The 115,343-nt window shown below is 36.4% G+C and carries 94 protein-coding genes, 1 CRISPR repeat array and 1 riboswitch (2 of these 96 running past the window's edge); of the genes, 17 read left to right on the top strand and 77 right to left on the bottom strand.

Translation table 11 applies throughout. From position 1 onward, the window contains the following. Together EsVE80_RS01235 and EsVE80_RS01230 are read right to left on the bottom strand one after the other, a co-directional pair. Nucleotides 1-248 carry the start of a YebC/PmpR family DNA-binding transcriptional regulator gene (locus EsVE80_RS01235; protein ID WP_173102115.1) on the bottom strand. It extends 478 nt beyond the left edge of the window, so only the first 248 of its 726 coding nucleotides appear in the window; its start codon is at nucleotides 246-248; its stop codon lies off the left edge, out of view. 140 nt (nucleotides 249-388) lie between these two features. Next, nucleotides 389-892 (bottom strand): VanZ family protein, encoded by a 504-nt coding sequence (locus tag EsVE80_RS01230; protein WP_173102114.1) that lies wholly within the window; start codon nucleotides 890-892, stop codon nucleotides 389-391. 201 nt (nucleotides 893-1,093) lie between these two features. Here EsVE80_RS01230 and EsVE80_RS01225 point away from each other — a divergent pair, with 201 nt between their 5' ends. Continuing rightward, on the top strand, nucleotides 1,094-2,884 hold the full coding sequence (locus EsVE80_RS01225; protein ID WP_173102113.1) for a M3 family oligoendopeptidase: 1,791 nt from the start codon (nucleotides 1,094-1,096) through the stop codon (nucleotides 2,882-2,884). A 99-nt stretch (nucleotides 2,885-2,983) separates the two neighbouring features. On the opposite strand, the gene EsVE80_RS01220 is transcribed toward EsVE80_RS01225, so the two are convergent. The 12 genes from EsVE80_RS01220 to EsVE80_RS01165 all read right to left on the bottom strand — a co-directional run bounded on the left by EsVE80_RS01220 (nucleotide 2,984) and on the right by EsVE80_RS01165 (nucleotide 17,150). Further along, entirely contained in the window at nucleotides 2,984-3,496 is a 513-nt protein-coding gene (locus EsVE80_RS01220) for a QueT transporter family protein (RefSeq protein WP_173102112.1), read from the bottom strand. 140 nt (nucleotides 3,497-3,636) lie between these two features. After that, a complete protein-coding gene (locus EsVE80_RS01215) occupies nucleotides 3,637-4,392 on the bottom strand; it encodes a 3-oxoacyl-ACP reductase (protein ID WP_173102111.1) in 756 nt (251 codons plus the stop codon). Further along, the gene (locus EsVE80_RS01210; protein ID WP_173102110.1) at nucleotides 4,389-4,610 is read right to left on the bottom strand and encodes a DUF2829 domain-containing protein; all 222 of its coding nucleotides are present in this window, start codon (nucleotides 4,608-4,610) and stop codon (nucleotides 4,389-4,391) included. The genes EsVE80_RS01215 and EsVE80_RS01210 overlap by 4 nt, the downstream gene beginning before the upstream one ends. A 232-nt stretch (nucleotides 4,611-4,842) precedes the next feature. Next, nucleotides 4,843-6,168 (bottom strand): C40 family peptidase, encoded by a 1,326-nt coding sequence (locus EsVE80_RS01205; RefSeq protein ID WP_173102109.1) that lies wholly within the window; start codon nucleotides 6,166-6,168, stop codon nucleotides 4,843-4,845. 189 nt (nucleotides 6,169-6,357) lie between these two features. Beyond that, a complete protein-coding gene (mreD, locus tag EsVE80_RS01200) occupies nucleotides 6,358-6,867 on the bottom strand; it encodes a rod shape-determining protein MreD (protein WP_173102108.1) in 510 nt (169 codons plus the stop codon). Then, on the bottom strand, nucleotides 6,867-7,727 hold the full coding sequence (gene mreC, locus EsVE80_RS01195; protein ID WP_173102107.1) for a rod shape-determining protein MreC: 861 nt from the start codon (nucleotides 7,725-7,727) through the stop codon (nucleotides 6,867-6,869). Before mreC ends, mreD begins: the two co-directional genes overlap by 1 nt. A 232-nt stretch (nucleotides 7,728-7,959) precedes the next feature. Continuing rightward, nucleotides 7,960-8,601 (bottom strand): thiamine diphosphokinase, encoded by a 642-nt coding sequence (locus tag EsVE80_RS01190; RefSeq protein ID WP_173102106.1) that lies wholly within the window; start codon nucleotides 8,599-8,601, stop codon nucleotides 7,960-7,962. Continuing rightward, the gene (gene rpe / locus EsVE80_RS01185) at nucleotides 8,598-9,251 is read right to left on the bottom strand and encodes a ribulose-phosphate 3-epimerase (protein WP_173102105.1); all 654 of its coding nucleotides are present in this window, start codon (nucleotides 9,249-9,251) and stop codon (nucleotides 8,598-8,600) included. Before rpe ends, EsVE80_RS01190 begins: the two co-directional genes overlap by 4 nt. 33 nt (nucleotides 9,252-9,284) lie before the next feature. Continuing rightward, the gene (rsgA, locus tag EsVE80_RS01180; RefSeq protein ID WP_173102104.1) at nucleotides 9,285-10,169 is read right to left on the bottom strand and encodes a ribosome small subunit-dependent GTPase A; all 885 of its coding nucleotides are present in this window, start codon (nucleotides 10,167-10,169) and stop codon (nucleotides 9,285-9,287) included. Between the two features lie 137 nt (nucleotides 10,170-10,306). After that, nucleotides 10,307-11,470 carry a class C sortase gene (locus tag EsVE80_RS01175; protein WP_173102103.1) on the bottom strand — a complete coding sequence of 388 codons (1,164 nt, stop codon included), beginning with the start codon at nucleotides 11,468-11,470 and terminating at the stop codon, nucleotides 10,307-10,309. Further along, the gene (locus EsVE80_RS01170) at nucleotides 11,445-12,707 is read right to left on the bottom strand and encodes a class C sortase (protein WP_173102102.1); all 1,263 of its coding nucleotides are present in this window, start codon (nucleotides 12,705-12,707) and stop codon (nucleotides 11,445-11,447) included. Before EsVE80_RS01170 ends, EsVE80_RS01175 begins: the two co-directional genes overlap by 26 nt. Before the next feature lie 24 nt (nucleotides 12,708-12,731). Then, nucleotides 12,732-17,150 carry a prealbumin-like fold domain-containing protein gene (locus EsVE80_RS01165; protein WP_173102101.1) on the bottom strand — a complete coding sequence of 1,473 codons (4,419 nt, stop codon included), beginning with the start codon at nucleotides 17,148-17,150 and terminating at the stop codon, nucleotides 12,732-12,734. Nucleotides 17,151-17,985: 835 nt separating this feature from the next. Between EsVE80_RS01165 and EsVE80_RS01160 the strand changes: the two genes are divergently transcribed. Continuing rightward, nucleotides 17,986-19,566, top strand: coding sequence for a helix-turn-helix domain-containing protein (locus tag EsVE80_RS01160; RefSeq protein ID WP_173102100.1), 1,581 nt, complete (start codon nucleotides 17,986-17,988; stop codon nucleotides 19,564-19,566). Nucleotides 19,567-19,629: 63 nt separating this feature from the next. On the opposite strand, the gene EsVE80_RS01155 is transcribed toward EsVE80_RS01160, so the two are convergent. The 14 genes from EsVE80_RS01155 to EsVE80_RS01090 all read right to left on the bottom strand — a co-directional run bounded on the left by EsVE80_RS01155 (nucleotide 19,630) and on the right by EsVE80_RS01090 (nucleotide 34,786). Further along, a complete protein-coding gene (locus EsVE80_RS01155; RefSeq protein ID WP_173102099.1) occupies nucleotides 19,630-20,838 on the bottom strand; it encodes a prealbumin-like fold domain-containing protein in 1,209 nt (402 codons plus the stop codon). A 262-nt stretch (nucleotides 20,839-21,100) separates the two neighbouring features. Beyond that, nucleotides 21,101-23,263 carry a Stk1 family PASTA domain-containing Ser/Thr kinase gene (gene pknB, locus EsVE80_RS01150; protein ID WP_173102098.1) on the bottom strand — a complete coding sequence of 721 codons (2,163 nt, stop codon included), beginning with the start codon at nucleotides 23,261-23,263 and terminating at the stop codon, nucleotides 21,101-21,103. After that, entirely contained in the window at nucleotides 23,256-23,999 is a 744-nt protein-coding gene (locus tag EsVE80_RS01145) for a Stp1/IreP family PP2C-type Ser/Thr phosphatase (protein ID WP_173102097.1), read from the bottom strand. The genes pknB and EsVE80_RS01145 overlap by 8 nt, the downstream gene beginning before the upstream one ends. A gap of 9 nt (nucleotides 24,000-24,008) precedes the next feature. Then, nucleotides 24,009-25,373 carry a 16S rRNA (cytosine(967)-C(5))-methyltransferase RsmB gene (gene rsmB, locus EsVE80_RS01140; RefSeq protein WP_173102096.1) on the bottom strand — a complete coding sequence of 455 codons (1,365 nt, stop codon included), beginning with the start codon at nucleotides 25,371-25,373 and terminating at the stop codon, nucleotides 24,009-24,011. After that, nucleotides 25,366-26,310 (bottom strand): methionyl-tRNA formyltransferase, encoded by a 945-nt coding sequence (gene fmt, locus EsVE80_RS01135; protein ID WP_173102095.1) that lies wholly within the window; start codon nucleotides 26,308-26,310, stop codon nucleotides 25,366-25,368. Before fmt ends, rsmB begins: the two co-directional genes overlap by 8 nt. Further along, on the bottom strand, nucleotides 26,303-26,794 hold the full coding sequence (gene def / locus EsVE80_RS01130; RefSeq protein ID WP_173102094.1) for a peptide deformylase: 492 nt from the start codon (nucleotides 26,792-26,794) through the stop codon (nucleotides 26,303-26,305). The genes fmt and def overlap by 8 nt, the downstream gene beginning before the upstream one ends. A 62-nt stretch (nucleotides 26,795-26,856) precedes the next feature. Then, on the bottom strand, nucleotides 26,857-29,223 hold the full coding sequence (priA, locus tag EsVE80_RS01125) for a primosomal protein N' (RefSeq protein ID WP_408639870.1): 2,367 nt from the start codon (nucleotides 29,221-29,223) through the stop codon (nucleotides 26,857-26,859). Nucleotides 29,224-29,493: 270 nt separating this feature from the next. Continuing rightward, the gene (gene rpoZ / locus EsVE80_RS01120; RefSeq protein ID WP_173102092.1) at nucleotides 29,494-29,799 is read right to left on the bottom strand and encodes a DNA-directed RNA polymerase subunit omega; all 306 of its coding nucleotides are present in this window, start codon (nucleotides 29,797-29,799) and stop codon (nucleotides 29,494-29,496) included. A 5-nt stretch (nucleotides 29,800-29,804) separates the two neighbouring features. Then, nucleotides 29,805-30,419 carry a guanylate kinase gene (gene gmk / locus EsVE80_RS01115; RefSeq protein ID WP_173102091.1) on the bottom strand — a complete coding sequence of 205 codons (615 nt, stop codon included), beginning with the start codon at nucleotides 30,417-30,419 and terminating at the stop codon, nucleotides 29,805-29,807. A 179-nt stretch (nucleotides 30,420-30,598) separates the two neighbouring features. Then, on the bottom strand, nucleotides 30,599-30,880 hold the full coding sequence (locus EsVE80_RS01110; RefSeq protein WP_173102090.1) for a hypothetical protein: 282 nt from the start codon (nucleotides 30,878-30,880) through the stop codon (nucleotides 30,599-30,601). Nucleotides 30,881-30,938: 58 nt separating this feature from the next. Continuing rightward, nucleotides 30,939-31,823, bottom strand: coding sequence for a YicC/YloC family endoribonuclease (locus tag EsVE80_RS01105; RefSeq protein ID WP_173102089.1), 885 nt, complete (start codon nucleotides 31,821-31,823; stop codon nucleotides 30,939-30,941). A gap of 12 nt (nucleotides 31,824-31,835) precedes the next feature. Beyond that, complete coding sequence (locus EsVE80_RS01100; RefSeq protein ID WP_173102088.1) at nucleotides 31,836-32,057, bottom strand: YdbC family protein; 222 nt, start codon at nucleotides 32,055-32,057, stop codon at nucleotides 31,836-31,838. Between the two features lie 152 nt (nucleotides 32,058-32,209). Then, nucleotides 32,210-33,880 (bottom strand): patatin-like phospholipase family protein, encoded by a 1,671-nt coding sequence (locus tag EsVE80_RS01095; RefSeq protein ID WP_173102087.1) that lies wholly within the window; start codon nucleotides 33,878-33,880, stop codon nucleotides 32,210-32,212. Between the two features lie 192 nt (nucleotides 33,881-34,072). Further along, nucleotides 34,073-34,786, bottom strand: a complete 714-nt coding sequence (locus EsVE80_RS01090; protein WP_173102086.1) for a class A sortase — start codon at nucleotides 34,784-34,786, stop codon at nucleotides 34,073-34,075. A gap of 330 nt (nucleotides 34,787-35,116) precedes the next feature. On the opposite strand from EsVE80_RS01090, the gene EsVE80_RS01085 reads away from it, so the two are divergent. Continuing rightward, the gene (locus EsVE80_RS01085) at nucleotides 35,117-35,896 is read left to right on the top strand and encodes a hypothetical protein (RefSeq protein ID WP_173102085.1); all 780 of its coding nucleotides are present in this window, start codon (nucleotides 35,117-35,119) and stop codon (nucleotides 35,894-35,896) included. A 47-nt stretch (nucleotides 35,897-35,943) separates the two neighbouring features. Here the strand turns inward: EsVE80_RS01085 and thiT are convergent, their stop codons facing one another. From thiT to EsVE80_RS01025, 12 genes are all read right to left on the bottom strand, one after another. Then, the gene (gene thiT / locus EsVE80_RS01080) at nucleotides 35,944-36,546 is read right to left on the bottom strand and encodes an energy-coupled thiamine transporter ThiT (RefSeq protein ID WP_232061238.1); all 603 of its coding nucleotides are present in this window, start codon (nucleotides 36,544-36,546) and stop codon (nucleotides 35,944-35,946) included. An 87-nt stretch (nucleotides 36,547-36,633) separates the two neighbouring features. Further along, nucleotides 36,634-36,733: riboswitch (TPP riboswitch) on the bottom strand. A gap of 169 nt (nucleotides 36,734-36,902) precedes the next feature. Continuing rightward, nucleotides 36,903-37,727 (bottom strand): hypothetical protein, encoded by an 825-nt coding sequence (locus EsVE80_RS01075; protein WP_173102084.1) that lies wholly within the window; start codon nucleotides 37,725-37,727, stop codon nucleotides 36,903-36,905. A gap of 114 nt (nucleotides 37,728-37,841) precedes the next feature. Continuing rightward, nucleotides 37,842-38,819 carry a ribose-phosphate diphosphokinase gene (locus tag EsVE80_RS01070; protein ID WP_173102083.1) on the bottom strand — a complete coding sequence of 326 codons (978 nt, stop codon included), beginning with the start codon at nucleotides 38,817-38,819 and terminating at the stop codon, nucleotides 37,842-37,844. A gap of 247 nt (nucleotides 38,820-39,066) precedes the next feature. Continuing rightward, nucleotides 39,067-40,440 (bottom strand): bifunctional UDP-N-acetylglucosamine diphosphorylase/glucosamine-1-phosphate N-acetyltransferase GlmU, encoded by a 1,374-nt coding sequence (glmU, locus tag EsVE80_RS01065; RefSeq protein ID WP_173102082.1) that lies wholly within the window; start codon nucleotides 40,438-40,440, stop codon nucleotides 39,067-39,069. Between the two features lie 330 nt (nucleotides 40,441-40,770). Then, on the bottom strand, nucleotides 40,771-41,775 hold the full coding sequence (locus EsVE80_RS01060; protein WP_173102081.1) for an SIS domain-containing protein: 1,005 nt from the start codon (nucleotides 41,773-41,775) through the stop codon (nucleotides 40,771-40,773). A gap of 23 nt (nucleotides 41,776-41,798) precedes the next feature. Then, on the bottom strand, nucleotides 41,799-42,848 hold the full coding sequence (locus tag EsVE80_RS01055) for an SIS domain-containing protein (protein ID WP_173102080.1): 1,050 nt from the start codon (nucleotides 42,846-42,848) through the stop codon (nucleotides 41,799-41,801). Between the two features lie 11 nt (nucleotides 42,849-42,859). Continuing rightward, the gene (locus EsVE80_RS01050) at nucleotides 42,860-43,681 is read right to left on the bottom strand and encodes a PTS system mannose/fructose/sorbose family transporter subunit IID (RefSeq protein ID WP_173104095.1); all 822 of its coding nucleotides are present in this window, start codon (nucleotides 43,679-43,681) and stop codon (nucleotides 42,860-42,862) included. After that, on the bottom strand, nucleotides 43,665-44,456 hold the full coding sequence (locus tag EsVE80_RS01045) for a PTS mannose/fructose/sorbose/N-acetylgalactosamine transporter subunit IIC (RefSeq protein ID WP_173102079.1): 792 nt from the start codon (nucleotides 44,454-44,456) through the stop codon (nucleotides 43,665-43,667). The genes EsVE80_RS01050 and EsVE80_RS01045 overlap by 17 nt, the downstream gene beginning before the upstream one ends. 18 nt (nucleotides 44,457-44,474) lie before the next feature. Further along, the gene (locus EsVE80_RS01040) at nucleotides 44,475-44,945 is read right to left on the bottom strand and encodes a PTS sugar transporter subunit IIB (protein ID WP_173102078.1); all 471 of its coding nucleotides are present in this window, start codon (nucleotides 44,943-44,945) and stop codon (nucleotides 44,475-44,477) included. 17 nt (nucleotides 44,946-44,962) lie between these two features. Beyond that, entirely contained in the window at nucleotides 44,963-45,382 is a 420-nt protein-coding gene (locus tag EsVE80_RS01035) for a PTS sugar transporter subunit IIA (protein ID WP_173102077.1), read from the bottom strand. A 75-nt stretch (nucleotides 45,383-45,457) separates the two neighbouring features. Continuing rightward, the gene (locus tag EsVE80_RS01030; RefSeq protein ID WP_173102076.1) at nucleotides 45,458-48,226 is read right to left on the bottom strand and encodes a sigma 54-interacting transcriptional regulator; all 2,769 of its coding nucleotides are present in this window, start codon (nucleotides 48,224-48,226) and stop codon (nucleotides 45,458-45,460) included. A 166-nt stretch (nucleotides 48,227-48,392) separates the two neighbouring features. After that, a complete protein-coding gene (locus EsVE80_RS01025) occupies nucleotides 48,393-50,300 on the bottom strand; it encodes a BglG family transcription antiterminator (protein ID WP_173102075.1) in 1,908 nt (635 codons plus the stop codon). A 194-nt stretch (nucleotides 50,301-50,494) separates the two neighbouring features. On the opposite strand from EsVE80_RS01025, the gene EsVE80_RS01020 reads away from it, so the two are divergent. The 5 genes from EsVE80_RS01020 to EsVE80_RS01000 all read left to right on the top strand — a co-directional run bounded on the left by EsVE80_RS01020 (nucleotide 50,495) and on the right by EsVE80_RS01000 (nucleotide 54,791). Then, nucleotides 50,495-50,809, top strand: coding sequence for a PTS sugar transporter subunit IIB (locus EsVE80_RS01020; protein WP_173102074.1), 315 nt, complete (start codon nucleotides 50,495-50,497; stop codon nucleotides 50,807-50,809). Nucleotides 50,810-50,856: 47 nt separating this feature from the next. Continuing rightward, complete coding sequence (locus tag EsVE80_RS01015; protein ID WP_173102073.1) at nucleotides 50,857-52,125, top strand: PTS sugar transporter subunit IIC; 1,269 nt, start codon at nucleotides 50,857-50,859, stop codon at nucleotides 52,123-52,125. A gap of 32 nt (nucleotides 52,126-52,157) precedes the next feature. Further along, a complete protein-coding gene (locus EsVE80_RS01010; protein ID WP_269474253.1) occupies nucleotides 52,158-52,493 on the top strand; it encodes a PTS lactose/cellobiose transporter subunit IIA in 336 nt (111 codons plus the stop codon). Nucleotides 52,494-52,666: 173 nt separating this feature from the next. Further along, nucleotides 52,667-54,115: a glycoside hydrolase family 1 protein gene (locus tag EsVE80_RS01005; protein WP_173102072.1), complete on the top strand. Its 1,449-nt coding sequence runs from the start codon at nucleotides 52,667-52,669 to the stop codon at nucleotides 54,113-54,115. Nucleotides 54,116-54,173: 58 nt separating this feature from the next. Then, nucleotides 54,174-54,791, top strand: coding sequence for a YczE/YyaS/YitT family protein (locus tag EsVE80_RS01000; RefSeq protein ID WP_173102071.1), 618 nt, complete (start codon nucleotides 54,174-54,176; stop codon nucleotides 54,789-54,791). A gap of 55 nt (nucleotides 54,792-54,846) precedes the next feature. Here EsVE80_RS01000 and EsVE80_RS00995 read toward each other — a convergent pair whose 3' ends face one another. The 6 genes from EsVE80_RS00995 to EsVE80_RS00970 all read right to left on the bottom strand — a co-directional run bounded on the left by EsVE80_RS00995 (nucleotide 54,847) and on the right by EsVE80_RS00970 (nucleotide 60,664). Further along, nucleotides 54,847-55,722, bottom strand: a complete 876-nt coding sequence (locus tag EsVE80_RS00995) for an alpha/beta fold hydrolase (protein ID WP_173102070.1) — start codon at nucleotides 55,720-55,722, stop codon at nucleotides 54,847-54,849. A 137-nt stretch (nucleotides 55,723-55,859) separates the two neighbouring features. Further along, the gene (gene purR / locus EsVE80_RS00990; RefSeq protein ID WP_173102069.1) at nucleotides 55,860-56,678 is read right to left on the bottom strand and encodes a pur operon repressor; all 819 of its coding nucleotides are present in this window, start codon (nucleotides 56,676-56,678) and stop codon (nucleotides 55,860-55,862) included. Between the two features lie 229 nt (nucleotides 56,679-56,907). Then, a complete protein-coding gene (locus EsVE80_RS00985; protein ID WP_173102068.1) occupies nucleotides 56,908-57,747 on the bottom strand; it encodes a metal ABC transporter permease in 840 nt (279 codons plus the stop codon). Between the two features lie 76 nt (nucleotides 57,748-57,823). After that, nucleotides 57,824-58,507 carry a metal ABC transporter ATP-binding protein gene (locus EsVE80_RS00980; RefSeq protein ID WP_173102067.1) on the bottom strand — a complete coding sequence of 228 codons (684 nt, stop codon included), beginning with the start codon at nucleotides 58,505-58,507 and terminating at the stop codon, nucleotides 57,824-57,826. Nucleotides 58,508-58,629: 122 nt separating this feature from the next. Next, on the bottom strand, nucleotides 58,630-59,589 hold the full coding sequence (locus EsVE80_RS00975) for a metal ABC transporter substrate-binding protein (RefSeq protein ID WP_173102066.1): 960 nt from the start codon (nucleotides 59,587-59,589) through the stop codon (nucleotides 58,630-58,632). A gap of 358 nt (nucleotides 59,590-59,947) precedes the next feature. Then, nucleotides 59,948-60,664, bottom strand: coding sequence for a DUF2087 domain-containing protein (locus tag EsVE80_RS00970; protein ID WP_173102065.1), 717 nt, complete (start codon nucleotides 60,662-60,664; stop codon nucleotides 59,948-59,950). A 160-nt stretch (nucleotides 60,665-60,824) separates the two neighbouring features. Between EsVE80_RS00970 and EsVE80_RS00965 the strand changes: the two genes are divergently transcribed. Further along, nucleotides 60,825-61,832, top strand: a complete 1,008-nt coding sequence (locus EsVE80_RS00965; protein ID WP_173102064.1) for an alpha/beta hydrolase — start codon at nucleotides 60,825-60,827, stop codon at nucleotides 61,830-61,832. 119 nt (nucleotides 61,833-61,951) lie between these two features. On the opposite strand, the gene EsVE80_RS00960 is transcribed toward EsVE80_RS00965, so the two are convergent. The 11 genes from EsVE80_RS00960 to ispE all read right to left on the bottom strand — a co-directional run bounded on the left by EsVE80_RS00960 (nucleotide 61,952) and on the right by ispE (nucleotide 75,699). Next, nucleotides 61,952-63,274 (bottom strand): TPM domain-containing protein, encoded by a 1,323-nt coding sequence (locus EsVE80_RS00960; protein ID WP_173102063.1) that lies wholly within the window; start codon nucleotides 63,272-63,274, stop codon nucleotides 61,952-61,954. A gap of 14 nt (nucleotides 63,275-63,288) precedes the next feature. After that, nucleotides 63,289-63,861, bottom strand: coding sequence for a LemA family protein (locus EsVE80_RS00955; protein ID WP_173102062.1), 573 nt, complete (start codon nucleotides 63,859-63,861; stop codon nucleotides 63,289-63,291). Nucleotides 63,862-64,013: 152 nt separating this feature from the next. Beyond that, nucleotides 64,014-66,281: a CRISPR direct-repeat array (repeat unit 30 nt; unit sequence ATTTACATTCCACTATTTTTAGATTTGTAC). A 191-nt stretch (nucleotides 66,282-66,472) separates the two neighbouring features. Continuing rightward, nucleotides 66,473-66,754: a CRISPR-associated endonuclease Cas2 gene (cas2, locus tag EsVE80_RS00950; RefSeq protein WP_173102061.1), complete on the bottom strand. Its 282-nt coding sequence runs from the start codon at nucleotides 66,752-66,754 to the stop codon at nucleotides 66,473-66,475. 4 nt (nucleotides 66,755-66,758) lie between these two features. After that, entirely contained in the window at nucleotides 66,759-67,748 is a 990-nt protein-coding gene (gene cas1b / locus EsVE80_RS00945) for a type I-B CRISPR-associated endonuclease Cas1b (RefSeq protein WP_197745906.1), read from the bottom strand. An 11-nt stretch (nucleotides 67,749-67,759) separates the two neighbouring features. Beyond that, the gene (gene cas4, locus EsVE80_RS00940) at nucleotides 67,760-68,248 is read right to left on the bottom strand and encodes a CRISPR-associated protein Cas4 (protein ID WP_173102059.1); all 489 of its coding nucleotides are present in this window, start codon (nucleotides 68,246-68,248) and stop codon (nucleotides 67,760-67,762) included. A 10-nt stretch (nucleotides 68,249-68,258) separates the two neighbouring features. Beyond that, complete coding sequence (gene cas3, locus EsVE80_RS00935; protein WP_173102058.1) at nucleotides 68,259-70,529, bottom strand: CRISPR-associated helicase Cas3'; 2,271 nt, start codon at nucleotides 70,527-70,529, stop codon at nucleotides 68,259-68,261. After that, on the bottom strand, nucleotides 70,529-71,293 hold the full coding sequence (cas5, locus tag EsVE80_RS00930; RefSeq protein WP_173102057.1) for a CRISPR-associated protein Cas5: 765 nt from the start codon (nucleotides 71,291-71,293) through the stop codon (nucleotides 70,529-70,531). Before cas5 ends, cas3 begins: the two co-directional genes overlap by 1 nt. Continuing rightward, complete coding sequence (cas7i, locus tag EsVE80_RS00925; RefSeq protein ID WP_173102056.1) at nucleotides 71,280-72,167, bottom strand: type I-B CRISPR-associated protein Cas7/Cst2/DevR; 888 nt, start codon at nucleotides 72,165-72,167, stop codon at nucleotides 71,280-71,282. The genes cas5 and cas7i overlap by 14 nt, the downstream gene beginning before the upstream one ends. Continuing rightward, nucleotides 72,160-73,839, bottom strand: a complete 1,680-nt coding sequence (gene cas8a1 / locus EsVE80_RS00920; protein ID WP_173102055.1) for a type I-B CRISPR-associated protein Cas8b1/Cst1 — start codon at nucleotides 73,837-73,839, stop codon at nucleotides 72,160-72,162. The genes cas7i and cas8a1 overlap by 8 nt, the downstream gene beginning before the upstream one ends. Beyond that, a complete protein-coding gene (gene cas6, locus EsVE80_RS00915; RefSeq protein WP_173102054.1) occupies nucleotides 73,832-74,593 on the bottom strand; it encodes a CRISPR-associated endoribonuclease Cas6 in 762 nt (253 codons plus the stop codon). The genes cas8a1 and cas6 overlap by 8 nt, the downstream gene beginning before the upstream one ends. 254 nt (nucleotides 74,594-74,847) lie before the next feature. Then, nucleotides 74,848-75,699, bottom strand: a complete 852-nt coding sequence (gene ispE, locus EsVE80_RS00910) for a 4-(cytidine 5'-diphospho)-2-C-methyl-D-erythritol kinase (protein ID WP_173102053.1) — start codon at nucleotides 75,697-75,699, stop codon at nucleotides 74,848-74,850. A gap of 229 nt (nucleotides 75,700-75,928) precedes the next feature. Between ispE and EsVE80_RS00905 the strand changes: the two genes are divergently transcribed. Both EsVE80_RS00905 and EsVE80_RS00900 read left to right on the top strand, forming a co-directional pair. Beyond that, entirely contained in the window at nucleotides 75,929-76,336 is a 408-nt protein-coding gene (locus EsVE80_RS00905) for an Hsp20/alpha crystallin family protein (RefSeq protein WP_173102052.1), read from the top strand. Between the two features lie 164 nt (nucleotides 76,337-76,500). After that, a complete protein-coding gene (locus tag EsVE80_RS00900; protein WP_173102051.1) occupies nucleotides 76,501-77,835 on the top strand; it encodes a dihydrolipoyl dehydrogenase family protein in 1,335 nt (444 codons plus the stop codon). Between the two features lie 72 nt (nucleotides 77,836-77,907). On the opposite strand, the gene treP is transcribed toward EsVE80_RS00900, so the two are convergent. Then, nucleotides 77,908-79,911, bottom strand: coding sequence for a PTS system trehalose-specific EIIBC component (gene treP, locus EsVE80_RS00895; RefSeq protein WP_173102050.1), 2,004 nt, complete (start codon nucleotides 79,909-79,911; stop codon nucleotides 77,908-77,910). Between the two features lie 317 nt (nucleotides 79,912-80,228). On the opposite strand from treP, the gene EsVE80_RS00890 reads away from it, so the two are divergent. The 3 genes from EsVE80_RS00890 to treR all read left to right on the top strand — a co-directional run bounded on the left by EsVE80_RS00890 (nucleotide 80,229) and on the right by treR (nucleotide 84,424). Beyond that, nucleotides 80,229-82,859, top strand: a complete 2,631-nt coding sequence (locus tag EsVE80_RS00890) for a glycoside hydrolase family 65 protein (protein WP_173102049.1) — start codon at nucleotides 80,229-80,231, stop codon at nucleotides 82,857-82,859. Between the two features lie 84 nt (nucleotides 82,860-82,943). Next, a complete protein-coding gene (gene pgmB, locus EsVE80_RS00885; RefSeq protein WP_173102048.1) occupies nucleotides 82,944-83,594 on the top strand; it encodes a beta-phosphoglucomutase in 651 nt (216 codons plus the stop codon). Between the two features lie 113 nt (nucleotides 83,595-83,707). Then, the gene (treR, locus tag EsVE80_RS00880) at nucleotides 83,708-84,424 is read left to right on the top strand and encodes a trehalose operon repressor (RefSeq protein WP_173102047.1); all 717 of its coding nucleotides are present in this window, start codon (nucleotides 83,708-83,710) and stop codon (nucleotides 84,422-84,424) included. A gap of 107 nt (nucleotides 84,425-84,531) precedes the next feature. Here treR and mprF read toward each other — a convergent pair whose 3' ends face one another. From mprF to EsVE80_RS00855, 5 genes are all read right to left on the bottom strand, one after another. Then, nucleotides 84,532-87,099 carry a bifunctional lysylphosphatidylglycerol flippase/synthetase MprF gene (mprF, locus tag EsVE80_RS00875; protein WP_173102046.1) on the bottom strand — a complete coding sequence of 856 codons (2,568 nt, stop codon included), beginning with the start codon at nucleotides 87,097-87,099 and terminating at the stop codon, nucleotides 84,532-84,534. 475 nt (nucleotides 87,100-87,574) lie between these two features. Beyond that, entirely contained in the window at nucleotides 87,575-89,125 is a 1,551-nt protein-coding gene (gene rny, locus EsVE80_RS00870; protein WP_173104093.1) for a ribonuclease Y, read from the bottom strand. Nucleotides 89,126-89,516: 391 nt separating this feature from the next. After that, on the bottom strand, nucleotides 89,517-90,851 hold the full coding sequence (locus EsVE80_RS00865) for a family 20 glycosylhydrolase (protein WP_173102045.1): 1,335 nt from the start codon (nucleotides 90,849-90,851) through the stop codon (nucleotides 89,517-89,519). Nucleotides 90,852-90,987: 136 nt separating this feature from the next. After that, on the bottom strand, nucleotides 90,988-93,657 hold the full coding sequence (locus tag EsVE80_RS00860; RefSeq protein ID WP_173102044.1) for an alpha-mannosidase: 2,670 nt from the start codon (nucleotides 93,655-93,657) through the stop codon (nucleotides 90,988-90,990). 61 nt (nucleotides 93,658-93,718) lie between these two features. Next, nucleotides 93,719-95,008, bottom strand: a complete 1,290-nt coding sequence (locus EsVE80_RS00855) for a glycoside hydrolase family 125 protein (protein WP_173102043.1) — start codon at nucleotides 95,006-95,008, stop codon at nucleotides 93,719-93,721. Between the two features lie 163 nt (nucleotides 95,009-95,171). On the opposite strand from EsVE80_RS00855, the gene EsVE80_RS00850 reads away from it, so the two are divergent. From EsVE80_RS00850 to EsVE80_RS00840, 3 genes are all read left to right on the top strand, one after another. Then, entirely contained in the window at nucleotides 95,172-96,206 is a 1,035-nt protein-coding gene (locus EsVE80_RS00850; RefSeq protein WP_173102042.1) for a GntR family transcriptional regulator, read from the top strand. Next, nucleotides 96,203-98,347 carry a GH92 family glycosyl hydrolase gene (locus EsVE80_RS00845; RefSeq protein ID WP_408639862.1) on the top strand — a complete coding sequence of 715 codons (2,145 nt, stop codon included), beginning with the start codon at nucleotides 96,203-96,205 and terminating at the stop codon, nucleotides 98,345-98,347. The genes EsVE80_RS00850 and EsVE80_RS00845 overlap by 4 nt, the downstream gene beginning before the upstream one ends. 626 nt (nucleotides 98,348-98,973) lie before the next feature. Next, on the top strand, nucleotides 98,974-99,834 hold the full coding sequence (locus tag EsVE80_RS00840; protein WP_173102041.1) for an Rgg/GadR/MutR family transcriptional regulator: 861 nt from the start codon (nucleotides 98,974-98,976) through the stop codon (nucleotides 99,832-99,834). A 49-nt stretch (nucleotides 99,835-99,883) separates the two neighbouring features. On the opposite strand, the gene EsVE80_RS00835 is transcribed toward EsVE80_RS00840, so the two are convergent. The 14 genes from EsVE80_RS00835 to yfmH all read right to left on the bottom strand — a co-directional run. Beyond that, entirely contained in the window at nucleotides 99,884-100,741 is an 858-nt protein-coding gene (locus tag EsVE80_RS00835) for an ROK family protein (protein ID WP_173102040.1), read from the bottom strand. A 35-nt stretch (nucleotides 100,742-100,776) separates the two neighbouring features. Continuing rightward, nucleotides 100,777-102,153, bottom strand: a complete 1,377-nt coding sequence (locus EsVE80_RS00830) for a glycoside hydrolase family 1 protein (RefSeq protein ID WP_179957299.1) — start codon at nucleotides 102,151-102,153, stop codon at nucleotides 100,777-100,779. 71 nt (nucleotides 102,154-102,224) lie between these two features. Further along, complete coding sequence (locus EsVE80_RS00825; RefSeq protein WP_173102038.1) at nucleotides 102,225-103,709, bottom strand: response regulator transcription factor; 1,485 nt, start codon at nucleotides 103,707-103,709, stop codon at nucleotides 102,225-102,227. Further along, entirely contained in the window at nucleotides 103,702-105,477 is a 1,776-nt protein-coding gene (locus tag EsVE80_RS00820) for a sensor histidine kinase (protein WP_232061237.1), read from the bottom strand. Before EsVE80_RS00820 ends, EsVE80_RS00825 begins: the two co-directional genes overlap by 8 nt. Then, the gene (locus EsVE80_RS00815; protein ID WP_173102037.1) at nucleotides 105,422-106,036 is read right to left on the bottom strand and encodes a YesL family protein; all 615 of its coding nucleotides are present in this window, start codon (nucleotides 106,034-106,036) and stop codon (nucleotides 105,422-105,424) included. Before EsVE80_RS00815 ends, EsVE80_RS00820 begins: the two co-directional genes overlap by 56 nt. A 201-nt stretch (nucleotides 106,037-106,237) precedes the next feature. Further along, nucleotides 106,238-107,707 carry an ABC transporter substrate-binding protein gene (locus tag EsVE80_RS00810; RefSeq protein ID WP_173102036.1) on the bottom strand — a complete coding sequence of 490 codons (1,470 nt, stop codon included), beginning with the start codon at nucleotides 107,705-107,707 and terminating at the stop codon, nucleotides 106,238-106,240. A gap of 18 nt (nucleotides 107,708-107,725) precedes the next feature. Further along, entirely contained in the window at nucleotides 107,726-108,652 is a 927-nt protein-coding gene (locus EsVE80_RS00805) for a carbohydrate ABC transporter permease (RefSeq protein WP_173102035.1), read from the bottom strand. 13 nt (nucleotides 108,653-108,665) lie between these two features. Next, nucleotides 108,666-109,610 carry an ABC transporter permease gene (locus EsVE80_RS00800; RefSeq protein WP_173102034.1) on the bottom strand — a complete coding sequence of 315 codons (945 nt, stop codon included), beginning with the start codon at nucleotides 109,608-109,610 and terminating at the stop codon, nucleotides 108,666-108,668. Between the two features lie 622 nt (nucleotides 109,611-110,232). Further along, a complete protein-coding gene (recA, locus tag EsVE80_RS00795) occupies nucleotides 110,233-111,273 on the bottom strand; it encodes a recombinase RecA (RefSeq protein WP_173102033.1) in 1,041 nt (346 codons plus the stop codon). Between the two features lie 213 nt (nucleotides 111,274-111,486). Continuing rightward, nucleotides 111,487-112,728 carry a competence/damage-inducible protein A gene (locus tag EsVE80_RS00790; protein ID WP_173102032.1) on the bottom strand — a complete coding sequence of 414 codons (1,242 nt, stop codon included), beginning with the start codon at nucleotides 112,726-112,728 and terminating at the stop codon, nucleotides 111,487-111,489. A gap of 132 nt (nucleotides 112,729-112,860) precedes the next feature. Continuing rightward, nucleotides 112,861-113,439 carry a CDP-diacylglycerol--glycerol-3-phosphate 3-phosphatidyltransferase gene (gene pgsA, locus EsVE80_RS00785; protein ID WP_173102031.1) on the bottom strand — a complete coding sequence of 193 codons (579 nt, stop codon included), beginning with the start codon at nucleotides 113,437-113,439 and terminating at the stop codon, nucleotides 112,861-112,863. A 36-nt stretch (nucleotides 113,440-113,475) separates the two neighbouring features. Beyond that, nucleotides 113,476-114,387, bottom strand: coding sequence for a helix-turn-helix domain-containing protein (locus EsVE80_RS00780; protein ID WP_173102030.1), 912 nt, complete (start codon nucleotides 114,385-114,387; stop codon nucleotides 113,476-113,478). 20 nt (nucleotides 114,388-114,407) lie between these two features. Then, nucleotides 114,408-115,133, bottom strand: coding sequence for an elongation factor P 5-aminopentanone reductase (ymfI, locus tag EsVE80_RS00775; RefSeq protein ID WP_173102029.1), 726 nt, complete (start codon nucleotides 115,131-115,133; stop codon nucleotides 114,408-114,410). A 3-nt stretch (nucleotides 115,134-115,136) separates the two neighbouring features. Beyond that, nucleotides 115,137-115,343, bottom strand: the 3' portion of a protein-coding gene (yfmH, locus tag EsVE80_RS00770; protein ID WP_173104090.1) for an EF-P 5-aminopentanol modification-associated protein YfmH. Its footprint extends 1,092 nt past the window's final position; only the last 207 of its 1,299 coding nucleotides appear in the window; its start codon lies beyond the right edge, outside the window — the gene reads right to left on this strand; its stop codon occupies nucleotides 115,137-115,139.

The raw sequence follows: 115,343 nt of genomic DNA, 5'->3' as shown, positions 1-115,343 counted from the left end.
TCATAATTGGCTTCATCAGCAGAGCTTGTCGCTTTTTTTATCGCACGCTCCACGTTATCATTTGGCATATTCGCAGCTTTAGCTTTATCCACCACTAAACGCAAAGCGGGATTCATCGCCACATCGCCACCACCAGATTTTGCTGCCATATAAATTTCCCGTGATAATTTTTGAAAAATTTTGCCGCGCTTCGCATCTTGCGCATTTTTACGTCCTTGGATATTATTCCACTTACTATGTCCTGACATCCTAATTCCTCCTCGTTGCACTTTTACCTAAACTATTTTAGGCTTACTTCTTTATTGTAGCCCTTTATACGCATTTTTCAAATCAGAGGGTGTAAGGAGCAGTCAAAAAAACAAACACCTAAAATTATTCCATTTTTTAGCTATGAGAGTCTTTTTTTCGTGATAAGCAGATAACAAAAAATAAGCACTGATGCTGTTAAGGCACCTGACATATCTAACACCACATCTTGAAAAAGCGGCGTTCTATCTCCTGTTAGTAGTTGATGAAATTCATCCAAAGCAGCGTATCCGGTCGCACTTAAAATTCCAAAAAAGCTACCCCACCAGAAATTTTTCAGTCGATAGTACAGTGCGAAACATAAACTCCCACCTAAGATAAAGTACGTTATAAAATGAGCGCCTTTACGAATGAAAAATTCTACAAAAGAAAAGTAACCTTTAGCTGCAATGCTAATCTCACTACCAGCATAATTAAAAGCAATTTGGCTAAAAGACTTTTTCAAAGGTTCATTTTTTAGCATCGTTTCTAATAGACCAATTTGTGATTGTTGATGATACGTTTGCGAAGAACTAATAAATAAAATGATCATCATTATAATGGCGATGCTTAAATATAAGTATGGATTTTTTAAATTTTGTTTCATCTAGTCTCCTCCAATACATTTTCCTATTTTATCATAAACCATTATGGAATTACGTCTTTCTTGATTTCTGGTTGGTTTTTGTGAAAGAATAATGCAGCTGATTTTTATTATAATTGTAAAATTCAAAGCTCTCAGAAGGTTCTGAATACTTTTCTTGTGCTATACTAAATAAGATTAAATTAATAGAAAGAAGTGTTGTAGATGTACGCATTAACATGGGATTTAGATAGTATTTTTCCAGGTGGAAGTCAATCAAAAGAACTTACTGCCCGGATGGAACTTTTAGAAGACCAATTAAAAGAATACCAAACCCGCGTCAAACAAAATGATATTACAACAAATTTAGCCGAACTTTTAAACTTACGAGAAAAAATTGCCAACGGATTTTCTCAATGCAGCTCATTTTTAAACGCCTTGATGTCTGCTGATGTGACAGATGTAGATGCTAAAATTCGTTATGGTAAGCTAACTTCGCTATCTCCTATTTTCCAATTAAGCGAAACAATTTTAGCCAAGAAATTTACTGAAATAAACGACAGTGATTGGGCGAAACTTTTAGAAAGCGACTCGTTAAAACCCGTTGCTTTTCGTTTAAGTGAAATTCGTCGCGATGGGAATGAATTGTTATCTGAAGAAGCAGAAAATATTATCAACACATTATCTTTGGATGGCTTGAACGCATGGAGCCAGCACTATGATACCCTGGTTGCCACCATTGAAATCCCCTTTACTGATAAAACGGGTAACGTACAAAAACTATCTGCCGGCCAAGCTTTTAACAAAATGATGGGCGATCCTGACAAAGAAGTCCGCGCTACCTTATTTGCCAATTGGGAGAAAGTCTGGCGGGAGAAAGCAGAGTTATTTGCCGATACATTGAATCACTTAGACGGTTTCCGTTTGTCTACTTATAAACTACACGGGGTAAGTGACTATTTAAAACAACCGTTAGAATACAATCGAATGTCCAAAGCCACACTTAACGCTATGTGGAGTACCATTCAAAAAAATAAACAGCCAATTGTGGACTTCCTAACTCGCAAAGCGCAATTGTTCGGTAAAGAAAAAATGGAATGGCAAGATCAAGATGCCCCTATTATTTTGGATGGCATGAAGGAACGAACTTTTAGCTATGATGAAGCCGCTGTATTTATCTTAGATAATTTCCGTAAATTTAGTCCTAAAATGGCGGACTTCGCTCAAATGGCTTTTGAAAAAAGTTGGATTGAGGCAGAAGACCGACCAGGAAAACGCCCTGGTGGCTACTGTACTGAATTACCAGAAACAAAAGAATCACGGATTTTCATGACCTATAGTAACTCCATTAATGAAGTTGCTACTTTAGCTCATGAATTAGGTCATGCCTTTCACAGCAGTGTATTATGGGATATTCCACGCTTGAATCAAGATTATGCTATGAATGTTGCTGAAACAGCAAGTACTTTTGCTGAATTAATTGTGGCAGATGCTACCTTAAAAGGAGCAACATCAAAAGCTGAAAAAATTAATTTATTAGATGCAAAAATGCAAAATGCAATTGCGATGTTTATGAACATTCATGCTCGTTTTATTTTCGAAAATAATTTTTACACAGCTCGCCAACAAGGTCTCGTTGCTCCAGAAAAAATTACTGAAATGATGCTAACTGCGCAAAAAGAAGCCTATGCAGATGGTTTGGCTGAATATCATCCTCATTTCTGGGCTGCAAAATTACATTTCTTCATTGATGATGTACCATTTTATAATTTCCCATATACTTTTGGTTATTTGTTTAGCATGGGAATTTACGCACAAGCAATGAAGAGTACAGGTAACTTTGAAGATCAATACATTGCATTACTACGTGATACTGCTGCAATGACCACAGAAGAATTGGCTCAAAAACATTTAAATGTTGATCTAACTAAACCAGATTTTTGGCAAGCAGGAATCGACATGGTCTTACAAGACATCCATGAATTTATGGCTTTGACGGAAGAATATGTGAAGTAAACTTTTCTCATCCCCTACAACACACGTCACAATTTGACGTGTGTTTTTTTTTGAGATATAAAAAAAAGCAGACCTTCAATCAAGTCTGCCTGTACAAAATTATTTTGTTAAATTAATTTTTTGACCAATCGTGTAAATAACAATTCCACCAATAGTCATAGATAATAATTCTCCTATTGCAATGTAGCCCCAATTCATCCAAAAAGGCATCTGGTATAAAATGGTTAACTGTCCCGCTACTGTAAACATTGAAAAGGCGAATAGTACAGCGGTAACAGCAATTTTAATGCGCATATCGGCAAAATTTTTACAAACTTTGCGGCAAATGACTAAAACAAAAAAGGTGCAAACACTTCCCACGATAACGTCGATGATGCCGTTAGGAGAAGCGATATTGGCGAGTGCACAACCAATCGTCACCGACCACACATAGCGCTTGTTATACAAGGCTAAAAAGTTGAACATTTCTGCTACGCGCAATTGAACTTGTCCAAAACTAAACGGCGCTAAAAAAACGGTAACTACTACGTAGAGTGCAGCAACGACTGCCATCTTGGCAATTTCGTCTGTCGTAAAATGAATTGAACCTATTTTTTTGATTTGATTGTCCATTTTATTCTCTCCTTTGCAAGGTATCTTACCTTGGTAATAAGCTGCACCCAAAGGATTGAAGTGGTGCAGTGGGATTTTTTCCCCGCTATCAACTATAAGCAACTCTCTTCAACAATGCAAGGCTTTTTTGCTTTACAGTTTTATTTCAAAAGCCAACCACCATCAATTGGTATAATATTCCCTTGCATATATCTCGCTTTGTCACTGGCTAAAAACAGCGTCAAATCTGCAACTTCTACTGCTTGTGCCCAACGTTTAACAGGGGTTTCATCAGCTACCCAAGCTGCCATTTCTCCTGTACCGGCAAAATCAGCCGCATTCATTGGCGTTTGAATGGCTCCAGGAGCAATTCCGACTACATGAATTTTTTCAGCATAATCCAATGCCAATTGTTTAGTAAAACCCGCAATAGCGTGTTTACTAACAGTGTAACTAATTCCGCCTCCACCTGCTACTAAACTAGCAATTGAACACATATTAATGACCGTACCTTTTGTTTTAATCAACGTTGGCAAAACAGCCTTGGTAAGGTAATATATGCTGTTCAAATTAGTAGTTAAAATCTCTTGCCATAAATTATCATCTGTTTCAAGTAACGGCTTATAGTCATCTAACTTACCAGCCGTATTCAGCAAAATATCGACTTGCCCAAAATGAGATAAACAAACTTCTACAGCTTTAAGACACGTTTCTTTTTTTGACACATCCCCACTAAAACCCTTGAAATGATCTCCATATTTTGAAAAAAACGGCAAAAAATCTTTTTGTATATCTACACCAAAAACTTTTGCACCGGCTTCTAAAAAGGCTATAGCTTGTGCGTGCCCAATACCAGAAGCAGCTCCTGTCACAAAAACTACGCGATTCAAAAATTCATTTTTATTTAAATCAGTCATTCAACAATTTCCCAATCATTCGCCAAAATATCACAAACAGTCGGTGCAAAGCTAGAAAATCCTTCATCAGCGGTCTTAATAAGAAAATAAGGAGTAACTGGTGCACCATCATACATTTCTTTTTCCACCAAGGTCACGTATAACTCAAAACCACTCCAACCTTTACGTATAATCTTTTCACCTTTTTTTAAATGCGGTAAAATTTCTTCAAATGTCATATTGCTCTCTCCTTAAACAGATACTCTCAAAACACAACTAAAAATCAGTCATCGAAAAAATAAGAGGACATCATTTTTACCCCCTCTTATCTTTTTAAAAATAAGTCTTCTCGTTTTGAGAATTCAATTTTATTATTGCTACAAAATCATGTTTACTTTATCACGCTTTTAGCAACTTGACTATACTAAAAAACACGACCTTCCAGGGAAAGTCGTGTCCAAATATTATAAATTACATCCGAACTGCAAATTGTGGTGCAAAGTAAGAGACAGAACTGATTGTAACAGATTGGCCAGGTTGTGGCGCATGAATATATTGTCCTCCACCCATTGCAATTGCTACGTGGTGAGAGCTACCTGGTGAACCCCAGAAGTATAAGTCACCTGGTTGCGCTTGGCTTACAGGAATAATAGTACCAGCAGATTCTTGTGCTACTGTGTACGTACCAATGTTACGCCCAGCTGCATGTAAGTAAACATACCCTACAAAACCTGAACAGTCAAAACCTGAAGGATCTTTACCGCCCCAAACATATGGCACACCAATAAATTGTTGTGCATAGCCAATTACGCCGCCACCTGAAGGAGCAGGGATACTTGGTTTTGGAATTTCTGGTTTTGGTGTTTCTTGAGAAGAACCACCATCATTATCACCGGCTGTCCCTGTATTGCCAGTAGTTGAGCCTGTATTTCCAGTATTTGAATTATTAGAAGAACCTGTTGAAGATTCATTTGTCACAGGCGCTGAATTAGTTGAACTTGATTCTTCTGTTACTGTATTATTTGTACTTTCTGAAACAGCAGCTTGTGTCGCTTGTTCTTGCGCTTGTTTACGAGCAGCTTCTGCTTGTTTTTCTTGTTCGCGAATACGAGCTTGTTCTGCTTCTGCTTCTTGTTTTTGTTTTTGCAAGCTAGCTTTTTGACCTTCAGCAGTATTTTGTTGTAACGCAAGATCAGCTTTCATAGCATTTAAATCAGCTTGCTTGCCTTGAACATCTGCTTTTTGGTTTTCAAGTTCTGCTTGGTTTGCTTGGATTTGAGCCAATTTTTTGTCGTTTTCAGCTTTTTTATCTTCAACGGCTTTTTTATCAGCTTTTTGTTGTTTTACCAAATCGTTGTTGGCTTTAACAATTGTTGTCATCGCTTGAACACGACCGATTGCATCTGTTAAAGAATCAGATTCTACAACAGCGTCAATAAAGTTTGTACTTTGTCCATTTACTTGAACATCGCGGGCTTGCTTTTTAATTGCATCTTCCCGTTTCGCAATACGAACTTTTAAGTCCGCAATTTCTTTTTGTAATTTTTGTGTATCTTTATTTAATTTTACTTGCTCATTTACTAAAGCTTCTGCTTTAGCGGTAATGGCAGCAACTTCGCTTTCAAGAGCATCAATTTGCGCTTGAGCACTTGCTTGTTTACCTTGTAAGTCGTTAATTACTTTATCTTGATTTTCAATTTTTTGATCGATAGTATCTGCCGCGGCTACACTGGGAGCTGCAACTGCTGTAAGTGTTAATGAGCAAACTAACAATGCTGATAACAAACTCTTCTTCACTCTTCATTCCTCCGACTGGCTAACTTTGAATTTTTTCTTAACGATTCGGGAATTTTTTTAGACCTTTCCCGACGACAAGAAAATTGTAACACAGCGATATGACATTAAGATAAACGAAATGTTACAAAAATGTTTCAAATACACTTTTTTATATGACAAAAATGCAAGAAAAAAAAAACCTTCAAAAAATTATTTGATAACAAATAATTTTTTGAAAGGAAAGATAAAAATTATAAATAATAACATATTAATTAGTAAGGTCGGGCCTAAAAAGCGACTAATAAAAAAAGTATCGCTAACATCTGTCAATTTGAACAACACTTGAATCCCCAGCGTTATCAACTCAAATAAGGTAACAAAAATAATCATACCAAAAAACATTGTAAAAACATTCCGATACAATGTATCTGCCAGTGCATACATCAACCAAACACTCAACGGTAACGCCACCGTATAAATACCTAACACACCTACATAATACATATCAAACAACAGACCCAACACTACTGCGGTAATTATCATGTAACGCTTTGACAAAACCATACAGCCGCACATTAAGCCCAACAAAAGTAAATGGGCATTGGCAATATAATAATTCCGACTCCAATTTTCCAATAAACGTGTAAACTGACCATCTAGCAGCATCAAGAGGAAAAAAGTCGGGGCAGCATAATATTTCACCGTATCTTTGGTTAACATTAGTCGCTATCACCTACCGCTCTTTTTACTACTGTAACAACCGACATATCATACAAATCTGCATAAGGTTTCACGTATACTTGCTTATCTAAACCATAATCATCAGACTTAAATTCAACTACTGTTCCTACTGGTAAGTCTGCAGGAGAATTCCCTCCCAAACCAGAAGTTTGGACGACGTCTCCAGCTTTTAATTTTTTCTCACCGGTCAATTGATTGACAATCATTGTCCCTGTTTTTTCATCATAATTTCTTAGCAAGCCAAACGTTTCGCCTTCTTTGCCAGAGATGCGGACTGGAAAGTGATTGGAGTTTTGATTAGCAGAAGTTAACAATTCAACCTTAGCTGAAGCCAAGTTTACTTCAACAATACGTCCAACTAGTCCTTTTTGTGACATAACGGCCATATTGACTTTCAAGCCATCTTTTGACCCTTTGTCAATCACCAACATATCCTGCCAAGCATCCGGTGAGCGGGTAATAACATTAGCCGAAACTTTTTCAAAATCCGTCAAAGTCTCATTCAATTTCAATTCAGATTGAAGCTTTTTAATTTCTCGTTCTTGATTTTTAGTTTTTTGTGCCAGTTCATCATAGGAATCAATTTTATTTTTTAAACGTTCATTTTCACTATAAGTTATAAACAAATTATTGACGTTACTAAACGTATTTTCCACAAACTTAACCGGCGCACTAATAATACGATCAACAATAGAGACGCTGTCATTTGCAACAGATTGAACTAAGTTCGTCTTTTGGCTATTGGCTCTTCTAGCCGCTGTAATACTTATTACAGAAACCACCACGATGACCAAAATCAACGTAATGATAATATTTTTATTTGGATTAAATTTCTTCACAAGTACACCCCTCAAGAAAAAAGCCGGCACGGTTTTCTCGTGCGACTGATAGTAATGATTTTACCACTAAAGTCTTTTAAACAAAAGGCAAGGACCGACTCTTAAGAGATTTTTTGTAAAATAATAATTTTTACAAAAAGTACTCTAAACACAAAAATAAAAGTGCTAGCACTTTTATTTTTGTCTATCTTCTGAAGTAGAAAAAAACCGGTTAGTAACCGGCTTTTTTCTACTAATCACGACTTTGAATGACGGCAATAATGCCACTTGCAAAACTAATTTCTGCAACTTCACCAACAAATTCATTACTAGCATATGATGTAGGGTGTAAAACTTCTATATGATCCAATGTGTATTTGCTTTTTGTTAAAGTTAGTTTTGAAACAGGGGTTAAACAGCAATAGGCCAAATAGTTCATAGTAGGAATTTTTTTTACTTGATGATTTCCTGCTGGTAAATAACTTACGCTGTTTTGGTTGTCTTGAATAGTAATTTGTTGCATAAACGGAGCAAAGCGTGGTTCTACGCCAAGCCAAATATTAGCCAAGAGATGATCAAGGCGGCCTCCTGTTGCTCCAATTAATGTGACTTGTGCCAATGGATACTTGGTAAACACTGAAACGAGTGCAAGTTGGGTATCAGTATCATCTTTTTCTGCCACAGCAGAAACAACTTCTTTGGCGTGTTGTAAGACAAAATCATGTTCTTGTTTACTTAAGGAATCAAAATCGCCCACTGCAAGTGCCACTTCTTTTTCTTGTTCTAATAAATAAAGAGCTCCTCGATCAATACCGACAAATAAATCAAAAGATTGCGCCATAATATCCTCTGGCCATAAATGCGGGTTACCACCTGCTACAATCAGTATATTCATTTCATCAAAACTTCTTTTAAAGCAGCAATTCTTTTTTCTGGATCAGGAGCATTATAAATATAAGAACCCGCAACGAAAACATCTGCACCAGCAGATTTACAAATTTCTGCTGTTTTCGGTACAATCCCACCATCTACTTCAATTTCATAATGATAGCCGAATTTTTCTTTTAAAGCCTTCAATTCTTTAATTTTATCAACTGCTTCTGGAATAAAAGCTTGGCCCCCAAAGCCGGGATTCACGGTCATTACTAACACTAAGTCAGCAGTATTTAATACATGTTTAATAGCTGCAACTGGCGTGCCGGGATTGATTGTCACCCCAGCTTTAACATTTTCATTTTTTATCATTTGTAACGCACGATGAATATGAGGAGTAGCTTCTACATGAACGTTTATAATATCAGCTCCCGCTTTCGCAAACTCCGGAATAAAATTTTCTGGTTTTTCAATCATTAAATGACAATCCAAAGGTAATTTAGTCACCGGTCGTATCGCTGCAACAACAGCTGGTCCGATCGTGATATTAGGGACAAAATGACCATCCATTACATCAACATGAATGTAATCTGCTCCTAACTTTTCAACTAATTGAATATCTCGTGCTAAATTGGCAAAATCTGCACTTAAAATGGATGGTGCAATTTTCATAAAAATTCCTCCTGATAAATCTCAAATTAATTGTTATTTACTCTTCTTATATACTGGTCGGCGCTTTTCAATTTCTGCTAAAAATTGCAGATAATTATCATAGCGCGTTACCGCAATTTCTTTTTTTGCTACTTGTCGTTTTACTTCGCAATCTGGTTCATTCACATGTTGACATTCACGAAACTTGCACAATGGCGCTGCTTGAACAAATTCCGGGAACATACGGGGTAGCTCTTGAGATGTAATCTCTTGAAATTCTAATGAGCTAAAGCCAGGGGTGTCTGCTACCAACCCACCGCCAATCTCTAATAGTTCCACATGACGAGTTGTGTGTTTTCCTCGTCCCAGATGATCAGAAATAGCTGCTGTTTCTAAAGCTAAATCAGGTCGAATTTTATTTAACAAAGTGGACTTGCCCGCACCAGACTGCCCCATAAAAACACTAAGTTTATCTTTAAATAATTTTTCTAAGGCCCGTTTATTCGTTTCGTCATCTTCTGAAGCAATGACGTTATAGCCGATTGTTTCGTATACGGATTTAACTTTTGTGCTAGCGTCTTTATCTGCTAGCAAATCTAATTTACTTAAATAAATGACAGGTTCAATATCTTTAAATTCCAAATTAACTAAAAAACGATCCAATAAATTATAAGAAAACGCAGGCTCCACCATGCTAATAACTACTATTCCTAAATCTACGTTTGCGACTGGCGGACGGACTAATTCGTTTTTGCGAGGGAGTAAATCTAAAATATAGCCATCCGTAAGATTACTACTTTCAAACTCTACCCGATCTCCTACCAAAGGTGTCAATTTCCGTTTACGAAAATTACCACGCCCTCTGGTTTGATAAACCGTGTTATCTGCTGTCACTACATAATAAAAGCCACTTAAAGCTTTTCTGATTTGACCTTTCACCCATCGCCCTCCTAAAATTTCAAGACTGTACTTTCTTATTTTACCACATTTTAGTCCTTGCTTTCGTATTATTAATCTGCTCAAACAGCTGTTTTAAGACAAAAAAAACAGCTCTGCAAAACGCAGAGCTGCCTTTTTTATTTGCGAATAATCGGTTTATCTGAAACTATTAGCCACTTGGTTTGTTTTTTATTCGGGTAAAATCTAATTGTTTTTTGCCGCCACCCTTTTACACCAACTTTTATCTCTAGTGTGTTATCTGGCTTAATTTCTTTTAAAGTATATAAAGCTCCTGGTAAATCTTCAAATGTAACTGTGCCATCCATTTGAGCAGTTGCTTTTAATGTATCCCCATTACGGATAACGGGTGCTTTGCCTTTTTTATTGAATAAAATATATTGCGCCGCTGGTATTGCTTCACTGTCTTTATTTTCTCTAATAAAAGTTAGCTCAAAACGACGACGTTTCAAAACAAAAGCCTTAATGGCACGGTATAATAAATAAAGCAAAAGTAATACGAGTAAGATTGTGCCCATGAGAATGAAAATATTTTTTTGTTCACGTGCTTTGTTTCCTTTTTCTACAGCCTTTTCTAATTTATCTGTATAAGGCACACGATGTCCTGTGACTAACAAGCGATGAGAATTAATCATATACGGTGTACATGTAATCAAAGTTGCTAAGTCTTGTCCTGCTTCAATTTTTAAACTGCTCGTCTCACTGGGCAGGACAACTTCGATTTTGTTAACCTCGTAAGCTAATTTTTCACCGTAAACGGTTAAGACAAATTGATCGCCTTTTTTTACCTTTTCCAAATCTGTGAATAAAATGCGATCAGGTAATCCGCTGTGGGCAGAAATCACAGTATGGGTATTTTGCCCTCCTGCGGGAAACGACGTACCTTGTAAAACCGCAGCTCCTCGATTCAAAAGAAAATGATTGGTCGTATCAAATAACGGAATATCCACTTCAATTTTAGGAATTGCAATTCTACCGATTAAATGTTCCTGATAATAGGCTTCATCTTGCTTATCACTAATCTCTTCTGCAAAAGGATCATTTCCAGGTGCAAAACCACCCTTACTTAATTCCTCATTTTCTTTTCGCTTTTTCTCTAATTCATCTTGCTTTGTTGCCAACTCTTTTTGAACTTGTTCCAAACGTTTTTCATCCAAAAAGTCATTTAACGCATTGATATAAAAGGGATATAAGGCAATTAAAGACCCTACCGCAAACATCAAGATTATCATGATACTGCCAATTAGCCGCTTTACACTACCTTTGGGAGCTTTTTTCTTCATAGCGTCCTCCTTGCCAATTCATTTGATAATTGCGCTCTTTACTCTTCCCAATTTTTTTCAACAAACCTTTTTTCGTTTTTATTTTAAAGCGACTGTCTTTCACACGCGCTATTTTTGCCTTTAGATACGGCTGCGTTGTCGTGTCCAAAACAACACGATAAATATTCCCTGGAATTTGTTTAAATACGACATATCCAGCTTCATCACTAATTGCCGTTTTAGGAAAGTCGTCCGCTTGTGTCTCTATTTTTCTACCCTGATAATCAAGTAAACAGAACGTTTTTCCGATAATATTTTGCTTATTTTCTTCATCAACTACTTGAAAAACCAAATCATACTGGCGTTTACGGCTGCGAATTAACACTATTTTCCGCCAAACCCAATAAAAGAAAATCCCCAAAGCTAAAACAATCATCCCTATATATTCGATAAAACGCTGCTTATGGTATTCTTTTGCTTTTTGAATTTGTTTTTTCATTTCTTCTTCATAAGGAATTCGACTTCCTGTAACTAACAAGCGGTGTGAATTGATCATGTATGGTGTACACGTCACCAGTGTTACCAAATCTTGATTTGGAACGACCTTTAACGTATCTAGCTCATTGGGCAATACTGTTTTTATTTTTGTCACCTGATAAGCTAGTTTCTCATTCAATATTTCCAGATAAAATTTATCTCCTTTTTCTAATTTATCCACCTCTGTAAAAATCATTTTATTCGGCAATCCTGTGTGGCCAGTAATAACAGAGTGGGTACTTTTGCCACCAATTGGAAATGAACTTCCCTGTAATATTGTGGCACCTTTATCAAGTAGTACATCATTTGTAGTATCAAATACGGGAAGGCTGATATTGATTTTGGGAATATAAATTGCACCTACTGTATGTTGGGCAAAGTATGCACGCCCCGGTGATGTATTGTGTCCCACACTTTCTTCAAAAGGATCTTCGACAACTCCCATACCGGGAATACTTGTTCCTTTAGCTGCCATTTTGGCATTTTCAGCCGCTTTCTTCTTTTTTAAAGCCGCAGTTTCTTTTTGATTTTTCTCCTGCAGCTCTTTTTGATAGGATTCAATTCGCTGTTGATCAATGTAATTATTTAATGAATCTACCACAAAGGGATAAGAAAAGACGGCAGCTCCTATTAAAAATAAAATGACCATCATAAATTTCAACCCCAAATTGATTTTTTCATCTTTGGTCATTTTATTTTTGTTACTCTTTTTTTTGCTCATCTTTTCTTCTCCTTTTGATTGGATTTATGACAGGGATTCTTCTTTCTTTTTATCGACTATTCGAATTGGCGTTGTTCCACAGACATAATAAACATTCGTAATATTTCGGATGGCAAAAATCGCAGAAACACCGGCTGCAAAAAATTCGCGATTGTGACGATTTTTCGCTTTATTCGCTGCAATAGGGTGATTTAAAATTTCAATCTTAATTTGATTATTTTGACTGCCTCCTTTTAATTTCACAAAAGATCGCTTTTGATCCTCGATAAATCCACCCAAATAGTCCAAATTCGTGTTGTCCCCATTGATTAAAACATCGCCTGTATTTATAATGGATAACATGATTTCACTTGCCATTTCTTGATAACCAACAGGTGCACGCAATTCTTGAATATAATAGTTTCCTGTGGGCAAATCTTTTGCGATAAATTGCGCTGTTTCTGGTGCTGTGAACCCAGGTAAATTATGGGTAATTGTCCTATTTGTATTAGACAAATGTATACGACCACCTGTCAGTAAATCTCCTTCATTATCTTTATAAATTAAAGTCAAATCAAAAGGTTTTAACTCATTGTAAATCGTTACATCGACAACTTCATCGTGGCCTTGCAGTATAAACTTATCTGCATTAATTGTACTTAATTCATCAGGATCAAACGGGATATTGAAATAATAAGGTTCTTCATTTAATAAAAATCCCGCAGCCTTTATTTCATTAATCCGATATTTTCCAACTGCTAAATCATCTACCTTCGCAAGTCCATGCTCATTTGTTTTAATTTCAGACGTAACTGTTTGCCAGCCAGTCTGTGTTTTTCTTTCTAATCGCAATTGCGAATTTTTAATGGGCGCAGCTGGGCCTTTAACTAAATTGGCAATGTTCAATGTATAACGTTTCTGATTTTGCGCTTTATTAAGATTTTTAAGTCTCATTTCGCGCGCGACCTCAAGTGTTTCTTTTTCATCTGCACTTACTCTGGTCTTACTTTTAACCTTTTGACTAGCACCGTTTACTTTAGCTTTGTAGCGAACATAAAGCGGATAATCAATTTTACGATTCACGTCGATACGAAAGCCATTTTGATAGTCGGTATCTGCATTTAACCGAACATCAAACAGGCGCTCGTTATTTTTGACTTTTTCACCAGGAAAATATTCACCTTCAACAATAGTAGGGTGGGAAACTTCAATACTTGTTAAGTCAATAATTTGATTTTCAACGGGCGCACCTTCAATTACTAATTGCTCTAGACTATCTCCTTGCGCATTTACTAATATATCCCATGTAACAGTATTATCTTTGGCATTATAAAACCCTTCATGACAAAATAGACGCTCTCGTTCTATCAAATATTCAGCTTCACTCTTTTGAAACTTAAGACCGTTATATTCAAAAGTAAGGTCGCCGACAAAACTATAACTTCCGCTAATTGCTTCTTGACTTAACTTCTCACTTTGGTCAAAGGTAGAAGAAACTTCTATTGCCAAACTACAACAACCCAGATCTTCTTCCAAAATAATTTCGACTTCTTTATAAACCGTTTTGCCTTTTTGACTAAGGGGTTCTTTTTTGACAAGCCGATAGTGTGATTTAGACAATAAAATTTTATTCGTATTCGCGTAAACTCCTTTTGACCTACTGTTTTCGTCCGGAATTAATTGATAGACGCGAAGTTGTTTTAAATCTTTTTCTGTAAAATAATGATATTCACTTTGTGTAGCTTGAATTACACGCTCTTTATCTAGTAAAACGTCAAAGCTTTGTTCTTTTTTTAAATCATAGCGACGCGTATTTGCAAAATAAATCCAATCAATCTTACTACGACTCTCATTGTAAACAGCTTGACTATCCATGTTTTGTAAGAAACGCTCATCGCTAATCGTCGATACCCCGGTGGCGTTCACGCTATGATTTGCTTGTGTTAGCGTCGCGTCTAAATACATATTGTCTTTTTTTGCAGGAATGGCCTCAATATCTGCGATTCCACCGGTATTACTTTGCAGATAAACGGTAATTTTTTTTGTTACCGCTTTTATCTTTTGTGGCACAGTAACCTGTACCCCTGCTCGTTTACCTTTCCACGCGCCAGTTGGCGATTCAAGTTCCTTTTTGTTGCTCACATACACCTTATATTCATCATCTTTTAAGTAGCGAGTAACGCCAGCTACATTGGTTGCGGTGACGACAATACCTTTTTTAGCAACTAAACTTGTAATGTCACTTGAGTCATATGTTTTCGGCAATTCACCTTCTTTAAAATAAAAATTTTGGCCTCTTTGTGCTAAAGTTAGCGCTAATTCTACATCACCTTGGGCACTTATCGTTTCTGCTTCTACTTCCCACAACATCGTATTGTGCCACCCGCTAAAAGAAATGGGATTGACTGTGAGGTTCATCTTTTTTTCACTGGTAGCTTCAGCTGATAGCCCAGTATTACTAAAAACTTTAGCTACTACTTTTTGTGCATTTTTTTCTGTCGAGTTATACCAAATATAATAACGACCATCTGTTAGTTTTGATTTGGGATCATTTTTAACAAAATCAAAAAACGTAATTGTCACTGTCTTGTCATCCACTTTATCAACCGTATATAGACGCTCATCTAATTTACGGCCTTTGATCCCATCTTCATCAAAAATTTTAACAGAAGTGCTATCTAGCTCTCCGGTATCCACAGTTAATGTGATTTTTTCCATTCCCGGTATTCCCGTAGTCGTCATTTGCCCAATACTTTGCGCATTCCGATAATAAACTGCTCGCCATTCAAATAATTCTTCATCTTGACTATCATTTACTAAATGAAGTCGATGCTCAGGTACCGGCAATGTTTTTTCACTCACTGCACTGCCTGCATTTTTTGAAGTCCCACTAACTCGATTTACCACTTTTCGAGCTGCATGCATTTTACGCGTTAATGTTGTGGTCTTAATGACCAATTTAACCGCAACTTCTTCCAGAAATTTCACTTGTGAACGATTGGTTTTTTCTTCGTCGCCAATTAATTCATAGTGTGGCACAGCAACTTTTTCACCGCGTTCGTTATACGCCGTAATGTCAAATAGCGGCAATTGCTTATCTTGCATTACTTTTTTTAATTTTTCATTCGTAAAGAAAAAGTCAAATCCATCCCCACTACTTGTCTTATCCTCGCTATATGGCGGTGTTACATCCTCGCTTGTTAACGTCAGACTATTAATTTTGGCGTATTTTCCAGCCATTTTTCTCGGTGTAATGGTCGTTTCCCAGACGATTGGGATACCTCCGAGTTGCTCATCATAAGTCAGTAGCTGATCTTGTGATGTCGTTTCTTCAATCTGAAAACTTAACTGTGTTGTTTTAATTTCTTGCTTTGTCTTTTTTGTAGCTGTTTGCGCCAATAATAAATTTTCGTGACCACTATCATTTTCTAATTCAATGCTAGTTTCTAACACCAACGGTAAAATCAAATTATCAATAAAAAATGCATTTTGATTCAAGGTTACTTCCCAAATATGTTCTTGACTGTCCATTTTGGCAGAGTTTATTTTATAATAACCGTAATTAACGTCTGTGTTTGCCAACCGAATCGGCTGTGCCGTGCTAGCTTGCTCGGGTAATTTGAATCGTTTATCAATGCCAAATTGGAACGTATAAGTAAGTTGAACTTCTTTGCCTTTAGCAGCAGTCTGATTTTCTGCTTGACCAATCGCCCGCGCAACAGCTGGGTTGGCTACAAACTTCTTAAGATCAATACTCTGCTCCAAATGCAGCTGTGTTCCTTCATCTATGACCACATTTGGTAGTGCATTGTAATTTTGCCAGTCACCGTTAGCAAAAACTTTTAATACGCTTTTTGAAATAGGTGAGAATTTCTCATTTTTTGGTAACAAGTCATTTAATGAGACAATCTCGATTTTATCAACTGGCGCAGCTTCCATCTCCAAGACTTTTCCCGCACTTAAAAAGTCGATATCTTGTAATTTTCCATTATCTTGTTTAACTCGTTGACCCAATAAGCGAATTCCCAAACGATAAGTCGGTTGCGCTGTTCTAATTTGCTTCCGAAAAACCATGTGATAGGTCGTTTTTTCTTTGACTTTATTAGCAGTCTTTTCAACGATTCCAATTTCTTTGGCACTATTTGTGGTACGACTAAAATTTTTTTCTGGAAAACGAGTGTTGGTGGCTGCTACTAGATTCTCATCCACATCCACCACCTGGATTCCCAACTTCGTTTCATCTTGAAGTACATTTTTTTTAAATTCAATTTGCCAATAAATACTATTTTCCTTTTGATTAACCGTGTACTTGTACGAAATATCAACTTCCTCAGTTGCGATAAAGCGTTGATCCTGATATTGATAAATCTCATCTGCTTTGGCATTCACCCCGGCTAAGATAAAAATATAAGGCACGAGTAATAACATAACGGTGAAAAATGATAAGTATTTGCCCTTCTTCATTAGCGTGTTCCTTTCTGCCTAAACAAAATTTCACTATTTCCATTGAAATAACTTCTATTTAAAATTATTTTTATAGTCTAATTTTATCAAAAACTTATCTTTTAATCAAAATATAATATTACATACAAACTCGTATTTATTACCAAACAAAGTATTACAAACATTTAAATAATACTGTTCCCAAAGAGAATTTGAAATTAAAATATAATATACATTCTTGTTTTTCAAAAGCAGCGGCACTTTTCATCAGACAAACTTTGCCCAATTGTCTGAAAATAAGAGCTTAAAAATTCCAGTCAATTTCCGGTTGTTAACAGTGATTAGTACAACTTCATATGCGTTGCATTTTTTCAGTCGCTATTTCGTCTATTTCTTTTTTTTTGCCATTTTATTTGACTAGCATTACTGCACTATCTTTTTCATAACATCTTCTTTAGCTCAAATCATCAAATTTTAATATTTTTTTAGACTCCATATCTGTTCTGTCTTACACATTTATTTAATATTTCAGCAGCATTATAAAGAATCAATTTCTCCTAAATAAAAACAACTGTTCTGTCACTGTTCGTTATTCAATTAGTCTATTTTTAGTCACAAACAGCAAAAAAATGTTATTCTACAAGGCTAATAGAAAGTTAGTTATATACCAGACACCTTGTTTTACATCATCTTTAATCATTGCTCATAATAATTATTGGCTTGGACTTTATTTATTATCGCTTGTGTAAATAAAATACATCATTGGAAAATAACAAATAAATTAAATTATAATGTTTTATATTTAATAATTTAATGATAGAATAAATAGTAGTAAACTTATTTAGGGGGGGACCAAATGTTACTAAGTCCGTTAATTTTAGAAGACGCCGCTAGACAAAAAATCAGCGTGATGGAATTTTTTTCAGATAAAGAAGCCGGCACGTATTCCATAAATTATCTTTGCTCAGAACTCAATTTGTCCTATACAACATTAAGCACCCTAACACAAGAAATCCATGAGAATTTATTAAATCTTGTAGCAGAACCTTTTTTAATTACTAATGGAAAAATCTTATGGCAACCAGCAAATTATCAGCATAACGAATACATCCAGTATCTCGTTCGGACCTCCATTCCGTATAATTTTATCTTGTATTCTTTAACCAAACCGGAAGTAACTTTTGAAAAATTTTGTGAAGATTTTTACTTAAGCCAGTCAACAATTTTACGTAAATTGCGGCCACTAAAGAAGTATTTAAACTCTTTTGGAATCCGTCTATTGGCTTCGAAAATGAAGATTGCTGGAAACGAAGCTATGTTGCGAATGTTTTATACAACGTATTTGTGGGCAGGAAATTTAGGAAAAGATATCCATCTTAGTCAATTTGACTTTAGTGATGAACGTGCCATTATGCGAAAACTTCAATTTGATAAAGCTTGTTTCATGCATCCGCGAGAAATATTTCTTCGCCTTGCCGTTAATCGCTTACGAGCACAACAAGGTCACAAACTGGAATTGCCCAAATTTAAAACGTTACCTTTTAGTAAGTTTTTGCCTGAGTTGACGTCTTATTGCCAAAAATTCATTACTGATCCGCAGCAAGCTTACATACAAGGACGTTTTATTTCATACATGCTGTATTTCACACCTTTTTATATCAACATCTACGACTTCCGCATAAAAGAGCTGAACGATTATTATGAAGCCCTTAAAAAAAATAAAAACAGTTTAATTAACTTGATTGAAGAGTATGAACAGTATTTTTTTACTGAGTTAATTCCAAAAACAACGCCAAGCTACGAAGAGACCTTTCTATTGCGTATCAATTTATTCGTAACATTCATGAATTATATCACCTATCAAGGAGATGTTCCTTTAATTATGGATATTACGCGCCAGAAGCAAACGCATGAACATGATGCTTATCTCGAATTATTAAAGCGAAACGGTGAGTTTTTCCGTCGAATTTGCCGACGGAAAGACTTTGCTTGGCTTACGAATTGTTATGATGATTTAATAGAAGATATAACGTATGTCATCTTACCAACTTTCAAAAAATGTTGTGATGACCAAATACTAAATGTTGGCATTTTAACAATTCCCGATTACTTTATTATGCAAACAATTAAAGAGGTTTTAGAGCAGTTTGGCTTTGTCAAAGTTTATTTTACGAACTTTGATGACCCCAATATCGATTTTTTTATCAGCACATTTGATACCCTCTTGCCTGATAATTTGACCAAACCAAATTTTATCATCGATTTAATTGCCGATAACAACTACGAAAAAGAACTCTTTGCACAACTTTGGAACACTTATCGCAAAAAGGTATTGCAACGTTCCCGTCTACAGAAAAAAAGCTGCCAGCAATTTTCTTATCCATTAAATGACTCTTCTAATCCTTCAATTTCTACGGATTTTGATGCTGCTAAATAAAACAAAAGAAGCTAAAACTTACCGAAAATCATTGGTAATGTTTTAGCTTCTTTTTAAGTTTCCTTACTTGATCTTATTTTTATAAAATCGGTGGAGCATAAACCCAAGTAACAGTAGTGAAAATACTATAATCACTGTCATTTCAAAAACTAATTCGCCTTTTTTCAACTTTTCAGGCAACTGTTTTGCCGTTATCCATGCATTATCTAGGCTAAAACCTTGAACTCTATTTTTTGCCCGCTGAATGTGTAAGACCTTAGGAGTTGCCCGTTGCAACACAATTTCTGGCACTTTTCCATCACGCATTTCACAAATCCCTTTTCCATTAACAGTAGCTGGAAAAAAATTACCTTTTAAATCTGTCCAAGTATTCGGGATGAAAACTTCGACATCACTAAGTTGCTCATTTTTATCAAAACCTGGAACTGCCTTGACTTCTTGAAAATAATAAGTCCCCGGCGGCAAATTGCGGTGATTCGTAGTAATTAACCCTTCTTCATTGGAGATGAAACGTTCAAGACGCGTATCATTTTTAGGTTGTTCTGAAAAAGTCCACGAATACCATGTATCACTTCCTTCGTTTTCCTCCAAATAAAGCCTTTTTGCTTCATCATTTAGTTTGTATAACACATATTCCACACCAGCTAGTGGCATTTCTCCGGAACCTCTCATTTTTCCATAATTAAAAAAATAAGGGTGACGCGAGTAATATACTGTTTCCAAATATAAATCGACTTTGTTTTCCGGATTTTTTTTGGGATCAAATACGGTAGGAACTGCACTTTGCTCTTGCACACCGTTAATCTCTGAATTTGGTTCTGCTTTAACCTCCAAAATTAAATACAATGGATTTTTTGTTTGCTGTCGGGCAAGTTTCGCCGTTGCCACGCCAGCTTGTTTTGTGGCTTTGTCATAAGACGTTTGGACTTTTCCCACAACTTTATATTTTTTTGCTGCTTCAAAAACATCTCGTCGTGTAGCATCCTTCCAATCTGCTAGTACAATTTTTTTTGGTTTTTGGTTTTGATCTAGTGGTTGGCTTAAATCGTAGATGACAAAATTAGCCCCGTTCTGCGGCAATGTTTGACTAAGAAAAGCTTTCTTTTCATCCGCTATATTTAAGTCATAGGTTACTTTATTTTCAATATCCGGAAAAATACGTTTATGTAAACGTAATGTAATTTCCTCTGTTGCCCTCGCTGGCTTTGCTATGACAAAACAACTTATAAAAATAACAATGATAAAAAAAAGCAGTTCAATCTGACGTTTCATCTTTCCACCACCCAAAATTAGAATACACTCATTTAAATTATAGCATATTTTTAAAAAACGTCCATTTCAGTAGAAGTTTTTTGAAGAAATTAAACAAACACCTTTGCCAAAATTGGAAGCTAAACTGAAAAACACTATTTACCGGCAATTTTAGATGGATTTCTACTTATCCATTTTTAACATGTTAGTTCTTTATTCCAGCAAAAAAACTAGGACAAAGCAGATTAGCTGTTGCCCTAGTTTTTTGCTGTTCAATTTCTTTTTATGGAACCTCAATATCCCCTGCTTTATCCACAGCTTGACTATTTTCATTTCCGTTGTCTCTTTGGAAGTAAAAAGTAGCACTTTCACCTTTTTTTACCGTTACATCAATGGCTTCTTTGTGGGTTTCATTAGGAGCTAGTGTAAAATCAGCCACCTGTTTTTTAGTCCCTTTTTCATCAGTTAAAAAGATTTTAACTTGTTGATTTTCAGAACCATTCCCTTTATAGCTTGCGGATAGGTTTACTTTAAAAGTCTGCGGTTCGGCACTTTCGTCAGGTCCTTTTGAGACAATGATTTTTACCTTATTGCCAATTTTTACAGTCTGACCGGCTCCAGGCTCTGTCCGAATGACTTTCCCTTTTTCAACACTATCTGAAAATTCCTCGTCTTCTTCATAATCCAAACCATAATCTTTTAGCGTATTTTGTGCTTGGATATCGGAATTACCAGCTAAATCAGGTAGAGTAATTTTATTTGTGCCCAGGCTGACCGTTAAGGTAATCTGCGTTTTATCTGGGATAGCTTCTTGACCGTCTTTTGGTGTTTGCGTAATAATTTGATTTGCAGGTATTGTATCACTGTAATTTTCTTCTTTTTTAATTTGTGATTCTTTAATTCCTTTTTCCATCAAATCATTTAGCGCTTCATTATACGTGTAACCACTATAATCAATCATCGCCACTGGTTTTACCCCGCGACTGACAGTTAAAATGACTTTTTGCATTTCAGGCGATACTTTTTCCCCTTCATCCGGATCTTGAGAAATAATTTTGCCTTCAGCTACATTATCACTATACTCCTCTTTACGACTGATGTTACTTTCTTGAAAGCCAAGATTTTTTAAAGCTTGTAAAGCATCATCATAAGTTTCGCCTGTCACATCTTTCATTTCAATTTTTTCTTGTCCAATACTCTCGTAAATTGTGATTTCGGTTTTTTCTTTTACAACATTACCAATGGCTGGATCCGTTTTAACAACACGATCCGCTTCAATTGTTTCACTAGGAATTTTTTCTACTTTACCAGGTTTCAATCCAACTTGTTGCAGTTTTTCTTTAGCAGCTGCAACGGTCATTTCGCTAACATCTGGGACAGTGACTTCCCCTTTACCACCTGAAAAGAAAGCATAAGCTAAACCGCCACATAATAAAAGAAATAACAATATCGGAATCAGCCACCATTTACGCTTTTTCTTTGGTTTGTTATTTTCCGCTTCTTTTTTTGGTTCAGACTCTGGTTGCATTGGCTTTTCTGTGATTAATTCTTCTGGAATGGGCGTTAGTGCTTTCGTTGCATCATCCATTACATGAGGTTGCCATTGTGGTTCATTTAAGCGTTCTGGATTTAAGACAGTTGCTAAATCTTCCCGCATCTCATCAGCTGTCTTATACCGATCAGCTGGATTTTTAGCCGTTGCATGTAAAACGACATTTTCCAAGGACTGAGGTAAATTATGATCAAAAGTTCGAATTGAAGGCATCTCTTCTTGGAAATGTTTTAAGGCAATCGTCACTGCTGACTCGCCATCAAAAGGAACTCGTCCTGTTAACATTTCATATAAGATAATCCCAATCGCATAAATATCCGATTGATTGGTCGCCATACTCCCACGGGCCTGTTCTGGGGATAGATAGTGAACAGAGCCTAACATCGTATTTGTTTGTGTAATTGACGTTTCGGTTAGCGCAATTGCAATCCCAAAATCGGCTATTTTCACAACACAATCTTCATTAATCAAAATATTCTGTGGTTTTAAATCACGATGAATAATACGATGCTGATGGGCCAAGGCAATAGCACTTAAAATTTGTTGCATAATTTCTACAACTGTCAAATAAGGGATTGGGTAATTTTTTTTAATGTATTGCTTCAAGTCCATTCCCTTAACATATTCCATTACTAAGTACTGCATACCATCTTCTTCTCCGACATCGTAAACTGTTACGATATTGGGATGAACAAGCTCTGTTGACGCCAAAGCTTCTCTTTGAAAACGACGGATTGCATCTTGATCATTTTGGAAATCAAAACGCAAAATCTTAATCGCTACTTCCCGATCCAAAATTAGATCTTGTGCTAAGAAGACATTTGCCATCCCGCCACTACCAATGTTCCCAATAATTAAATAGCGGCCACTCAATTTTTTACCAATCTCAATCATGAGCACTTCCTCCGATTTCAATTAGTAAGACGGTAATATTATCTGCGCCACCCGCATCATTAGCTCCGGAAATTAATTTTTCAACTTTTTCGTCTAATGTAATCGGCTCATCTATAATCCACTTAATTACATCATCAGCTAACATATTCGTTAAGCCATCTGAAGTGAGTAATAAATAATCTCCCGCTTTATAAAAGTGACTCGCAATGTCTACCTCTACTGATCCAGGCATCCCCACCGATCGCGTCAATACGTTACGGCGTGGATGAGTGGCTGCCATCTCTTTTGTAATTTCACCAGATAAAACCAACTCATTTACTAAAGAATGATCTTCTGTCAATTGGGTAATTTCGTGGTCACGAACTAAGTACATGCGGCTATCTCCAACATGAGCTAAAGCGAATTCTTCTTCAAAGACTGCGACACAGACAATTGTCGTTCCCATTCCTTGTAGTTCTGGTTTTTCTTGGCCTAAGTTATAGACAACTTCATTAGCAGCTTGAATGGCCGTTACAAACCATGAACAAGCTTTTTCCGGTGAAGTAAGATTGGTGTCCTGCCATTTTTTGCCAATACCTTCCACCGCCACTTTACTCGCTACATCCCCAGCTTGGTGTCCTCCCATACCATCAGCTAAAACTGCTAAAGTAACACCAACTTGGTTTTTAAAAATAGCGACATAATCTTGGTTACTATTACGCTTTTTCCCCACGTCCGTTTGAAAACGAATCTGCATCTTATCACCTCATTTTTCCTTTTTTAGACAACTAATGAAAAATCCATCTGTCATAAAGTCTTGTGGATACAACGTTAACATCTCATCTTCTAGTTTACTTGTGATTAATTCATTTGCAACTACTGGTACTAACTTAAATTCAGGATGTTCTTGTAAAAAGCGCATAACGACTTCTTGATTTTCTTCTTTCAAAATTGTACACGTACTGTAGACGAGTAAGCCTCCCGGTTTTAATGTCTGTGCGACACTATTCAAAATTTCTTGCTGAATAATCGGTAAACGTTCAAAATCACTCGCTTTTTTTTGATATTTTATATCTGGTTTACGACGCATCAAACCCAAACCTGAACAAGGGGCGTCCACTAAAATTCGATCAAAGAATCCTGCTTCAAATTCTTCATGAACTTCTCTAGCGTCTAATTGCTGTGTCGTAACTACGTCTTCTACTCGGAGTCGGGCAGCATTTTCTTTAATCAATTTTACTTTTTGACTGTGAATATCTAAAGCGGTAACTTTTCCGCCAACAGCCGCATCAAGAAATGTTGCAATATGTGTTGTCTTGCCCCCTGGTGCAGCACAGGCATCTAAAACTTTCATATCTTCTTTGATTTGTAAGGCCGGTGCAACGAGCATTGAACTTTCGTCTTGTACCGTTAATGCTCCATATTGGAAAAGTTGACTTCCAGCTAAGAAACCCTTTTTGGCAACAATGCCATAAGGAGAGACAATACTTTCTGCTGCTTTTATCTCATCTTCTGCTAATGTTGCAATTGCTTCTGCTCGTGTGATACTGCGTAAGTCTACTCGAGCAGAAACATGACTAACTTCAAATAATGATAATCCTAATTTACGAGTGTTTTCCTCACCAATTTGGTGCACAAATTTTTCTGTTAACCACAATGGCATACTAATTTCTGTTGCGAGTCTTTCTAGTGGATCTTTGATAGCCTCAATCTTAGGAACACCTTTACGTTGTACATTGCGCAAAACGCCATTAACAAATTTCCCAATACCGATATTTCCTCGTACTTTGGCAATTTCCGTTGCTTCATTTAAAATGGCATGTGCTGGCACTTTATCAAAATAAAGCAATTGAAACAAAGAAAGACGCAATAACAATTTTACCCAAGTATCAACTTTTTTTGCATCTTTTAAAAAAGGTGACAGATAATAATCGAGCAACAATTGTCTAGCGATTGTACCATACACAAGTCCAGTTAAAAGGCGCGCATCTTTGTCTGAAAGTTGCCCTTTTGAAATGGCATCATTGATTAACAGATTTGAATATGCCCCGCCTTTTTCCACGCGTTCTAACGCATGAAGTGCGACAAAACGTACAGATTTTTTCATAGATTTGGGAATTTTATTACTCACCTAATTTATCTCCTTGCATTACTTTTTGACCAACACCATTTAAAAAGGCTGTGATAGTTTGTTTGCCTTTTCCTGCTGGTTGCAATTCATTTAGGGCTAAAACTGAATTAGCCCCACAAGCCACCCACAATTGACTTTTATCTTTTTTAATAATTGTACCGGGTATCTCTTTTGTCGTTTCATTTAATGGTGTTACATTCCAAATTTTCCAACGTACGCCTTCATAGGTGGTAAATGCAATCGGCCAAGGTCGCAACCCACGAACGTGATTGTCGATGGCCTCAGCCGTTTTTTGCCAATCAATCATTTCTTGCTCCCGCGTAATATTAGGTGAAAAAGTTACTTCATCTTCTTTTTGCGGAATTTTTGTGACGTTACCAGTAATTAAGTCTGGCAACGTATCTAACAATAATTCTTTTCCTAATAAACTCAATTTTTCAAACATTGTTCCCACATCATCATTTTTTGTAATCGGAATTTCTGCTTGTTTATAAATTGCACCTGCATCCATTTTTTTGATCATTTCCATAATCGTTACGCCAGTCTTATCATCGCCATTCATAATGGCATAATGAACGGGTGCGCCGCCACGATATTTGGGCAACAAAGACGCATGAACATTTATCGCGCCCAGCCGAGGAATTTGTAATAATTTTTCCGGCAAAAACTGACCAAAAGCAGCTGTTATGATTAAATCTGGTGCTAATTCCGCAATTTTTGCCATTTCAAGTGAACCACTAATTTTTTCGGGTTGTAAAACAAGTAAATCATGTTTTAAAGCTGCAACTTTTACTGGTGGCGGCGTAATGGTATGCTTACGCCCTACTGGACGATCTGGCTGTGTCACCACTGCCAAAACTTCATAACCGGATTCTAGCAAACCTTCTAAAATTGGCACAGAAAAAGTCGGTGTGCCCATAAAAACAATTTTAGTCATCTTCATGCTCCTCCATATATGTTTCCAAATCTTCTTCTTTAATATATTCAATAACTTTATCAGTAAATAAGATGCCATGGAGATGATCAATCTCATGTTGAATTGCGCGAGAAAGATAACCGTCTGCTTCTACTTCCAATTCATCACCTTCACGATCATAAAAACGTAGGGTAATTAAGTCCGCTCGTTTAACGGTACCATAAACATGAGGAATACTTAGACAGCCCTCTACATCTATGGTGCTACCTTTTTTTTCAATAATTTTGGGATTAAACATTTCAAAACGTTCTTCTTCATCTAGTTCGACAATTGCAACTTGCAGATTTTTACCAATTTGTGGCGCCGCAATCCCAATACCATCGTGCAACACCATTGTTTCATACATTTTGTCTAACATCAGTATCAGTTCATCGGTAATTTCAGTTACTTCATGACTTTCTTGCCGCAAGCGGCGGTCTGGATCTAATAAAATGGGATAAGGCATATATACTCCTAACTTTTTAGTAGTCATTTTTTTTACGTTAAAATTACTACAAACAATAGCAACTAAATAAAATTCAAAGGTTCATTATCAATCGATACATAGAGTCCTCTTCGCTGATCAATTTGACTCTCATCTAAAATTTGTTCCAATAGCGACTTTAAAGCTGGTTCCTGCTTATATTTGATAATAATTTGGTAATAATAACGGTTTTTAATCCGCATAATAGCACTTGGTGTAGGGCCCAAAAGTAAAGATTGTGGACTCAAAACTTCTTGTAATTGCCGTGCTAGCTGAAAACTTTTTTGTGCTGCTTGAACTTCTGTTTCATGGCTCACCGTTAATTTTACTGTGAAGTAATAAGGTGGATATCCTGCTTGATGTCGCATTATCATCTCTTGTTGGTAAAAGCGTTCATAGTCTTGTAGTTTAGCCAATGAGATAGCATAGTGTTCCGGATTAAAGGTTTGGATTACAACTTCGCCGGCTTTTTTTGCACGACCCGCTCGACCACTAACTTGCGTTAATAGTTGAAACGTTCGTTCACTTGAACGAAAATCTGGTAAGTTTAATGCGGTATCCGCGTTTAAAACGCCCACTAGCGTAATATCTGGAAAATCTAATCCCTTGGCAATCATTTGGGTTCCCAGTAAAATATCTGCTTTTTTCGCACCAAAAGCATTTAATATTCTTTCGTGAGCTCCTTTTTTACGAGTCGTATCAACGTCCATCCGTAAAATCCGCGCTTCTGGTAATAATTCTTGAAGTTCTGCTTCTATTTTCTGCGTTCCTGTCCCGTAATAACTAATTTTTTTACTACCGCACTCTGGACATTTATGGGGAATTGCTTCTTCATGACCACAATAATGGCACCGCATTGTTTTGGTATCCATGTGTAATGTCAATGAAATATCACAATTGGGGCAATCTAAAACATAACCACAATCACGACACATCATAAAAGAAGAATAACCTCTACGATTTAACAATAAAACAATTTGTTCCCCTTTATTTAATCGATCTCGCATTTTTTCTTGCAAAACCAATGAAAAAGACGACATATTCCCTTTACTATATTCATCTTTTAAATCAACAACTTCAATTGTTGGCAAAAGAGCAGCCGGATTAGCGCGTTTTTGCAAAGGTAATAAAGTATATACCTTTTTTTGTGCCCGTGCACGGGACTCTAAAGAAGGCGTCGCACTTCCTAAAACAACTGGACAATGATGATAACGACTGCGCCAAATTGCTAAATCACGCGCATGATAACGTGGCGCTTCTTCTTGTTTATACGTTGCTTCATGCTCTTCATCAACAATAATTAGACCAATATTTTCCAATGGTGCAAAAATTGCAGAACGAGCCCCTACCACAACTTGCGCTTTTCCTCTTTCAATTTTGCGCCATTCATCATAGCGCTCGCCTTGGGATAAACCACTATGCAAAACCGCCACCGCATCTTTTAATCGGCTTTTAAATCGCTCAACCATTTGTGGTGTTAAAGCAATTTCTGGTACTAACATAATTGCGGTTTTTCCGTCTTTTAAAACGTGTTGAATGGCTTGTAGATACACTTCTGTTTTACCGCTACCTGTAATACCTTCTAATAAAAAAGTTTCTGCTTGTTCTTTTTTATAAGCCGTCAAAATTTTATTTACTGCTTTTGCCTGTTGTGTATTCAAAGCAAGATTCGTTGTTGTTTCAAATTCGTGATTGGCAAAAGGATCACGATAAGTCTCCACTTCCAAAATTTCTAACCAGCCATCTTTTACGCCTTGATTTAAATGCGCTGTTGAAACACCTAAGTTAGTAAAATATTTTACCGGTAAAGCTTCGGTTTGACTGCCTAATATTTCTACAAGTTGTGCTTTTCGTAACGACCCTTTACGAAGTGTTTGTAAAATTTCAGCAGCTTTTTTTTCATCAATTAAAGAATTCACCATTCGCAGCGTTTTCACGCGATTTTTATTATGAACTTCATAGCGAATATCAACGATATTTTCTTGGCGAAACTTCATTAATTTGGGTAATAGTCCATCTTTTTGCGCTTGGTCATAATCTATTTCACCGCTGACGGGAAAATATTGCGCAGCTTCACTAGTAGTATCTACTAAAATAATAGTCTTTTTATATTCTGCCTTCATCACACTTGGTAACATCGTCTGCAAGCATGTGATTTTAAAAGCATAAGTTGTTTCTTTCATATAATCAGCTAATGCCAATAATTCAGCATTCAAAACCGGCGCTATATCTAAAACGCGAATAATAGGTTTTAAGCGTTCGTCTAAAGTGGCAGTTTCACTTAAACCCACTACAAAGCCTTGAATATGACGATTTCCTTTACCAAAAGGAACTTCAACACGCATTCCTTTTTGGACCACAGGTTGTAACTCAGTCGGAATTAAATACGTAAAGGGTTGATCTGTCTGCATCGTAGGCACATCTACGATAACTTCTGCTAGAGGATACACGTCACTCCCCTCCTTCTCCGCTATATTCTACTAAAAATAAGAAAGTTTGTCTGTCAATCAAATGAAAATTTAGAAATTACACTGGATAAAAAGATCTTTCAAGTGAACTAGCTTTCAATCATTGCCGATTACACTTCAGTTAAGTAGCAACTGGCAAAAAATGTGGCACGTTGTAAAGATACAACATGCCACATTTTTCTTTTTATTGGTCAAAAATAGTACTCTTTGAGTCTATAAATTTTGTTCTTCCCGAATCCGGGCTTCTAATTCTTGTTGTTCACGTTTTTGTGCCGCTTGATTTTCTTCTTGTTCCATTTTCAAACGCGCACGTTTGATTTCAGGATGCGGATCGTTAACTAATGTTTCAGCATCAATTTCCTCTAGTGCACGACCAACATTTTTTACTGAATCGAATTGATCTAATGTTGGTTTAGCCCCTGCATCTAATTCATGCGCACGTTTTGCAGATAAAATAACTAATGAATATTTTGAATTTACTCGATCTAATAATGAGTCGATAGATGGGCGTAGCATCATTTTGACTACATCTCCTTTAACATTTTAATATATTTGCCGATCACGCGATCGACTCTGAAGTGTTCACTGGCAATAATATCTTTAATTCTATCTACTGCAAGTGGCACTTCATCATTTACAACAGCATAGTCATACAATGCCATCATTTCAATTTCTTCTCTGGCAACTTTCATCCGCTCTTCAATCACTTCAGCGGCATCTGTACCACGACCAACAATACGGGATTTCAATTCATGTAAATCTGGTGGTGTCAGGAAAATAAAAACGCCATCTGGCACTTTTTCTTTTACTTGACGGGCCCCTTGGACTTCAATTTCAAGAAATACATCTTTGCCTTTATCTAAAGTTTTTTCCACATAAGAAAGAGGCGTACCATAATAATTGCCGACATATTCAGCATATTCTAACATTTGCCCAGCTTCGATTAATTCTTCAAATTCTTCACGGGTACGAAAATAATAATCGACCCCTTCAACTTCTCCTTCTCGCATTGGGCGGGTGGTCATGGAAATAGAATACTGAAAGTCATTATCATCACTTTCAAATATTGCTTTTCGCACAGTTCCCTTGCCAACGCCAGAAGGCCCTGATAATACAATTAATAAGCCTCGCTCTGACATACTGACGTCCTTTCACTTCTTGTTTGCTGGTCAACTTTTACTTTACGCAAATTTTAACAGTGATTCTATTATAGACGCAAACGTTCAAAATTGCTACCTTTGGATAAAAAGTGCAGCTTTTTTGTTTAAGATATCTATTATCGCTTAACAAGATTCACATATATCTCTGACTTATTGCCTTAAAAACCCATATTCGACAACGTATTCACAATAGTTGTAAACTCATCTTTACGTTTTTGATTGGTATCTATTGGATCAGCTACTTCTGCTACGTCTGTTCTGGTAATAAATTTACGTTCCAAAATCACATTCGTTTCATTTACCATCAAAAATAACTGTTCTGGCGTAATTTTAACACAAGCATCTTGCCATGCAGCAAAAGGAGCTTGCTCAGAAGGAACTGCCCGTTTGATAACCGCACGTCCGGAAACTTCATGGAAAGTAATATCATAATATTTCATTTTATCTTCATCCTTTCTCACTACCTTAATTCTTTAATCCGCTTATTTACTTGACCTCTTATTCCACATTTTGAACTTGTTCACGAATTTTTTCCACAATTGTCTTCATTTGAACAACAAATTCTTTAATTTCAATTGCACCGCTTTTAGAACCAATTGTATTGATTTCTCGATTCATTTCTTGAATCAGAAAATCTAATTCTCTACCTACTGCTGTTTTCTTTTGTAAAATAGCAGCAAATTTTTGCAAATGAATGGCTAGTCGATCCAATTCTTCATGAATGTCGCCTCGCTCAATTAATAATGCCATTTCGGTTAATAATCGCTCTTGATCAACTTGACTCCCCAGAAATTCTTGCAACTTTTGTTCAAAGCGTTGACGAAATGTTTTCTCAAAAATAGTATTAAACTGGGACAACGCTTCTAATTGTGTGAAGAGTGCTTGCGCATTTTCTTGTAAAACAAACAAAATAGCTGTCCCTTCTTGTTTGCGGCTTTTAATTAATGCCGTAACAGCTTGGCTTACAGCATCTACAACTAAAGATTCAAGTTGCCCTCCAGTAGTTTGCGCTTGCTTTACCTCCACATAGTCTGGCAAAGCGACTACTTGTTCCAGAATTCGTGCAGTTGATAATTCCGTTTCGCCATAGCGAGCGGCTGCTTCTTTTTTTAATTCATTTACCAATTTATCGACTAACGGCCAATGAATTATCACCTCTTTATTAGTATCTCCTAGTTCGTTAATGGTGATGAAAACTTCCACTCGCCCTCTTTGGACTGCTCTTTTCACTGTTTGACGAATCTTATTTTCCAATTCATTGATTTGTTTTGGATTACGAATTTGCAAATCAAAAAAGCGATGATTCACACTTTTTATTTCAACTTCTACTTGATAACCCAAATTTTCTACACTTGCTTTACCAAAACCTGTCATGCTTTGCATATTTTTTAGCTCCTAGTCCATCAATTTTAATGCTTGTTGTAAAGCCGCAAATTCTTCATTACTTAAAGTAATGCCTTTTCCCATTTTCTCATGCTCTGGGCCCCAGTCCCGCAAGTCAAATTTTGGCGGTCGACCATTCCAGCTCACAATATTTAATTCCTTACGCCAGCCTTTGTCGTTTTCAGATAAGACTGCAATTTCTTCTAAAATTTCATATGAGAATGCTTGTGCCATACTTTTTCCCTCCATTAGGATATATTTCAAATAGTATATTCTTTCTTAGAATATTTTCTCAGCCTGTAAAATTACAAGTGAGCGAATTGTACCTTAAGACCTTAGCATAGTTTGTTAAATACATAGATCAGATAGCCTTTGATGACATTACTTTACTCTTCTTGATCGCCTTTAAACAAATATTTACAAAATTCAGCAGTTACAATACTAACTGCCAAATTTTCCAATAAAATCTGAGGCAAATTAAAAGGGAAGCCTTGCAATTGCAAAAAGGATAAAAATAAACGGGAGTCTGACCAAGCAACCAAACGTTCGCGGTATAGATGTAGCCATTCACTTACAGATAAGGCTGCGTCAAACTCTCCTATTTGATTTGTACTTACACGTTTAACTTGTGCAATAAACGTCTTTTCTTGATAAATTTCATCAGGCAAAATATTCAGCCAAACCCCACTAAGTTCTGCTAAAGATAATCCTGCTGTTTCAAAAGCTACTTTTTTTCCATAGACAGTTTCTAGCTTACGCCAAAAATAAGGTGCCTTAATAATTTGCCATAAAGGATCTTGCTTTTTACGTAATCGTCGACAAAACTCCCACCACAACTTATTAAACTCTTCTTTAGCAAAAGTATACCAAAAACCGGTATACCGCTGAAAATATTTCAGCGTCTCCAAATACCCTAGCCGCAGATTACGTTTGGAGCGTTGGGGATCAAACACTAAAAAACTACCCAAAGTCCAAGGTGAGCTTAAGGAAATCGTCGCAACATTTTGGGGTGGTCGATATTTCTTGGTAAAACCTGGACCTTTTACATCCACTATAATACATTCTGTTGCACCCTGTTCTACCGCAACATCAACTGGCACATTGTTACGATAGCCACCATCAATATAGTAATCTCCCGCAATTTCGGTAGCTTTCATAGCAGGATAAAAAGAAGCTGAAGCGCTTAACCAATGAAGCGCAGTGGTCAATTGTTCTTTTTGAAAATGATACACTTTTTCACTAAAATCTGGCAGTCGAGTTGTACAAATATATAAATCTTTTTGACTTTGCAACATCTTTTCCTCATCAAAAGTGCGTTGTATTAAATGATTTAAAGGTTCTGTACTCGCTCCATTTTCCCGCAGGGCTGTATATGTAAGAGACCGAATTTGTCGCAGTAATAAGTTTAGTGCATGATTATCGGCTGCTGCAGCGGGAAATTGTAATACTTGATCGGTACTCAAACTTTCCCAAAGTTGACTGGCTGCCTTTAAATCCGCTAGCAAAATTAACCCCCCGTTTAAAGCCCCAACAGAAGTTCCAGTTACAATTGAAAAAGGGATGTCTAACTCCTGCAAAGCCTGCCAGACCCCAATTTGATAAGCACCTCTTGCTCCGCCTCCAACTAAAACTAGTGCACTTTGATACTGACATTTCCGGCTAAATAGACTTTGATTTACTTGAAAACCATTATCTAAAAGCCAATTGAGATTTTCTGTGGTCAATTCTTTTGTCGCAACTTCAAATCGTAACCCGCTAAAAAATTTCTCCCGGCAAAAATTATCCAACAACTGCAACAATTGCTGACGACTACTCGTTTCCTCGCTGTCCCATAAAAAATTATCCAAATCAAAGAAGTTATCTGCTGCTACTTTGCCCGCTAAAAAAATCGTCAAATTGTGTTTTGTTATCTGCCATCCCTTTTGCTCTTTAATTTTTTGTCTCATATCTTCTTTGGCAGCGCTATTACTTGCAAAAAAAGGCAGTCCTTGACAACTGCGTTTAAAGACAAGTTTATAGTCGGTAAAATCAGAAGGATATAGTTTCGTCGTCTGCATCTCTCTCACCTCTGTTTGCTGTGGTTTTGCTGTTAAATGCCCATAATTGATTATTATTAGTATAACAAAAGTCGAACAGACTGCCTCTTTTAAAAATTTTTGTCTGGGAATAAATAAAAACAGAGTCTGCCTTTTTACTGACTCCTAAGTAAAGTCGGTAAAAAGTATCCTCTGTTTTTATTCCTATGTTTTTTAATATGTTTTTGATTTCAAAGCAAAGGCATCCCGCATTTCTTTAGTTGCCTCTTTAACTGGCGTGACATCTTTTAATTCTCCTTGGACAATGGTTCGTGTGATCCCTTCGATTTCGCCACAGGTGATCAGCGTGACAAGTTTTTTCCCTTTGATAACATCTAAATATTGCACTTCAGTTGGTTGTACTCGCACAATAATTTTCGTTTCATACGTATAGATATTTTTTAAATCCGTCAAATAAATGGTATCCCCTTTTTTCACCTTTTCTAAGGGGGTAAATAATAATTCCGGTTCATACGCTCGATGAGACGCCAAGGCATAGTTGCCTTCTCCCATTTTCTGATTTGGCTCTAAAGTCCCAGCTCCCCATAATAATGCTTCGTTTGCAAGTCCTTTAAAAATAGGCAGATTAATGCCCACTTTAGGCACAGCAATACCACCAATTGTCGGCAAATCGCGATTGGTGAATTGCGCTTTAAATACCGCCTGGCTACTAGACGGCACGACTGCGTCAAAGTCAAAAGAAGCTGACTTTTTTTGATTTTTTTCAATTTCAGCTGCTGTTACTTCCGAGACAGCATATTTTTCACCATTCTTTTCAATTAGAAAATTTTTGATTTGATTGTTAAACGTCAAGCCAACTCCTACTAAAAGTAATAATAATAACAATAAATTAATCAGCCAGTTTTTCACACGCGACTTTTTTTTCATGTTATTTTCTCCTTAATTTCATAAATTTTATCACTAAACTTACTGCATTACTTCGATGGGCTTCCCCAATTATTTTTTTGTTACATTTTATCTGTTACTATTATTTTAACATATTTAAAATCTGTTTTATACTTTGCTACACTTTCCAATAAACCTGCCATAAAAAAATAGAAAATCCTTTTTAATTCAGAGTAAAATTGTTACAATTGGTTTGAAATAATTGCAAAAAGACGTTCTCCTTGTAACATAATCTTAAAAGAAAAGATACAAGCATTTTCTCGCTGTTTATTGTAAAATAACTTAAAGTGATATAAAGGAGGAGTGGGCAAAATGCCGGAAATGGTCTATGTACATATTGATACAACAAGTAACGCCATTTTGGCCCGTGGAATCACACCGGCAGATTTTGTTCATGGCATCGTGCACTACCCTAGTAATTTGCTTTTGTTAGATCCTTCCTCAAATTATGGTGAATTTGAAGTACATACCGGTATGAAGATTATTCGAGGTAACGAAAGTGTTGACCGTTTTTTTGATGAAGTGCGCAAAAGTCGAATTACTGAAGATTTAAAGTGGATTGATTTCAGCGATGCTGCCATGCTAAAAGAGTTAACACCACTGGAAATTTCTGAGCTACTGTATTTTGGTCATATGAAAACCCATCTTCACTCGCCTTTTTTCTATAAGTTACAAAATAATTTTGTTTTTTTTGATTTACAAGATGGACTCACTCGCGTGTACTATCGTTACTTAGATGAATTTTATCGTATTTTAGCAGACAAAATTACCCGAGCTGCGTTAGGCAAATTAAATGACCGTCGCAGTTTTTTTAGAAAGGCGACACCTGTGGAAAAACTTGATTTGAACCTTTTAAAAGAAATGAAAGGACTTTTTCAAGAAGGTGTTATTTTCTGTCTAACTAGTAGTGAAGTTGTCAATAAAGAGTTTCATATTCCCATTTACTTAGTCGAAGAAAGCGGCTTACGCCAAAGTGTGACTTTTGGTTATGATAACCCGGAAATGCTGGTTGCGACTTTAATTTACAGCAAAACTGAAAGAACTTGGTATCTCAAACATGAGGATAACGACTTATTGTTGTTGCCAAATTAAAAGACTGTCCCTTTAAAGTAGGTACAGTCTTTTTTGATTGAAAATTTTTATTTTGATCGCATAATGGAAGTAAAAGGACTGCCCTTTGGTATAAATAGTTGGGGTGCCACTTTCACCAAAATCCCCAATACTACGGCTACATAAACAGCATTTGCTAACATGGAAGCACCATTAATAACAAAAGAATACATATAAGGATTCATTCCTTCTGGTGCGTATGCTCCCCAAACGAACACGCCTGCCCAAAAGTGCCAAAACCAACGGGCGAAAGCTGCCACAATGCTGCCAAAGACGACATACAAAATCGCTCGATTGCTATGTTGCCCCATTGCGGTTTGAATTCTTTTAGCAAAAATACCACCAAACCCGCCAAAGGCAAACGCAAAGGGGTACTCAAAAATAATTTGTGGCACAGAAACAAAATTTTTCATCGCTGTTCCAATCACAATACTTAATAATCCCCAAACAAACCCTGCTACTAGCCCAGGAATCAATCCTCGCCGATAGGAATATAAAACTAGCGGAACCATCCCTAATGATAAATCAAACGCCGCATTTGCCGTTTGGATTGGGATAAATGATAACGCCATTGCTGCAGCGGCAATTACTGTTCCTTCCACCCAGACTTGTAATTCCATTTTTTTTGCCATAAAAAAATCCTCCTTTAAGAACCGTCACATAAAGTACGTAGCAAATATACGCCACAAACTTCTATACAGGACAAAGGAGAAGTATCACTTCAGACTTGTCACAATTCCTACGCTCGAATGATCGATACAGGTACGAAGGGTTTAGTAGACTTACAATCTCAGCCAAATGGCTCCCCTTTGTGAACGAGTTCTATTTTATTTTTTAATGTACTTAGCATAGCATATTTCATGTTATTTGTAGAATTTTTGATCTATTTTTTATTTTTATCTACATAGCTAGACCAATAGCTACTATTTGATAGATATATCACAATTAAAAAGTTCACTTGAAAGACTGCCTAAAATGAATATTTTCTTTATCTCGTAAAATATTCACCTGTTTCAGGAACCACTACAATTTCTTTTATCAACTTGCCATTGATTTGTTTGTCTACTGTGAAGATGAAGATTTCTTGGTTATTCACAGTTTTCGTTTGGCCTGTTAATTCATCTTCCTTTAAATTATAAATTTTTTCTACAGCTTTTTGTGCAGTTTTGATGCTTTTCACTGATTCTGTGAATACTTTAGTACTGGCAAAGCCATATGGTGTCATTCGTTGCCCATACTGACTAGCATCTTTTAAAGCTTGCGCCGTCTTTTCTTCATCATAACTCACAGTAGCTGTTGTATAAACAAGTCCAGATTCATTTAATTTCACTTGCCACTGTCCTTTTTTAATTTGACTTATAGTAACAGCAGCGCGTTCATAACTTGTCCAATTACGACCACTTAATTTTACAGTCTGCGGATTTATCTGTTCAAATTTTCCATTTCCGATAATACTGTTTCCCTGGGCATCAGCCAATAAAACATTATTTAGAGTTGGGGCAGTAGGGTTCAAGGCATCTTTTATCTGCATCAAATTAAAGTTCATTTGAAATGGTACGTCTTTGTTATCCTTTGTTTTTGCCGTACCACTAAAAACTTTGTGGATCAACTCGTCATAAGAAAAGGCCAAGGGATCTTCACTAATTGCGGTAGTCGTAACTGTTGTGTCAACAGTATTTGTTTTTGCTTGTTCCAGGCTCGCTTGTTGCTGGGCAATACTTGTAATTGTATTTTTTGCTTCGTCTACTTTTTGACAACCAACTAACCCTGCTGTCATTAACAGAAAACCAACCAATTTTCTATACCTCTTCATAAGTGCTCCTTATACTTTTTATTTAATTTTAGCATAAGTTCTTTTTCCCGTTTATTTTTTGCCTCACAAATACACTAACAAAAAACTCTTACCAAAATGGTAAGAGTTTTTTGTTTATTTTGTTGGTTGTTTTGTTTCAAACAACGGACTAACAGGTTTATTTTCGTGAATACGTTTGATGGCCTCTCCCATTAAAGGACCTACAGAGATTTCATCAATTTTTTCAATGCGGCGATCTTCAGGCAAATTAATTGAATCTGTTACAACGCAACGTTCAATCGCTGAGTCTTGAATTCTTTGCATTGCTGGACCAGATAATACAGGATGCGTACATGAAGCATAAACACTTTTTGCACCAGCTTCTTTTAAAGCATTCGCAGCAAGTGTAATCGTACCTGCTGTATCAATCATATCATCAATCAAGACACAAATTTTACCCTCTACATGCCCAATAATATTCATGACTTCAGCAACGTTTGCTTTTGGACGACGTTTGTCAATGATAGCAATTGGCGCTTTTAAAAATTCAGCCAATTTACGGGCCCGTGTTACACCACCGTGATCTGGCGAAACCACAACGACATCGTCTCCTGAAATTCCCTTTTCTAAGAAATAGTTAGCAATCAACGGTGCGCCCATTAAATGATCCACTGGAATATCAAAGAATCCTTGGATTTGCGCCGCATGTAAATCTAAAGTTAAGACGCGGTTTGCGCCTGCTTTTTCAATCATGTTTGCAACTAATTTTGCAGTAATTGGTTCTCTTGAACGTGCCTTTCTATCTTGTCGTGCATAACCGTAATAAGGCATCACCACGTTAATTGTTTTGGCACTTGCTCGTTTTAAGGCATCAATCATAATTAATAATTCCATCAAGTTATCGTTGACAGGACTTGATGTGGACTGAATTACATAGACGTGAGCACCCCGAATACTTTCTTCAATGTTGACTTGAATTTCGCCATCACTAAATTGGTTTACTGAGCATTTTCCTAATTCGACACCGACCGCCTCCGCGATTTTTTCCGCCAAAGGACGATTTGAATTCAAGGCAAAAATCTTCAATCTTGGATCGAAATAATGATTTGACATGAGAACCTCCGCTTTCTTCTGCAATTAAAACTACTTTTGTCTGATCTTCCTAGTAAATAGTAGTCATTTTTGCTTAATAAATCAAGTAGGAAAGTGTTTTCAAAGTGAATTTTATGAGAAAGTCGCTTATAAAAATCCAATTTACAAATTTAAAACAACGCCCACCAAAAAAAATCCGAACTATACCAACTTTGAAATGGTGATATAATCCGAACTTTTTTGTTTATTCCAAAATAATTAGCTTCTTTTAGTTATGATATGGTAATTTTTTTGCATAATCTTCTTTATTGACTTGGCGTGCGCGGGCAATTCCCATTGCATCTTTTGGTACGTCTTGATTAATCGTTGAACCAGCCGCGATAAATGCGCCTGCACCAACATTAATTGGCGCAACCAAGTTAGAAGCCGAACCAATAAACGCATTATCGCCAACTGTGGTATGATGTTTATTTTTACCGTCATAGTTCACAAAAACAACGCCACAACCGACATTAATTTCTTTTCCTAAAGTTGCGTCTCCTACATAAGTTAAATGACCAACTTTGGTACCTTCGCCAACCTCTGCATTTTTCACTTCAACAAAGTTGCCAATATGGGCAGTTTCTTTAATTTCAGCTTTTGGCCGTAAATGAGCAAATGGGCCAATATCCACATGATTGTGTACAACACTTTCTTCAATGCAAGAAGACTTCACAATTACATGATCACCAATTTTACTATCCACAATTTCAGAACCAGATGTAATTAAACATTCATTGCCAATAACAGTCTGACCTTTTAGATAAACGCCTGGTTCAATTACCGTTTCAGCACCAATTTCCACGCCAGCATCAATATAGGTTGCCGCAGGATTAATGAAACTAACCCCATTTACCATATGTTGATGATTAATGCGATTACGCATAATCCGATTTGCCTCTGCTAAAGCTACTCGATCATTAACACCAAGTGATTCATCAAAATCTTCTGTTTGGTAAGCCGCTACAATTTTGCCTTCAGATTTTAAAATTTCAATAATATCGGTTAAGTAATATTCTCCTTGCGCATTATCCGTGTTTAATTTACCCAACGCATCAAAAAGCAATTCGTTATCAAAACAATAGGTGCCAGTATTAATTTCTTTTACCCGTGCTTCCTCTGGTGAGGCATCTTTTTGTTCCACAATCTTTTCCACAATGCCAACATGATCGCGGATAATTCTACCATAACCTGCTGGATTTGGTGCTTGTGCAGTTAAAATTGTTGCACTTGCGTTTTTTCCTTGGTGATATTCAAATAAATTATTTAATGTCGCTGTTGTCAAAAGTGGCGTATCACCACTGATTACCAGTGTTGTCCCTTTTTTGCCTTCTAAAAATTGCGCTGCTTGCATCACCGCATGACCAGTGCCAAGTTGCTCTGCTTGTAAGGCATATTCACTACGATTGCCTAATTGTTCTTTTACCATTTCAGCGCCGTGTCCGACAATTGTAATGATTTCCTTTGGTTGTGTTTCTTCCACACGGTTAATAATGTGTTCTACCATTGGTTTTCCACAAACTGGGTGTAAAACTTTATATAATTTTGATTTCATGCGTGTACCTTTGCCCGCCGCTAAAATAATTCCGTAACGCTCTGTCATGTATTCCCCTCATTTCAAGTTTTTCACTTCCGTTTTAGTTTATCCCAATCACTGTTTCATTTCAAGCAAATCAAGGATAAGCCAGATAGACCAATTTTAAGCTGAATTTTCATATCTAATTATACTTCCATATTCAGCTGACTTGTCCTAGCACTGCTTTTTAAAAAATATCTGCGCAACCTCTACTCGTTTTCCCACTGTCCTAAAAAAAATCTAAAGTTATGGGCCGGATGAAAAGTTATCCACTGTGGAAAAGTAATTTAAGCCTATTTTATTCACCTGTGTAAAAAACCTCCGCGACAATATTTTGCCGCGGAGGTTTTTATATTTTTAATAGTCAAATTGACGGTAGTAACGACGAATTTCTAACGGATGACAATTTAATTTTTCCACATGGGCATCAATTCGTTGCGTAACACAGTGCATTAACAAGAAAGATAACACCCGGCCACGATATTTTTCACTGATCCCTTCAACTGCATAATCTTTTGAATCAATAAATGTGTAATTGCCACAAATACGTGGTAATAAATTTTTCACCCGTTCTGCTAAGGGGCGCTGTTCATCTTCACCTAGGAAAAGGGTTACTGGTGTGGTTTCATCTACGATTTCTAAGGTACCATGTAAAAATTCGGCAGCGTGAATTGATTTTGAACGCAACCAGCTTTGTTCTTCCCAATAACACATTGCATAAGAATACACGGCCCCCCATTGATTACCTGCACCGATGAAGTAATGCATTGCATCATGCCGGTGTTTTTCTGCAAATGCTAAACCAAAAGCATCCGCTTGTTTTTCGGCTTCCACTAACCCTTTTGCAAGATGAGCCTCCAATTCTTTGTAGTAGTCTTCATAATCGTCAAATTCACCATTATTTTTCATCAAACGATCTGCTACCATAAAGAATTTAATTTGCTCTGTGCCTGGGGCTGGGTACGTAATCACATGATCACATTTTTTTGCTAATGGACTATTTTCAGTATCGATAAAGCCAATTAGTGTTGCACCGACTTCTTTAATTTCATCAACAGCTTTTACTACTTCTTGCGTCGTTCCGGTCACAGAAGACAAAACAACCACTGAATCTTTTGTTAACCGTTTGTTGCCAGTTGTATAGTATTCTGCTGCATGTTGCACGTAAGCTGGTAAATTACTTTTACCGTTAATATATGTTACAGCTTGCATCGCAGAAGCATACGTCCCGCCAATACCTAAATAATAAAGATTATCAAAACCTTTTTCCCACACATTATCCACAATCTTTTCTACTTCTGGACGTAACTCCAAAGCTCCTTGGATGTCGTCAATTTGTTTTTGTTCGTTGAATTTTAACATTTTTCCACCTCTATCATTTACTTTTATACTTTGCTTTTTAATACGCGATCAAAATCATCAAAAATTCGTTGGTTCAAATCAATTCCTTTAGCAGTTGCAATCTTATACGCTAAGATTTGGAAAGGAATTACTAGTAATAACGCCGAAAGAAGTTCATCACATTCTACTTCTAAGCCTAATTCAGTTGCATTTTCAGCAGCCTGTGTGGTGATGGTCAATGCTTGGCCAACATATGGCGCCATGTAAGTTTTCAAGGCCTGTGAACGAGCCCTATTAACGCTTTTTGTTTCAATAAAGAATACGAGATGCTCACTATTAGCTTCTAAGTAAGGACCATGCATATAAGCTTCTAGTTCAAATCCTTGCGAAGGTTTGCGCACCGTTTCCGTAAATTTTGTTTCAAATTCTTTTGCTGTCCCCCAATTAGGTCCATAGCCAATCGCAATAAAACGCGTGCCTAATTTAAAACTTGCTTCATGGACTGCAAAGAAATCATTTGTTTTTGCAATCACATTTGGAATTTCACTGATAACTTTTTTTAATTCGCTGCGATAAAAATCGATTTGCTCCGGTAAAAGAGCTCCCTTGTTGTCAGCAATTGTTAAACCTAGTAGGAATAATTGTAAGACAGTGGTCACGTAGCCTTTTGTAACAAAGCCAACTTTTTCAATCCCCATTTCAAGATCAAGAACTTCATCGACAGCTTCTGCAATTGGACTTGTAACGTCACTTGTTAAAGCAAATGTAAATAATCCTTCTTTTTTTAACTTTGCAATCGCATCGATAGTAGACGCACTTTTACCACTTTGTGACACAGCTAAAACCGCATCGATTCCATCACTTATACGGCCATAATGGTTGAAATTGTAAGGTTCTTCAATCGTAACGGAAATGGCAGCAAATTTTTCTAGTGTGACTTTGGCGGCTAAGCAGGCATTATAAGAAGATCCTGTCGCCAAAATCAAAAGATTATTGATTTTTTTAAAATTAACATCTTTTTTTAATGTGAATTTTGCTAAGATATTTTTTAACGTTGCTTCTTCTTCGTTGATATAATCCAACATTGTTTCCATTAATTAGCCTCCTAGAAAATACCCACTAATGAACCTAGAATCCCCACTACAGCTAAACCTAAAAGAATTGTTAATGGTTTTACTTCTTTTTTCAATAAATAAAAGACTGCACCGAATACCCCAAGACATAAAATTTTTGGAACAATATCATCAAAAATACTTTGTACCGTTACGGCATTTTCTCCAGAACCGATTTTCATTGGTAAATTGATATCGATCATCGTTGCTGTCATTCCTCCAACGACCATCAACCCGATAATAGATGCACCCAAAGTTAAGCTTTCCATCATGCCATTTGCTTGGATTTTCTTCAAAAAGCCCGTTCCTAACTTATATCCCCAACTCGTTGCAAGATAGCGAAATAAAATGTGTGGGATGTTAAAGATTAACAAAAACAAGATTGGGCCTAAAATATTACCTTGTAAAGAGAGTGATGTTCCAACTCCTGTAGCAATCAAACGAAGCGTTCCCCAGAAAAATGAATCGCCAATTCCTGCTAAAGGCCCCATCAAAGAAGTTTTAATACTATCAATTGCAGAAGTATCAAAATCTGGATCATTTACATTTTCTTCTTCCATTGCTGCATTAATTCCTAAGATTAGCGTCACAATATGTGGTGTTGTATTGAAAAATTCTAAATGGCGTTTTAAAGCATCTGCCATTTGTTCTTTTGTTTGATACAATTTTTTCAAGATTGGAATCATAGCATAGGCATAAGCCATATTCATTTGACGTTCATAATTCCATGAAAATTCCATTTGAAATGAACGCCAAAATACTTTGCTTAAATCTTTTTTTGTAATTTTTAATTCCGTATTAGAAGTCTTCGTCATCATCAACTACCTCCCCAGTAGTGGCTTGAACTTGTGAACCTTGGCTTGTGCGAACATTCATAATATTTACTACCACAACGGCAACAATCGCACCAAAAATAGCAATTCCGGTCACTGGAATTTCTAAATAAGCCGCTAATGCAAAACCTAAGAAGAAATACGGTGCCACTTTCTTATTAATTAATAAACGCGCCAACATTGCAAAACCTAGCGCAGGAATTAAACCTGTTGCAACAGATAAGCCATGTTGGACAAATTCTGGAATCATCGCAAGTAAATTCCCGATTGTTTTACTTCCCACCATAAAGGAAATTATCACGATTAATCCTAGCATGAAAGATAAGCCAAAACCGGCTAATAAATGCATACGTTCTACACCTTTGTAATTCCCCTCAGCGGCAAAATCATCTGCTTTGTGGTTCATAATCGGAATCAAAAGTCCCAAGTAAATATTCTTCAAAATCAAAGTCAACGTAGCAATAGGCAAACCAAGTAATAATGCTGTTTCAGTACCTGCTCCTGCTGTAATCGCAAAGGCCGTTCCTAAAATACCGCCAGTTACAACGTCTGGTGGAATAGAAGCTCCTACAGAAAATGATCCAATAAATGCTAGTTCAAGTGTTGCTCCCATGATAACGCCGGTTTTTATATCACCTAATACAATTCCGGTAAATAAACCTGTCACAATCGGGCGTGACAAAAGGGACGTTCCCAATGCGTATTCTGATTGTGCAATAAAAGCGACGATGCCAAGTAAAATTGCTTGTACAATCATTTCTTCACTACCTTTCTTTTACAAAACCTCAGTAACATTTACCTTTTTATCATTTGGTACTTGGCGAATTTCAACTTCAACACCTTGCGCCACTAATTTTTTCAAAAGCTCTTCTTCTTCGGGTAAAACATTGACTGCTTTGCCAATACTTCTAGTGCCTTCTTTTACTTTTGTTCCACCCAAGTTAATAATTTTAATTTCCGGATAAGCTTCAGCCAGCTTGTATGCATCTTTAACTGACTCCACCACAATAAATAATTTATATTTATCTGTTACCCCACTTTTTAATGCCGCAATGGAGTCTTCAATATTTTTAATTACTAATTTCACCCCTTGCGGCTTGGCTAATTTAATTGTAGTTTTGCGCACCTCGTTATTTGGTACATCATCATTAGCAATTAAAATACAATCTGCTCCCAAACTTTGGGTCCAGGAAAAAGCAACTTGACCATGCAATAGACGGTGATCAACACGTGTTAAAATAATCATAATTTTTCTCTCCTTACTTAAAAGTCTTCTTCTGCCACAGTAGTACTATACGTTAAATTACAAAACTGAATGGCTTCTTTTGAACTATCCAAAACTGTTGCGATTGTTTGCTTTAAATCTGGGGCAAACATAAATTGCGTCGCAAACTCAATTAGAAACGGTAAATTCATACCCGCTACTAAGTAAAAATGTTGCCGATCGATGTAACGTAAAAATTCGTTATTAACACTACCTCCAAATAAATCCGTTACCACCACTACTTCTGCCTCTGCATTTTGTTCCATTAGCGCATCCACAGCCTTGGTTAGGTCGAAGTCTTCTGTTATGTAACAATCCAATGTTGTAATATTGTCATTTTTACCACAGATCAATTCCAACGAGCTCAAAATCCCCGAAGCGAATTTTCCGTGGGAAGCTAAAATCATTTTTCTTTCCATTTTCGTCACCTCATTTCTTACACCAAAATAAAAGCAAGTTGTGTGCCAACTTTAGTGGTACACAACTTGCTTTTATTAAAAATCTTCATCAATTGCTGTATTTTCAATGTTTTGGTAAACAATATCATAAATATAAGCAATTTCAGAATCCGGAATCTTGACACTGTAATCGTTTTCTATGACACTAAAAGCTTTTTTGATTTGGTTTAAAGCAAGCTTTTGACACTGATATAAATTTTCATAATCGGCATAGGAATCTATCGGAATATTACGAATTAAGCGTTCAATTAGACAACTCACATGTACATACAATGCGAGTTTTTTCGCGTTACTAATCACAATCCCGCTATAAGCTTCTAACTCCCGCATAAAGACTTCAATTTCGCCCATTACTTTTTCTGTGTCTAATATCGTAACCGAATCAATCACTTTTTCTAGTGAAAAGTTACGAATCACGTTGGTGTTGAATGTCCTATTTTCTGTAGGAGACAAATACGTACTCAACCATTCGGACAATAGTTGGTTTTCATCACCAGAAATTAATTCTTCTAAAGATAAATAAGGTACTCCTGAAATTCCAGGATCCGCTGTGCCAATAATCCCCAACACATCATACATGGAAAAAATAGTCTCATTTTGTTTATGCTCTTTTAAGACCTCATATTCATAAGGAAAAATTTTTAATTCCACGGAAGTTGGCAAACTTTTTTCTAATAATTGGCTGATATGTGTTGCCGTTCCAATCCCAGTAAGACAAGTTGTAATTAAAGCTTTCATTTTATTTTCCGCAGGATAAATAATTTCCCAGTCAAGCTGGGTTTGTTTAGCCGCGGTTTCAATCATTTCTTGTAACGGAAGCGATTTTTGTAAATTCTCCCCGATTGCTATAGCTAACGGTGTCGTTACATTATTCATAATAACCACTGGTGCAGTAAGTTGTTTTGGAAAGAATTGATAAATCTCTTTTAACGATCCCATATCAACTAAAATAACTAAACCATTGGAAACATCTTGATTTTCACTATAATCTAAAATTTCTTCTGCTATTTGTTGAGGCGTAACATCCAGTGGCATATCAAAAGAAGCAAAAATGTCCTTACCTAAAAAACGATTCGCTACATTGGCAATACTACTAGCTGTTGCATAACCATGAGCTACAATAATCCCCCGGGGAATTCCCAACTCTTTTTGCCAATCTGCACGATTCAAATAAATTGTCAGTAAAATACAGTCCATCTCCGAGATTTCCAAGTCTAATTTTGGCTGACATAATTCTAATAAACGTTTGACATATTGATAACTTGCTGCATATTCACGCGCGATTTGTCCTTCTAATTCCTTGATTAAGCCCAAAACATTCGCATCTTCTGGGTACCATTTTCCCGCTCCTCGTTGAAATAGATAATAACTGATGGCATAAACCGCGTTACCGTTAAATTTGATTTGATAAGCACTTTCCATTTGCTTAAACGTATCTCGAATATATTGGGTTAAGTAAATCAGCAGCTCTTGCTTTTGTTGGCGATCTGTTTCAAAGAGGAGGAAATCAAACAGATTTTCCACTTCTTGTTTTAATTGTTCTTCACACATTGCAAGTTGTTGCTGTTTTGAAAATTCCGTAATAATGTGCTCAAAAGTCGTAATTACTCTTTGTTGTTGTGGATGATTTTTTTCTAACAATTGAGGAATGGTTGTATTTTCCGTCATCACAGTATCCTTTTGGAGCACACTTTGTAAATTTCCTGTAGCTGGTACTAATAATTTTTCTGGCAGTTGATAAATTGATACATTAATTTTTGCGGCATTTTTTTGTTCGGCAAAAGCTTTGGCAACAGTAACTTTTACTATATTTTTCAACTCACCAATATTGCCTTTGAACCCACTGTTCGTTAATAAAGTTAAAACTTGACCACTCACATTCAGCGGTCGCTTAATTTTACGCACTTCACTTAATAAAAAGGAATAAACTAACTCCAAGCGTTCATTTCGACTGCGTGCATTAATTGCAGGCAAGGTTACTTGAATGGGAATCCGTCGCATAAACGTCGTTAAAAAGCTACTCTCCAAATCTTCGGTAGTAGCAAAAAACAGACGTGTTTTGACCTTAATTGGTTGATTTGTGGCTCCCATAGGATAAATAATTCCCTGATCCAAATAAGTGAATAACTTTTCTTGTCCTTCTGCATTTAACCGATGGACTTCATCTAAAAATAAAATACCGCCGTCTGCGGCTTCAAACGCCCCGATTTTATCACTATCAGCCCCTGTATATGCTCCTTTTACATGCCCAAAAAGATTACTAGTTAATAGCTCTGGATTATTAGCATATTGCGCGCAATTTAAAGTAATAAGCGGTGCATCTTCTTTAATCAATTCATTTTCCAAACAATACTTATGAATCAAGCGGACTAAAAAACTCTTCCCCGTCCCACTTTCGCCAGTAATTAATGTCGGTAAGCCGTTATCTGGATAATAAAGTGCTGTTTTGATTTGTTCCACTGCACGACTCAAACTCTTATCATGGCCGATTAGTAACGAAAACAAATCTTTTTGCTGTTCAAATAAAGGTTGCTCTTTTAAAATTTCCTCACTACTTTGGTAAAAGTTATCTCGCAATAAGAAAAAATCTTTTTCAAACGCCTCTTTATGGAAATAATAAACCGGACGGGAATTGATTTTCACCAATAGTCCGGCTTCGTTCAACTGATTGAGGTAATGGCTAATGGTGTTGCGCTTCACTGCAAAAATCTCTGCTAGTTTTTGCGCCGTAAAAACTTCACTTAAATGGCGAAGATCAATAAAAGCCGTTTGGTTTTCCAAATATGTCAATAATTCTTCTTTCATCGTTATCCCCACTTACAATTATTTACTGATTGAACTATTAAAAACGTTTCCAGTTTTAGCCATACTGTAGCACAAAAAATGGTGAGAATTTAACTAACTCCCACCATTTTTTAGCGAATATTAATAAAACGATATAAGATGTTATAAAAGCAAGTTACTTCTGTCTTTAATCAAATTTTTCAGACAATAACTGCTTCAATGCAGAAAAATTAGTGATCTTCATCAACTCTACGAATGCATCTTCTTCGTCAAATAAAGAAATCAGTGCTTCATAAATATCTAAAAAACGATTTCGATCTAAACGACTAATAGCCGGTAGCAGCATGCAATGAATTTTTTTTCCACCCCATAAAATCCCCCTTTTGGAAATAACCAACGCAATCTTTGTTGTGACTGCTTCTGAATAAATCGAATGGGGAATCGCAATTTGATCATAAGCAGTATCAGCAGCAGCTTCTCTTGCTTTAACATGTTCTAAAAAGGTAGTGGGGACTATTTCTTCGCTTATTAATTTTTGACAGACTAAATGCAAGATTTCTGTAGCATTTGTTGCTTCTGGTTCGTAAAAAAAGAAACGTTCATCAAAAAAAGTAGAAAAATTTTGTAATAAAATCTTGCGCTTACGTCTTAAACGCACATTTGCAATTTCTGTCCCCAAATAACTTCGCTGTTGACTATTTAAAATAGGCGCTAACTTAATCACATCATAGTCTTCATGCAAAGGCGCTGCTAAAGTGGTTAGCAACAAATCAAATTGATATGCTTTTATTTCTGTCAAATCTTGACAAACAGCTAAAATATTCAATTCTTGTTCAAAGTTATGATTTAATTGCGTGTATAATTTTTCGTTTAACCCCATATACTTAGGTGCTACTAAAACAGTGGGGATTTTATGACTATTTTGATGCTGGTCTTCCAACTCAGATCCCACATGTAAAGCAATATAGGCTGTTTCATCTTCTGTTATATGCAGATCATTTAATTCGCCTAGCCGCAAACTGATAAAAACAGCAATCATATACACAATAAGAAAATCTTGTTTGACACTATCTAACATTGGATTTTGAATATAAGCAGCTTCTTTGGCCCGTGAGACTAGTCCACTTAGATGGAGTGCAAAGGGAATTACAAAAGAACTTTGATTCAATTTCACCCCAAATGTTTGATAGACTTCTGCTAAAATTCCTTCTAATTGATGCACTAAGTCTGTACCAACAATCCCTTTAATCTCTTCAAAATCACTACTGGGTAAATAATTCGTATTCACTTGAAACAAAACGTGAAGTTCTTCTCGCTCGGAATCATTTAATTCAATTGAAAAGGCAGCTTCTAATTTGGCAATCATTTCATTTACTAATTTGGCTTTGTCTTGTGGTAGCCAAGTATGTGACATCGCCCGTGAAGTCAGCGTATGACCATTTCGAATAGACTCCACCAATATCAACAAATGCAAAACCAAATTGGCGAATGAAAAATCGTTGAAACAATATTTTGTCTCGTGGGTAACTTCTTGAATAATCGTGGTAATTATTCCCACATCTGCTGGAGGAAAGTGCTTCTTTAACCGGGTTAAATCTAAGTATTTATCAGGCATTTCAGCAAAAATTAACAATGATACTAACTTTCGCTTTTCTTTTTCCTCCCCCACAACTTCTAAATAATCATTTCGAACTGTAAAACGTAACTTTTTACTTCCAAAGTTTTTATTCATTTTACGAATATCTGCCCGTATGGTGGACGCGCTAATAAATAAATCTTCTTCTAAATCAAAAATATTCAAAGTTTGATGGTGAATTAACAGTGCGGTTATGTAATAAAAAACACGTTTTTCAAATGTATCGGGGACTTCCTCTTGATCTTTTTCTTGCGCTAATAATTGGTGCGCCGCTTTTTGATTAATGCTATAGCCATGGTTGGAGGCACTGATTGTAGCTGACTGCAATGTATTAATTTCTTTAACATAGTTTTTTACGGTGCGAGGAGAAATATTTAGAGCTTTCGCCAAGACAGTTGAAGAGACTGCACGGTCAGCACAAACCAGATAATGAATTAGCGCTTTTTGCTTTTCTTTCATTCGTTCACTCCTTCACTTATTTTACATTTTCAATTATAGCCACTCTTGGTAGTGTTTACAATTACAGTTTTTTGCACCGCACCCGTGCAAAAGTAAATTTGAGACATAACAATTTTCGTTTAATAATAGACATGTAAACAGCAACCGGTTGAAGAAAACAAAAAAATAAAAAAACATATTCGGAGGAATTTATCATGGAAAATATTAATGTCTTACTTTGTTGTGGTGCAGGAATGTCCAGTGGTTTTTTAGCCCAAAAAACACGTAAAGCGGCAAAAAAACAAGGAGTCAATGCTTCTGTGGAAGCCCGCAGCGAAAGTGAAATCCCCCAATATCTAGACGCAATTGACATTTTATTGCTTGGGCCTCATTACGCTTCATTAAAAGAACAAATGCAAGAACAAGCGGCGCCATACAGTGTTCCTGTTGAAGTCATTCCACAAGATATTTATGGCATGCTAGATGGTCCAGGCTTGCTCAAATTTGCTTTAGAACATATCCAAGCTTAAACATCCCATTTTCCCACTGCAAAAAATAATTGATAGGAGTAGTTCAGATGAAAAAATTTATGGATTGGTTAGGTAATTCTTTTGCCCCCAAAGCGAGAGTTTTCACTCAAAAACCAGCTGTTGCCGGACTGTCCAGTGCCATGCAAAAATTAATACCGTTTATTTTAACTGGTTCACTTGTATTTTTTTACAACGTTTTTCGTTCTTATCTACCTGTATTACCCGATTTAGGAAATATCTCCAATTATTCTTTCGGGCTTATTGGTTTAATTGCAGCTTTTATGGTTGCCAATCAGTATATGGAAAAACTGCATCACAGTAAATATGCCATTACTGCCGGCATCGTTTCTATTTGTTCGTTGCTGATGTTTTTACAACCCGTTGGTGCAAAAGAAGGAACTTATGCAATGGATCGCATCGGACCTTCTGGAATTTTAATTGGTGTCATTGTCGGCGGGGTAATCAGTCTCATTTTCCACCTTTATACTAAGCTTAATCTTTTTAAAGAAAGTGAAATGCCTGATTTTGTTCTTGAGTGGATCAACAATATCATTCCGATTTTTACAAGTCTTGCCTTTTGGGCTAGCCTAATTTTTGGTCTAAAAATCGATATTTTCGAAGTTATTATCGGACTTTTTGCTCCGATTCAAGATTTTGGCCAATCTTTACCTGGATTAATTTTACTGGTCTTAATTCCAGCGTTCTTTTACTCCATGGGAATTTCAACTTGGTTATGGTCAGCGATTCAAAATCCGATTTTTATCGCTGGAATTGCAGCCAACACGTTAGCTGTTCAAAAAGGGTTAGAACCCGGCAATATTGTTACCAATGAAGTAGTTTATAGTATCGGACTGATCATGATGGGCGGAACTGGTGCCACATTGGCGTTAAACATTATGATGATGTTCTCTAAATCCCAAAAATTAAAAACTTTAGGACGCATCTGCATTGGCCCATCTATTTTCAATATTAATGAGCCGCTTGTTTTCAGTGCCCCGGTCGTGATGAATCCTATTTTAATGATGCCAATGTGGATAAATTCTATCGTCGGGTGTTGTGTCGTTTGGTTTGCAATGAAAGGCGGGTTATTAAAAATCCCTTATGAGTTAATGCAACTAGCTCAAATTCCTGCACCCATTTCGAGTGTCATTTTAACTAAAGATTTCCGTGCAGTCATCGTTTACTTTGTCTTATTTGCAATCTACTTTGGAATTTGGTATCCCTTCTTCAAAGTCTATGAAAAAGAAGTACTTGCCGAGGAATTAAAAACAGGCCAACAAACAGAACTGAAATCACCAGTAGAGTCAATCGCATAACAATTTAAATAAAAGGAGTGTACGTAATGGAAATGAAATTAATGGAAGAGACCGAAAATGAATTGCTTACTGTGGCAATGCAAATCATTATTCACGCCGGCAACGGGCGTACAAAAGCACAAGAAGCAATTACGGCGGCTAAAAAAATGGAATTTGCTGCTGCCAAAGAACACTTGAAAGAAGCTAAGGAAAACATTTTACTTGCTCATAAAGCACAAACTGAAGTTATTCAAAATGAAGCTCGTGGGCATAATTACGAATCTTGTCTCTTATTTACTCATGCGCAAGATCACTTAATGACAATTACCAGCGAAGTGAACATAACGCGCGATTTAATTGATTTATTTGAAATAGTTTCAACCCGCTAAAACGCTGAAGAAGTCCGACCAATGACGTGTCTTTTTCGTTTTAAATACAAAACGAAGCGTTTAACAAGTCCTCTTGATAGCTGTTCTGAAATAACTAAAAAATATCTTATTGGTTATTTCAAAACCTATCCAAGACTTATTTGACGCAATAAATTATGAAGGAGAAATGCAACATGAAACAATTTCCAAAAAACTTTTTATGGGGTGCTGCTACTAGCGCTTATCAAGTAGAAGGCGCTGCTTTAATGGATGGAAAAAAAGAATCTATGCAAGATATCAATAATCAAGGCGGCCAATTTGCTGACGCCTCCGTTACAAGCGATCACTACCATCGTATGAAAGAAGATGTTGCTTTAATGAAAGAGTTGGGGATGAATTGTTATCGCTTCTCCATTGCTTGGGCACGCGTTTTACCAGATGGCGTAGGTGAAGTTAATCAAAAAGGCCTACAGTTTTATCACGATTTAATTGATGAATTACTAGCAAACGGCATTGAGCCTATCCCAACTTTATACCATTATGATATGCCTATGGCGCTAGTAGAAAAATACGATGGCTGGGTAGATCGCCAATCTATTTTTGACTTTGCTGAATTTGCTGAATTAATTTTCAAAGAATTTGGGCATAAAGTGAAAAAATGGATTAGTATCAACGAACAAAGTATTATTGTGCAATATTGGACAAAGAAAAACTATGTTCCAGAAAAATATCTAAATGATGCCAGAATGCGTTACCAAATTAACCATCATATGCATTTGGCTGATAAACTAGCTACTAAATTATGTCATGAGCTAGTAGAAGGGGGAACAATTGGACCAGCATTAGGTTATGACCCTATCTACCCATTAACTTCTAAACCAGAAGATGCACGTGCTGCCATGAATGCCCAAGATTTACGAAATCAATATTTTTTAGATATGTATTTAAAAGGTTTTTATACAGAATCAGCTTTTCGTTATTTAAAAGAGCACGATATGCAACCACTCTTCCACGAAGAAGATGAAAAAATTTGTCAATCGGCTATGTCTGACTTTATTGCAATTAACTACTATTCTTCGATGTGTGCCAAAGCACCTAAAAAAGATGCTACACGTCAATACCAAGGGGTAAATATTTCAGGCGTAAAAGGACAATTTAGCGGAGAAGAAATTCAACCGGATTTCTATGAGATGGTCAAAAATCCAAACTTAGACACAACCGACTGGGATTGGACGATTGACCCAACAGGTTTAGAATATACTCTGCGCGATATTGCCACCCGTTACAACGTGCCATTGATGATTACAGAAAATGGTATGGGTGCTTACGACACATTAGAAGAAGACGGTCGTATCCATGACCACTATCGAATTGATTACTTGCAAAAACACGTTATCGCTATGAAAAATGCGATTGACAACGGCGTCGAATTATTAGCTTACTGCCCGTGGTCATACATTGATTTATTATCTACAAGTAACGGCTACAAAAAACGGTATGGTTTTGTTTATGTTAATCGTACCGATGAAGATGAAAAAGATTTAAATCGCTATAAAAAGGATTCCTTTTATTGGTATCAACAAGTAATTGCGACAAACGGCGCAAAGTTAGCAGTAGATAATTATTTAGTAACTGAACATTAAGATAGACAGCAGGCACGCGACTAAAAGCTGTGCCTGCCTTTTTAGAAATGGAGGTACTATGTATAAAAAAATTAGCTTGTTTAGCACTGGACTCCTAAGCGCTTCTTTTGGCGCTGCACTGTTTAGTTCTGCCGCAATGGGCATGGATGCGTTTAGTACATTCTCACTTGGTATAGCTGATCAATTGCAATTATCGTTTGGCATCAGTTGTATAGTAGCTGGACTGCTATTACTGACAGTTTTATTTTTGTTTGATCGCAACTTTGTCAAAATCGGTAGCGTATTATACGCATTTGGTTTAGGAAGTCTTATTGATTTTTGGTTCAAATTATTTCCTTATTTTCTTCCCCTCACTGGATTTTCTTATCTCAAACTATTCATAGGAATTTTATTTTTTTCAATCGGAATAGCACTTTATATTTGTGCTGATGTTGGCAGTGGCGCCGTTGAGGCCTTTTCTATTTTTTTAGCTCAAAAGACAAGTCAGGACATGGGCATTGTGCGTCTTTTACTAGATGTTTTCTTTTTATCATTGGGGATTTTACTAGGTGCTTCAATAGGTGTTGGTACCATTTTAGGGGTAATTCTAATTGGCCCTTTCGTTAGTTTTTTTGTTAAATTGCTGACTAAAATTCTGGAAAAAGAAAGCTTCTTCCTTTCAAAAAAATGGGAATAATTTTATTAAAAAACCGGAATGACAACATCTTTCATGTTGTCATTCCGGTTTTTTATTATTCTTCCAAAAAATTCAGTAAGACGGTATAAACGGCTTGCTTGTCAAGTTCATTTAAGACTTCATGTTTCATCCCCGGCATCTCAATACTTTTAACATTTGTATAGCCGATTTTCTTTAATGTGGCAAGTGTATCTGCCAGTCCTTTTTTTCCGCCCGTTATTTTAACATCTTGTGCTCCTACCACACTTAAAATAGGTAATTGGGGGTTTTGACAGTGATAAGCAGAATAATTTTTTAATTGACGATCCCCTTCCCAAATAGTTAGTAAACTTCGGACTGGATAAACAGGTACCATCTGTTTATCTTGCCGGCATTGTGCATTATTTGCTGGATTATTGCTTAGCCAATCGTGCTCAACGCCCATGTTGCCAGAAAGCCAATTCAAAAATTTGTTTTGTTTTTGATTATCGTTGAAACGTAAAAAAAACTTACCTACAGCTATTCCTAATGGAACTACCGGTACATAATTTGCCGTCCCGGTTAATGCGACTTTCGTCACTCGTTGATCATTTTTTTGTAAATAATTACGGGCAATGATAGAACCAAAAGAATGACCGAATAAATAAAGCGGTAAATTAGGATATTTCGTTTGAATAAAATCGCTGATAATTACTTGATCATTGACTAAGGTAGAAAAACTTTCCATTACTCCAAACGGATCTGCTGCAGACACCGATGCACCGTGTCCTCTATTATCAGACAAAATAACTACAAAATTATGACTTTGTAAAAATTTTGCAAAAGGAAGATAGCGTTCTTTATATTCTAATGCTCCGTGAATAATTTGCACAATTGCCTTTGGTTTTTGACACGTTAATACTAGTAAATCCAATTTGGTACCATTGTCGGTATTAATCTTATATGTATCCACAATCTATCCCGGCTTTCCATTGTTTAACTTTAGTCTAACTATACAAATAAAGCGTTCTTTTGCCAAGTCAGCAATTATTAGAATTTGTATCTTGACAAAAAAAACAACCTTACAATACCTTGTAAGGTTGCCTGTTTTTATGCAGAAAAATAATTTCCTGGTACAACAGAAATAGTCTTGGTTTTGGTATCAACATCTTCTACATAAAGCAAAGAGGTATAATCTTTAATTGCTTTGATGCCTTTAAACTTCGTTTCAGCAAAAACGGTTACCCCAACTAATTCACATTCAAATTCTTCAATTAAACTCTTCATGCCATTGACGGTACCGCCGCCTTTCATGAAATCATCTACTACTAACACGCGAGAGCCCCGTTTTAAGCTACGTTTTGATAATTCCATTTTCTCGATACGTTCCGAAGAACCGGAAACGTAATTTACACTAACGGTTGATCCTTCGGTAATTTTGGAATCGCGGCGTACGATCACAAAAGGTACATTCAAATAAGAAGATACCGCTTGGGCAATTGGCACCCCTTTGGTCGCGACTGTCATCACGGCATCGATTTTTTGACCTAAATATTTTGAAGCAATAATACGACCTACTTGTCGTAATAACTCTGGTTCTCCCAACAAGTCTGATAAATAAACATAGCCACCTGGTAACAAGCGGTCTTGTTCTGATAAACGTTCTGCCAAGTCGTGAATATATTTTTTTGCATCCTCATAAGGAATTTCTGGCACAAATAATACACCACCGGCAGCGCCAGGAATTGTATCTAAAATTCCAGTTCCCCGCTCTTTAAATGTTTTTTTTACGATAGCCAAGTCTTCACTGATAGAAGATTTAGCCGATTCGTAACGTTTCGCAAAAAAGGTTAATGGAATCAACTCGTGAGGATGTTCCAATAAATAATGCGTCATATCGATTAATCGTTCACTACGACGTACTTTCACACTGTTCACTCTCCTGATAAATTTCTCGCCTTATTATAAGGGCTTATTACAAAAAAAGCGAGCATTAACTGAAAAAAAAGCAAAATAGTTCGTAAAACGTGAACGCTTTCTTTGAAAATATCCAAAATAGTGCGGCAAAAATCTAACGAGTGAAAATAAAAAAGGAATGGGAGAAGGTCTATAGACCTTCTCCCATTCCTTTCGTTTACAAATTTACAGTAAAACAATTTTATTGTGAAATTTTTTTATTTTTAAAACGTTGTAATGCTACAAAAAGTCGTTTGCTGACGTTCACAATTAAAAATAAACCGATAAAAACTAGCGTAATAGTAGCTCCTGGTGGCGTATCCAAATAAAATGAAGTCGTCAAACCACTCAACATTCCAAAAAGACCGACAAAGGTTGCAATCCAAATCACCACATCAAAGCTTTTTCCTAAACGCATGGCAATAGCTGCTGGTAAAACCATAATTGCCGAAATAAGGAGTGCCCCGGCAATCGGAATCATCACGGCAATTGCCACACCTGTTAAAATATTAAATGCCATGGACATCAAATGAACTGGCAGTCCATCTACATGAGCGCTATCTTCATCAAAAGTTAGTACATACATTGGTCTTTTAAATAAAAAAAACAATACACGGACAATAACAAATAAAACTGCCAGAAAAATAACTTGGCCACTTGTAATCGTCACAATTGAGCCAAAAAGGTACGATTGAATACTTGTCGCAGAATTACCACCAGACAAATTCATTAAAACAAGCGCCAACGCTAATCCACCAGCCATTAAAATTGCAATGGAAATCTCCGAATAACTGCGGTACATCGAACGTAAATATTCTAAAACAACCGCTGCTACAACTACAACTAACATCGTTGTCAAATTCGGATTTAAATTCAAGAAAAATCCGAGTGCGACACCTGCTAATGATACATGAGACAAAGTATCCGCCATAAGTGACTGACGCCGAATCACTAAAAATACCCCTAACATTGGCGCAATACCAGCAATAAAAATCGCTGCTAAAACTGCTCGTTGCATAAATTCATAATTTAGTAAGCTCAAAAATAAAATCTCCTTTTTGTTAACCTTCACACTTGCGTTTTTTAACAAATAAACTTAGCCTAGACAAACGATAATCCTATTCACGATCGATATGAAAACAGCGCCATGGCGAATCTTCTTTACGTACTAAGCGAATTTGGCGATCCGCATATTGTTTAATATCTTCATGATCATGGGTAATCATTAAGATGGCCTTGCCATGTTGATGAGCACTATGCCGCAATAAACGGTAAAATTCATTACGGGACTGCTCATCCATTCCCGTAGTTGGTTCATCTAAAATAAATAAATCCGGATCTGTCGCAAAAATGCGGGCTAAACTGATACGCTGTTTTTGGCCACCTGATAGTTCACCAATTTTTTTGTGGCGCATTTCCCACATTCCGACAGCTTCTAAGGCTTTTTTCACATGTTCATGATCTTTTTTACTCAAGCGTTTGAACCAACGCCCCCGCGGATAGCGGCCTGAACGAACTAGCTCTTCCACTGTACTCGGAAATCCAGCATTAAAAGAGGCTACTTGTTGAGGAATATACCCGATACTAATCTTTTTTCCCGCCGCATTTTCCTTAGCTAGTTCGATAGAACCTTTACTCGGTTTTAAAAGTCCAAGCGTTGCTTTGATTAAGGTAGATTTAGCAGCGCCATTTTCACCAGTCAAAATGACAAACTCGCCATCCTCTACGTAATACGAAATATCTTCTAAAACCGGTTCGTCATCGTAATAAAACGTTAAATCTTTAACATCGATATAGCGCAAAGTTGCGCCTCCTCTTCTTTTAAAGTTAAAAGTTAATAAGTAGAAAATTTTAACAACTATATGGGCTACTTTATCGCAAGCTTCAATTTACTAACTAGCTATAATGCGATTTTTACCATACCTTACTTAATTGTTGCTTGCAAAGCCTGCAAATTTTTTTCCATTACAGAAAGATAGTTTTCCCCTTGATCTATTTGTTTTTGTGTCAAGCTTTCCAATGGATTTAAAACCGCTAGTTTTACGCCTGTTTCTTTGGATAAAGTTTCTGCTACTTTCGAATTAGCATTTTCTTCAAAGTAGATAACTTTGGTATCATGTTCAGCGACAAAATGTTTTAACTGCGCTAAACGACTTGGCGAAGGCTCTTGATCTGGTGAAATACCAGAAATAGATTCTTGCGTTAAACCATATTGATTAGCTAAATAACCAAAAGCTGCATGTTGCACTACAAATGTTTTATTTTGGGCATTTTTAAAAGCTGCTTCATATTTATTATCTAGATCATTTAATTTAGCAATATAACTAGTAGCATTTTTTTCAAATTGTGCTTTTTTAGCCGGATATTTTTCTGCTAACTCTTCTTGAATTTCCTTTACTTCTTTCACTGCCATCACAGGATCAGTCCAGACATGCGGATCTTTTGAATGGGTATGTTCGTCTTCGTGGGCGTGTTCGTCTACATCTTCATCGTGATCATGACCGTCATTACTAGATGCCAGTAAGTCAATCTGATGCGACGCTTCAATCATTTTGGTCTTATCTTTATCGATATTGTCTTTAATTTTATCTACCCATGTTTCCATCTCTTCACTATTGTAGACAAAAGCATCCGCCTCCGAAATTTTTGCAATATCTTTAGCACTTGGTTCATAATCGTGGGGTTCTGTTCCTGCCGGAATTAAAAGTTCAACTTCTCCTTCATTTCCCATCACTTCTTTAGTGAATTCATACATCGGATAAAAAGTCGCAATTGCTTTTATTTTGCCGTCGTTATTTTGACTGCTAGCCTCTTTATTATTGCCACAAGCTGTGAGAACAACGGCACTTAGTAAAACACCTAAGCCAAGTATATATTTTTTCATTCAATTATGCCTCCTAAATTAAACACGATGAAATCAAATCGTAATTTTCCGATTTGCCACGACAATTAATTTAACAGACAAAAAATAACTCGTCAAGATAAAACGTATCAGTTACGTTTTAAACGTAATATCTCCTTCTAAACCGTAACAAAGGACTTTTCATTCATATGACGATGCAAAAATGTATGCGTATTTTTACATAAAATAATAATTTATTGCTTTGGATTCGGCGTTTTTAACTGCTATCTTGCTAGTTTCATCTTACGCAAAAAAACTTACCAACTTTATGGTAAGTTTTTTATTCATTTTATTAAAGATAGGAAAAATTATGAATTGTTTTAAACACCAAGGATATGCTTTATTTTTCTCGCCAATAACTACTACCGTCTTTTGTCCGTTGCATAAAGCCGTATTCGATCAAATAGCGTCGAACCGTAACAAAATCTGCGACATATTGTTTTAAAATGGCATTTAAGGCAGACTCGTGATAATTTTTGTCAAATTCAAAGTGACGAACAATATCTGCTAACAAAATCAACTTTCGTTTTTCTTTTGCCGGGAACGTTTTAATAAATCCCTTTTCATCGCGATAGGTTGTTAACACTTTTTGTTGTTCCTCAGGGGTAATATTGTAGCGATCATCTAACATTTTTGCATTGCTGTGGGGCAAAATAACTTCAGGTTCTGCGAGCAAAGCCATTATACTAAGAAACACTTGTGCTTGTTTTTGTTTTTCTTTTAACTTAAAACGATGGTTGCGTACAGCAGAAGCAGTTACTCCCAAGCGCTGTGCGATAAATTTATCGTCAATCTTTCGTGCAAACAAAGTTATAATCTCCTGTTGCGTTTCACTAATTCCTGTTGTCTCTTTGGGTAACTGGAGTAATGCCATCAACGGTCCCTCGTGCACAGCTTCTATGTGTCTTTGCATAAATTTTTCTGCTGTAAAAAATTTTTCTTCATCAGGATAAATACAGCCAATTTCTGTTTGTTCTTTGCAATATAAGCAATAGTATTTTTCCCCCTGTTGATGAAATCCTCGCATATAATCTTGCATCATTTCCTTTGTTGTCATTCCATCCACCTCCTTTTTTCTATTTACGTTTGCATATACACTAACATATTTACGTAACGTTTGCAAAAATAAAAGAACAACCATTCTTAATTATTTCCTAAAAAAAGAAAAAATTTTTTCATGTTATAATAAAACAGCAAAAAAATAAGGCAGGTTGAACATGAAGCGATTAAAAAAAGTACTATTATTTATTCTAAGCGGGATTATTATTTTCATTTTACTTCTACTGATTGCATTTAATATTTCCCCTCGCCCTGGTGCAATGGTAATTGGCCATCTCTTTAATGCCCCTGTGGAAATGACCGATAAAACTGCATTCAAAGAAGATGCGCGTAAAATTACTGTAAACAAAGATTTAAATTATTCCTCAAAATTTCAAAAGCATACTTATGATTTGTATCGCCCCAAAAATACCACAAAAAAAGTTCCTGTTATGATTTGGGTTCATGGCGGTGGGTATGTGGGTGGTGATAAATTAGGGGTTAAAGAATTTGCCACTAAAATTGCCGCTAATAGTCAGGTAGCAGTAATTGCAATGAACTATCAAGAAGCTCCCGCATCAAAATACCCCAATCAAGTTACGCAAGTGGCCGAGTTAATCACCACATTACAAAAAGAAAAGCCAAAAAATTTAGATTTACAACAACTATTTTTTGGTGGTGATAGCGCAGGCGCGCAAATTGCTTTGCAGTACGTTGCTTTACAAACAAATAAAAAATATGCACACCAGATGGATTTTGCAAGGCAATTGGAACCAAAAACAATTAAAGGCGTCCTCTCCTATTGCGGGCCAGTCAACTTAATTCAAATGAAGGCACAACATTCGGACAGCGCCTTTATGAAATTTTTTGTTCATACCGTAGCTTGGTCTTTAATCGGGTCCAAAAACTGGCAAGATAGTGCGGAACTAAAACAAGCAAGTATTGTTCATGCAGTCACACCAGATTTTCCGCCAACCTATATTACCGATGGCAATACAGCCTCTTTTGATATCCAAGGAAAAGCGCTGCAAAATCGTCTACAAAAAATGAATATTCCTGTAACAGGCTTATTTTTTGCTACTTCAAAAAAAATCAATCATGAATATCAATTCGACTACACAACAAAAGAAGCACAACTTTGCTATCAACAAACACTTACTTTTTTAAACCAGTATTTGACCAAGTAAAAAATTTCGCGCCACTTGCTATCAGAAATAAGGAGGCCTCAAAATAAAAAAAGACGAAAATTTTTTATTAAACTGTGTTTTATTTCCACTGTTTAAGAAAAATTTTTCGTCTTTTTTATTTACCAACCGCCAGAGGCTCCGCCACCACCGGAAGAACCACCACCAAATGATCCCCATGAGCCACCACTACCGCCACTAGAAGAATTATGATTTGCTGAATTGTAATTGGAAGATAAATAGCTGTATGTCAAAACTTGTCCATAACCTCCGTATAAGGTATCGCCAATTAAAACACGACCCATACCCATTTTCTTTGCATTAGGTTGTTTTAACAATCTTCCTTGGATTATAGCTTTCTTTACACCATTTACCGTTGCTGCTAAAAATAAGCCGCTTAACATAACATAATACAATTCTGTTTGCTTTAATGTAGTGTTGGCACTTTTTTCATCCGTAAACATCTGAGGTAATTGCTTACTGGTTACTTGGTATTTTTGATAAATTTCTTTTAAGTAACGACGCCCCCTACTTAAACTAATTATCACGATAATCGCGATAAGCATCATTCCTACAAAGAAAACTCGCAACCCCCAATAAAATAAATTCAGATTTCTTTTTTGGGCTGTGACTTGTGCTATTTGTGAGTCTACTAAAGCTGTTTTCGTATTCATCAAACTAAAGACTTCCTCTACAACTTGACTAATCGCTTTACTGTAGTTTTCATCTTTAAATAAATCTACTACATCATCATTGTTAATAATATCCTCTGCTGTCGCATCTGGGATTAACCCCTCCAGACCATAACCGACCTCTAGCCGAAACTTACGGTCTTCTAAGGCGATAAGGTATAATACCCCATTGTTTTGCGTTTTATCACCAATTCCCAACTGATTAAAAATTTTATTGGCATAAGATTCAATATCTTCACCACTTGGTAACGCATTGACTGTGACAACTTCCAGCTGTGCACCATCTGTACTCGCCGCCAATTGCTTATTCAAGTTATAAATTTTCTTTTTTGTTGCAGCATTGATAATTTTTGCATTATCAGAGACAAAGATATTATTTTTGTTAATCGTAATTTTGCTATTACTGTCTTTGATTGCGACTTGGTAATTATCTGCTTGGCTAGGATAATCACCCAACTGATCCATATTGTCTTTTAATACTTCATCAAAAGATTTTTGTGACGGTTGAATTTTGCCAGATAGAATATCTTCTCGTTGTATTTGTAACTCTTGTAATTGCGTGTCATAGTGTAGCTTTTTTTCGACAAACGTATGATCGTCTAAAATAGAACCAACTAATCCGACACCAAAAAGTAATACAATAACAAAAAGGATCATGCGTAGTATACGATTACGTTTAACCACAATTTGATAAAAATCGCGAATTTTTTGATCTGTTTGAATAGTTGAACTGGCCGGGCGTTGTTTATTCATCTGCCCCACCACCTTTACTCAAAACTTACATCTGGAACTTTTTCAGCCCCAGGTTCAGCTTTAAAGTTAGCTTTCTTTTCAAAACCAAGCATTTTCGCTACGAGATTTTTAGGAAAACGAACTAAATTTTGATTGTAGCTTTGGACTTCTGTAATGTAATTGCGACGCTCAACAGCAATGCGATTTTCGGTACCTTCCAGTTGTGTCATTAACGTCTTTACGTTTTCATTAGAGGCTAGTTGCGGATAGCTTTCTTTAATTACACTCACCATTGTACCGACACTTTGATCGATTTTATTGTCAGCAGCAACTTTTTCTTCTGGCGTAGAAGCTTGATTGTATTCTTTGCGGGCTTCTGTAATCGCTGAAAAAATTTCGGTCTCATGCTTCATACTGCCCTTAACACTATTCACTAGATTAGGAATTAAATCTGCTCTACGTTGCATCACGTTTTCTACTTGCGACCATTTCGCATCGACACTGTTTTCGGCACTGGCTAAACTATTATAAGTAGCAATAAAGTAGCCGACAATTCCGATGACAATGATTCCGATGACACCAATAACTGTTACTGTACTTTTTTTCATTTCATTTCCCCTTTTCTACCACTTAAAAGTGCGGTTCCCATCCGCTAGTGGCTTTAGCTTATTGTACCATTAAGACTTAGGGCTGCCTCGTACTTAAGTCTGATTTTTCTTAGTCGAGCATAAGTTTTATAAAAAGAAAAATAAGTTTATCTGAAGGTATTCCACTATTTTTAGATTTGTACGTTATCACATGTTTAACTGCATCTGACGCTCCCCATTATTTACATTCCACTATTTTTAGATTTGTACAATTCGATAATTTGAGTAGACTGTTTTATTCTTCGTATTTACATTCCACTATTTTTAGATTTGTACCGTGGGTTGCTATCACTCATACCATAATCATAGAGATTTACATTCCACTATTTTTAGATTTGTACCTGACTTACAACGGTCAACGCTGGGACAATATGTCATTTACATTCCACTATTTTTAGATTTGTACGATAAGTGATTGCTGTTGACTTAATGCCGTTACCTGCATTTACATTCCACTATTTTTAGATTTGTACGACTACGAAGACAGAATAGAGCGACTTTCTGAATATAATTTACATTCCACTATTTTTAGATTTGTACTTATTTGTCGGAACATCTATGACGGAATCTAGCAAATTTACATTACACTATTTTTAGATTTGTACAATTGCGCGCGACTAATTCCCCACTTAGCTAAATAATTTACATTCCACTATTTTTAGATTTGTACCAATCCTTGCGTTACAAGTGAGCGTTCCATGAACAAATTTACATTCCACTATTTTTAGATTTGTACGACAACGACAAAATTTTACATTGCACGTATTCTTTATTTACATTCCACTATTTTTAGATTTGTACTGACGGTTCTTTTATCGTTAACTACCTTTATCAATCATTTACATTCCACTATTTTTAGATTTGTACAGTGTCAGGCAACGGGATAGATTGGTTAAAACGACAATTTACATTCCACTATTTTTAGATTTGTACAACAGTGAAATCGTAAATAGTTTTCATGCGATCAGAATTTACATTCCACTATTTTTAGATTTGTACTGTTAGCAATCTGCATTGCTAAAACCCCGTCAGCGTTATTTACATTCCACTATTTTTAGATTTGTACGTATATTTCTTGAAGCTCTCTCATTTGAGATTCTTATTTACATTCCACTATTTTTAGATTTGTACAAGTAATTCACGCCGTAACGTAGTTCGTCTAAGGCAATTTACATTCCACTATTTTTAGATTTGTACGCACAAGCTGTACATTAATGGCGACTACGAGAATGATTTACATTCCACTATTTTTAGATTTGTACAAAGCCCTGATCAGAAAGCTAAAGGAGGAATAGCAAATTTACATTCCACTATTTTTAGATTTGTACCGTCTTTACTACTCATAGCAATCTCAAGGTTAATATATTTACATTCCACTATTTTTAGATTTGTACCAAAACCAAGCCCAGCAACACATGCTGTTGTGTATTTATTTACATTCCACTATTTTTAGATTTGTACTCAAAAAATTTAACGTGTTGAGTTCGTCCGTCAGTCATTTACATTCCACTATTTTTAGATTTGTACATAAATTCCCCATTGATTTAACTCACGCAGTTCTGAATTTACATTCCACTATTTTTAGATTTGTACGTCGCCAGTTCGACCCAGTCCGTTCCGCTCGATTCGCATTTACATTCCACTATTTTTAGATTTGTACAGAAAATGTCCACCAATTGTTCCAAGTCCTCAATTGATTTACATTCCACTATTTTTAGATTTGTACGTCATAGCAATGCGGACAGTCAAAACTGATGTAGTCATTTACATTCCACTATTTTTAGATTTGTACCTAATTTTGTCTATATTATTTTCATTCAAAATTTATTTACATTCCACTATTTTTAGATTTGTACGCCGTATCGTCGTAGATAACAAAAGTAGCGATTGGATATTTACATTCCACTATTTTTAGATTTGTACCGTACCATCCAATACATGAATCTTCTTAGCTGTGTCATTTACATTCCACTATTTTTAGATTTGTACGGTGTTGTTTGGTTCTGAAATACCTGCGCTAAACATATTTACATTCCACTATTTTTAGATTTGTACACTTTTGTATACATAAATTTCACTCCTTATCTATTATTTACATTCCACTATTTTTAGATTTGTACAAGAGGGTCAGCAATGGTGGAAGTCAGATGCAAGCATTTACATTCCACTATTTTTAGATTTGTACTTAATAAATCAAGTACAAATGATTTTTGGCAAAAGTAATTTACATTCCACTATTTTTAGATTTGTACTCAATGTGATTTCTTTCATTTTAATTCCTCCTGTATTTACATTCCACTATTTTTAAATTTGTACATATTGTCACAAGAACACAAGCGCCAGATAACAGTATTTACATTCCACTATTTTTAGATTTGTACCCTGCAAGCTCAATTGAAGTTATCAAAAGAGTGCTAAAGTAGTTATCTGTCTACCCAAGAAAATTTATTGATTTCCTTTTCAAAAATAACAAGAAATAATATTAGAAATTCACTTTTGAATTGGATTCTCTACCTGTCGTCATAACTACAGAATTTATCGATTATCCCCCATTGACAGATTGATTAGAAATTCAAAAAAAATTAGAGAGAACATCTGAACTATCTATACCAATATACTCTTTTGTTAACCATCGTTTATTGGAGTTTTTAAATATTAAAACAGAATCCAGATCATCTCGTACATATTCCTTTAACTCTTGTTCTAATTTTTTTAGTTTTGCAGGTGTGATTTCTCCTTCAAAAACAGATTTTTGAATATGGGTTAAATACTTTTTACAAATTTTAAAGACTCTATTTAATACCCGCGCGCCATTCATTTCTAATGAAATATCATATACTAAGATTATATACATAGATTCACCACCAAATTCTAAAAGGTTCATAGTCCTTATCATGCATAAGATGTTTAATTAATTTATAACATTCCAAACGCATTAGTCTGCGATAAGAAACATTTCTTTTGAGCTCTCGATGTCTAATTGTTTTATTTAGTCGTTCATCAAACTGACGTAACACTTTTTGCTGAGCATTTTGCTTCAAGTAATTTCCCATCGACCCTTTTTCAAAGTCTTTTTCACTGATAATCTTTTTGTTAATTAAAGAAAAAATCAAACGATCTACAATTAACGGTTTAAAAATTTCAGAAATATCTAAAGCCAGTGAGAACCTTCTCTCTGAATTACTGTGGAGATAACTAATAGTCGGATTTAACTGACTCACGTAAATTTCAGATAAACAAGCACTATAGGTCAACATATTAAGATACGAAAGCAAAGAATTTACCATATTATCAGGAGGTCTTCGCACTCTGGCTTTGAATTCAACTTGATTGTTCAATATTGTTTCCCAAGCACTATAATAAATCTGATGAATATTTCCTTCTATCCCCATTAACTCATCGATTTCAGTTGTGCGATAAATCCTTTTTCTAACAGCCTCGATACTTGATATTTGTCCACCCACTTCTTTTCCTCTTCTTCTATAATACTGCAAATTGCGCAAATTATTCGCTGTTGCACCTTCAACAAATTTTTGTGCTAAAGTAATTCGTTTCTCCTCTTCTACAGAATGACTAACCTGCTCCACAAGTAATTTTCCAGATACATTTTTTTCTCTGGGATAAAAAGTTCCAGTATAGTAACCATAATAGTTAAAAAAATGAACTGGAATCTTCATTTCAGATAAATAGCTCAAACACTTTGTATTTGTCGTTACTTCCCCAAATAAATATAAGTCCCTAGTCATTTCAATCTTTAAATCTTTTTTGCGACCATCTGCCGTTTCCATACGAACGACATTATCCTTTCGAATTAATGTGCCGCTTGAATATAAGTAATAACTTTCCAATATCTCACCTCCTAAATAAAACAATATTCGTAATAGGCGCATTTTGAACAAATTTTCTTTTTTACAATTTCTGGTGACTGTGATTGGACGATTATTTCCTGAACGTGTTGTAAAATTTCTTCCAATTCCATTATGTCATCCTGTGATAAAGTTACTTCAATTCTTTCTTTTAATTTTGGATAATCTAAATATCCTTTTTTTACAGGAATGTCCTTTTTTTGCAGATAGTACAAATAATACCGTAATTGCCAAATAGCAGCAGGCTCAATAGCTCGTGACTTTTTGACTTCATGTAAAATTTCCCACTTCTCTAAAAAATCAATATTAATAATTCCATCCAACATTACTTGCTTACGTTTTCCTTTATAACTACTTGTATCAAGTAATTTACCTAATTGAACGTTTTCGTTTTCTTCCTCGTATTGCAAGCCTTGCGAAAACAACCATAATTTCCGTGAGCATACAAAATAATAATTAATCATATTGCCAGTAATTTTCATCGTCATTCTCCTAAAAAAATCGATCTTCCGCTACACCTTGCAATGCTTCAAATCCATAATCTTCTGAGTATTCGCCATCAACTATATAAAAGCCCTCATATTTTCCGATTTCTTTGAATCGAACTTGATTTTGTCGTATACACTTAATAAATAACCATTCAGCAATAGAGATTTTATAGTCATCTAATTTTGAGCGGTAAACGCGACGAATAATGCTAGGATTTTCTTTAAACTGTTGTGAAATTTCTTTTGAATTTAAGGTTAAAACTCTCACGCATTCATTGATTTCTGTCGTAAAATTGTCATAAATTTTTTGTGGAATAATCGCTCGTGACTGGATGTTTCGAAAAAGTCGTTTGACTTCTTTTTCACTTTTGTCATCATTTTCAGTTACACTCAGCCATGCTAACATCGTTGTGATGTCATGGTAATAACTCGTCTCTTTTAATGCCTCTGTAGTATAAGTTTCTGCAATTAGGCTCATCTTTTCATGTTCGTTTAAAATGCCGTCTTCTCTATTGCGCAAAGCTTTTTTGGATAGTGAAAAGATTTCGTCATGAACAATGGAATATTCACTTTTACTAATACCGCTGGTGAAATTATCTCCTCCATCAAAAACATATACGTTTGGTTTGTTACGATTTACCAGTGAACGTTTTCGATAGCAACGTCCCATCCGCTGAAAAAGGCCATTCAATTCTGATAACTCTGTGATTAATAAATCAAAATCGATATCCAGTGAAGCCTCCACAACCTGTGTCGCAATCCAAATTCCTGCTTGATTTGATTGCGCAAATTTCATAATCTCCTGTTCTTTTTGCTGTCGATCTTTACGAATAAATTGGCTGTGAATTAATTGAATTTCTACCTTAGGCAAAAGTGTGCTTAATTCTTGATAAATCTCCTTAGCTTTTCGGACTGTATTGCAAATAACTAAAAGCTTGCCGTTTTGATACAATTTTGCGACCATTTCTGCAGATAGATTATCTTTTATCAGCTGTAAGTAGTGGCGTTCTAATAAATCTTCATCAAGAAACGGCTGTTCACTCATTTCCCACTTTAGCCCTTGTGATTGAAACAAATCTAATAAGTATGTAGGCAGGGTTGCTGTCATCACTAAAAACTTACCACCAAAATCTTGAATTTCTTTCAATCCTTTTAATAAATAGGCCAATAAGTCTGGTGAATACATTTGAATTTCATCAATCACTACTTTTGAATAAGCAAAAGTTGCTAACTTTTTCTCAAATCCTGCATAGTGATAAACAAAATCAAAGGTCTGATCCAAAGTTGTGACCGTTAACGGTAAGGACCAGCTGCGTGTTTCGTTTAAGTAATTCGCTAACTGATCTAATTCAACTACCTCATTCTCACTATCTTCTGCTAATAAAACAGCTAAACTATCAGAATGGAGAATCCCGACTTGTTGTTGATAGTTTGCTTTATCTGCAATACCATCACGAATTCGTGTATAAATAGCATTGATTGCTGCGCGTAAAGGTAAGGTGAAAAATCCTTTGTTATCACCAAGCCATAGTAGCCCCGCTTCTGTTTTACCTAATCCAGTCTGGCCAATCACAATCAAATTATCATTTTGATGGTGTTCAACATACTTTTGCATCTCGTTCCAATCAGCTGTGCCGGTGGGAGATTTTTGCTTCCAGCCATTTAATACCCGACTCATATTATGACTTAAAAAGTTAGATGGATACTCAACCGGATAGTTCCCACTAGCTGCATAATCAATACGATTAAGTAAGCCCTTAAGCATGACATATAATTTAAAATAATCATTTTTACTACTAGGTCGATGTAAAAATCGATAGAAGCGCGCATCAGGGCGTGCAATTTCATTGGGGAAAGGTAAACCTAACTCAGAAAAAGGAAAATGTTTTGCTGGAACCTGCAACTTTGCTATCTCATTATCATATTGGTCTTTCGTAAGCTGAGAAAAGTCACGTTCATGATGCAATGCAATGGCATACGTCATGGCTTTTACGTCAGCAACACCATAAACTTTTTTTAATTCCTTTACCGGTAACAAAGCAATGCTTAGTAATGCATGGGGAATCTCCCCTTCTTTTTTCATCGTACCTTCCCTGATTTTTTGCTGAAATAATTCATTGATTTTTCCTAAATCATGATATTTACAAATAAGACGAAGGAGACTCCAATTTACTGGAATCTCCGGATAATACTTTTTTAAAAGGTCGTAGTTTTTCAACAAATTTTCTGTATGTTGAATAATTGTTTCTCCAGCAGATTTTGCTAAATATTCCATTATTCTTCCTCCAGATTCAAAAACACAATATCGCCTTCTTCGTCAATTGGTACAATCTCTTCTTCAAAAATAATAAAGTCACCAGAATATAAAACTTCTTCTCTTTCAATCCAGTTTCTTTTGTATTTTGGTTTCTTTTCTGTTCCCAGATTATATAATTCATATACTTTAGGCAGAATAAAGCGCGTTCCTGAAAGATCTGTTCCTTCACCTTCGATTGATAATTTTTCGTCGGTCAACCAATTAATGGGGATATAAGCATGCCATTGATCTTTAAAATCTCTTTCATTTGATAATTCTTGTTTTTGAATTTCAACAATCTTCACTTCTTCAAAATTTGCTAAATCTTCTCTGCGGCCCAAAGAGGGAAATTCTACGGGATATTTGAGAAACTGATAAATCTCTTTCACTTTACTCTGGTCTTTAGGAATAATGTGTATGATTAGATTTACATCCACCAACAATTCGGTATAACCAATTCCTCTACTCACGCCAAATTCATTAACTTTTAGTTGATGACGGCCTTTTTCAAATTTCATTCCATTCTTAAATTCGTATCGCGTATATAAATCATTGGTTTTAGAAAAGTAATCCCCCTGAACACTGATATCCATTGGTTCGTATTGTTGGTAACCACACAAATTGTGGACCATTCCAATTACTGTCGATAGCGGTGGTAAAGGATACGTTTCCCGCAGCTGGAAACTAGTTGGGCGACGATAATTGACCATGTCTTGATGGATAATTAATTTAATTCCCTTCATAATAATCCGCTACTTTCTGTTTCAATTCTTCAAAAATTTGCGGGATTTTTTTACCATCTAAAACTTGATTGATTTCAGCAGTATTCTCAAAGGCATCTTTTACTACACCGACTAATGTTTCATTTCGAATTTTATCCGTTAAAACACCTTCAATTTTGTCTACATCAATTTTATTTTGTTTAACATCAACCACATTTTCAAATAAAGGATTTTTGCGTTCATAAACGCCCCCAACCACAAATAAAGGTTGCAAGTTTTCTCTGCGACCACGAATATCGCGATACAAATATTGAATAGTATCCAATAATTTTTGTACGCGCCGACTCCGTTCTTCATTAGGTAGCGTAATTTCGCCATTATGGTCAATGCCAATTTCATCTAAATCTGCTGTGATGGTATAGCGATAAAATGAACGATGAATTTCGGATTGAGCGATAGAGTTCATCGCTTTTTCATTACCATTTTCTCGCAAACGCTTCGCAAGGCCCATGTTAGTTAAAAAATCAGTATCCCCTTTATAAGTCTCTAATGAAATGGCATTTGATAAACGGACTTTAGCCGATCGAGTTAAGGCGTTATCTCCTTTGACTGTTTTCATATATCCAAACAAATCTACTTCTGGATATTTATCAATTGTGGCATGTTGGTCAAATTGGATTACTTGTTTGGCCCCACTACCTTCAGCACTTAAAGAGGCTAATGGCTCTCCTAATTGTTCAACGATATTATAACGAAGCGCCTGCCGGGAAATATAAGTGTACTGCTCACCTTTACCTCGTGTCATTTTTTTCAAAGAGGCTACATTTCCTAAAGACTCACCATAATTGGCACTTTCCGCTAAAAAAATCATTGTTAGTGTTAATCCTTTACTCATTTTCATTTCCTCCTTCTGCATTGTGCGCTTCACCAATCATCCCCGTAACAAAACAATAACCAATCGTTTTGTAATGTTCATCATCAGAAAAAACTTCCGTAAAGTAATGCGGGACTTGCTTATTTAGATACATATAACTATTGAGCAAGATATCCATAAAAGCATTTCTATCATTGACTTTTAACGCATTCAACAACCGTAATCCAACAGAATCACCTTTACGTTTATTTGCATATTCTTTTTTGAAAAAATAACCATCCCGTCGTATTCTTTCTAACTCTTGTGGTTCTAGTGGTGTCATCTGAATCAACTCCTTCAAAAAGTTTTGATTAATTTCAATCATTTTCATGATTTGATTACTACTTGTATACACTTGCCCACCGGTGGCTTTTACGCGTAAAATCTGATGAATTAAACGAAATAGATTAGTATTATTCATTAAAGAATCTACTACCTCTGGATATAAATAATGTGATTCGCTATTTAACGTAAAGCCGGCATTAAACAGTTGCGGTAATTTTTCTTTGGACATATTGATTGTTCGTAAAATATGTTTGGGCAATAAATTAAAGTAATAGCGCTCATTTTCATAACGAATTACTTGAATATCTTGAATTTCTTTGCGGCTTTGGCGATTCATTTGATCTTGCAAGGTTCGAATTAGTGCCGCATAAGTATTTTTGGATCGAACATCTGTCTTATTCAATTCTAAAACATTTAGACGAATCCCTTTATTAACATCTATTAAAGATTGGAGGGTATGATTGTCGTTCACAAACAATCCTTGATTATATACATACGTAAAACCTGCAGGAATACAGGTATACATTAACCGACATATTGGACACATATAAAGATCATTGTTAAAATCCCATGCGTTACTCTGCTTGCGATTTGCGTCATAGCCAGCTTGATTTATGAAGCTGTACGACAAATCTCCTTTTTTTATTGGCCGATGACAATTTGAACAAGTCAATTTATCTTTTTTATGTTCTTCATTTAAGTAGTTCATCATGGAAGAAACAAAATATTGATGATATTTCTCAAAAAAATCTCCTTTACTTTCTTGGCGATTTAAAAAAGAGACATCGCTATAACCTTTATTAATGACGGAATAAATTTGAATTTTAGCAGGTAAATAACGTTGCACATCTGCTCTTTTAAAATAGACGTAAACCTTATCTAATTGTTCATATAACTTTTTAACCCTTTCAACAACTTGTTCTCTATTTTGCTCAAGTTCATTTTTTTTCAACTTATCTAGCTTGATACTTTTTAACAGTCCTTCAATATCAACAGAAGATTCAATTAGGGGATAAACTGCTTTATAACTGTTACTCGTGCCATATCGCTTCAAGTCGGTTAAATATTTTTGTAAGCGATCATAATCTTTTCTTGTAAAATGGCTAAAGTTATCTTGTTGTTGTCGTGCCATTTCAGCTTCATAAGCGAGAATTTTCGTAAAAGAGGATAATTTTTCATATTGTTTCGCAAAATAGTTGAAGTATACTTCTTCAAAATTTACAAATTCTGATAAGGGAACCTCAATACTCTGATTTTTAATCGTCACATGATCTTCCCCTAAAATATTTACTAAGCCACAGATTGCTGCATTCTCTAGCCAAGAATTTAAGCGAAATTCGATGATGTCATTTTCAGCTAATTCACTCATTTTTTTCACCACCTTGTTGTACTTGATTCAAAAATCCGAAGTATAAGCCTGTCTTACTTCCCAGCCCCACGTCGCGGATGATATTCAACAAATATGGTTCTCCCACCAATTTAATCTGACCAATCCCCCCTTGATAATATTTTTCATAGGCTTTTGTTACTGTCTTTTTCATCCTTACAGGCTCGATTGTTAAATTGTCGATATCAAAATTGACACTGCGCCCTAATTCTGGTTCGAGACGATTTTTTAAATTTTGTTTTAAAACAGCAGGATATCTTTCATCTTTAAAATCCAAAAACCAATCTTTTCGCGTTTCTCGGTTGTGATCTCGTGCTAAAATTGGTGAAACAGCTTGAAAAATCACTTCGTTCTCTCTAATTGGTACCTGATAAATGGGTGCAATGGATTTTACTTGAATTTTCAACCCTCCACAAAAAGATAGCGCTTTCAATTCTTTCAAATAAATAAAGCCATTGTAGATAGCCATAGCTAAATCAGCTTGAGAAGTAGAAAATAAATATGTTACATCAGGCGATTTTAATAAGATTCGCTCATTTTCAAAAACTGCAGCTTTAAAAAAAACAGCTTGCGAAAATAATTTTTGTTGATTGGTTTCATATAATTCGTGATAAACTTCCGGGGCTGCTTGCTCAAGACCACGTTTCAATAACGAAAGAAAATAACTATGATATTTTATGGGTATAGTTGAATCTTCCAAAAGCGAAACAAATTCCAAATTAATCTTAAAACGCATCGTTTTCACCTCATTATTCTATTTGATTATGATATTATTCATAATGAACTCGTTAAGATAATGATACCTCAAAATCTTTTATTCCCCAAATAAAAGTATTAATTCGTTATTTATAATCTAAATTCTAACAGTAGATAGTACAAGGAATAAGATTCTTTATAAGCTAACCAGATATTTCGACAGTTTTTTTCTATTCATCATTAAAAATAAAAAAGTTTCAGCAAGATCGGCTCACTGAAACTTTCACTCTTTTATTAATTTAATGTTCGTACCAAATAAACTTCATCGCAAAAACCTTTTAACGCATTGTATATCCGTTGGGCACGAGACTGTTTTTGACATAGCGCAAAACAAGTCGGACCACTCCCACTCATTAAAGCCACATCTGCTCCGTATTTCATCATACGATCCTTAATCTGCTGAATAATCGGATGTCGTTCAATTGTGATGTCTTCCAAACTATTGCCCATATTGGCCACCATTTGCTTGTAATCACCTGCAGCCACAGCTGCTTTTAATGCCGCAATATTAGGATGATGAATCTTCTCAACATCTACTTTCGGAAAAACTGTCCGCGTAGAAACACTAATACGTGGTTTTACTAAAACTACCCAGCACGAAGGAATTGGTCTAATTGGAGCTACAACTTCTCCTTTTCCCCCTATAAAAGAAGTTGTGCCATATAAACAATAAGGAACATCCGTACCAATTTTCACACCAATTTCAATCAGTTCTTCCGTTGAAAGGCCTAAATTCCAAAGTCGGTTCATCCCTCTTAGTGCGGCGGCAGTATCACTACTGCCTCCACCCAGTCCTGCCGCGACAGGAATTTGTTTTTGAATCGCGATTTTCACACCTTTTTTTATACCATAACGTTCTTTTAATAATTGTGCCGCTTGGTAAACGTTATTACGCTTGTCAACTGGCAAAAAGGCTTTGTTGGTTTCAATGATGATTTGATCTTCTGGCAGTTCTTCTATTGTTAGCCGATCTGCTAAATCAACACTGGCCATCACCATCTCCAATTCATGATACCCGTCTTCACGTTTATACAAAACGTCTAAACCTAAATTGATTTTCGCAGGTGCTTTTTCAATGATCTCCACCTTTCCACCTACCTTTCTCTTTTTGGCAATTTACACAAAAATTGCCACAATCGTTGTGTATTCTATCATAGCAGAAGATGATTGTATAGTTTAAGAAAAATACCTTTGAAATCACTATTTTAATAATATTTTTTCTTTTTACGATAAATTTATAACCCTGTTCAAAATATTTGAAGAAAAATGAAGTTGGTCCTACAATATAGGTAGTAAAAGAAAGGTGTGATAAAAAATGGCAGACTTATTTCCCCGTAGTTTTTCAGATGGCGAAGAAATGATTGGTCGCTTAATGAATAATTTCTGGCAAGATCGTTCCTTAGCTACTGACATTAAAGAGTTCGACAGTTATTACGAAGTAAAAGCGGATCTTCCTGGCATTAACAAAGAAGATATCAAGGTTACTTATGCAAACGATACGTTGACAATTCGCGCCAAACACACCACGAACAACGAAGAAAAAGATGATGAGGGGCATTATTTACGACGTGAACGTACTAGCAGCACTTACGAACGTAGCTTTGCGATGAAAGACATTGCTGAAGAAAATATCAAAGCTTCCTTTGAAAATGGTGTTCTAACTTTAAATTTGCCGAAAAAAATTGTTAAAGAAATTCACGGCAAAGATATTCCAATAGAATAAACTTTTAGTTGGCCTTTAAACAGGTTGGTTTCCTTTTTTAAGATATCGCATTGTGATATAGCGATATCTTTTTTATTCCCAGTAAATAACTTCTACAAATAGAAAAACTTTCATTCTTTAATTTTTCATGAAGTAAAAGTAACTTAAAACAAAGGAGGGGTTCAATGGATTTTGATGTATTGTTTTTAGGCAGTGGACAAGGGGCATGGAACGGTGCCATTCCGATGGCTAAAGAGGGCTTAAAGGTTGGTGTGATTGAGGAAGGGTTATTTGGCGGTGTATGTACTAATCGTGGTTGTAACGCCAAAATCACTCTTGACCGCCCAGTCGAAATTTTACGGCAAGTAGAACAGTTAAATGGTCGTGGCTTTGATAGTCTCCCTGCTTTAAATTGGCAAAACTTAATGACACACAAGCATGAAGTGATTGATAGCTTAGCTGAAGGAAACAAACAAAAACTAGAGAACGCTGGTGTTACAACAATCATTGGTCACGGTAGGTTTATTGATAAGCATACAATTGAAGTTGCCGATAAAAACTACACGGCAGAAAAAATTGTCATTGCCAGTGGTTGTTTACCCCATCGCTTAAATATTCCGGGTAGTGAATTATTTCATGACAGTACTGACTTTCTTGTGATGGAAGAAATGCCAGAGAAAATAACTTTTATCGGCGGTGGCTACATTGCAATGGAATTTGCAACTGTCGCCAACGCTTTTGGTAGTGATGTAACTGTACTTTTGCGGGGCAATGATCTTCTGAAAGACTTTCACCAGCCTTTTGTCAAAGAAGTTGTCGCAGATCTGAAACAACGAGGAGTAAAATTTCAAAAAAATATTGTCTTAGAGTCAGCAGAAAAAACTGAAAAAGGCATCGTTTTACATGGAAAAGAAGGTTACCAACATACAACTGATTATGTTTTAGACGCCACCGGACGTGTCCCTCAGACGCAACATATGAATTTTGAAGGCATAGGATTAAACTTTGATCCTATTAAGGGAATTTCTGTTAACGAATACTTAGAAACTAATTTATCAGATGTTTATGCTACTGGTGACATTTTGGATAAAAAGCAACCCAAAATTACTCCTGTGGCCGCTTACGAATCCCAATATTTAGCTCGTTTATTCACAGGAAAGACAAATCAACCAATACGCTATCCGCCAATTGCGCAATGCGTCTTTACTTCTCCACGCATTGCTTCAGCTGGAGTAAGCCCAAGAAAAGCTGCACAAAATCCTCAAAAATATACAATTACCACTATCGATTATGCCGACAAAGATTGGTTTCATCAAGTCGGAAATGATACAATTAACAAGCTCACTCTCATTTATGACGAAGCGCGCTACTTGGTCGGAGTAACTAATATTGGAAATGACGCGGTAGAAACCGTGAACGGTTTACTGGATATGATGCAGGCCAAAATTAAAGCACCTGATCAAGAAGAACTCATTTATATTTTCCCAAGTATTGCCCATTCTTATATGAAGTATATTTAGTAAAAAATCTTTTATACAATAAAAATAGTAACCCGAAGAAAAGATCTTCGCCGGGTTACTATTTTCTGTTTATTAACCGATTACCTCAACTTCACCAATCTTGGTTTGTTGGGCAATTTCACCAGTTTGATTTAGTGTAAAGCCGGCGATTTTTTCCGTATTCGTAAAGGCAACAACAACATCTGTTTGTTTACCTGCGTCTAATACTTCTTCTAAATTCATCAAAGACAAGAGTGTATCTGGCGTAACAGTATCACCAACTTTAACCAACACTTCAAAAGGTGCGCCTTGCAATTCTACTGTATCTAAGCCCATATGCACCAACACTTCAGCACCAGCAGGCGTCTTAATTCCAATCGCGTGTTTGGTTTCAAAGATACTCATGATTTTACCCGTAACAGGTGCATAAATTTCTTGCGCTTTTGGCTTAACAGCAAAACCGTCTCCCATCATTTTTTGTGAAAAAACAGGATCAGAAACTTGGCCAATTGCAATCACTTCTCCTTCTACAGGTGCATAAATTTCTTCTTTTGTAACAACGCCAGGTGCATTGTCAGACACGCTAGCTCCCTCATTTGAATGCGTCACACTAACAGCTGAGCCACCAGCTGTTGCCATAGCTAAACCACTTTCATCTAATTCTGGCTCTAATTTATTTAATACTTTTACTTTGCGAAGAACAAATGTCATAACAAAAGTAATCGCCATTGTAACAAGGATAGAGATAAAGACCATTGGATAGTTTTCAATTTTGAAAGATAAGAAACCTGGTAGACCACCAACACCAATCCCCAATGCGCGGGTATTGGTAATCGTAATCAGCATACCGCCAACAGAAGAGCCAACCATTGCAGCCACAAAAGGATAAACATACTTCAAATTAATCCCAAACATTGCTGGTTCAGTTACACCTAGATAAGCCGAAATTGTTGCTGGAACTGAAATTTGTTCTTCTTTTTTGTTGCCACGATGTTGAAAATAAATCGCTAATACTGCTGTTCCCTGTGCAATATTTGATAGCATAATCATTGGCCAAAGATTGGTCGAACCAAAGTCAGCTACTAACTGTGAGTCAATTGCCAAAGTAGTATGATGTAACCCGGTAATAACCAATGGTGCATATAGACCACCAAATACTAAACTAAACAACCAACTAAATGATGAAGATAAACCAGCATTTACCACGTAAGAAATGCCAGAACCAATTTGCCAACCAATTGGGCCTAGAATCATATGTGCAGCTAAAATCGTCGGTAATAGTGAAAATAGCGGTACAAAAATCATCGAAACAGCTTCAGGAATGTGTTTTCTAAAGAAACGTTCTAAATAAACCAACATGAACCCTGCCAACATAGCCGGAATAACTTGAGCTTGATACCCGATTTTTTCAATGGTGAAAAAACCAAAATCCCAAGACCAGTTTTTCGCGATGTCAGCAGCACTAGTTCCATTTACAGCGTATGCATTTAATAATTGCGGTGAAACCAAAGTAATCCCTAAAACAATACCCAAAATTTGTGTTGTTCCCATCTTACGCGTAATAGACCACGTAATACCAACTGGCAAGAAATGAAAAATTGCTTCACAAGGTAACCATAAAAAGCCGTTGACGCCATTCCAAAAAACAGAAGATTCTGTAATGGTTTGACCACCTAGCCAATCTAACGGCACACCTTCTAAAAAGTTCCGAAAACCCAACATTAGACCACCAACAATAATTGCAGGTAATAATGGTGTAAAAATTTCTGCTAAAACGCCGATTAATCGTTGCGCGATATTTTGATTTTGCTTGGCAACAGCTTTACTTGCCTCTTTTGAAACGCCTTCAATTCCCGATACTGCCGAAAAGTCATTGTAAAAATCTGGTACTTCGTTCCCAATAATAACTTGAAATTGCCCAGCATTTGTAAATGTCCCTTTAACGCTAGGTAAATCTTCAATCGCAGAAACGTTTGCTTTACTATCGTCATTTAAAACAAAGCGCATCCGTGTAACACAGTGAGTAACAGCAGCAATATTTTCCTTACCACCTAATTCTTTCAACAATTCTTCTGCATCTTGTTGGAATTTCCCCATAGTTAAAACCCCTTTCATTTTTAAAACTTGTATATATAAGTTCATCAACTAAAAACATCATACCTTTACCGCCAATTTTTTGCAAGCGTTTTATTAACAAAAAACATATTTTTCTCATTTGAAAAAAAGTGTTTACCTTATATAATATGCTATATTATCACACATAAAAATATCAACGTTTTACCATACTTTATATTTTTTTGAATTAACTCATTATTATCATTATATTTTTATATTTCCCTTACCAGTTGAAATCGTTATCAATTTGATTTATAATTGCATTACATGTATAGACAAGTAACAGAAAGGGGAATTCTATGAACTTAGCAAAAATAAATACTGATGGTCCAATTTGGCAAGTAGAATTACCAACAAAAAAAAGCCACGTTACAGGAACTAAAAATGAAAAAGCGCAACAATTAGCAGATATTCTAAAGAAACACTCCATTGCAGGCGGCATCATTTCAGGAGATGAAGTTTTACTCGATCAGCCGGATGGCATTTTTGAATTAAGTCAGTGGTTAACAGAAAATCTAAATTTGCCTTTTGTTTTAAACACAGACGATTTTGCTCAAGCTGCCTATGACTTGAAATGGGAAGTAACTTACCATGGCTATCGTCCAGGTAAAGATGAATATTCTGTCGAATCCCTTTTAACCGTTGGGAACGGCTTTATGGGCTTACGTGGAACGATGCCGGAAATGGAAATTAGCGATGCTCACTACCCAGCCACCTATTTAGCCAGCTTTTATAACACTGCTGCTTCTGTCGTATCGAATCAGACAATCTACAACGAAGATTTTGTAAATGCTCCGAACTTGCAAAAAATTTATTTAATTGTCGATAATGAAAGAATTGTTTTTGAAAAAGATCAAATAAAAAAATTAACTCGGACAATTCAAATGAAATCTGGCTTATTTACTGCTAATGCTATTGTAACGACAAAAACTGGTAAAGAGATTGCGATCTTAGTCAAAAAAATTGCTAACATGGAACATACTTCACAATACAGTATCCATTATGCTTTTATGCCCTTAAATTTTTCTGGCGACATCACGATTGGATCAGAAGCAGATGGTGCTGTATATAACTATAATGTTGCCCGTTATCGTAGTTTGACCAAAGAGCACTTGGATATTGTCAAACTGGATGCACAACATACCAAAGCACTCTTAATCGCAAAAACGAAAAATTCAAATATTACCGTTACGCAATATTCTGAGCTTTTCAGCGATAATATTGATTTAACACAATTAAAAAATACACTTACAGATAAAGTCGTTTGCCAACAAATTACTATTACGGCAACAAAAAATACATGGTATCACTTAGACAAAACTGTAAGTATCGCACAACGGCGGCAAAATGAGTTGCCTCTTGTAATTGATTTGACTAAAGTTTCACTCCCAGATTTTGAAAAAAGTGCCGCGCAATCGGCTAACGCATGGCAAATTTTATGGGAGAAAGCAGCGATTACAGTTACTGGAGATTTAATGAGCCAAAAATTATTAAATCTTCATACGTACCATCTTCTATCTTCTGCTTCACCAAACGGCAACAAAGGCTTAGATGCCTCTATTACCGCTCGAGGTTTACACGGAGAAGCTTACCGTGGGCATATTTTCTGGGACGAATTATTCATTTTACCGTTTTATATTATTCACTTTCCAAAAACTGCCCGAGAAATTCTTTTGTACCGATACCGTCGCCTACAAGCTGCTAAAATCGATGCCAAAAAAGCAGGATACAAAGGCGCTATGTTTCCTTGGCAATCTGGCTTAGATGGTACCGAACAATCTCAAGAACTCCACTTAAATCCAATTAGTGGTAAATGGAAAGAAGATCATAGTCGCTTACAACGACACGTTTCTTTGGCAATTGCGTATAATATTTGGCAATATTTCAACAACGCACAAGACGAAAATTTTATGAAACAATACGGTTTAGAATTGATGCTAGAAATTGCTCATTTTTGGGAAAGTGCAGCTCAATGGGACCAAGAGGCCAGACGCTATTTTATCCCTCATGTTATGGGACCAGATGAATTTCACGAAAGCTATCCCAACTCTGAACAAGGCGGTTTGAAAAACAACGCCTATACCAACATGATGGTTGTTTGGTTATTTGAAGAAATCCAACGGTTACAAGAAATTTTACCGACAGATTTTGCCGCAACGCTTGAAAAAACAGCGATTACATCAGAAACACTACAGCGGATGGCCGATATCAAAAATAGATTAGCCTTAGAAATTAACGAAGAAGGTATTATTGCCCAATTTGACGGTTATTTTGACTTAAAGGACTTGGACTGGGACTACTATAAAGAAAAATACGGTAATGTTTACCGCATGGATCGTATTTTAAACGCAGAAGGACATTCTGCAGATGAATATAAAGTAGCAAAACAAGCCGATAGTTTAATGATTTTCTATAATTTTCCCAAACAAAAAGTAGACGAGATTTTACAAGACTTAAACTATGATTTACCCCACGATTATGTAACAAAAAATTTAGCTTATTATTTAGCCCGTACCTCTCATGGCTCCACCTTATCACGGGTTGTTCACGCACAACTAGCTGCGATGGTGGACGATCAAGATTTAGCTTGGCAACTATATAAAGAAGCATTGTATTCCGATTATCGGGATATTCAAGGAGGAACAACTGCCGAGGGTATTCACGCTGGTGTCATGGCTGCAACACTTTATATTCCATTGACTACTTTTGCAGGCTTAGATATTCGCCAAGAAGTCTTAAACTTAACCCCGAACTTACCAAAAGCTTGGGAATCACTGGCATATAAGCTAAAAATCCGTGGCGTCCACTTTGACATTGCATTAACCCACGACGAAATTATTATCACTGCTGATGAAACAATTATCATTCATGTTTGTGGCAAGCCTGTTACACTAGAAAAAGGGATTCAAACAACGATTGCATATTCATAATGACATATAAGTTGCCTGCTATCTCTTATAAAAACTAGCTATGTAGCTGGCAACTTTTTACAAAAAAAGAAATGAGGAAAATTTATGAAAAAAGGTTTTATCTTTGATTTAGACGGTGTTATTACAGATACAGCAAAATATCACTTTATCGCTTGGCGCGATTTAGGTGCAGAAATTGGTGTCACCGTAGATTTAAAATTCAATGAACAATTAAAAGGTATCAGCCGGATGGATTCTTTGGACCGTATTTTAGCCCACGGCGGCAAAGAAAACGACTTTACATTGGATCAAAAAGAAGCTTTAGCAGCAAAGAAAAATACGCATTATGTCGAATTGTTACAATCTTTAACGCCAAAAGACTTACTACCTGGCGTTAAAGAATTTTTGGATGAAGCCAATGCAAAAGGTATTCCTTGTGCAATTGCATCTGCTTCTAAGAATGCTCCCTTTATTTTAGAAAAATTAGGTGTAAAAGATCAATTTGCTGGCATTGTTGATCCTGCAACCTTACACAAAGGCAAACCTGATCCAGAAATATTCATTAAAGCGGCTGAAATTTTAAACATTAAACCAGAAGAAGCCGTTGGTTTTGAAGATGCCCAAGCCGGAATTGACGGTATTAAAGCCTGCGGAATGTTTGCTGTTGGTGTGCTGTCTGGCGAACCATTGCATGGTGCTGACCTGACGTGTCATGAATTGACAGAGCTGAACCTAGATGAACTAGTACAAAAATAAGGATGAATATTCTTATTACTCTCACATAGATGATTGCAAAATACGAACAATTTTAAAAAGGAAGTTGCTTTTTATCCAAATGATTTTTACAATGAGGACTGGGAGGGGACGTCATGAATAAATTTCGGGAAATCTTTTTAGACTTGGAACAAAAAATTTTAAATGGTGAATATCCCCCACAATCATTGTTGCCAAGTGAAAATCAGTTAATCAAAGTCTATAATGTCTCACGGGAAACTGTTCGTAAAGCACTAAATTTACTAAAAGATGCTGGTTATATTCAAAAAAAACAGGGCAAAGGTTCTATCGTTTTAGATATCAATCGTTTTGATTTCCCTATTTCTGGTTTAACTAGCTTTAAAGAACTACAAGAAGCACAACACATCCCGAACCAAACAAAAGTAGTCGAGTTAAAAAAAGTTGCAGTTTCCCCTAATCTTAGCCAAAAAACAGACTGGCCAGTAGCAAGTGAAGCCTGGAAGCTCGTGCGAAAGCGAATTATCGAAGGGGAAGTAGCCATTTTAGACCGTGATTATCTGGCTATGGACATTATTCCTGAATTGCCAACCAAAAAGGCCGAAGATTCCCTTTATAACTACTTAGAAAATGATTTAGGCTTAGTTATTGCATATGCGCAAAAAGAAATCACCGTAGAACCAGTCGACAAAGAAATCCGCGAATTAATGGAATTATCCGCAGAAGAACAATACGCTGTTTTTGTTCGCAGCTTAGTTTTTTTAGAAGATACTCGTTGTTTTGAATACACCGAGTCTATCCACAAATTAGATAAATTTCGTTTCTTAGAATTTGCTCGGCGTCGAAAAGCATAACCAAGTTAAAAAAGCTGGTATAAAAGTTCTTCTAACTTTTATACCAGCTTTTTGACATCACCAGCAGGTTCCTAATAATTTTTTAGCGCTTAATGCTATAAATCCACTTACTCTTCCAAAATAACTTCTTCTACTAACGTTGGTCCTTTATTTTTTCCTCGCCCAATTAAACGCAGTAGTTGGGCGGAAGCTAAATAAAAGCTGCTTCCTTTCAAATATGCAAAATAACAACCTTCCCAGTGCGTTACGTATTTTTGTTTTCCACTAAAATTATCTTGGAAATTATAAATTGCATTTCCATAATTATAAATCATATTCATAATCCGTTCTTCAAAAAAAGCAAAAGGACCTTCGCCAACTTGAGCTAGTGGTGCCATACCTAAGTCGGCTTTTTTGTAACCTACTTTTTCCCAACTATCTAACATCCCTAAGATTAAAAAATTAGCTAATTCTTTAGGCGCATCTGTTTTGATGCGTAATAAATCATAAGAAATCCAGGTGCTTGAAATAGGCTGTTCTGTAATAAAGCCAACCAATTGATTTTCGTTATTGCGTACAACGGCCACTGGAGTACTTAAAACATATGCTGCTTCAAAACGGCCATTGCCAAAGTATTTTTCCCCTTTTCCATCCAGCCACTCTTGAGATACCGCAGTCAATTGCGGTAAAATTTCTTGCGGTAGAGTTTCATATTTTTTAAATGTATAGCCCTGTACACTTAACTTACGATAAACTTCTTGCTGAAGATAATCCTGTTTATTTAAAAGCGAGGTTCCAGTTTCTCCTATTTTAGCAAATTGAAACCCGAGATCATGTAATTGTACAACATATTTTTCACTGATCTTATAAAAAGCCAATTGGTAACCTTGCTTATCAGCGTCTTGCATAAAAGCCAGTGTAGCTGCTTGCCATAATGTTTTGTCCCCTAGCGGATCGCCTAAAACAAAGCAACGATTACTTTTGATTTGGTAACCAAATGCCACGCGATCTTGACCATGTACTTGGTAGTAGTAATAATAATAACCTGGTAATTCGAGGCGATGACTAGATTTTGTTCCTCCATAACGGGCCTGTAATTTTTCAAAACGACTTGCAACAAAAGCCTCTCCTAATGTTTCAGAGCTCCGGCTTAAATACTGTTGCAATGACAACAACGTCAATGCCCCCACCGCTAAACCTATTATCCCAGAAATCCAAACATCATCAGAAGGAAATAAGATAAACTGTCCTCCCATTAAATTCGCATTCCACCATTGACCACTGTGGAATCCTGCCACAGCGTAAGCAATTAATAATGTCCCAAATAGTAAAACATCAAAAATAATGGCGCCCCACGAGTAAACAAACTTTTCACGATAGAACTCTTTACGAGCCAGCCAAACTGCCAATAATATAAGACAATACACTATAATAAGGCGTAGTGACTGCGTACGTGAAATTGTATTAATAATGCCAAACAGCAAAACAAAAAGCGTCGGCACATAGGCTTTTTTTACTTTACTGTACAATCCCCTCGCTAAACCTAATAAAACAAATCCAATTAATAGATTCAGAGTTTGGTCTAAGAAGTTAAAAGAAAAAGGTAATAATAGTTCAAAAATGTTGCTCAAATTAGATAGATTCGTCACAGTTGATAACAACACCATCATAATGCCAGCAAAATAAACGGCAACTACTACCACCAAATGAGCAATACGTTGCAAAATAAGACGGGGTAAGTTATCAAAGAAACGGTTAAATTTCACACCAGTTTGGGAGATAAACAAAATCAACCCACTAAAAAAAGGAATCAAGTAATAAAAAAGGCGATAATACAGCAACCAGACCACTGTCTGATTTTGGGATAAACCCAATTGCCCCATCCCCAAAATCATTAAAACATCAAAAGTTCCCATACCGCCTGGAACCATCGTCAACATCCCAATTAAAGTAGCGATTAAAAACATTGGGTAAACCTGTTCAAGAGCGACTTGTAACTGCATGAGGTAGCCGATTCCTAAAAAAACAGCTAAAGCACCGCTCCACTGACAAAAAGAAGTAATTGCCAGCTGAATAACACCTTTAGGAAAAAGATCGTAAAATAGTTTTTTTCGTCGTAAATAAGTTAAGGTAAATAATGCTGGCGCATATAAGCTACCGCCAAAAAGCCAGATCCAATAATTTCGAAAGTGACTCGTATTGTGCAATAAAAAAATATCAATTAATAACCACAACGCCCAAAGCGATAAGCCACTAAACATAAAAAACGCAACTTTGGAAACAGTGGCTAAAACTTTTTTACGATCAAAGCCCTTCCCGTAAAAATTAGTTCGTAGGCTAGCTCCCACAATACCACCAAAACCAGCTAAGTTATTAATTGTGTTGGTAGTCCATGCTGCAATAAACCAACTGCCACGTGACATCTTTGCTCTGCCCGCCTCTTGTAAAACAGAAATGGTCACCCAGTCATATCCAAGCATTGGTAAAACACCTAAAAAACCTAGCAGTGCCATTAAAATTAATGTGCTAGTATCTTGCTTAGCCATCGTTTGGGCCACTTCTGCCCAACTCATCCCATGGGCAATATTTGCTACTTGATTGGCTACGAAAATTAAAATCGAGCCAAAGAAAATCAGCCGTAATAAGAAACTATGGTTTTTGACAAAAAATACCAGTCCCTTTAATTTTTCTTTCATGAAGTTTTCTCCTTATCTCACCTATTAAAGCAAACTGTATCGTAACTCTTTAGTTGCAATCATTAAAGTACAAACGATTTATTCCAAATGTTTGTCAACTTTTAATTTTAACGTATGTAGTTAGTTTTATGGTAGCCTAAATAACGTTTTTTTGCCAACTATGTTACTACAATTGAATCATCAGATACTTTACCGCAAAGAAAACGTTTATCTCAGTAAGAACAGCTATCATTTTTTTACTTAAAACTTGATATCTACTACTTCTTTTAACGATGTCAATTTACATAGCTACTTAAATGATCCATTAATAACCTCCTTTTTAATTAAAACATGTATGGGGAATAACTCACGCACTACGGCACAAAGAGGATGAAAAATTTATTTTTACTTACTTTTACTGAAAAGAATGCTCCATCTGTCACAGAACTTATACAAAAAACCCCGCTGATTAAAATCAGCGGGGTTTAACTTTAAATTATTTTGCGTAATCTGTAGCGCGGGTTTCTCGAATTACTGTTACTTTGATATGGCCTGGATAATCCAGTTCATCTTCAATTTTCTTGCGGATATCCCGGACTAAGCGAACCGCTTCTAAGTCTGAAATTTCTTCTGGTTTAACCATTACCCGGACTTCACGACCGGCTTGGACAGCGAAGCTTGATTCTACACCAGAAAAACTATTGGAGATATTCTCTAAGTTTTCCAACCGTTTGATGTAGTTTTCCAATGATTCACTGCGAGCACCTGGGCGAGCGGCAGATAATGCATCCGCAGCTGCAACTAAGACAGAAATTACCGACGTTGCTTCTGTGTCGCCATGGTGTGACGCGATGGCGTTAATGACAACAGGGTTTTCTTTGTACTTAGCAGCTAATTCTGCCCCAATTTCCACGTGAGAGCCTTCGATTTCATGATCTAGCGCTTTCCCAATGTCGTGAAGGAGTCCTGCCCGTTTAGCAAGTTGGACATCTTCACCCAGTTCAGCGGCTAGAATACCCGATAACTTGGCAACTTCAATGGAGTGGTTTAAAACATTTTGACCATAGCTGGTACGGAAATGTAAACGTCCTAAGATCTTAATTAGATCTGGATGTAAAGTGTGGGCGCCAACTTCAAATGCGGCTTCTTCCCCGTATTCACGGATGCGCTCATCCATTTCTTTACGAGATTTCTCCACCATTTCTTCAATACGTGCTGGGTGAATACGACCATCTTGGATTAGTTTTTCCAATGTCATACGGGCAATTTCCCGTCTAATCGGATCAAATCCTGACAACACTACTGCTTCTGGTGTGTCATCAATAATCAAATCAATCCCAGTCAATGTCTCTAACGTACGAATATTACGGCCTTCACGGCCAATAATCCGTCCTTTCATTTCATCATTTGGTAATGAAACAACAGAGACTGTCATCTCGGAAACTTGATCTGCAGCACAGCGTTGGATAGCAAGGGATAATAAGTTCTTGGCTTTACGATCCGCTTCTTCTTTTGCTCTTTGCTCAGACTCTTTCACCATTAGAGTTAATTCATGATTCAACTCTTCTTCGGTTGATTTCATGATGATCTCTTTGGCTTCATCACGGGACAAAGCAGCGATTTTTTCAAGCTCGTGCTGTTGTCCTTCGATTAATTTTTCGACTTCATTTTCTCGCTCGTCAATTAATTGCTGTTTCGCACTAAGTTTGGTTTCTTTTTCTTCCAGTGAGTTCTCGCGTTTTTCAATTGAGTCGTCTTTGCGATCAAGCAGCTGCTCTCTTTGGAGTAAGCGATTTTCTTGGTTTTTTAATTCAAGTTTGCTTTCCTTCAACTCACTTTCAATTTCTGCACGATACTTCTGATTTTCTTCCTTAGCTTCTAACAAGGCTTCTTTTTTTAGAGTTTCCGCTTCTTTTTGTGCACTAGCCAAAATCCCTTGGGCAGAATTTTGTGCCCCTGCGATCTCTTTTTCGTGACGAGATTTAGCAACGAATAGCCCTAATAAAACACCGACAATTAAACCGATGATAGCGAGGAGAATATACATTAAAGTCAATAGATCCACCTCCGTACTATCTTATTCAATTATTGTTCGTAGTTTTTTGATAAACTTTAATCTGAAATTATCAATATGCCTACATGCATATGTGTTTTTGACACAACTTTATTCTAATGTTTGTCGTAAGGGCTGTCAACTTATAAAAGTAAAAAGCACTTCTTATTAAGGGACGTTATTTTTGTCTTAATTTCAATTAAAAAAATTCAGGGAAATAACAAATTTATTTCATTTTTTTATTTAGGAAAAAACAACAGAGAAAATTGTGTTCAGCCTCCAAAAAGGGGTAATCTTTCAAAAAAAGCATTACATATTCCTCAGAATTTTAATTTTGCGAACTAAAACATAAGGAATATTATCAGCTATTACGCAGACTGCTTTTTTATTTTTTCCAATGCTCAAAAAGTTTGACATAGTACGTTTTATTGCGATTTTTACCAGTGACTTTCTCATTTAAAGCTGCCTGCAGGTAAAAGACATTATCAATCACTTCACCAGAAGTCTGTGCATCCGGCTTATCCGCCCAAATCGCAAGGGCAACTGCTGGCGTTTGCTTCAAGTATCTTTGTGACACAAGTTGATTATTGGCAAATAAATTTAATACAAAACCCTCTTGAATCTTTTCATACGTTGGATAGCTGTACCCCGCCATTTCTCCTAAAACATAATAAAAATAATTATCATTATGATTTACTACTTGATAACCTGCTTCAAAAAAAGTTTCTACCGGTGCCATATTTTTATTCCAACGCGTCCAATATGAAATTTCACAATTTTTTGTAAGTAGTAGTTGCTCCTTACGATTCAAACGATAAAAACCATCATTCCATACTCGAACTGTAAAGCCCAAGGCACTGATTTTTGCAACTAAATTATTTACATATTCGGTAAAGATTTCAATGCCACTGGCTGCTTCGCCAAACTTTTCTAGTGCAGCTTTTTGCAAGGTAGGATATATTTCCACTTGATCAAAATCAATAAATTCATCTGCACCAATATGAAAGTAGCGACTGTCTTTAAAAAGTACCGCATATTCTTGATAGATTTCAAACACGAAATCCACAGCAGCTTGATTTAAGATATCCAGTGCGCGCACATCTGCCACGGTTTTTCCCTCTACTATTTTCTTTAACTGCCAATCAGGATAGGCTTTTAAGACTTGTTCCAAATGACCGGGACTATCAATATCTGGAATTACTTCAATATAAAAATTTTGACAATACGCGATCAGCTCTTGTACTTCTTTTTGTGTTAAATATTGTTCGGAGACAATTTCGGGATGTTTTTTTGATTCGATCCGAAATCCTTCATTTTCTGAAAAGTGTAATTGTAAATGTGTAAAATTAAATAACGCCATACTGCGGACTAATCGCTTTAGTTCTTTCAGCGAGTAGAATTTGCGGCCAATATCAATCATTAAACAGCGTTCTTTAATTTGCGGTAGCTGAACTTGCTGCCTTTCTTTAAAAAGGGTACATAATACTAACTGAATCGCACCATAGAACAATGCTGCTTGGTTTTTAGCCAAAAGTTGTGGGTGTTCATTTTCCTTATAACTAAACTCTTGCATCAAGGTAGGAACCAGCACCAATTCTATTTTTTTGATATCTTCTGATAAAAATTCATAACCACATTCACGAAATAATTGCATTACTTGCTCTGCAACTTGTCCTGCTTTTGGTGTAGCTGTTTGAAAACCAATTGAAATTTTGCTCATTTGTTTAACTCCCATCTTTTCAAAAAAATCCCCGTAACTCAGTTGCTTATTCCAATGGCCAATAAGGCTATATATTGGAATTAGTCACATACTGAGCACGGGCATTTTTAGTTAATAGTTGCTGTAGTTTTCTTTTCTAAAATTCGACCGTACGAATTTCATAAGGTTGCAACGTATTCTCATAGTCTTTTAAAGGTTCTTCTAATAGATTTAAGGTCTTAAGTGGTACCTGATTATCTTTTTTTAGTAGGAGTGTATCTTGCTTACTACTTAAATTATAGCCTCTTAAAATTAATGCTTGATCGTCTTTACGACGTTTTAAGGCTGTTGGCTCAAACTTTTCACTCTTAATTTCAACAAAAGCATCACTTGCTGCTAGTTTACCACTGTGAACCTTTGTTTGTTTTATGCTTAGTGGTACTTGTGCGTTGTGGGCTCGTTTATAACTGTCAAAACGTGTATCTTTTCCACCGTGAATTTCAATACCGTAATTAAAAGTATGCTCCCCAAGACATTGGGCTTCTGGCGTTGGAAAATATCCCCAATCTCCAAGCTCTCCGACGCAACGTAATAAAGTTAATGCAACGGTATCTGAAATGATTTCATATTCGTTTAACCCATAGTTAGATACTGTTAATCCAAAATCTTCATCATGTAAATTCACAAATGCGTGTTGGTGTTGCGGGTTAGTTGGGTTTTCCCAATGTTTGGAAACTTGGTTTGGTCGTATCACGGTTTCATAAATACTATCTGCTTCATGCGTTGGTACATCTAAGGTTGTTGGAAATAAAACCCGCAAGCGATGATCTTTGGCTTGGTTATTGACAGTTGTAGCAAATTCTAACATTTTACTGTTTTTATTTAGCGTGATTTCTGTCACGACCGGATACGCAATAGTCTCTTTACTGCGTCCAGCTTGACGGAAGCGAAAGTCCACGACTTTACGTTGTTCCAAATCCAGCAAATCTTCCGCAGCTTTTGGAATTTCCATTTCATGTGTTAAGCGCACTTTTGCTACTAAGCTATTATCTTCTATTACTTCAACTTGATGAGGGAAGAAAGTTGATAAAATAGCGTGATCGCCTTTAGGTTGTTTAAAGATATACTCATTGGCAATATCTCCTACATCTTCAAAAACAAGAAGGTTAGTTAATGTCTTTCCTGTTTGTTTATTGGTCAGGCTCAAACTACCGTCTGTTTCAATTTCGGCTTTAAGAAAATCATTTTCCAAAATACGGCCATGCTTCGCCACTAAAGAATTCGTTAATTCTTTTGTTTGTCCTACAACTAAAGCAAAGCTATCCCAAGCGTAACCTTTTATTGCCGCAATATCGATTGTTACGGTAACGTATTTTTCCATATACGGAATACGGAAACGGTCCTTTGGTAAGTCATAATCAAACCGAATCTGTTCTTCACTAATCACTGCTGGTACAACGTTGCCATTTTGATCAATGACAGAATAACTTTTAGCGTCTTCGGCGGCTAGTTTGTCATAGCCATCAGCAGGATAAAGCTCTGCAAAGGTTACCCGGCTTACTTCAATGTCCACTGTCGCTACACCACTTTTTGGCGTACCGGCTGTATTGAAGACAACAAAAGGAAAACTGTCTGCTGGAAATTTTGATGTGTCAATGGCAGCTGTCAACTGTTCTAGCGCTTCATCTGCCAAGTACTTGCCGACTTCATTGGCTTTTTCAAAACGCGGCATCATCTCTCGGTGAACTTCATCAACTGAACAGCCGCAAATGCTGTCATGAGGATGATTTTGCATCAAAGTCTTCCATGCGTAATCCAATTCATCAAAAGGATAGCTTCCTGAAACCTCATACGCCATCGCAGCAAGTGGTTCCGTGACATTTTCTAATTGACGACTGACGCGAGTATTCCACTGCTTCAAATACACACGAGCCGAAGCTGTATTGGCTAGTGTAAACCAGCCGTCTGTTTCTTGTGAGGTTAATTCTCCGTTTACTGTACCCAAATCTGCTGGTAAATCATTTTGCACCGCTGCTAGATAATCTGTAAAATTAGAATGGATAAATTCATAATCCGGGTATAACTTGTTGGCTAATTTTATTGCTTTTGCAACATCTTTTTGTACTGGTTGATGGTCAACACCGTTCATCATTAACAGATGATTGGTTGAGGCAAATTTTTCAGCATCCGCTAATTTTTGATCCCAAAAAGCGCGAGCAGCTGTTTCTTCTGCTGGAATTTCATTACCGTTTGAATACCAATTAGCAAATAATAAACCAAAAATATCTGTGCCATCTGGGCCAAGCCAATTCATTTCGGAATATTGCGAAGTGTAATTATCATCAGCTAAAACTTGGTTGTCAAAGCCGATTGGTTTCACACCACGACCAAAAGCAGCTGCTTGTAAATTGGCTTGTTTCATCATTTGGGGAGTTTGCCCCATATTGCCAAACGTATCTGGGAAATAGCCTAACATTACCGGCGTCCCCCATTTTTTACTGTCTTGCATTCCAATTAACATATTACGCACATTTGACTCTGAACTGGTTAAAAAGTCATCTTGTAAAATATAAAAAGGACCAATTCGTAGTTTGCCAGCATCAATTGCTTTTTGAACCGCATCGCGTTTTTCCGGACGTACTTGTAAATAGTCATCCAAAATAATAGTCTGGCCATCTAAGTGAAAGCTATTAAAATCTGGGTCTGTTTCAAATAATTCCAATAAATCATCCATTAAGGTAACTAGGCGCATATGATGTTGTTCATAGGCCATATACCACTCACGATCCCAGTGACTGTGGGAAATGATATATACTTTTTTCTTCATCTTTGTTTTCTCCTAAACAAAACTTGTAGCAAAACACATTGCATTTAGATGCAAGCTACTATTATTTTTTTACTTGAATATCGAAGTAATCCATAACCAACTCACAAAACATCATATTCGCCCAAGAAAACCACTCTCTTGTATATTGCGTTGGATCATTTACATCAAACCCTTCGTGCATTAGATGCGTTCCCGCATCAGTGGCCACCAATTGATTTAAAATGCGTTCTTTTTCTTTTTTGTCAGTAGTTGTCATGCCTTCCATTGCCATGGCAATTGGCCAAACATAATTGTTGGGGGTATGAGAAGAACCAATTCCTTTGGCAAATTTACCTTCATAAAAATAAGGGTTCTCTTTACTTAGTAGGGTTTTGCGGGTCGCCAAATATTGTGGATCATCCATCTGGCCATAACCCAAATAAGGCGCTGAAATTAAGTTAGGTACATTGCTGTCATCTTGAATTGTCGCATTTCCTTTGCCGTCAACTTCGTAGGCAAAAACTGTTTCACCGGCCTCATTGGTTGTTCGCCCATATTCTTTAATGCCCTCTTCAATTTCAACTTTCAGCTGGTGTGCTGCTGCTACAATCTCTTCGTCTTTTAAAACAGTACTAAAAATTTCTTCTAAATAGCCTAAGATAACAACAGCAAACATGTTAGAAGGTACTAAGTAGCCATATTTACAAGCATCGTCACTTGGTCGAAAACCAGACCACGTCATTCCAGTTGGTACAACTTCTGCTCCTTTACCATCGCAGATAAGAGTATCTTCCATGCGCGTTGTGTCTCGCACAAAAGTATAAGGTGATGTACTGTGGTTTTGTTCTGTTGTAAAGACTGTTAAAATCTTTTCCACTCCTGTAACAAAATCTTCATTAAATTGATCTGTTCGACCAGTATTTTTATAAAGTAAGTAAGCCAATTGGACAGGGTAACATAAAGAGTCAATTTCATATTTCCGCTCCCAAATCCAATCATTCATTTCCGTGTGATCACTTTGATGACCGGCACCATTTGCCTCTTCATTAAAAGCATTGGCGTAAGGATCGATATTAATGTAGTAGAACTGTTTTTTGACTAGACCTGAAATCATCGCTGCTAAGTCTTCGTCTTCTTTGGCAATTACAAGATACGGACGCACTTGTGCTGTTGAATCTCGTAACCACATTGCTGGAATATCGCCAGTTAATAGAAAAGTTGTACCGTCTTCATGACGTTTCACTGTTGTTAGTAAGGTATTGGCAAATGCCGCGTTAAAGTTTTTTGCCCAGTCCGCATGATCACTACCACATTTTGCTGTAATATCATCCATAAATCGTTGCACTGATTTTGGTATATCTTTATAAGTCATTTTACTTCTTACCTCCCGAAAATGATATATCTTTAATTCTTGTTTGATTATATAGCAGTTAACTCAAGATGTCTACGCTTTCAAAAAAGTTTTTTTATTTATTTACAGAAGGAAAATATGTGATAAACTACTCTATATGATATACCAATTGAAGGAGAAAAATATGGAACCTTTGTATATAAAAATATTGCGAGATTTAGAAGCCGCTATTGTATCAGGCTTATTGAAACCAGGAGATCAATTACCCACTGAAAAAGAACTTTCTGAAAAATACAGCGTCAGCCGTATCACCTCAAAGCGAGCATTAAACGAATTGGAACAAAAAGGGTTGATCGAACGAACCAGAGGTAAAGGAAGTTTTGTAACAAGCAAGTTAGAAACTACTTCTGTGACAAATCGCGTGTTGCTTTTATTACCTTTTACCGACGATATCGCCATTGGCAATTTATCCGGTAGCATTTTGCCGGTAATGCAACAAGTACAATACGAATTGATGATTGCTACTTATGATTTTTTAAATACCCATACCACCCAAGATATTAAAGCCGAATTTGATGGTCTGATTTATTACACAGAAGATGAAAATCAACATTTGGATTTATTGTTTGAACTATCTTTTGCGGATTTTCCCATTGTGCTTTTAGATAAAGAAGTCCCTGATTTGAACTTGCCTTCATTTTTATCTGATAATTTGTCTGGGGGCAAAAAAGCTTGTGATTTTCTTATCGCTGCCGGACATAAACGCATTGCATATTTATTCGGTGACCATCATCATCCTCAATCTACTCGGCAACGCTATTTAGGCTATATCCAAAGTTTGATGGAACACCAAATTGATTTTCATACTTCTTTTGAAGAAGATACAACTAGTGAAGACAATTTGCTACGCTACGTGAAGCAAAATCAAATTACTGCTTTTGTTTGTGAAAATGATATTACCGCCATTCAAGCGATGCGCTCATTGCGTCTGGCAGATCTTTGTATCCCAGAAGATATTTCTATTGTAGGCTTTGATAATATTCAAGCTGCAGCACTTGTTGATCCGCCTCTTACCACAATTTCACAAAACTTTAAAGCTATCGGGGAAACTGCTGGAGAAGCTTTATTAAGTTGGATAAAAACTGGCCAAAAACCAAACAGTCAAAAAATTCCCGTTACCTTATTTGTACGGGAATCAACAAAGGAGATTAAATCATGATTGAAACAATTGACACACGCCACGGTACAAAAAATCAACACAGCTTTTCTAACGGGAACTGCTTGCCCTATACCGGCGTACCTTTTGGGATGAATTATTTTGCCCCCCAAACAAATGACGCTCATGGCAGTTGGTGGTTCCATCCAGACGATCACACCTTCCAAGGCTACCGCATCACGCATCAACCAAGTCCATGGATGGGAGATTTTTCCCACGTTCTTTTCACACCAATTAGTGGTGAATTATCGGATATCTCGTTATTTCATGCCCAAAGCTCTTACCGACCAAATGAGGCTACCTTTCGTCCTTATGAACTTTCCATTCAGCAATTGCGTTATAATATCACTTCAACTGTAATTCCAAGCATGTACGGTGGTATTTTGGAAGTGAACTATGAAAAAGACAAAAATGGCTTCATGTTAACTTTACCTGGTGCAAAAGAAATCACCCAGATTAATGACCATGAATTACAGGCTAGTGTTGTGAATTTTTCTGGTGCAGAAGATGATGATTTCACATTTTACCTATCTTTGCATTTTGAACATCCTATTCAAAATATCAAACAAGCAGCAGGTGAAAAAACATTTGTATTGTTGGATTTTGGCAACGTAAAAAAGCAAACGCTTCATTTAGGCACCTCGTTTATTAGCTTTTCACAAGCAACGCTAAATCGTAAAGCAGAGCAAAACATGGACTTGAAAGATTTTCGTAATGCCAGTCAAAGTACTTGGGAGAACTATTTTGACCGTATTCAAGTTGAACATACAAATCCAGAGCATACGAAAACTTTTTATCATAATTTGTATCGTATTTTCTTATTCCCACAAACGTTTTATGAAATAAATGAAAAAGGCGAAAAAATTCATTACGATACGTATAATAAAGCCGTAAAACCTGGTATTTTATATACCAATAACGGATTTTGGGATACTTATAAAACGGTGTATCCATTTTACTCCCTTGTAGCCAAGGAAAAATATGAAGAAATGTTAGAAGGCTTTTTAACAAGTTATGAAGAAACTGGTTTTTTACCAAAGTGGTTATCTCCAGACGAGCGTGGATTAATGCCAGGTACTTTAATTGACGCTGTCATAGCAGATGCTGCTGTTAAAGGTATCCGTGAAGATCTGATGCCCCGTCTTTTAAAAGCAATGAAAAAAGGTGCGACTGTTCAAAGTGAAAAATCAAATTACGGACGCCAAGGAACCTTAGATTATTTGAAATACGGCTATGTCCCAAGCAACTATCACGAATCCGTTAATCATACATTAGACTATGCTTATAGCGATTTTTGTATCAGTCAAGTCGCCAAAACTCTCGGTGATGACAAAACGGCGGCTTATTATAGCCAACAAGCATTGAATTATCAAAATATTTTTGATGAACAAACTGGCTTTATGCGGGCAAAAGACACCGAAGGCCATTTTCGCGCAGACTTTTCGCCAATTCGTTGGGGAAGAGACTATGCTGAAGGGAGTACTTGGCAAAGTAGTTTTGCTGTTTATCAAGATTTCCAAGGACTAATTAACAAAATGGGAGGAAAGCAAGTTTTCACCGAAAAACTAATTGAGCTTTGCAATCAAGCTCCTGATTTTGATGTAAAAGGTTATGGTTTTGAAATCCATGAGATGAGTGAAATGGCAGCTATTGAATTTGGGCAGTTAGCTATTTCTAATCAACCTAGTTTCCACTATCCATATCTTTTTAGCTACGTTGGTAAACCTGAGATGGCGCAACCTTTAATTAAAAGTTTATTGACGGAATGTTTTACCGCCGCAACAAATGGATATCCTGGTGATGAAGATAATGGCAGTATGGCAGGTTGGTACATTTTTAACTCACTTGGTTTTTATCCGGTTAGTCCAGGGACAGGCGAATATGTTATAGGAATGCCATTAGTAAAAAAAGCCACATTAAAACTATCAAGTGGCAATACCCTAACGATCACAGCAACACCAAATCAACCACAACACTTGTTTGTCCAAGCAACCAAATTAAATGATAACTTACAAACGAAACTTTTCTTTACCCATGATGAATTAACAGCTGGGGGAAATATTGACTTCCAGCTTGGTATCGTTGCAAATCCAAAAGAATATGATGCAACACAATTGCCTTTTTCGCTAAGTGCACTCAAATAATTTTACTTCTAAACACAAGTCATAACTTGAAGTGTGTTAGTTCGTAGTCACACCGCTTTACTTTATTTTTAACTAAAAAAATCGCAAAAAGCCGTCTTTTGAAATTGCACCAAAACTGGTGTATTTCAAATATCGACGGCTTTTTACGACCTGTTACAGCGGATGCTGACATAAGATTAAAGTTGGCTTGTTTTCAAAAAATATAATCGACAGCTTTAGAATAGAAAGTCGAACTCTTTTCAATGTTGAAAAAGACAATGCGCATTGCGCTATGGACAAAACGGCTAACTGTTTTGCAATCTTATGTATGAAATGACGTATGACTTTTACTTTAATCAGTCAGCATAGATGAGACTCTAAAATAAAAGTCCGTTTATTTTTATCTTAAGTAAAAAAGTAAATCAGCTTTTGGCATTCCCCTAATGCATTGCTGATTCTTCTACCAAACCCTACTTTTTCATTTTTTATTAGAATACTTCGACTTCCCAAGGTGAATTAGGATACATCACAGTCACTCCTCTTTTTGACTAAAATCAAAATATTTAGCTTTTGCTTACAGACCTAGTATAATCACTTTTTTCGGGCTATAATAATTTTGTACAAAAATGCGTCATAGGAGAATCAGGATGGAACAGGCACAATTAATAAAAAAACTGCGCACAGAGCGCGGCTATACTCAGACACAGCTTTGCGAAGGAATTAGTTCCCGCACGACACTTTCTTCCTTTGAAAATCGCGGCACAGAACTTTCTAGCGGCATTTTATTCCAATATCTTGATCGGATGAATTTGCGGGTAGAAGAATATCAATTACTTTTGGAAAATCATGAAGTTTCCCCCAAGCGACGATTAGCTGCACAATTTGTGAAAGAATATTATACTGGTGCTTTTTCACCTACATTAAAAGCTGAAATTTGGGAAAATTATCTAAACAGCCATGATTTCTATTATTACATCTTGTGGTTTGAAACAAAAACAATTTTAGCCTATAAAAATAATTATTTTGATGATAAAAAATATGAAAAAGAAATCAACAAAATTTGTGACTATTTATTTAAAGTCGAAGTGTGGCAACACTTTGAGATGACAACCTTTATGAATTTAATGTTCGCTTTTTCAGATGAGATGATCTTAGCTCTTTTTGATAGTTCCAAAGAAACTTTGACCGAAAATGCTACCAATCCCTACTACACATCTTTGGTCACGACCTTTTTTATTAACGGAATTATTCTTGGCTTTCAACGGAAAAATGATCACATTTTATCTCAATTTTTAACTGGCTTACAAGCCGTTGCCAAAAAACCAAAATACATGTACGCTAAAATGATGGCTTTATATTTTGAAAAGCTCCTGCAAGCTCGTAATGCTACTAATCCAAAAGATATTGACTTCACTGACTTTTACGCTGCCTTAGAGCTATTTGGCATGAGTGAAAAAGCACAGGAACTAAAAGAATTTTACGAGGAAATTATTAACGAGAATAAATAGAAAAATAGTCCAACCAAGCCATTTACATGTGCTGGGTTGGACTATTTTGTTAACCTTGTAAAACTTCAAAATTTGCCGCAGCACCAATTAAATTGGCATCGTTTTTGAATTTGCATGCGACTACTTCTGGCATAATACTTTCTACGCCTTCTGCTTTTAGTAAATCAAAAATACGTCTTTTAATGTTTTCAATCACATCTGGTCTCACAGAAATTCCACCACCAATGATGATAATTTCCGGATCAATCGAAACTTGCATATCATATAAAGAATGTGCCAACGCATCATACATTTCAGCAAGATATTTTTGCGCTACTTCATCGCCACTATCTGCTAATTCAAATAACGTCCGACCATCCACTTTTTGCCCTGTGGCTTCAGAATATGTGCGTGCTTTGTTAACAGCTGTACCAATAGGACTTAATATACTTTTACCAAAAGGTTTCATTAGGCCAAATTCGCCGCCAAATAAATGACTACCTTTATAAATTTTGCGATTGATAAATATGGAGCCCCCAATGCCGGTTCCAATCACCACAAAAACTGCATTTTGCGCCTTTGTCCCAGCTCCTAGTTCAATTTCACTAATGCCGGCACAATTGGCATCATTTTCAATCGTTACTGGTACGCCAAATGCTGCTTCTAATTGATCAAAAATCGGACGCTGATGCAAATATTCTACCGCACTAATCCCATCAATTCGACGCTTTGCCACATTCACAGCGCCAGGTGAACTAATGGCCACTCCATCGAGTGTTCCAAATTTGGCGCTGACTTTTTTCATTTCTGCAACCATTTCTAAAAACGTGTCGGGCGTTTTAAAACTCCCTTGACTGTGTAGCTTCTTTTCTTCCCATTTTCCATATTTTACGGCTGATCCGCCAATATCAAAAACTGCAAGTACCATTTTTTCCCCTGCCTTTATTTATTTATTTTATCTTTTTACACATCATAACCGTTATTTTGGCTAACTTGTTTAAACCACAGGCCACTTTTTTTCAAGCTACGTTTGTAGTGGTCTTCTAAATCAACGCGATAAAAACCGTAACGGTTGCGATAGCCATTTAACCACGACCAGCAATCAACAAAAGTCCACGTATGGTAACCAAAGCAATTGCTGCCATCTTCAATACCTTTGTGTAAATAATTTAAATGTTCAATCATAAATTCAATACGGTAATCATCTTGAATCATGCCTTTTTCATCCATGAAACGTTCTTCGTCTGCTACACCCATTCCATTTTCTGAGACAAACCAAGGTAAATTGTTGTATTCATTTTTCATCATCATTGCCACATCGTATAAAGCTTCTGGGTAAATTTCCCAACCACGATAAGGATTAATTCGCTTTTTGGGCCAGTCATATGGTTCGTATAAATCTTCTGGCGTCTGAGCTGGCAGCGTTGGATTTTGAGGTGCTTGTACACGCCGCGGATGATAATAATTCAAACCGATAAAATCAACTGTATTTTTTAAAAGTTCAGCATCCTCTGCTTGTGTTTGGGGCGTTAGCTGATGTTTAGCCAATAAGTCAATCAAAGCTTGTGGGATTTTACCGTGAACAGCCGGATCTAAGAAACTTTTTGTATTTAACAAATCCGATGCTTCACCTGCTTTTTGATCTGCACTAGACGCACTACGGGTATAAGTCGGCGTAATATTCAAAATAATCCCAATTTTTCCCTTCGGTAGTACTGCTCGAAATTCTTTTACCGCCGCAGCATGGGCCAAAAGCGTGTGGTACCCAACTTGAACGGCTTTTTTAAAATCAGTCACTGCTGGATAATGATAGCCGTATAAATAGCCCATTTCCACATGAACAATTGGTTCATTAAACGTTGTCCAATCTGTCACCAAATCGCCAAACAATTCAAAGGCTGTTTTGCCATAAAAAGCAAATGCGCTGACCGACTCGCGAACTTCCCAACCTCCTTTTTCCATTAACCACATCGGCATATCGAAATGAAATAAATTGATAATTGGCGCCACGCCATTTTCTTTAATTTTTTTGAAATAATCACGATAAAAAGTTACTGCTTCTTGATTCACCCTTTGGCCATCTGGTAATAAGCGCGCCCATGAAATAGATGTCCGATAAGAATTCAGCCCAACTTCTTGCATCCGTTTACAATCTTCGGTATACATTTCATATAAATTAGACGTATTTGCTGGACCTTGTCTTTCGTTAAATTTTTCAGGTGCTTTTTCATACCAATAATCCCATGTTGTTTTTGACTTACCATTTTGTAAACTATGACCTTCTGTTTGCGGTGCAGAGGTTGCTGCACCCCACAAGAATCCCTTTGGAAATTTCTTTATTGTCATACTCTTTTCCTCCTTAATTTGCTCATTAGACAGTGTTTTTTGAATGTAAACAGCACTCTTTTTACTTAACTTTGTAAATTTGAATAATCCCCATGATACGCTTCACGAAATTCTTTTGGTGTAATCCCATTTAGCTTTTTAAACATTTTTGAAAAATAATTAGTATTGTTATACCCGATTTCATCAGCTATTTCATTGATATTTAAATTACTGTGGAGTAATAATTGTTGGGCACGTTTAATACGAATTTGATTCAAATATTGGGAAAAACTGTTATGCATTTCTTTTTTAAATACTTGGCCAAGATAGACTGCATTTAAATGTAGCTCATCTGCAACTAGTTTTAACGTTAAATCTTGGCGATAATTATTTTGGACAATCTCAATTACTTTTTGCGTCATTTCAGAAAATTGTTTTTCTACCGGCTGACGATCGGTCATTTGCAAAACTGCTTCTAATAATTCTTTTAACTGATAGACAGTATCGCTGTTACGAATTTGTTCAATTGTAGCTTCATAAATGTCTTTGGTTGCGGTTGGGTATTGCCGGGAAATATCGGTAAAGAGTAAAAAGGCAATATAGCGAGCATTTTCTGGCTGTATTTGGCGAGCTACAGCATCATCAAAAATAGCATCCAATTCTTGCTGAATGGTTTTTTGATCTCCAATCATTAATGATTTGTTGAAAGCCAAAAAAGAAAATTCCCCTTCGCCTAATTCATCAGCTAAATCCATAGAAGATGTTGGCAGTAAATCCGGATAAAAATTATTTAGCTCTTCCATCTGCAAGATTTTTTCATAGCTTTCGTACAAATTTTCCCATTCTTTGATAGTTTCTCCCACAAATATTTTTAAAGAACCGGGATATTGTCTTTTGGCATAAGCTAAAAAAAGCGATAATTTTTCTGAGCTTCCGGTGAAAATCAGTGTAATTTGCTGATGTTGTTGTGGACCGCCTGCAATTACGAGGGGCTGCCCACTTCTTTTGGCTTCTTTGGCAAGCGCAAGTAAAATATCGGAGTCACTTAAAATTTTAATTACTGTAAAAGGCCCGTTCACATTCGCCTTGAAATGTTTCATCAATTCAAAAAAATCAGATTCATTTAACTCATCGTTTAACCAGCGACTTAAACTATTTTCTAACACCAATTGTTCTTGTTCTTGCCGATGCGCCGCTTCATCTAATTCTCTTTTGATTTTTTTTACAATGGCCAATAGTTCCTCTTGATCAACGGGTTTCACCAAATAATCTTTGACCCCCAGTCGTATTCCTTCTTTCACATATTCAAATTCTTGATAGCCGGACAAAAAAACTGCAGAAAACTTATACCCCCGCTGATAAGCTGCATCAATCATGGCAATACCGGTCATTTCTGGCATTGTAATATCACTGATTACTAAGTCAACTGTCTGCTCTTTTAAATACGCTAGTGCTTCTAAGCCTGTGCGTGCTGTCTTGACGACGGTAAAACCAAGTTCTTGCCAAGGTAAAATTTGTTTTAGACCTTCTAAAATCATATATTCATCATCGACTAACATTACTTTATACAAAATTTCGCCCTCCTTTGATTTTAATCGTCAGCGTAGTCCCTTTACCCCATTGTGAAGTCACGACCATACTAAAATCTAAGCCAAAGGTATTTTGCAAACGTGCATAGACATTGTGCAAACCAATTGAATTTTGTGCTGCATTTTCGAGTCTTTTTAATTTATTTTGAACTTCTCGCACGCGTTCAGGCGTCATTCCTTTGCCATTATCGGTTACACGAATTACGATATCTTCAGCAATGAAATTGGCTTTTACGCTAATGGCATTATCATTACGCGTATAGTCAATGCCGTGAACAAAATAATTTTCGATTAGGGGCTGAATCGTAAATTTTGGAATAATCAAATTTTCCAATTCAGGAGCAATAACAAAATTATAAGCTACCCGATCAGGATAACGCATTTGATACAAATATACGTATTTTTCACAAAACGATAGCTCTTTTTTTAGTGTTGTTGTTTTTTCTTGTGTCGTATTATTTCGCAAAAGAGCTGAAAAGGCATAGACAACATCTGCCAATTCTTTTTGCTGCTTGCTTAAAGCATACATACGAATGTATTCCAGTGTGTTGTACAAAAAGTGCGGATTAATTTGTGATTGCAACGCCTGCATATGGGCGTCTCGTTGCTTGATTTCCAGCTCATAATTATCTTTAATATACTGATCCAAGCTTGCAACCATAAAGTTAATGGCTTCGGATAAATCATACAACTCATCTTGAACTTTACTAACATCAATGCGTTCTTGCAAATTTCCTTCAGCCACACTATGGGTAATGCCGACAATGGTTTCAATTTGTTGAAAATAACGTTTAAACGTCCGATTCAAGGTAATTAGTAAAATAGCTGCTAAGCCACTGCCGACCAAAATAGCGATGGCAAAAGTTCGCAGATTTTTCTGCCATAAAACCTGTTTGCTAGCCAATAATACATAAGAAAGATCGCGACTAGTTTTCTTTTGTAGAACATAATATTTATCTGTAATTTTTTTGGGCAGTGGCTGTTTGTTTTCAATTGCATAAACCAAGTTTTGATAAGCCGTGTTATACAATTGATTGTGAGTCGTAAATATCGGATTGTTCGCATTATCAAAGATATACGCCTCCATGCCATCTTCCACCATCGAATTTTCCAGCATGCCAAGAACTGCTGCTCGAGAAAAGACCGCCGAAATTTCGCCAACCATATTTGAACCATATTGGTCTACGATTGGTCGCGTAATGACAAAGCCACTTTTTGCTGGAATTTTCCCTTGAAGTTTGCGACCATTGTGATTGTAACTGTCTGCCATTAAATAATTTTTCGAACCATCTAAGGTGACATAAAGCTGATCTAAATCATTAAAGGCATTAAAAAAACCGTTAATTGTTTCTGAAATCCGCGTATCTCGCTGGTAAGCTTGCCAAGAATCTTGGGTATATTCAAAATAATCAGCAGCAGACAAATTTAAATATTGTTGGACGTTAGCAATCGCCGCATTAGATCCTGCCAACTCCATATAAATAAAACTCATTGTATCATTATTATCTTCTACTGAATTCATAATGCGATTTTCTAAACCGTCCAAATCACTCTTCATTTTGCGGTAATTACTATCTGCTGTATAAACGCACAAAGCAGCCACCGTCAGCAGGATAACTCCTACTAACAGAAGGCTGTAAATTTGCATCAAACGATTCATTAAGTATTTTCTTTTGTAAAGACGTGCTAAAAATTTAGCCATGTTGCGCCAACTTTCCAGCCACCATAAAACGATTGTCTTTTGTAGCAAAGCCGCTCCATACGGCGATTAGAGCAAATGTTGCAAAAAGCAGCAGCCCTTTGAAAAACCAGGTTAAAACAAAAATCGAAACTAAACCAAAGAGTACTTTCAAAAAAGCACCAAAGTTTAAAAAGACACTAATAAAAGCCAATTTGAACAAATTAAAATGGGATATTTCATACTTGGTTTCATACTGTGTCACATAAAGGTATAACACTGCAATTAGGAATAAAACAAATGCCAAGATAAAATCAATAACAAGCCATAACATTCCTTGAATCTGAGCTGATAAGTACAAGTTATAGCCTAAGAAAAAACTAATGCCAGCAAAAATTAAAAAATGAACATTGCTTCGTTTAAAATTAGCTTTCCAATGAGACATAAACCGCTTGAAAGTTATCTGCTGATAATCAATACCATGTTCCATTAATAAATCCGTCATTACTTGGAAGGCCGGACCGGCACCAAAAATTACGCCCCCCATTAACGTAAATAAAATAAAATATAAGTTCAATTTTATAATCATCCAAGCCACATAAAATAGTCGTTGAATCCCACTACTTACCATTTCTAAAACTCCTTTACAAAATACTACCGCCAAATGTATCACATTTAAAAATTCATCTACTCTGATACTTACAGCTGAACATATAATAACATTACATCCTCAGCTTTAACCATCAAATATTAGATTTTCTCTAAGGAAAAATCCAGCGGCAACAACTTTTTGTCACCGCTAAATCTCCCTAAAGAAAACGAATTAACGAAATTATTTATTATCTTTTACAAATTGATCCAATTGTTTTTGCATATCTTTTTGGGCATCGTCCCAACCCGCTTTTTTAAGTTCAGAAATAAGTTCTGGAATTGTAGTTTCCGGATCAATTGAACCTGTGTTTAAATTGGCTTTGTAACGGTTCATAACGTTCATAATGCTCGATAATTGGGTTTTAAAATTGTCTGTTTTTGCGTTAAAACCTAAGATTGGAGAAGTTTGTGCATTTTCGATACTTTCATCCCGTTGTTTAATTTGTTCATCCGTAATTGTATCTTGAGTATATAAGATCATATTATTCCCGGTATTCCAAGCTGCCATGTGCTCGTTTGGTTTGTAACCATCAAGTAATTTCAACTTGTTGTCGCCAACTTTTTCCCAAGCTTTGCCTTCAACACCATACACTAAACCATTTAATAATTCTGGATCAGTATTTAGCAAGTTTAAAAATTCAACTGCTTTTTCTTTATTTTTTGAAGTATTGGAAACAACAAAGTTTGCCATTTGTGCTTGGCTTGTTGTTTTCAATTGATTGGTTAACGGACGAGAGGTTAAATCTTGTTGGGCTGCATTACGTAAAATTGTATCACCGTAATCCATTGGTCCTTGTGTTTCTTCACGCATGAACCAAGTGTTACCTTCTAATGGGAAACCAGTTGTATTAGTTGCTGCATCAGTCGGAATCAAGCCTTCTTTGTACCATTCGTGCAACGTTTTTAAGTTATTTTGGAATTCTTTGTCTTCATATTGGTTAATAATTTTTGGTGCGCCATCAGCATCTAAGCGAACTGCAAAAGGATAATCTTTTCCTAATGGGAAGTCCATGTTAGAAGAGGCGTTAAAAGTTTGACCAATTGCAAAAGCGGCAATTTTGGGTTCTTTTTCATGAAATTGTTTTAAAACTTCTGTAGCTGATTCATAGGAACCGTCAACTTTTGAAATATCCAAGTTATATTTTTTCACGTATTGATCATTAAAAGTTAATACTTGTTGTGCCCAAGCATTTCCGTAAACTGGAATAGCATATAATTTCCCGTCAACTTCATTACCTTTTTTGTACATTTCAGGTAGTTGATCCATGTAATCTTTGGCATATTTTTGTGATAATTCAGTCAAATCTGCAAAAGCGCCTTTTTGTGCATTTGCTACATATTGATAAGCAAAAGCAATATCGTAACTTTCACCAGAGTTGATGATGGTTGGCATTTTCTTATCCCAATCACCCCAACCGATATATTGTAAATCAATGGTTACACCAATTTTTTCTTTAATGCGCTTGTTGGCGATTTTCATTAATTCATCATAATTTTCAGGTTTATCACCTACTTGATACATTAATAATGTTTTTGAGTCGCCGCTTGCCTCTGAGTCTTTTGAAGCTTCTTTTTGATTGCCACAAGCTGCTAACCCTGCTGTCATTAATGCCAATGCACTAATACCTAGCACTTTTTTCCACGTTTTCATTACTTCTCCTCCACTCTTTTATTCTTTCACTCCGCCGATTGTCAATCCGCCCACAAAATATTTTTGGAAAAACGGATAGGTCAATGCGATCGGTAATGTTGAAACCACAACGATTGCCATGCGGGCTGATTCAGACGGCAACGCAGCAAGTCCACCTTGAATTTGCGCACCCATTCCCGCATTTCTAGCTAGAAAATCCAAATTACTTTGAATTTTCATCAATAAATATTGCAAAGGTACCAAGTTATCATTTTGAATATAAAGCAATGCGTTAAACCAGTCATTCCAATAACCTAGTGCGGCAAACAAACTGATTGTTGCAATTCCTGGTACAGCTAAAGGTAAAACGATTTTCGTGAAAATCCGTAGTTCTGTAGCACCATCAATCCGGGCAGATTCAATAATACTATCTGGTACCGTTTTAATAAAGAAGGTTCGCATTACTAAAATATTAAATGGTCCCAGTGCCATCGGCAAAATCAACGCCCAAATAGTATCTTTTAAATAAAGCATATTGCTGACGATTAAATAAGTTGCTACCATCCCTGGTGTAAATAACATTGTAACTAAGGCAAAAAGAGTAAAGAAGCGACGGAAAGGAAAGTTAGAACGAGAAATGACATACGCATAAAGCGATGTCATCGTCGCATTCACTACCGTTCCTAAAACCGTTACAAAAATTGTTACCCCAAACGCGCGGAAAATTTTTGTACTCATTTTGCCGGCAAAAATATACGAATAAGCAGCGGTTGAAAATTCTTTAGGCCAAAAACGATAGCCCAACTCCGCTAATGAATGTTCCTCTGTCAGCGAAATCATCACTACAAAGATAAAGGGTAGTACACATGAAATCGCAAATAACGCTATGACGATATTGAAGATAATATTAACCGTGGGACTAAAGGAACGAATTTCCACTTTTGAGACTTTTTCTTTTTTACGCATGTGTCGCTCCTCCTTAGAATAATGCTGAATCTGGTTCGATCCGACGAACCACGAAATTTGTGCCTAATAATAAGATTGCCCCTACAACAGATTGATATAAACTAGCTGCAGAAGACATACCAATATCACCAGTTGCAGTTAACCCATTGTAAATGTAAGTATCTAAAACAGAGGTTACTTGGTACAAGGCTCCATTATTACGTGGCAAATTATAAAACATCCCGAAGTCTGCTCTAAAAATCCCCCCAATGTTTAAAATCAACAAGACCATCATCATTGGCACGATTTGAGGAATCGTAACATTTTTAATTTGTTGCCATTTTGAAGCGCCGTCTACCATTGCCGCTTCATAGTAAGTTGGGTCAATTCCCATGACAGAAGCGTAATAAATGATACTGTTGTAACCTAAGCTCTTCCAAACATTCATCACAACGAAAATCAATGGCCACCATGTAGGATCTGTATACCAGTTAATTGGATTTTTGCCGTTATTTGTTAACCATAAATTGAAAATCCCTTTGTCTGGGCTTAAAAAAGCATATACAAAGTAACCGATTACAACCCAAGATAAAAAGTAAGGTAAAAGTGACATCGTATGATAAACTTTTACCAATTTTTTGTTTCGTAGTTCACTCATAATAATTGCAAAAGCGATCGCAAAAAATAAGTTAAATGCTAAGAAAACTACATTATACGCGATTGTATTGCGGGTAATCAGCCAAGCGTCTTTTGAAGCAAATAAGAATTTGAAATTATCAAAACCTACCCACTTACTTGTCATCAAGCTATCAATAAACCCATTTGGCGAAATGTGGAAATCTTTAAAAGCTACCACATTGGCAAACACCGGTATATAAAAGAAGAAGATAAACCAGACAAACCCTGGTAACGCCATTAAAATTAAAGCTTTATAGCGCCACACATTTTGCCAAAAGCCCACTTTTTTCCTTTTCTTCATCTTTAAACCTCCCTATATTTTTCTGCATCACGGTCGTTTTTAATCTTTTGGACCTTCCTGACGTAGTAATAATACCGCTTTCAAAACCAAGAGGTAAGGAACAAACTTTAGATAAAATGCAACAAATTTTAGAAATGATATATCTTTTTTCATGTTTTGTTCACATTTAAAACTTAGCAAAACTTTTCAACGTACAACTGGGACTATTGAAAAAAGAAGATAAGGAATTGAACTCCTCTTACCAGATAACATGATTATTTTCTGTGTATTGAATCCAGGTGTATAATAACAACTGTTTAGAGTTAAAAATGAAGTAGCGAAAGGAAATCCAGTTGTGTCATGGGTAACTTATGGTTTTACCTGCGCTAAACACACCATCTCTTTTGGGGAGATGCTATTTGGAATCGTCATGTAGTAACATTAGATGGTTACAAAAATGGCTTTCATTATGTGGTAGATCCGTTCATTGGAGTAAATTGAATTAATGCAAATGCGTTTGAAACAGCCTATAAGGTTTCTTCTCTTGCCGTTTCAGTCAGATAAAGAAGATAGGGAGTGTGATAGGTAATTTAATCATAAAAAAGACCCCACGAAATTTTTTCGTAGGGTCTTTTTTATGAAACTAATCCAGTGGTAATTCTGCTTGTGCTTCTTCAACCGTTACTTCCGTTCCATCTCCAATACCGTATGCTTCTCTAACACGGGTGGATATTTCGGCTTTCATTTCAGGATGTTCTTTCATATAATTTTTGGCGTTGTCCCGACCTTGTCCGATACGATCACCTTTGTATGAATACCAAGCACCGCTTTTATCGACGATGTCTTGTTCAACCGCCATATCTAAAAGTTCTCCTTCTTGGGAAATACCTTGGCCATACATCAAGTCAACTTCCGCTACTTTAAAAGGTGGCGCTACTTTGTTTTTAACAACTTTAATCTTAGTCCGATTCCCAATAATATCTGTTCCAGATTTTAATTGTTCCGCACGACGAACTTCTAAACGGATAGTTGCATAGAATTTCAGGGCACGGCCACCAGGAGTTGTTTCAGGATTACCAAACATAATACCAACTTTTTCACGAATTTGGTTGATAAAGACGGCAATTGTTTTCGTTTTATTAATAGAGCCTGATAGTTTACGTAATGCTTGAGACATCAAACGGGCTTGCAAACCAACGTGAGCATCTCCCATTTCACCATCAATTTCCGCACGGGGTACTAACGCCGCAACCGAATCGACTACAACGATATCAATTGCACCGCTGGAAACTAAAGCATCGGCAATTTCTAAACCTTGTTCACCAGTATCTGGTTGTGATAATAATAACTCGTCAATATTAACCCCTAAATTTTGTGCATATAAAGGATCTAAGGCATGTTCAGCATCGATAAAAGCAGCTGTACCGCCGTTTTTTTGTACTTCTGCAATGGCATGTAACGCAACGGTTGTTTTACCAGAACTTTCAGGACCATAAATTTCAACAATACGACCACGCGGGTATCCACCCACACCTAAAGCTACATCTAGAGCAAGTGAGCCACTTGGAATTGTAGAAACTTGTTGATCTGCCTTTTCTCCTAATTTCATTACGGCACCTTTACCGTAATTTTTTTCAATTTTCTTTAATGCAGCATCTAAGGCTGCTTTGCGATCGTCTGCCAAATGAATTCCCTCCATTATCTTTTCATCTGTTCTATCAAAAGCCTCATCTTTTGAAGCGAAACTGTATCAAAACAATAAAACTTGTGCAACTGTTAAGAAAGAATAACTCCGAACTACTTTTTAATAATAGCCTTTCTAAATTGAAAAAGCAAGAAAAAGCGAACGTATTTTCGCATATTAAAAGATATTAATCTTTTGTTCGCTTTTGGCTATTTATTTTGCTAAAAGCGTACGGCGCAATAAATCCAACCCCGCCATAACAGCACTATGACGCACGTAACTACGATTGCGCGTGAAGTGATACAAATATGCTTTAACTTCTGTTTCACTGGCTAATCCAATCCAAACTGTTCCTACTGGCTGTCCTTCTAGTTCAGTGGGCCCGGCTACGCCGGTAAAACTCAGCGCATAGTCAGCACCAACAATTGTGCGTGCATTTTGAGCCATCGCTTTGGCACATTCTTCGCTAACAACGCCATACTCATCCAATAAAGCCGGATCAATTTGTAGTAATTGTTCTTTTTGTTCTTTTGCATATGTCACAAAACCGCCTGCAAAAATCGCTGAAGCACCACTAACGTTGGCAAGGGTGGCTTGAAACTGACCTGCCGTTAAACTTTCTGCTGCTGTTACACGACATTTTTTTTCCTGCAATAATTTAACGACAACTGCTTCTAATGAATTTTCTTCGCCATAACCGTAAAAGTACTCCCCCACCTCCTCTAAAATGGCTGATTCCGTCTTATCTAATAATTTTATTCCGCTTATTTCATCTTGTACTTTGGCTGTTAGTCGCAATGTAACCTCATTTGGTTTAGCATACGGAGCGATGGTTGGATTTGTTTGTTCTTCAATTAAATCAGCTAGTTGTGTCACCAATTGGGATTCTCCAATTCCATAAAAACGCAGTACACGAGAAATAAGTTTATCTGCTTGTGGAAATTTTTCTGTTAATAAGGCTTTTCCATGGTGCAAAAACATCGGACGCAATTCTGAAGGTGGTCCTGGTAAAAGTAGAAAAGCAGTTGTCGAGCTTTGATAAAAAATACCAATGGCAAGACCTGTCTCATTTGGTAACGCAATACCGTCTTCAAAAACCAATACCTGTCTTAAATTATTGGAGGTCATTTTTCGCTTGGCTCGCGTAAAAAAGAGATCTAATTCCTTGCGACCTGCAACATCTTCCACTAAATTTTGCCCGACGTATTTGGCTACAACGTCTTTTGTTAAATCATCTGTTGTTGGCCCCAAACCACCGCACAAAACAACTAAATCACTACGATTATCTGCTGTTTTTAGCAAACTTTCTAAGCGTTCGGGATTATCCCCTACTACACTATGATAATAAACCTCAATCCCCAAATCTGCTAATTCTTCTGAAATAAAAGTCGCATTGGTATTAACGACTTGTCCTAATAAAATTTCTGTTCCTACTGCAATAATTTCTGCTTTCAATGTGATCCCTCACTTTCATATACGCATTTGATAAAAAAAACAATGAGGTGCTGCAAAATAAATTTTATTTTACAGCACCTCTTTCTGGGAATTTAGGGAATAAAATTTATCCCACAATTGTTATATTTAATTTTACATTGAGCCTTTGAATACCGCTGTATTTTTGACAAAATAATCAACGCCTGAGTAAATTGTAAAAATTAAGCACGCATAAAGCAAAATTTGATCAACTGGAATTCCGATTAAGTTAAACGGAATATTGTTTAAAAATAAGAAAATAATTGCTAGCATTTGTGTCGCTGTCTTTACTTTTCCTGGCCATGCAGCAGCCATTACTTCGCCACCTTCTACCAGCAATAACCGTAATCCTGTCACAGCTAATTCACGGCAGACGATAATTGCAACAACCCAGCCTGGTGCTTTGTTTAAGTCAACTAGTAAAATAAAAGCTGTCATCACGAGCATCTTGTCTGCTAGAGGGTCAGCAAATTTACCAAAATTAGTAACTAACCCACGCGCTCGAGCAATATGACCATCGAGCCAGTCAGTAAAACTTGCGACCGCAAAAATAATCGCTGCGACTAAATGGGTAATGGCCAGTTCAGTTCCCCCTACAGTAAGGGTGCCAAAATCCAAAGGCAATACTAAAATCATTATAAAAATTGGAATCATACAGATTCGAATAACCGTCAATTTGTTGGGTAAATTCACTTGAAAAAATCTCCTTTTCTACACAAAACTGTCTGTCTACTCAGCTGTCTGATAATTAATTGTCAATGTTATATTTTTCCGCAAAGCCGGAATATTCGGATCTGTGTAATTTAAGTCTTTGCCATTAGCTTTGATATTTAAGTTGCCACTTGCGCCTAAAACAATGGTTGCATTAGCTGCACCTTCTGGTAAAGTCGTTGACTGCGTTTCTCCTGCTTGCAATGTATATTGATAAACGTAGCCATTGTTAACTAGGACACCAATCCAGCACGGACCATTTGCGTTGCCGGCAAAATCTAGTTTAATTGGACCTTTGGCATCAGTCAAACTAAAAACTGCTTCACTTTGAGTGTTACTATCCAGTTTTACTGCCATTTCTTTTTCTTTTTTCTCAGATTCTTTCGTAGATTCTGCGGGTTTTGTCTCGGATTCTTTAGTGGAAGATGCTGCCGCTTTACTTGAACTTGCTGTGGAGGCTTGGTTAACAACTACCGAAGAATTATCTGCAATCATTGGTGTTTGATTGCTGCGATCTTGCCACGTCATGTAAAAGACAATCACGACAATAACCAATGCCACTAACCCAAAGAAAATAACCGGTAATAACCTCATAATGGGATTGCCAGTTTTTTCTTCTACATGTAAAGATTTTCTTGAACCTTGTACTGTTTCTGGTTGTGCGCGCTTAGGCACAGGTGGTGTAAGCGAAGCTTTGCCATCTAAAATAGCAACTAATTTATCTCCATCTTCTCCGACTGCCTGTGCATATTGCTTCACAAAAGCCCGGACATAAAAAGAACCGGGTAAAGCATCTAATTTTCCGCTTTCAATCGCTTCTAAATAGCGTTTTTGAATTTTGGTGATTTGTTGTAGTTCATCCAAAGAAATATTTTTATTTAAACGGGCTTGCCGTAATCTTGCACCGATAGTTGTTGCTTCATTTGCCACTTACACATTCTCTCCAGTCTTTAATGCAGCCAGCCTCCGGTCACAGGAATTGTTGCACCGGTAATATATTGGGCATCTTGTTGAAATAAAAAGGCTACAGCTGCCGCGATTTCCTTCGTATATGCTAGTCTTCCTAACGGGATTTCTGCTATCAATTGTTCTAATTCAGCAGGTGAAAATTCTTCGTTCATCTTCGTTGCAACAGCTCCAGGCGCAATACAATTGACCGTACAGCCATTGGCAGCAACTTCTTTTGCATAGGCACGAACAAAACTTTGTTGTGCCCCTTTAACTGCACTATAAACAGTTTCTAAACTACTGCCCGCCAAACCATAAACAGAGCCGACAAAAACAACTCTTGCTTGGCTAGAACGTCGTAATTTTTCTTCCAAACCTTGCAAAATTAACATGGGCGTTTCCAAGTGAATCTGCCATAACTGACGCATATCTTGTTGTGTATGTTCACAAAGCAGACCATATTTGGTAAACCCGGCGGCAAAAACAATGCCGTCTACTTGAAACAAATCCGCCAAAAATGACGGAATATCGGGGGTTTCTAGCATATCTAAGCATACCATAAAAAAATCTTGCTGGGGATAGGTTTCCTTTAACTCGCTAACAAATTTTAATACTTTTTCTTCATTGCGATAATAGTGGCAGTATAAAGACCAGCCAGATTTGGCTAAAGTACGACAAATGGCTTCACCAATATCACCGCTTGCTCCCATTACAAGCGCATTTTTCAATGCTTACTCCCCCTTAGGATACATGAAAAATTCGCTCATTGCCGCCTCGTCTATCATCTGATCACCGCAAGAATAAATATCCGCTAGAGTAATGGATTGAATAATTTCCGGTAAATCAAACAATGTTAATTCACCAAATAAGTTTTGATTGAATTGATTGGCAATGTATTCTAAGGAATTCAAAGACTGGAAGAATTTCCCTAGCATTCG

It is taken from the genome of Enterococcus saigonensis (genome assembly GCF_011397115.1).
Classification (GTDB): domain Bacteria; phylum Bacillota; class Bacilli; order Lactobacillales; family Enterococcaceae; genus Enterococcus_C; species Enterococcus_C saigonensis.
This window is presented reverse-complemented; position numbering and strand designations above follow the sequence as displayed.

Bases quoted from the DNA above. Each gene is read 5' to 3' on its own strand.
- def (WP_173102094.1), bottom strand. From the start codon at position 26,794: ATGCCTTATCCCATTTTATTAGATCCAGACCGCCGCTTGCGGCAAGAA.
- EsVE80_RS00955 (WP_173102062.1), bottom strand. From the start codon at position 63,861: ATGAAAAAAAGTACAGTAACAGTTATTGGTGTCATCGGAATCATTGTC.
- EsVE80_RS01055 (WP_173102080.1), bottom strand. From the start codon at position 42,848: ATGGAAACAATGTTGGATTATATCAACGAAGAAGAAGCAACGTTAAAA.
- EsVE80_RS01145 (WP_173102097.1), bottom strand. From the start codon at position 23,999: ATGCAGATTCGTTTTCAAACGGACGTGGGGAAAAAGCGTAATAGTAAC.
- EsVE80_RS01025 (WP_173102075.1), bottom strand. From the start codon at position 50,300: ATGAAAGAAAAGCAAAAAGCGCTAATTCATTATCTGGTTTGTGCTGAC.
- EsVE80_RS00965 (WP_173102064.1), top strand. From the start codon at position 60,825: ATGAAGCGATTAAAAAAAGTACTATTATTTATTCTAAGCGGGATTATT.
- gmk (WP_173102091.1), bottom strand. From the start codon at position 30,419: ATGTCAGAGCGAGGCTTATTAATTGTATTATCAGGGCCTTCTGGCGTT.
- EsVE80_RS01215 (WP_173102111.1), bottom strand. From the start codon at position 4,392: ATGACTGATTTAAATAAAAATGAATTTTTGAATCGCGTAGTTTTTGTG.
- EsVE80_RS01225 (WP_173102113.1), top strand. From the start codon at position 1,094: ATGTACGCATTAACATGGGATTTAGATAGTATTTTTCCAGGTGGAAGT.
- rpoZ (WP_173102092.1), bottom strand. From the start codon at position 29,799: ATGATGCTACGCCCATCTATCGACTCATTATTAGATCGAGTAAATTCA.
- EsVE80_RS01230 (WP_173102114.1), bottom strand. From the start codon at position 892: ATGAAACAAAATTTAAAAAATCCATACTTATATTTAAGCATCGCCATT.
- EsVE80_RS01030 (WP_173102076.1), bottom strand. From the start codon at position 48,226: ATGAAAGAAGAATTATTGACATATTTGGAAAACCAAACGGCTTTTATT.
- EsVE80_RS00805 (WP_173102035.1), bottom strand. From the start codon at position 108,652: ATGCGTAAAAAAGAAAAAGTCTCAAAAGTGGAAATTCGTTCCTTTAGT.
- EsVE80_RS01020 (WP_173102074.1), top strand. From the start codon at position 50,495: ATGGAAAATATTAATGTCTTACTTTGTTGTGGTGCAGGAATGTCCAGT.
- EsVE80_RS01045 (WP_173102079.1), bottom strand. From the start codon at position 44,456: ATGATTGTACAAGCAATTTTACTTGGCATCGTCGCTTTTATTGCACAA.
- cas6 (WP_173102054.1), bottom strand. From the start codon at position 74,593: ATGCGTTTTAAGATTAATTTGGAATTTGTTTCGCTTTTGGAAGATTCA.
- EsVE80_RS00840 (WP_173102041.1), top strand. From the start codon at position 98,974: ATGGAACAGGCACAATTAATAAAAAAACTGCGCACAGAGCGCGGCTAT.
- cas7i (WP_173102056.1), bottom strand. From the start codon at position 72,167: ATGAGTAAAGGATTAACACTAACAATGATTTTTTTAGCGGAAAGTGCC.
- cas8a1 (WP_173102055.1), bottom strand. From the start codon at position 73,839: ATGAGTGAATTAGCTGAAAATGACATCATCGAATTTCGCTTAAATTCT.
- EsVE80_RS00890 (WP_173102049.1), top strand. From the start codon at position 80,229: ATGAACTTAGCAAAAATAAATACTGATGGTCCAATTTGGCAAGTAGAA.
- EsVE80_RS01040 (WP_173102078.1), bottom strand. From the start codon at position 44,945: ATGATTATTTTAACACGTGTTGATCACCGTCTATTGCATGGTCAAGTT.
- EsVE80_RS01090 (WP_173102086.1), bottom strand. From the start codon at position 34,786: ATGAAAAAAAAGTCGCGTGTGAAAAACTGGCTGATTAATTTATTGTTA.
- EsVE80_RS00845 (WP_408639862.1), top strand. From the start codon at position 96,203: ATGATTGAAACAATTGACACACGCCACGGTACAAAAAATCAACACAGC.
- EsVE80_RS00970 (WP_173102065.1), bottom strand. From the start codon at position 60,664: ATGACAACAAAGGAAATGATGCAAGATTATATGCGAGGATTTCATCAA.
- EsVE80_RS01005 (WP_173102072.1), top strand. From the start codon at position 52,667: ATGAAACAATTTCCAAAAAACTTTTTATGGGGTGCTGCTACTAGCGCT.
- EsVE80_RS00815 (WP_173102037.1), bottom strand. From the start codon at position 106,036: ATGGTAAGTAGTGGGATTCAACGACTATTTTATGTGGCTTGGATGATT.
- EsVE80_RS00835 (WP_173102040.1), bottom strand. From the start codon at position 100,741: ATGGTACTTGCAGTTTTTGATATTGGCGGATCAGCCGTAAAATATGGA.
- EsVE80_RS00810 (WP_173102036.1), bottom strand. From the start codon at position 107,707: ATGAAAACGTGGAAAAAAGTGCTAGGTATTAGTGCATTGGCATTAATG.
- EsVE80_RS01075 (WP_173102084.1), bottom strand. From the start codon at position 37,727: ATGAAGAGGTATAGAAAATTGGTTGGTTTTCTGTTAATGACAGCAGGG.
- EsVE80_RS01105 (WP_173102089.1), bottom strand. From the start codon at position 31,823: ATGCAAAGCATGACAGGTTTTGGTAAAGCAAGTGTAGAAAATTTGGGT.
- EsVE80_RS01095 (WP_173102087.1), bottom strand. From the start codon at position 33,880: ATGCAGACGACGAAACTATATCCTTCTGATTTTACCGACTATAAACTT.
- EsVE80_RS01110 (WP_173102090.1), bottom strand. From the start codon at position 30,880: ATGAAATATTATGATATTACTTTCCATGAAGTTTCCGGACGTGCGGTT.
- EsVE80_RS00900 (WP_173102051.1), top strand. From the start codon at position 76,501: ATGGATTTTGATGTATTGTTTTTAGGCAGTGGACAAGGGGCATGGAAC.
- fmt (WP_173102095.1), bottom strand. From the start codon at position 26,310: ATGACTAAAATTGTTTTTATGGGCACACCGACTTTTTCTGTGCCAATT.
- treR (WP_173102047.1), top strand. From the start codon at position 83,708: ATGAATAAATTTCGGGAAATCTTTTTAGACTTGGAACAAAAAATTTTA.
- cas5 (WP_173102057.1), bottom strand. From the start codon at position 71,293: ATGAAGGGAATTAAATTAATTATCCATCAAGACATGGTCAATTATCGT.
- EsVE80_RS01050 (WP_173104095.1), bottom strand. From the start codon at position 43,681: ATGACGAAGACTTCTAATACGGAATTAAAAATTACAAAAAAAGATTTA.
- EsVE80_RS00975 (WP_173102066.1), bottom strand. From the start codon at position 59,589: ATGAAAAAATATATACTTGGCTTAGGTGTTTTACTAAGTGCCGTTGTT.
- EsVE80_RS00865 (WP_173102045.1), bottom strand. From the start codon at position 90,851: ATGAGCAAAATTTCAATTGGTTTTCAAACAGCTACACCAAAAGCAGGA.
- EsVE80_RS00850 (WP_173102042.1), top strand. From the start codon at position 95,172: ATGGAACCTTTGTATATAAAAATATTGCGAGATTTAGAAGCCGCTATT.
- mprF (WP_173102046.1), bottom strand. From the start codon at position 87,099: ATGAAAGAAAAATTAAAGGGACTGGTATTTTTTGTCAAAAACCATAGT.
- EsVE80_RS01000 (WP_173102071.1), top strand. From the start codon at position 54,174: ATGTATAAAAAAATTAGCTTGTTTAGCACTGGACTCCTAAGCGCTTCT.
- EsVE80_RS01100 (WP_173102088.1), bottom strand. From the start codon at position 32,057: ATGGCACAAGCATTCTCATATGAAATTTTAGAAGAAATTGCAGTCTTA.
- EsVE80_RS00800 (WP_173102034.1), bottom strand. From the start codon at position 109,610: ATGAAGAAAAGGAAAAAAGTGGGCTTTTGGCAAAATGTGTGGCGCTAT.
- EsVE80_RS01070 (WP_173102083.1), bottom strand. From the start codon at position 38,819: ATGTCAAATCATTATTTCGATCCAAGATTGAAGATTTTTGCCTTGAAT.
- rny (WP_173104093.1), bottom strand. From the start codon at position 89,125: ATGTATATTCTCCTCGCTATCATCGGTTTAATTGTCGGTGTTTTATTA.
- EsVE80_RS01210 (WP_173102110.1), bottom strand. From the start codon at position 4,610: ATGACATTTGAAGAAATTTTACCGCATTTAAAAAAAGGTGAAAAGATT.
- pknB (WP_173102098.1), bottom strand. From the start codon at position 23,263: ATGATTGAGATTGGTAAAAAATTGAGTGGCCGCTATTTAATTATTGGG.
- EsVE80_RS01155 (WP_173102099.1), bottom strand. From the start codon at position 20,838: ATGAAACGTCAGATTGAACTGCTTTTTTTTATCATTGTTATTTTTATA.
- rpe (WP_173102105.1), bottom strand. From the start codon at position 9,251: ATGAAAATTGCACCATCCATTTTAAGTGCAGATTTTGCCAATTTAGCA.
- EsVE80_RS01160 (WP_173102100.1), top strand. From the start codon at position 17,986: ATGTTACTAAGTCCGTTAATTTTAGAAGACGCCGCTAGACAAAAAATC.
- EsVE80_RS00905 (WP_173102052.1), top strand. From the start codon at position 75,929: ATGGCAGACTTATTTCCCCGTAGTTTTTCAGATGGCGAAGAAATGATT.
- EsVE80_RS01035 (WP_173102077.1), bottom strand. From the start codon at position 45,382: ATGGAAAGAAAAATGATTTTAGCTTCCCACGGAAAATTCGCTTCGGGG.
- EsVE80_RS01165 (WP_173102101.1), bottom strand. From the start codon at position 17,150: ATGAAGAAGGGCAAATACTTATCATTTTTCACCGTTATGTTATTACTC.
- cas2 (WP_173102061.1), bottom strand. From the start codon at position 66,754: ATGTATATAATCTTAGTATATGATATTTCATTAGAAATGAATGGCGCG.
- EsVE80_RS01175 (WP_173102103.1), bottom strand. From the start codon at position 11,470: ATGAAGAAAAAAGCTCCCAAAGGTAGTGTAAAGCGGCTAATTGGCAGT.
- pgmB (WP_173102048.1), top strand. From the start codon at position 82,944: ATGAAAAAAGGTTTTATCTTTGATTTAGACGGTGTTATTACAGATACA.
- EsVE80_RS01220 (WP_173102112.1), bottom strand. From the start codon at position 3,496: ATGGACAATCAAATCAAAAAAATAGGTTCAATTCATTTTACGACAGAC.
- cas4 (WP_173102059.1), bottom strand. From the start codon at position 68,248: ATGAAAATTACTGGCAATATGATTAATTATTATTTTGTATGCTCACGG.
- EsVE80_RS01015 (WP_173102073.1), top strand. From the start codon at position 50,857: ATGAAAAAATTTATGGATTGGTTAGGTAATTCTTTTGCCCCCAAAGCG.
- EsVE80_RS00855 (WP_173102043.1), bottom strand. From the start codon at position 95,008: ATGACTTATAAAGATATACCAAAATCAGTGCAACGATTTATGGATGAT.
- EsVE80_RS01170 (WP_173102102.1), bottom strand. From the start codon at position 12,707: ATGAGCAAAAAAAAGAGTAACAAAAATAAAATGACCAAAGATGAAAAA.
- glmU (WP_173102082.1), bottom strand. From the start codon at position 40,440: ATGACAGAGCGTTACGGAATTATTTTAGCGGCGGGCAAAGGTACACGC.
- EsVE80_RS01190 (WP_173102106.1), bottom strand. From the start codon at position 8,601: ATGAATATACTGATTGTAGCAGGTGGTAACCCGCATTTATGGCCAGAG.
- EsVE80_RS00960 (WP_173102063.1), bottom strand. From the start codon at position 63,274: ATGAATAAACAACGCCCGGCCAGTTCAACTATTCAAACAGATCAAAAA.
- mreD (WP_173102108.1), bottom strand. From the start codon at position 6,867: ATGTTAACCAAAGATACGGTGAAATATTATGCTGCCCCGACTTTTTTC.
- EsVE80_RS01085 (WP_173102085.1), top strand. From the start codon at position 35,117: ATGCCGGAAATGGTCTATGTACATATTGATACAACAAGTAACGCCATT.
- treP (WP_173102050.1), bottom strand. From the start codon at position 79,911: ATGGGGAAATTCCAACAAGATGCAGAAGAATTGTTGAAAGAATTAGGT.
- EsVE80_RS00860 (WP_173102044.1), bottom strand. From the start codon at position 93,657: ATGAAGAAAAAAGTATATATCATTTCCCACAGTCACTGGGATCGTGAG.
- EsVE80_RS01060 (WP_173102081.1), bottom strand. From the start codon at position 41,775: ATGTTAAAATTCAACGAACAAAAACAAATTGACGACATCCAAGGAGCT.
- cas3 (WP_173102058.1), bottom strand. From the start codon at position 70,529: ATGGAATATTTAGCAAAATCTGCTGGAGAAACAATTATTCAACATACA.
- EsVE80_RS01010 (WP_269474253.1), top strand. From the start codon at position 52,158: ATGAAATTAATGGAAGAGACCGAAAATGAATTGCTTACTGTGGCAATG.
- thiT (WP_232061238.1), bottom strand. From the start codon at position 36,546: ATGGCAAAAAAAATGGAATTACAAGTCTGGGTGGAAGGAACAGTAATT.
- priA (WP_408639870.1), bottom strand. From the start codon at position 29,223: ATGCAGACAGATCAACCCTTTACGTATTTAATTCCGACTGAGTTACAA.